The organism is Colwellia ponticola (assembly GCF_005885605.1).
Classification (GTDB): Bacteria; Pseudomonadota; Gammaproteobacteria; order Enterobacterales; family Alteromonadaceae; genus Colwellia; species Colwellia ponticola.
The window spans coordinates 57672-151276 of record NZ_SZVP01000008.1; the positions used below are offsets into that span (position 1 = coordinate 57672).

The following is a 93605-nucleotide window of genomic DNA, read 5'->3' on the forward strand; positions in this document are numbered from 1 at the left end:
TGTTGTACATCTTCCATTACCACGGCCGTTTCTCTTAACGTCGAGCCATTGGGTAACTGTACCATCACCATCATTGAGCCTTGATCTTCATTCGGTAAAAATGAGCTAGGTAATGCTGAAAACAAATAAACACATGAGCCCAATAGCGCAAGGTAAATAAACACAAAACGGATAGGTCGAATTAATACTTTTTTGACCGACACTGTATAGCGGAATAAGGTCGCATCAAAAAAGCGGTTAAAACCGTTAAAAAAAGCTGACTTTGGTGTTTCACTCGCTGGCTTTAACAGGGTTGCACATAATACTGGCGTGATCGTTAAAGCGACAAAAACCGACAATACCATGGCTGAAACGATGGTGAGTGAAAATTGCTGATAAATAACGCCGACAGAACCGCCCATAAAAGCCATAGGAATAAACACCACCGCTAACACCGTAGTGATACCGATTAACGCGCCAGTAATTTGCTGCATCGATCGCCTAGTGGCTTCTAAGGCAGATACCTTTTCTTCGTGCATAATACGCTCAACGTTCTCAACCACAACAATGGCATCATCGACTAATAAACCTATCGCGAGCACCATACCAAACATGGTTAAGGTGTTAATGGAAAACCCTAACACCGTCATAATGGCAAAGGTACCCAGTAAAACGATAGGCACGGCAATGGTAGGAATTAACGTGGCACGAAAATTTTGTAAAAATAACAACATCACGAGAAACACTAAACCGACCGCTTCAAACAGAGTCTTGACCACTTCAGCAATAGATATACGAATAAATGCATTACTATCAGTCGCTTTATGTAGCAGTAAGCCCTCAGGGAAACCTTGTGCTAATTGCGCTAGTTTTAGATCAACCTCTGCTTGGGTATCTAATGAGTTAGCACCTGATGCTAATGTAATAGCAATACCTGAGGTGCCATAACCATTAAAAACTGGGATAACGCTTGAATTCTCGCTAGCTAATTCAACTCTTGCCACATCTTTTAAACGAATTTGCGCACCATCACTATTGACGGTAATTAAAATATTTTGAAACTCATCAACGCTGGTTAATAAACTTTGTGCGGTAATAGTGGCATTAATTAATTGTGATTTTGTCGCCGGCGTACCGCCTAATTGGCCGACAGTCACTTGGCTATTTTGCTCGGCAACCGCTTTAGAAATATCTGCTGGGGTTAAGTTGTAACTATTTAACTTAGCTGGGTCTAACCAAATTCTCATCGCGTATGACGGACCAAAAATAGTGACTTCACCAACGCCATCAACACGGCTAATAACATCTTTAATACTGGAATTGGCGTAATCTTGAATATCAGCGGTACTCATCGCCCCATCAGGCGAATACAGGGTAGTCACCGACATAAAGCCAGAAGTACTTTTAGTAACGGATGTCCCTTGACTTTGCACCGTTGCTGGTAAGCGATTAGTGACTTGCTGTAAGTTGTTTTGCACTTGTACTTGCGCGGTATCAGGGTTAGTTTCAGCGCTAAACGTTAGGGTAACCGAGGCATTACCCGCGGAATCACTTATTGACGACATATAGAGCAGGTTATCTAAGCCTGTCATACTTTGTTCTATCACTTGAGTAACGCTGTCTTCAATGGTTTTTGCTGAAGCACCTGGATAGGAAGTACTCACTTTAATAGCCGGTGGCGCAATCGTCGGGTATTGAGCCACTGGCAAGCTAAATACTGAAGCAAAACCCGCCAGCATAATAATAATGGCAATCACCCATGCAAAAACAGGTCTGTTAAGAAAGAACGTTGACATGAATTAATCCTTACTCATTGCAGTGACAGCGGTGTCGGCATTGCTAGCAGCACCCATCTTGCTATCAACAATCACTTTTTGATTGTTTTTAACCTTGATCAAGTTATTAATAATGACTTGATCGCCAGCGACTAACCCTTGTTTAACTACCCAGGCGTTGTTAACTTCATGACCTAAGACAATCACTTTTTTAATGGCTAAATCGTTACCACTTACCAAAAATACTGACGGCTCACCCGATTGACTTCTAATCACTGCAGATTGTGGGATCACTAAATAGCTTTTCTCGGTGGGCAAAGCGATATGTGCACGTACAAAAGTACCCGGTAATAGAATATTTTCTGGGTTAGGCATTAAAGCACGTAAAGTGACACTGCCAGTAGCATTGTCTACTTGAAAATCAGCAAACTCTAAATACCCTAGTTCATTATATTGAGTACCATCTTCTAAGGTCACTGTAACCGGTACTGGTGGTCTATCTTTTATTTCTTTTTTGAATTCTTGTCTTAATTTATATAACGATACTGAAGACTGTTTCATATCAACATAAACTTGGTCTAATTGAATAATCGTCGTCAGGTATGAAGCTTGTCCTGTGGTTAATAACGTGCCTTCATTAACCTGTGAAATACCTATTCGGCCGCTAATAGGTGCTTTAATATCAGTATAAGAAAGTTGAATACTGGCATTTTCTAGATCAGCTTTTCGAATAGCGACTTCTGCTTTTGCTTGCAGGTATGTTGAGTAGGATTCATCATAAAGTTGCTGACTTGCCAGGTTTTTTCTCAGTAACTCCGCATAACGAATCGCTATTTTGTTGGTTGACTCTTGATTCGCTATGGCTTTATCTAACTGTGCTTTGGCGCTGTTCACCGTTGCTTGATACGTAGTGGCGTCAATTTTATATAGAATTTGTCCGCGTTTTACTAAGCTCCCTTCTGCAAACTCACGACTTTGCACAATACCCGATACTTGCGGGCGCACTTCTGCTTCTTTGTAGGCTGAAATTCTACCAGGTAATTCATTCGTAAGCCTTAACGTAGTCGCAGACAGCATTAACGTATCTACATGAATAGCAGGATCTTTTTGTATTACAGACTGCGCTGTTAATTGTTCTTGCTTATCACAGCCAAGTAACGCCATCGGTAGTAAGAGTAAAAAAACAATTTTTTTTACTGAGTGAGTTAACAACATAGATAAACCTTAATAAAAATAAACCAGTCTTGGTAAGTTAGTTAACTTATCACAACACTGGTTAAGGCAAGGTTAACGTTACTAGCCCATTGTAGATCTGCGATTGCAGAAGAGTCAGGTCATTAACTGACCACTTGGTAATTTCTTAAGTTACTCAAGCAAACTGTACACACATACTTTACATATCAAAAAGTGCATATATAATATTTCATATATATTTTTTGGTGTGCTCATGAACTCTATAAAAAAACAAAAAGTACTTTTTCTTTGTACAGGCAATTCTGCTAGATCACAAATAGCTGAGGCCTTATTACGCCATAAAGCTAGTGAGAAATTCGAGGTATTTAGTGCTGGTACTCATCCAGAAAATATCGACTTACGGGCAATAGCGGCGTTAAATCAATTGGCCATTGACACTAAAAACTTAACCTCTAAAAGTATTAGCGTCTTTGCCGGTCAAGCATTTGATTATGTCATTACGCTTTGTAGCAAAGCGAATGAGGAATGTAGAAGCTATCCTAATACAGCAAAACAACTAAACTGGGACTTAGTAGATCCCAAAACGCGTGCAGATAAACAGGCTTTTACTGCAACAGTCACAGAATTAAACAACCGCTTATCTATGTTCCTATTAGCGGAAGGCGCTCCTGTCACCATTGCTAATAAGGTTGCAATAACTCATAGTGAAGCTAACCAAACATTAACTAACTTTTCTCCTATTATTTTTTATAAAAGCCTAAGCGACGATATTCGTTTAAAAGTATTAATGTTAACGCACTATCATGGCGAACTTTGTGTGTGCGAGTTAATGACAGCACTCAATGAAGATAGCCAACCTAAAGTATCCCGCAACCTTGCGGTATTAAAAAAAGCTCGCGTCCTTATTGATAGAAAGCATGGACAGTGGGTATTTTATCGCATTAACCCAATGCTGCCTTTATGGGCTAAATCTGTGATAGCGCAAACCACAGAAAACAATATATTATTAATTAATCAACCACTTAAGCGTTTAGATAAAATGAAAAACAGGCCAGAGAAGACTGATTTTTGTAAATAATTTTTTTAGGAGAAGTTCATGTTCGAAATATTTACTGAGTTAGCCACCTGGTTAGTCGTTGATGTGTTTGGGCTGTCTAAAGCGACCAAATTAGGTGATGCGCTACATTTCTTTATTGAAGACACCACTAAGATCTTCTTTCTACTATTGGTGATGATTTACGCTATTGCCTTATTAAGAGCCTCAATGAATGTAGAGCGTGTACGCGATTATTTAGCGGGTAAAAATAAAGGCGTTGGTTACCTATTAGGCTCAAGTTTTGGCGCAATAACACCTTTTTGTTCATGTTCAAGTATTCCTGTCTTCTTAGGTTTTACCTCTGCAGGCATCCCCGTTGGCATAACCATGTCATTTCTTATCACCTCCCCTTTAATCAATGAAGTAGCAATATTACTATTATTGAGCTTATTAGGCTGGAAGTTTACCCTACTTTATATTGTTGTGGGTATGTCGGTAGGTATTTTAGGCGGTGCTTTTCTTGATGCGATTAAAGCGGAGCGGTGGTTGCAGTCTTTTGCCGCTAAAGCATTAGCGCGTGGTCAAAATTCCTCTGCAGGTTTACAAAGCCAAGGTATCAATACCTTATCTTTTAAAGAACGACATAATTATGCAAAAAATGAGATGCTTGAAATATTTGGTCGAGTATGGAAATGGGTCATTATTGGTGTTGGACTAGGAGCCGCTTTACATGGCTTTGTGCCAGATGGCTGGATTCAACAACATTTAGGAGATGGTCAATGGTGGTCTGTTCCGGCAGCCGTATTACTTGGAATACCTTTATATTCCAATGCCACTGGGGTTATTCCTATTATGGAAAGTTTAATTAAACAAGGGCTTCCTATTGGTACGACGCTCGCTTTTTGCATGAGTACGGTCGCGGCAAGTTTTCCTGAATTTATTTTATTAAAGCAAGTGATGCAATGGCGCTTATTAGCCGTACTTTTCTTACTGCTACTTAGCGCATTTACTTTAATTGGTTGGATTTTTAATTTGCTAAGCCCGTTTATTTAACACGCTACACTTAACTACCAACTAAGCAAAGCAATTAAACACAGTAACTAAACATAATAACCACAAGGGAGAAGTCACATGAAGAACATTAAAATCCTAGGCACAGGTTGCGCTAAGTGCACTAAAACAGCTGAACTTATTGAAAAAATAGCGAACGAATTAAGTATCGCTATCCAAATAACAAAAGAAACAAATCCAGAAGTGATTATGGAGTACGGCGTTATGAGCACGCCTGCGGTCATTATTAATGAAGTTAATGTTCACAGCGGCTCTATTCCTAACACTAAAGCTATTGAGTCTTGGCTAAAAGCGTAACTAGCTATTTACCTTACGGCTTATAAATAATTTTTTTCGCTATTTAGGATAAAACATGACAATTAAAATAGGTATTAACGGCTTTGGTCGTATGGGACGTTTATCAATGCGCGTGGCATTTGATTGGCACGATATCGACATTGTTCATATTAATGACCCTGCAGGCAATGCACAAACACTAGCCCACTTACTGAGTTTTGATTCAGTTCACGGTCGCTGGCACCATGACGCTACCCATGAGGGTGACTCCATCGTTATCAATGGTAACGCTATTCCTTGTACACAAAATATCGCAACCCAAGATACTGATTGGTCTAACTGTGATGTGGTGATAGAAGCTTCAGGAAAAATAAAAACTAAAGCCTTACTACAAGCTTATTTAGATCAAGGGGTAAAACGCGTTGTCGTTACCGCGCCAGTCAAAGAAGAAGGTGTATTGAATATAGTGCTGGGGGTTAATGAAGCGTTATACGATAAAGCCATCCATCCTATTATCACCGCTGCATCATGTACCACTAATTGTTTAGCGCCTGTGGTCAAAGTTATTCATGAGAAGATAGGTATTAAACATGGTTCAATAACCACCATACATAGCATAACCAATACCCAAACCATATTAGATGCTCCACATAAAGATTTACGTCGAGCTCGTGCTTGTGGGGCAAGTTTAATTCCAACGACAACAGGCTCAGCGACGGCTATTACTCATATTTTCCCTGAGCTAGCAGGCAAGTTAAACGGCCATGCAATACGAGTGCCTTTAGCTAATGCGTCGATTACCGATTGTGTCTTTGAGGTCGAACGCGAGACCTCGGTTGCAGAGGTAAATCAGTTATTAAAAGCAGCCGCTGATAATGAGTTACACGGTATTATGGGTTATGAAGAGCGCCCATTAGTCTCTATTGATTACAAAACGGATCCACGTTCAAGCGTTATTGATGCGCTTTCAACCATGGTGGTTAACGGCACACAGGTAAAATTGTATGTGTGGTACGACAACGAATGGGGTTATGCCAATCGCACCGCTGAGTTAGCCCGTCTGGTTGGTTTAGCTGACAAAGAATAGGGTTTACATAAATGCTCTCTAAGCAGGTAAAACAATACTTGGTGATCACCGGTAATTATTGGGCGTTTACCTTAACCGATGGCGCGCTTCGTATGCTGGTTGTCCTGTACTTTCATCAGTTAGGGTACAGCCCCTTAAACATCGCCATGCTGTTTTTATTTTATGAGATTTTTGGTGTTATCACCAACCTTGTTGGTGGCTGGCTAGGTGCGCGATTGGGTTTAAATAAAACCATGAATATCGGTTTAGGGCTGCAAATAATTGCCCTAAGCATGTTGGCTGTTCCCGCTGACATGCTCACCATTATGTATGTGATGGCAGCACAAGCCTTATCAGGTATCGCCAAAGATCTGAATAAAATGAGTGCTAAAAGCTCCATTAAACTTTTAGTCCCTGAAGGCGCTGAAGGTAAGTTATATCAATGGGTTGCTATTCTTACTGGTTCTAAAAATGCTTTAAAGGGTGTCGGCTTCTTTCTGGGAGGTTTATTACTGACCTTATTAGGCTTTAAAGGTGCCATCACCTTAATGGCAAGCTGTTTAACTGTGGTGTGGTTATTTAGTTTATTCGCCCTTAAAGAAGATTTAGGTAAGGCGAAAAGTAAGCCAAAATTCAAGAAGATATTATCTAAAAGCCAGTCAATTAATATACTATCTGCCGCCCGTATGTTTCTGTTCGGCGCACGTGATGTTTGGTTTGTGGTCGCCCTACCGGTATTTTTAGCAGTAACCTTTAATTGGGATCACTGGTGGGTTGGCGGCTTTATGGCCACTTGGATTATTGGTTATGGTATGGTGCAATCAATTGCTCCACTGCTTACTGGTAGTAAAAGCAAAGTCGATAAAATCACTAACCCAAAAACGACTAATATACAGCAAGATCAAGCGCCATCAGGTAGAATTGCCTTTTTATGGGCAAGTTACTTAACACTCATTCCCGTGGCAATTGCTTTAGCTCTGCATTTCAATTTTTATATTAAAGCTTCGCTTATTGTCGGACTGTTAATTTTTGGCGTTATTTTCGCCATTAATTCGTCTTTACATAGTTACTTAATTATTAGCTATGCCGATAAAGACGGAGTATCGCTTGATGTAGGTTTTTACTATATGGCGAATGCCATGGGCAGGTTAATCGGTACAGTGCTGTCTGGTTTAGTCTATCAAGCATATGGCTTAGCAGCCTGTTTATGGATATCTAGTGCTTTTATCGCGATAGCAGCTTGGCTATCATTAAAGCTGCCTAAAGCGACTAATAAAGCTACAACTCTTTTATAATTAACGGCTTACTTTATTTAACAGCGAGCAAAGTGATTAAAACACCTATCATCTCATAAACCTATTCTAACATCCGTGTTAGCACATTATAATAACACATCACGCTTAGCAAAATAGAACTACACTCTTGAACATACAATTAACTAAAGAAGATCTAAGAAAAAACAAACCGACACGCGATGACTACTTAACTAAAGAAAAAATCCCTTTGATTGTGGTATTAGACAAGGTTACCAATAGCTACAACATTGGCGCTTTTATTCGTTTAGCTGATGCTTTTGCTATTGAAAAAGTGATTGTTTGCGGCGCACTAACCATATCCGATAAAAAGATGAAAAAGGCTTCACGAAATGAAGCAAAGTGGGTTTGCGTTGAATACAGCGATAGCACAACAACGAGCTTACAAACCTTATTAGCTGATGGCTACACACTTTACAGTGTTGAGCTTTGCCATGAGTCTGTTGATTATAGTAATGTTGCTTATCCGCCTAAATCGGTATTAGTCTTAGGTAATGAACGTAAAGGGGTGAGTGAGGAAGCACTGAAGTTAAGCCATCAACACATACATATCCCTATGTTTGGTATGGGCAACTCACTTAATGTTTCTACCGCTGGGGCGATTGTGTTAGCTGAATGTGCTAATCAAATTAGAAAATCACTACCCAGCTAAAATATGATGGTTTATCGATGATGAGCTAATACCTTGTTGATATTAGCTTTCGTTGCTTTAGACAATTTTTGTATTAACGAAAAAGGCACTTGCTCAATACCTGCACGTTGTTGAATATCATCTAGCATGGCTAGCCAAAGTTTGGCTGTCATTTCAGCGTCGAATAAGGCCCTGTGGAAACTGCCCTTTGAGACAATGCCTTTATAGTTAATCAAGGTGCCTAATTGATGGTTTGGCGCTGCTTGATATAAGCGCCGAGATAACAATAACGAACAAGCGAACTGCCCAGTATAACCTGACGAGATACGCTTTAACTCACTGTCTAAAAAGCGTTTATCAAACGAGGCATTATGCGCAACAAGGTTTTGACCTTGTATAAAGTCTGCAAAACGATGCATGACTTCATCACAAGGCGCTGCTTTACCTAACATTTGATTGGTGATACCAGTATAGTCTTCGATAAAATAGCTTATCGGCCTACCAGGGTACATAAGCTCTTGAAAACGCTCTATTACCACGCCATTTTCAATTTTTACTGCGCCTATTTCAATCGCTCTATCCCCTTTATCAGGCGAAAGACCAGTAGTTTCAAAATCGAGGATTATTAGAGAGTCTGCGTGCATAGCATTAATGTTCATCTACGTTAGCTATCTTTGTATTATCGTTGAGTGGTAAATAACTTAATGATCTTTAGATAATCAATGATTTGAGAATTAAATATAATTAAGAGCCTAGCGTTGTAGCTTAATCTTACATCACTATAGAGATTTATGAGCAAAGGGGATAAGCCCCTTTTCAATAATCGTTATCGTTGGTATCAAAGGAATATCGATATCCAAATCGGCTTTTAACTGATAGCTTACCTCTTGTCCTTGACTATCCATTAAAGCTTTTATCACTTTTATACCTGTTAATAAACTCGTTGATAAGGGCACAATAAAACGCGACTCACCATAAGCGCTTGCGGTAGGAATATTGTTGGCAACACCATGAGCCAAGGTACTTCCTGCTACACTCAATTGATAGCTAATACCGTTGAGCGGTAGTTCAAAATTATTGGGATTAGTTAACTTCAAACCTATTTCAAAGTTTTGCTCAAACCCTTTAGCCGGCAGCATTTTAAAAGAAATTAACTCAACACTAGGGTCTTGGTAATTTAATTGCATAGTGGCGCAACCAGACAGTAAAAACAGTATGGCGGTGATGAAAGAAAATTGTTTGGCGAGTGATTTAGCTATTATCATTTTGTATCCTTAAGAAGTTATCCCCCTAAATTTATAGTAAATGGGTAGTGATTAGTATATTTTTCTGTTTCTGTTTCTACTGGTTAAATTAAAGCATTATATAAATCACTAAATAACATTTATAGAACCGGCTGAGGTTAGATATTTTTTTGAAAAAAAAGCCCAAACAATCACTAAATTGTTCGGGCACTATTTTTCTATAAAGGCCTACATGACAAGGCTCATAACAATGTTTTACATCGCAGCGCGGAAGATTTCACAAATTTCTTCATGGCTTGCTTGTTTAGGGTTAGTTAAACCACAAACATCTTTTAAGGCATTTTCAGCTAACAAGCTAATATCATCAGTTTTAACACCTAAAGCCTCTAATCCTGCTGGAATACCTACTTCTTTAGCTAAAATTTCAATTGCCGTAATGGCAGCATTAGCGCCCTCTTCTGCAGACATTGCGAGCACATCAACACCTAAGCAGCGCGCTATATCTTTTAAGCGCTCAGGACATACTTGCGCGTTATAACGTTGCACATGAGGTAGTAATACCGCATTACACACCCCATGAGGTAAGTCGTAAAAACCGCCTAATTGGTGAGCCATAGCATGTACATAACCTAGTGAAGCATTATTGAACGCCATACCTGCCATAAACTGGGCATAAGCCATTTGCTCTCTAGCGGCTACATTTTCACCATGTTCAACCGCGGTAGGTAAATTAGCCTGAATTAACTCAATTGCTTTTAATGCCACTGCATCAGTAATAGGTGTAGCACCGGTAGAAACATAAGCTTCAACAGCATGAGTTAGCGCATCCATCCCCGTTGCCGCCGTTAACGAGGCAGGCATACCAATCATCAATGATGGGTCATTAACGGAAAGTACTGGCGTCACGTGTTTATCAACAATGGCCATTTTCACATGACGTTCTTCATCCGTTATGATAGCAAAACGTGTCATCTCTGACGCCGTACCTGCGGTAGTATTAATGGCAATTAGCGGTAGTTGTGGTTTAGCCGATTGATCAATACCTTCATAATCGGCTAAATTGCCACCATTACTCGCCACTAAGGCAATACCTTTAGCGCAATCATGTGGTGAACCACCACCTAAAGAGACAACAAAATCACAGTTGTTTTTTTGTAAAATAGTTAAACCGGCATTAACATTACTAGTGGTAGGATTAGGCTGTACTTGATCATAAACAACACTAGCAATGTGATCTTGATCTAGTAAGTCAGTAAAAGACTTTACTACCCCTATTTTACTTAACACATTATCACTAACAATTAGTCCTTTTTTAAATCCCTGACCTTTAATATAGTTAATCGCTTCAGCTAAACTACCACTGCCCATCACGTTTAAAGATGGCATATAAAACGTTGAACTCATCATACTCTCCTTTGCTTTCATTGTGTTTTGATATTTATACGACTGTCTTAAAGATTAAACATACCGACCCGTACAACTGAGAAATTATATTCTATGATGAAAAAAAAATTTTGTGACCTTCTAGATCAAAGAACTGTTGATAAATCCACAAAAAACATACTGCACAACGAATTAACTAATTAACTAATTAACTAATTAACTAATTAACTATGCCAGCCATGAAAAGTCACACAATAATAGTAGGCGACTTATTGCTTTTTTAGTTTATTAAAACTCCTATTGATAACGTAAATTTGTTCTATTGAGTCATTTATCGCAACTATCCTTTAAAACATCAAATTTTAACCGAGTTAAAACGCTACTTCAAAATAGTATTAAGTTTACGTATTATAAATAAAAGATGTTATGCGCTATTGAAACATACTCAATTTATTATGGGTGGCACGATAAGTTTTCACGATAAGTTTTGTTATGGGTGGCACGATAAGTTTTGTGCGTTAATAATGTGCCAATTGGCTTTTTAGCCATATAAAAAATCCATAATCAAACTGGCTGATTATGGATTTATATACATATTAACAAGTCTTTACTAGCAATGACTTAACTAACCAGTATTATATTGATAATATTTTCCGCTTTAGAAGCTAAAAGACACTTTAGTGTAAAGGTAACGTCCTCGAGGGTTATGTACACCTGAGACATAACCATAAAGATCACCATCACCATCACCAATTGCAAATGGTGGCTCTTCATCAAATAAGTTATTTACACCAATAGATATTTTAGTAGAGTCTGTGATGCGATAAGCCGCTTGTAAATCAACTAAAACTTGTGAGTCAACCATTCTAGAAGTGTTGCTATCAAAGTCTAAATTACCATCAAAATCAATATCTGGTGTATCTTCGAACTCACCCACATAACTAATATTCATATTGATATTAAGCGCACCATTTTCCCAGTTAGTTGAAAACATCCAACGATGCTCTGGGTAGCCGTATTCACCAGTATAATCACGACCATCTTTTTCAAAGTTATTTTGGTATGCCCATTCTAAGTTGAATTTTAACAAACCTAATTCTTCAAGTGAATGGCTATAATTTGCAGATAAATCAATACCTGAAACTTCTTGTGATGATACGTTTTTAAATGTGCTATGTACTTTTTGTATCACACCTAAGCTTTGACCAGCTTGTGGTGCTAAACGAACACAAATAGTACTATTTTGATCATTACATTCGGCGCTATAAACTGGACCAAATGCTTCTGCGTCAATTTTGTTATCTTGAGTAATACTCCAAACGTCAACACTTAAGCCAAAATCAGCCACCGGCGCCCAAATAACACCAACATTCCAAGACTCTGACTCTTCTGCTTCTAAGTTAGGATTACCGCTAAATTCAATATTATAATCAAGTGCACCACAGTCTTGACCAGTGGCTGCGCAGCGATATGAATCAATAAAGAATTGACTTTTTTCTGATGGGCCTAAACCAATTTGTGCAAGTGATGGCGCTCTAAACCCTTGCGCCCATGAACCACGTACTGAAATCTCATCCGTTGGTGTCCAATGTAATGCAACTTTAGGGTTGGTAGTTGAACCAAAATCACTGTAATCATCAAAACGACCAGCTAATTGTAACTCTACGCTATCCACAACAGGGATTGAAAATTCTACATACGCAGCATATTGATCTCGCGATGCTGCAGCTGAAACTGATTCAGTACCAAAAATAAGACCTCGCTGAAATTGGTCATCAGGAATATCGCTTACATCTTCTTCGCGATATTCTATACCTGCCGCCATCATCACAACATCATCACCTAAACTAAAGGCTTCACCCGATATATTTGCATCAAATGAAGTCATGTGAGATTCACCACGACGCGTTAAACTGGTTGTTATGCGATCAATAACATCTGGATCGTTGATAACACCGCCAAATGGGTTGTAATTACCTGCATTAATTTCTTGTTGTAAGAAATCAGTTCTTACCCACCCTTGAGAACGGTCACCTGTTTGCATAGAGCTACTACGACCTTTTTGTACCGCAGTTTCCCAGCTCCAATCATTAATTTCACCTCTTAGACCCGCAACAAGACGTAACGTATCTGACTCGATACTCCATTGACGTGCACCCGCGTCAACCGTTCGATAGCGACCAATCTCAACGTCTTTTCCAAAGGGATTGTTTGGATGGCTTCCTGGCACGGTTAAGCCTGCATCTTCATCAAGTGGCGTTGGTGCCCCCGCAGAAATTGAATTATTATGCTGCACAGCAATTTCCATAAATGCTGTTATACCGGTATCAAAGTTATATTCAAACTGTGATATCGCACCCACCCTTTCTGAAGCTGGAGTAATATAACCATAAGGTCCATAGTCAAATAAGCAACTCCCACTAGATGTAGCGCTATCAGCAGGACAATCAGGATCGATTGTTTTAACACCATCAACATAAAAATAACCCGGGAAACCACGAGAAGAACGGAAATCTTCACCACCGTACGCTGTTTGATTAGCTGTACCTAAGCTACCCATTTCATTTGACGATAATGAGGTATTCTTAAAATAATCGATAATAACTGACGCACTACTTTTTTCGCTAACGGCTCCCCAGACAATACTTCCAGAGGTTTCTTCGTAGTTAGGGCCATCAGTGCCGCCATAACCTAAATTAACCTGTAATCCTTCAATATCTTTTTTCAAGATTATGTTCACTACACCTGCAACAGCATCTGAACCATAAATGGCTGATGCACCATCTTTCAAAATATCAATACGTTCAATTGCTGAAACAGGAATACTATTAATATCAACAAAAGAATTAGTGATACTCTCAGCAAAGGCACTAATAGCAACACGGCGTCCGTTAATTAACACTAATGTTGCATCTGCGCCTAAACCACGCAAAGAGACGGCTGCTGAGCCGTTAGCTGTGGAGTCTTGATTATTACCTCGAGTAGAAAATGTGCCATTACCTGCGACTGGCATTCTTTCTAAAAGTTGCTGTAAGTTGTCGTAACCCATGTTATCAATATCTGCGCGAGAAATTGACTGTACTGGTGATGGACCTTCAATATCAGTTCTCTTTATTCTAGAGCCGGTTACTTCAATTCTTTCAACCCCTTTTGCTTCATCGGCCGCAAGGCTATAAGGCGTTAAGCCAATAGTTGATGTGGCTAAAATTGCAAAGGTTAATAGTGATGGTGTAAATGGAATGTTATGTTTCATAATAAATCCTAAATCCTTTTTATTTTTTATTTTTTATTTTTTATTTTGATATTTAAAATATCAAAATAAAAAATAGCACGGATAAAATTGGTTAGCAAACAAACAGGAGATTGCAAAGTACAGCATTAAAAAAATTACACACTTATGCACTTAACTTATGTCGACTTTGTTCTTATCAAGCTGTTCTTATCAAGCCACCCATAATAACTTGCTCATGTTTTCAGGTTCTTATCAAGCCACCCATAATAACTTGCTCATGTTTTCAGTAACCAACTACACTTAATTCATCTACGTTTACTTTGTTCATTTGGTGATTATTATGCCTAAGCCTCGTTCTCAACAAATTAGTTTATCCGATACGCCGTATTACCATATTTGCAGTAGAACGGTACGTAAAGCTTACCTATGTGGTGTAAATGAAGAGACGGGCGTGAATTATGAGCACAGGCGCAATTGGATTGAACAGCGTATTTTTCAATTATCTCAGGTCTTCGCGATTGATATTTGCGCGCATGCGGTGATGCATAATCACTTACACTTGGTATTGCATGTAGATAGCGAACAAGTAAAAAAATGGACTACATTAGAGGTACTTACTCGCTGGCATAAATTATTTAAAGGCACACACCTAACGCGTCAGTATCAACATAAACATTCCCTGTGCACAGTTGAATTAGACATGGTTGAAGCAACAACACTTGTCTATAAACAGCGATTACTGGATATCAGTTGGTTTATGCGCACCTTAAACGAGCCTATTGCCAGGCAGGCCAACAAAGAAGATAACTGTACTGGTCATTTTTGGGAAGGACGCTTTAAATCTCAAGCCTTATTGGATGAAGGTGCATTACTGTCATGCATGGCCTATGTTGATTTAAACCCCGTCCGTGCAGGTATCGCCCCAACACCCGAACAGTCAAGCTTTACCAGTATTCAGCTGCGTATTAAAGCAGCGGTAAAGGGGGAACAACCCATAAGGTTATTAGCTTTTAAAGGTCATGAGCAGCAAGGCAACGCCAGTGGCATCCCTTTTAACTTAAAAGATTACTTGACCTTAGTTGATGAAACCGGACGTATGATAAGAGAAGATAAGTGTGGCGTAATTCATGCTAACACCATAAAAATGCTCTCAAGGCTACACATCAGTGAAGAAGGTTGGTTAAAGCTCACCAAAAATTTTGAAGGGATATTTACTGGCGCAGTAGGCACCGCAGAGCATTTGTGTGAATTTACTGAACATGTTGGCTTAAAACGTACTCACGGTATCACCAATGCGCAAGCCTGTTTAAATAGCGCTTAGCAAACAAAGCATTTTCAAACACAATACGGTTATTTCCATATAGCATCATCAACGCGCCTAAAATTTATGAATTGCCTGAAAATGGATGAACTAAATAATAAAATTACTATTTACTGACTAAATGAGTGTTATATATGAGCAGAAAATTGCCCTGCCAATGCTTTGTTATTGCTCAGAGTTATTATGGCTGGCACCGTTTTTTCTCAGAGTTATTATGGCTGGCACCGTTTTTTTTCCGTTTTTTGAGAATAGGACTTACTAGTAATGGTGTTGCAAGATTGGCTTTAACTCTCACTTATTTCGAAATCGGATGTTTAGTCAGATGTTGATTCAAAAAAATACTCGCTGTAAATTAAGTCCGATAAAGTACTTTAATAACATGCCAACCAAACTTCGTTTTAACCAGGTGAGGCGTTAATATTTCACCTTTGAAAGCAACTTTATCAAACTGAGGCACCATTTGACCGCGTTTAAATTCACCTAAATCACCGCCCTTCTTACCCGACGGACAAGTCGAATATTTTTTAGCTAAGGTTTGAAACTTCGCGCCTTTAGCTAATTGTTTAATAATATCTTCGGCTATTTCTTTATGTTTAACCAAAATGTGCAGTGCGTACGCGGTATCCGCCATGTAAAAACCTTTTTTAATACTGAGCAATAAAACTGAGGAATACTCAAGCCAATGTGGGCTGTTAGTATAATCTTTTGGGCATAAAAAAGCCCCGACTCTTTCGAATCAGGGCTTTATAATGTTGGTACCAGCGGTCGGACTCGAACCGACACGTCTTGCGACAGGGGATTTTGAATCCCCCATGTATACCAATTTCATCACGCTGGCATAGGCTTTACGCCCGTTTTGCAATTTGCAAAGAAGTCTTTTTTCACTGTAAAAACTGACTTCTTTGTAAACTAATTACTATTAATTAACTTAGCAAATACTGACTAATTACCATCATTATTCTTTGCTGACATTTAGTAAACTAGCATCGCAGCGTTAGCTGCAAACTAAGAGGTGGCATTATACGAAACTTATTTCAGTTAGCAACAGTTTTTTCACCAGTTGGCTGATAAAACCTTAACTGTTGCTTGATTACACTATTTATTGATTAAAAATCAAACTCGATGCGCCTTTAAAAAAATATCCACCGCCTGAGCCACTTGCTGGCTTATTTCTTCATCGCCAACTTTTTTATTAGGTAGTAATAAGCTGCGCGTATGTAATGGCCCTTTGGCTACTTCCAGTAACATTTGTGCACTAAAGTGACAATTTTCAATGGTTAATATTTTTTGTTCATTTAGCCATGACAAATAATCGACTAGCGGTACAACACCGGCCATTAAGCCGGTTTGATTGATCATCTCGCCCAGCTCTGGAAATTTAACCACCTGTTGTACCACTAAACGAAACAGCGATATTAATTCTGGCGAAAGCATACCTTGAACAAACTTAAAGCAAACTTGGTTAAGTGCTTCTTTTACATCAATATCCCTATTTATTAACGTTAACGTTTGTGATTGTCGTGTTACTTGTCTTTGCACAACAGCCATCAACAAGCCTTGTTTATTACCAAATTCATCATAAATAGAGCGCCTTGAACCGCCCGTTTGGCTAATAATCATGGCTAATGAAGTTTCATCAAAACCTTGATGATAAAAAAGATCTTGTGCCGCATCTAAAATCAACAGCCCTCTTGGACTAATTTTTTTTGCATCTACCGTTTTTGTGATATTTATAATGCTGTTACTAACCATGTAATATTACTGCTATTAAAATTATATTGTTGACTTTGGTACTGTATAGTACCAAAGTATAGGCCACTGTATAGCAATTGATTTATAGCTCAGCTAAAACCAAACTTTAGCGTAGGGATAACTCTGCCTTTTCTTCGGTGAAAAGTACTCTGTACCTGGCAACAAGCACTTAAAGGAAACCATATGCGTGCGTTTTTATATATATTTACCGCCTGCTTTATCACCCTAATTCTCTCTAGCTGTAATGAGCCTGCTAAAGAAGTATCTCAAGCTATTCGTCCTATAATGTGGAAAAAAGTAGATATATCTCCATTTGAGCAAATACGAACTTTATCGGGCATTGTCGACCCCGTTGAGGCAACAAAGTTAAGCTTTGAAGTACAGGGAAAAATTCAACAAATAAAAGTGAATTTAGGTGAAAAAGTCGTCAAAGGTCAAGAACTAGCACGTTTAGATCAACGTAACTTTAGTTTAGGACTACAATCAGCTCAAGCACAATATCAGCAAGCAGAAGCCACGTTAGTTGATGCTAGAAATACTCATCAACGGTATGAAAAATTATTAAACCAAGGCGTGGTATCACAATCAGGTTTTGATAATGCCAAAGCGACTTTTGACGCCAGTAAAAGTGCTGCTGATGTTGCTCAAGCACAGCTAGATATTGCCCGTAAAAATTTACAAGACAGTATTTTATTATCACCTTACGATGGCATTATTACTAAGCGTTTATTTGAGCCTTCTCAACAAATATCTGCTGGTGAGTCACTGTTTGAAATTGAAGGTAATCATGGTCTTGAAGTACATGTCATGGTGCCTGAAACCCTGATCAGGGAGTTACGAAAATTTTCTATTATTCCTATTACTTTCCCTGTATTACCTGAGCTAACCATGCAAGGGAAAATTACCGAAATAGGTACTCGTGCTGAATTTGCGAATGCTTTTCCTGTCACCGTGGTTTTACAGGGGGATAATCCTCAATTACGTGCAGGTATGACAGCAGAAGTCGCGTTTTCTTTTGCTGGTACCGGTAGAACCGGTCATAAAGGTGATGTTTTTCGCATACCTGCCACTGCATTAAGTGCAGGGTTAGCGCAAAAGGCCTATGTTTTCGTCTACCAACCCGATACTCAACAACTAATAAAAACCGAAGTACAAACAGAGAATATTTTCAACAATGAAATATTTATCTCCGCAGGTTTAAAACCAGGCGATATTATTGCTACCGCAGGCGTCGCCTTTTTACGTGATGGTCAACAAGTTAGTTTAATCGATAACAGCATTCAACGCTTTAATTAGCTTAGTACTTGGAACCTTCATGAATATTACTCAACTTGCTTTTAACTATCGAAAAAGTGTCTTTTTAATTATTGGCGTGTTACTCGTCAATGGTTTTTTTGCCTATTTCACCTTACCCGCGCAAGAAGATCCCACCATTACTATTCGTGAGGCTATTGTTAGCACGTCTTTTCCTGGTATGGCGCCAGACAGAGTAGAACAGCTCATTACGCAAAAACTAGAAGAAGAAATTCGTAAAATACCGCAAGTAAAAGAAATAAAGTCGAGCTCCGCCACCGGTATATCTATTATTCACGTAAAAATTTACGACCGCTACTTTAACCTTGACGATATTTGGCAAAATCTACGTAATAAAGTAGCCGCTGCGCACAGCAGAATGCCATCAGGTACTCATACACCTTACGTAAATGATGAGTTTGGTGATGTTTCTGTCGTTACACTAGCCTTAACCGCTAATGGTTTTAACCTAGGCGAAATGTATGATATTGCCCAGCACATTCGCGACACCTTATATGGCGTTGAAGGCACTAAAAAAATTGAAATATTAGGTCGTCAAGAAGAGCGCATTTTTTTAGAAGCATCTAATGCAAAGCTGGCTCAGTTAGGTATTTCACCACAATCACTTATTGAAGAACTACAGAAACAGAATATTGTTCGCTCTGGCGGTGAAGTCAACACTGGCGCTCTGAGTTTTATTGTTGAGCCATCAGGTAATTTCAACAGCCTAGCTGATATTGGTGATACTTATATTAATATTCCCAACAGTGAAGATTTTATCGCGCTAAAAGATGTGGTAACACTGCGTCGTGACTTTATCGACCCGCCCGATAAAACAGCCTATTTAAACGGTCAATCGGCGATATTTTTTGCCATTTCTATGCTGCCCGAAAATAACCTTTTAGAATATGCGCCACGGGTATTAGAAAAAATTAATACGATAGAATCAAGCTTACCTATTGGTTACAACTTAGAGATTGCCACTTACCAAGCTGATCAGGTCGCTAAAACCATTAATGGTGTTTCTGTTAATGTATTACAAACTTTAGCCATAGTGCTAGTCGTGGTTATTCTATTTTTAGGTTTACGCACTGGTTTAATTGTTGGCGCTATTGTGCCTTTTGTTATGTTAACCACCTTAAGTATCATGCAATTTAGTGATATGAAACTTGAACGAATGAGTTTAGCTACACTAATTATTTCTTTAGGCTTATTAGTCGATAATGGTATTGTTATTGCTGAAGATTTTAAGCGTCGCTTAGAAGATGGTATAGATCGCTATAATGCCATGCTACAAGGCAGTAAAGAGCTTGCTATTCCGTTATTAAGTTCATCTGTTACCACTATTTTATTCTTTTTACCCTTAATGTTGGCAGAGCATGTTGCTGGTGAATATACCCGCTCTATCTCATTGGTTATCCTAATTACTTTACTGACTAGTTGGATACTCGCTTTGTGTGTTACACCGCTGCTGTGTTATTTTTTTATTACTCTGCCTAAAGATCAAAGCGCTACAGATAAAAGCGCTGACAACCAAGGTTCAGTAAAACAACACAGTAAATTTTATCATTACTATGAAACGTTTCTGCATTGGTTACTTAAACATAAAGCGCTATTTTTAAGCGCTATGTTAGTACTGTTCATTGGTTCAATAATCTCGATGAAATATGTCGCCAAGCAGTTTTTTCCTGATTCTGATCGCACTCAAATTCTAGTCAATATTGACTTGCCTAATGGTACCTCGTCCAAAGAAACGAATCGGCAGATGAAAGATATTTTCAAGTGGTTAGAAGATGATACTCGTTTTGGTTTTATCGACAGTTATTCTGCTTATGTTGGTTTTAGTGGGCCACGCTTTGTGATGTCACTAAACCCAGAAGATCCTGCGAACAATAAAGGTTTTATGGTGTTAAATGTTAAAGACGATACCGATATTAGCGCTACGGTATTAAAGCTTGATCAACAAATTGAGCATGACTTCCCTAACGTGTCGGCGCGAGTTAAAAAAATGTTTCTAGGCCCTTCAGATTCAAGCACCATTAAAATTCAAGTAAAAGGTCCTGACAAAGACGTTATCTATAAGAAGGCTCAGCAGATCATGGCGGTATTGCACGATATCCCTAATACCCTTGATATACGGACCGACTGGGAGAACTTAATCACTAAAATAGATGTACAAATAGATCAGCATCGTGCGAAACGCTCTGGTCTGACTTCTGATGAAATTGCTCAAGCGCTAGAGGGTTACTTCTCTGGCTCTAAAATTACTGAGTTTCGAGAGGGCGATAATATAATTCCTGTGGTGTTACGTGCAGAGCAAGTAGAACGTCAAAGTCTAGACAGACTAAGAACGCTTAATGTGTATTCGCATAAAACAGGGCAAACCGTGCCCTTATTTCAAGTGGCAAACTTAGCGCCGTATAATCAATTTTCCATTATTCATCATGAAGATCTATTTCGTACCATTAGTATCCAGGCCAGAAATACCGATATGGCTGCAGAAGATCTTAAGTTAGTGATTGATGAAAAAATTCAAGCTTTAGCGACTGATTTACCGATTAATCATCACATTGAATACGATGGCGTAATTAAAGAGTCACGTGATGCTCAAAAAGCGCTAGGTGCTAGTATGCCGATAGTATTAGGATTGATATTAATATTATTAGTGGCTCAATTTAACTCGTTTAGACAGGCAGCCGTGATCACATTAACTATTCCGCTTTCTTTTATCGGCGCTGTACTTGGCTTATTTTTAATGCAAGCACCTTTTGGCTTCATGGTCACATTGGGCTTATATAGTTTAGCCGGCATTATTATTAATAACGCTATTGTATTGCTCGATAGAATCAAAATTGAAATTGCTTCTGGAAAGTCTGATTATCAAGCGGTAGTAGATGCGTGCTTAACACGGTTACGCCCTATTGCTATGACCACCATTACCACGGTTATGGGCTTATTACCGTTAATACTGGGTAATGACCCACTGTTTTACGGCATGGCTAACGTTATCGCCTTTGGTTTAGGCATAGGTACAATTTTAACCTTAGCGGTAGTGCCAGCGCTGTATTGTGGTTTATATAAAATCACTGATACGCGTAGTATTTCAGAACCGCTTAACCAAGCTCAACCAAACCGAGCATAATTAATAATGCGTTAATTACACTTAACAATTGACCTAAGCGACAAGTAAAAAGCCAGTTTCTATAAAGAGAAATTGGCTTTTTTGTTTATAGAGTCGTTAACAGTGATACTCAATGACGGTAAATGTTGTTAAACTGCTGAGCATATTTTACCTGTATAAATTTATTATAAAGAAAATTCAATGACTGATACTACTGCTCTAGGTTTCCCCCGCGCTGGTTTTAGACGACGCTTTGGCTCATGGATTTATGATCTGTTAATTATAATCGCTATTTTCATGCTCTCTGGTTACCTATGTGTAGCACTGTTTGTTGCCTTAGATTCAGTGGGATTAATTTCAATTGCCCGCAGTGGTTTTGGTATTGACTGGAATGCTTCACATGTGGCTTATAAAGTCGCTTTTAATGCTTGGTGTATTGCTTGGGTTTGTCTGTTCTTCATTTATTTTTGGTCTAAAAAAGGTCAAACTCTGGGCATGAGAGCATGGCGTTTACGCGTACAAAACCTTGATGGTTCTTTATTATCTAAAACAACGGCAATTAAACGCTTAGTGCCGACGTTATTAGGCTTAGGTACCCTGTTGGTTATAGTTGATCGCAAAAACAAACTGAGTTTACAAGATAGAGTGACCAATACCGAAGTAGTGGTATTATCACTAGAAGCAAATAGAGGACGCTTATAAAGCAGCTGATTGCATTAGGCAGTAGCGAATAACGCCCTGCCTAATGGCCCTTCTTTTCTCTTTCTGCCATTGAAGGAAAGTAAGAACAGGGATTACTAGGTTGTTTTTTTACTGATAAAGTACCAAGCAACACTAACAAAAATTAAGCTCGGCATTATAGCACCAAGTATGGGCGGTAATTGATATACCAAACTTAATGAACCCAGTACTTCGTTAGAGATAAAGAACAAAATCCCAGTAAAAACGCCCATCATAATACGCGCCCCCATAGACACTGAGCGCAGTGGTCCAAAAATAAATGACAGTGCTACTAACAACATAACCGCCACAGTTAATGGCTGCATTATTTTTCGCCAAAAGGCTAACTGATAACGACTAGAGTCTTGTTCATTAGCTTGTAAATAATCTAAGTAATCAATCAGGCCTCGTAAAGAGAGTGACTCTGGCGTCACCGTTACCACCCCCAATTTTTTAGGGGTAAGTGATGAACTCCAAAGTTTTTGCTGATGGTTTTTAGTAATAATTTCATCGTCAGTTAAGACAAACTCTTCAACATCTTTTAATAACCAGCTCTTGTTTTGATAAATAGCACTCTTTGCCGACAACCAACTATCAATTTTCAACTGTTCATTAAAACCATAAATTTGTACTTTCTTTAATTGGCCTTTATCCATTACCTCACCAATGTTGACAAAGTAATCGCCATCTTTAGCCCAAACACCGTTTTTAGCGGCAATTAAACTACCGCCAGAAATCGCTTGTGCGCGAATTTCACGTGCTTTTGCCTCACCACTTGGGGCCAACCATTCGCCAATAGCCATACTGATAATAATCAATAATATAGCCGTTTTCATCACTGACTTAATGATATCTAAGCGTGATAAACCGGCTGCTTGCATAACAATAAGTTCACTGTTACTGGCTAACATACCAATGCCAATTAAACCGCCAATCAGCGCAGACATAGGGAAAAAAACTTCTACATCACGTGGCACAGCATAAAGTACATATAATGCGGCATGTGCTAAGTCGTAATTACCTCGACCAATAGCACGCATTTGTTCAACAAACTTAATGATGCCACTGACACTGACAAACACAGCAAGGGTAATAAACGTAGTAGAGGCAAGTACGCGGCCAATATAAAAATCTAGAATACGCATTAGCTTTCCTTGCTCTGACTAAGTTCTTTAGCCATAGCTCTTTTAGTCGATTTTCGTTTAAACTTAGGAAGTTTTGCTTTGATTATTCGCCCACTACTGCGCTCTTTCATTAACAACATTGCGCCGATAAAAATAGCACTAATATGTACTGGCCATAAGCCAATAATGCTCGGAATGGCATTTTTTTCTATCGCTGAGCGCATTGAGGTTAATAACAATAAGTAGCCTAAAAATAACATTAAGGCGGGTAACATTTTGGCAAATTTACCCTGCCTTGGATTAACGACGCTTAATGGCACCGCAATGAAAATAAGAATAATACAGGTCAGTGGAAAAGCTATACGCCATTGAATAGTCGCACGATAGGCTGACTCTAACTCAGGGGGCACATTATTATATAATTCAATACTAGGTAAGGCACTTAATTTACGGTGTTGATGCTCAACTTGCTGATCTTTAATTTGTATATAGTATTTGTCGAAGGCAACTGATTGAAACTCTTTAGTTTTAATGTCTCTGTGATAGCGAATACCATTATCAAGTACTAATTGCTGTGAGCCTTGCTCGTTTTCAAAGACCTTACCTGTTTTAGCGTATACCAAGCTAGAGTTAATAATACTGGCATCAATGTTATCGCCTTTAGGTAATTGGGCAACAAACACTTTATTAAAACTGTTGGTTTCTCGGTCTTTATCGTGAATAAAAACCACCGCGTCTTGATTGCCGGTTTGTTGGAATCGACCTGACACTAAAGCGCTTAAGCCTGAATCGGCAGCAAGATCTTCTTTCACTTTATATTCATATTCTGAAGCAATAGGCGCAAGGTATAAGGTAAAAATACCGGTCAATATTGCGGTAACCACCGCTAGTACTAAGGTCACTCGCACTACGTACCATTCACTTACACCACAAGCATGTAATACCGTCATTTCACTGTCAGCATAAATACGCCCATAAGCGAGCAATACCCCTAAAAATAAACTTAAGGGTAAAATAAAACCAGCAAGATCAGGGATTTTTAAGGCAATAAAGGTCATTACCAATTGTCCTGGTATACTACCTTCTGAGGCATCACCCAATACACGGACAAATTTTTGACTGATAAAAATAGTCATTAACACAAAAAATACTGCTAATTGCGTTTTGGCGACTTCTTTTAATAAATAACGAAAAATGATCACAAAAAGATCCCGTAAAAACTTAGTTTTTTTCTGACATAAAGGCAAATATTGAGTAAACTTGTCGTTTTGATAAGTAAACTATATAGTCTATGACTAACGAATATTGATGAGTGCGAGTATAATTATAGCCCTTAGCGATATCAATTGGATAGACAAGAGTGCTATTTTTTACTTATTTTAGCAATAAATACCTTATTAAATTGTAAAAGGAAAAGTCATGGAGTTCAGTGTAAAAAGCGGCAGTCCAGAAAAACAACGTAGTGCTTGTATTGTTGTCGGTGTTTTTGAACCACGCAGACTTAGCGGTACAGCCGAACAGCTTGATGAAATTAGTGAAGGCTACATCAGCAACCTTTTACGTAAAGGCGATTTAGAAGGTAAATCAGGACAGATGTTATTATTACATCACGTGCCTAATATTTTAAGCGAACGCGTTTTACTGGTAGGTTGTGGTAAAGAAAGAGAGCTGGATGAACGCCAGTATCGTCAAATCATTACCAAAACAATTAACACCTTAAATGAAACAGGCTCAATGGAAGCAGTCTGCTTTTTATCAGAGTTACACGTTAAAGGGCGTGATATTTACTGGAAGGTACGCCAAGCCGTAGAAGCCGCACAAGATGGCTTATATAGTTTTGATAGTTTAAAAACTCGCAAAGCGGAGCCACGTCGCCCGTTGCGTAAAATTATTTTTAATGTACCAACGCGCCGCGAACTTCCTATTGGTGAACGCGCGGTAACTCACGCATTAGCGATAGCTGAAGGGATTAACACCTGTAAAAATGTGGCTAATATGCCGCCTAACATTTGTAATCCCGCCTATCTTGCCGAGCAAGCTAAGATTCTTGAAAATGATTATGACAACATAACCACAACCATTGTTGGCGAACAAGAAATGGAAGAGCTAGGTATGGGATCATATTTAGCGGTTGGTCGCGGTTCAGTCAATGAATCATTAATGAGCATTATTAAATATGACGGTGCTGATGATGATTCAAAACCACTGGTATTAGTGGGCAAAGGCTTAACTTTTGACAGTGGTGGTATCTCATTAAAACCAGGCGCAGGCATGGATGAAATGAAATACGATATGGGCGGTGCAGCCGGCGTATTAGGGGCTATGCATGCACTAGCTCAGTTACAATTACCCATTAATGTTATTGGTGTATTAGCTGGCTGTGAAAACATGCCAAGCAGCAATGCCTATCGCCCTGGCGATATTCTAACCACTATGTCTGGTCAAACCGTTGAAGTACTTAATACTGATGCTGAAGGTCGTTTAGTGTTATGTGATGCGCTGACTTATGTTGAACGCTTTAACCCTGATGCCGTTATTGATGTCGCTACCTTAACAGGTGCTTGTGTTGTTGCCTTAGGCGCACATGCAACAGGTTTATTAAGTAGCCATAATCCACTAGCTCATGAATTATTAAATGCTTCAGAGCAAAGTGGTGACAGAGCATGGCGCTTACCATTATGGGATGATTATCAAGAACAACTTGAAAGCCCATTTGCCGATATGGCCAATATAGGCGGTAAAGAAGCGGGTACAATTACCGCGGGATGTTTCCTCGCGCGTTTTACTAAAAAATATAATTGGGCGCATTTAGATATTGCTGGTACTGCATGGCGCAGCGGTAAAAACAAAGGCTCCACCGGTCGTCCGGTAAGTATGTTAACGCAGTTTTTACTTAATCGTTCAGGCCAAGAGCAAGGCGAGTAAAGCCTGATAAGTCATTATCAACAGAAAGCGTGTAAATATTAACCCCGAGTAGTTAACTATTCGGGGTTAAACGCTTAAAATAGACCTGAAAAATAATTAAGCAAATGCTGATAAATTAGTAAATCAATAGGTAAAAATATGCAAAGCCAAGTAATGTTTTATCTACTTAACGATGAAGATCAAGCTGACGAGGCTGGACAAGATAACCGCTCTGCTATTTATCATGCGTGTTTGCAAGCTAGTCATTTTTATCGACAAAATCAGCGTGTTTATATTTACACACAAGATCAACAACATGCTGAACAAGTCGATGAAATGCTTTGGGCCTTTGATAGTGATAGTTTTGTTCCTCATAATCTTGTTGGTGAAGGTCCAAAACAAGGCGCGATGGTAGAAATAGGTTTTCAAGCACCACAAGGGCGTCGCCCTGTGCTGATTAACTTAACCAGTACTGTGCCTACTTTTGCTAATCAGTTTCAATTTATCGTTGATTTTGTACCCAGTGATGAAACACTAAAACAACAAGCCAGAGAACGTTTTAAAACCTGCCGACAATGGGGGTTTCAAGTAGGCAACCAAGCAGTAGCCAACTGATTTTAAGCAGAAAAATAACAGACAGATTTTAAACAAAACAGTGAACAACTATTTAACCTATTACCGGATAACATGATGGAAAAAACCTTTAACCCTACCGACATTGAACAGTCTCTTTACACTAGCTGGGAAGAACAAGGTTACTTTAGCCCTACGGGTGAAGGTGACAGTTACAGCATTGCTATTCCGCCACCCAATGTTACCGGCAGTTTACATATGGGGCATGCTTTTCAGCAAACCATCATGGACACGCTTATTCGTTACCAACGTATGCAAGGTAAAAATACCTTATGGCAAACGGGTTGCGATCATGCTGGTATAGCGACACAAATGGTCGTTGAACGTAAAATTGCCGCTGAAGAAGATAAAACTCGCCATGATTACGGTCGTGAAGGCTTTATCGATAAAATTTGGGAATGGAAAGAAGAATCTGGCGGCACTATCGGTAAACAAATGCGCCGTTTAGGAAACTCTATTGATTGGACTCGCGAACGCTTTACCATGGACGACGGTATGTCTGAAGCTGTTCAAGAAGTCTTTGTACGCTTATTTGAAGACGATCTTATTTATCGCGGTAAACGCTTAGTTAACTGGGATCCTAAATTCCACACTGCTATTTCAGATTTAGAAGTAGAAAATAAAGATAAAAAAGGTCACATGTGGCATTTGCGCTACCCGTTAGCTAACGGCGCAAAAACAGCCGAAGGTCTTGACTATTTAGTGGTAGCCACCACTCGCCCTGAAACCATGTTAGGTGATACCGGTGTTGCGGTTAATCCTGAAGATCCACGTTATAAAGATTTAATTGGTAAACAGGTTTTGTTACCGCTAGTTAATCGCTTAATCCCGATTGTTGGCGATGATCACGCTGATATGGACAAAGGCACAGGCTGTGTAAAAATAACTCCTGCCCATGACTTTAACGATAATGAAGTAGGTAAACGCCATGCTTTACCACAAATCAATATTTTTGATAAAGACGCTGCAGTACTAGCAACCGCTGAAGTTTACGATACTAAAGGCGAAGTATGTGATGCATACGACGGCGCATTACCAAGCGAATTCGCGGGAATGGACAGATTTGTTGCCCGTAAAGCTATCGTTGCTAAATTTGATGAATTAGGCTTGTTGGTTGAAGTAAAAGACCATGATTTAGTTGCCCCTTACGGTGATAGATCAGGGGTGATTATTGAGCCACTACTAACGGATCAATGGTATGTGCGTGTTGAAAAGCTCGCCGGCCCTGCCGTTGACGCAGTAAAAGATGGGCAAATTGAATTTGTACCTAAGCAATATGAAAACATGTATTTTGCTTGGATGAACAATATTCAAGACTGGTGTATTTCCCGTCAACTTTGGTGGGGACACAGAATCCCAGCTTGGTATGACGAAAGCGGTAAAGTCTATGTGGGTCGTACTGAAGAAGAAGTACGTGCTAATAACGATATAGCTGCAAACATGACGCTACGTCAAGATGATGATGTACTTGATACTTGGTTCTCCTCTGCCCTGTGGACGTTCTCAACATTAGGCTGGCCAAAAGACACTGATGATTTAAAAACCTTCCACCCTACTGATGTATTGGTAACGGGTTTTGATATTATTTTCTTCTGGGTTGCGCGCATGATCATGATGACCATGCATTTTAACAAAGATGAAAATGGTAAAGCACAAATACCTTTCAAAAAAGTTTACATGACCGGCCTTATCCGCGATGAAAATGGCGATAAGATGAGTAAATCAAAAGGTAACGTGGTTGATCCTCTTGATATGATTGACGGTATTTCTCTTGAAGATTTATTGCAAAAACGCACCGGTAATATGATGCAGCCACAATTGGCTAAAAAAATTGAAAAGCTAACGCGTAAAGAATACCCCAATGGTATTGAAGCGCACGGCACTGACGCCTTACGCTTTACCTTAACCTCTGTTGCTACCACAGGTCGTGATATTAGCTGGGATATGAAACGCCTTGAGGGTTACCGTAACTTTACTAATAAGTTATGGAATGCCAGTCGTTACGTGATGATGAATACTGAAGACTTTGACTGTGGTCGCTCTTCAGCTCAACAGCAAGCTGGTGCAATGGAGTTTTCACTAGCCGATCGCTGGATCATAGGCCAATTTGAACAAACGGTAAAAACGGTTCATGAAGCCTTTGACACCTATCGCTTCGATCTTGCATCACAGGCCCTGTATGAGTTCACTTGGAACCAATTCTGTGACTGGTACTTAGAGCTAACAAAGCCGGTATTATTCCCTAAAAATGAAGAACAGGTCAATGAGGCACAACAACGTGGTACTCGTCATACCTTAGTTAATGTTTTAGAAGGATTACTACGCTTAATGCATCCTATTATGCCGTTTATTACTGAAACTATTTGGCAGCGTGTACAACCATTAAGTGACTTTGTTAAAAAAGGCGATTCGATCATGATTCAGGCATTCCCTGAATTTGACGAAAGCAAATGTGATCAACAATCTATAGATGATTTAGAGTGGGTTAAACAATTTATTATTGCCATTCGAAATATCCGTGGTGAAATGAATATACCGCCAAGTAAAGAATTACCGGTATTACTAAAAAATGTGAGCGACAACGATCAACGTCGTTTAACTGAAAATGAGCAATTCTTAAGTTCACTGGCCAAACTTGAAAGCATTACCGTATTAGCTCAGGATGAGCAAGGTCCAGCGTCTGCATCAGCATTAGTCGGCAATTTGTCGGTACTTATTCCGATGGCGGGTTTAATTGATAAAGCGGCTGAATTAGCACGTTTAGATAAGGCCATGGAAAAGCTTGAAAAAGACGCGGCGAAAACACGCGGTAAGCTGAGCAATGACAGCTTTGTTGGTAAAGCGCCCGCGGCAGTGATTGAAAAAGAAAAAGCAAAATTAGCCGAAGCAGAATCTGCATTAGTGAAAATGCAAGAACAAAAACAGCAATTAGCTGAACTGTAATTTCAATACAAGTAAAAAAGCAAAAAAAACAATAAAATATGACGGTGTCTCGACCAAACCGTCATATTTTATTATCTTCATCAAACAACAAAGCATACTATTCACTCAGCTTTTCCTCATTAGATTGATTTAAACAAAGAAAACTTGAACTAATACTATTTTTTATAAAGCAAATTAAAAACAACTATGCTAGACTGTTTTTGCGTTGAGTTTTTGCGTTGCAGATGAAGGGTTATACTGAATTTTGTTGTAGGTTTTCTATCTGATGCACCTAGTGTACTGATATACTGATTATTCTACACAAGCAGATTTAAACAATGCAAACTATTGTTTGAAACAATGATTGTGTCGAATATGGTTTGTTACCTTCCTCTTCCTGTACTTTTTGGTAGAGGGCACTTACTCGGGTGAAAACGGTTTCTACCCATTTGGGGATAGAACCACATTATTATTTTATGATTACAGGAAAATGTTAGTATGTCTGATACAGTTACTGGTAAAGTTAAATTTTTCAACGAAACTAAAGGTTTCGGTTTTATCGAGCAAGAAAATGGTCCTGACGTGTTTGTACACTTCAGCGCTATCTCTGGAGACGGTTTCCGTACTCTAGCTGACGGTCAAGCAGTTACTTTTACTGTTAAACAAGGTCAAAAAGGCCCTGAAGCAGAAAACGTATTAGCTGTATAAGTTTATCTTATAAAGCTACTCTTTAAAAACGAAGCATGACTTATCATCCTTCGTTTTTTTGTGCCTAAAATTTGTCAACTGACATTTTAAATACCCTCACAACTACCTCAAACTTCTAAACACTTAAAAAACTTCAAACGACTTCACCGTATAGTTATAGCTTTCATTGTGGTTACAAAAAATAACACTTTACACTAGTATTATTTTCTTTATTATAATACTAGCAAAACTAAAATATAATTAAAATATGGGTATAACAAAATGATTATTAAAGAAAAAAATACAAATAAAGCATTAAAAAGCAAGGGTAATGTTATACACTTTAGAAGAAATATAACGACTGCTTTAATAACGAGTAGTTTACTATTTGCTTGTGGTGGTAGCAGTGATGACAATGGTGATAACGGTGTCATTACACCTACGTCAATGAATATCAGTGGCGCTGCTTCTAAGGGACTAATTTTAGGGGCAAATGTTAACGCGTACTTAATCAATGATGATGGTACTAAAGCGGATACGCCAATAGGCACTACAACAACTGACAACGCAGATGGTAGTTATAAGTTAGAGCTGGGTAGTGATTATAACGACAAGGCATTCATTATTGAAATCACTGCTGCCGATGGTTCACAAATGAAGTGTGATTTATCAGTGTGTCTTGCTGGTGATGATGCTGAAGCTGAGATTACTTTTGGCGAGCTTTACACCTTACCAGACAACTTTAAACTATCTGCAGCTTGATCAGGCTCAGGTGATATTTCAATTAATATCACGCCACTCACTAATATTGCCGCAGCGTTAACATTAGATAAAGTAGCCAATGGAGCTAAACCGACCGATGCTACCACAGCGGCTAACGCTCAAGTTGGTAACCTGTTAGGTTTAAATAGCGATGTAACTAAATTATCTATCGTTGATTTAACTGATGCCACAGCAATTAAAGCCGCTTCTAGCGAAGCACTTAACGCTAATTTAAAAGCCGCAGCTATAGTTGAAGCAGCACTTAAAGATAGTCCTGCTGGTACTAGTTTAGAAGGCGCCTTAACAAGCTTTGTTAGCCAATATGTTAATCAAAGTGGCGTTGCTCAAACTGAAGGCGCAGGCGTTAATACTCCAAGCATTTCTTTAGAAGAAATAGCTGCAGCAGCACAAGCACTAACCGATAAAGTCACGACCCTTGAAGGTATCAGCGCTGAAGATAGCAATATAGCCTCTGTTAAAACAAGCTTACAAACGCAAAAAGACGAAGCCGCAGCGGGTTCAACGCAAGCGTCTCAAGGTGATGTCCCTGATGATATTGGCTCAAAAGGCTTAGTTGCGACTAAAGCATTTGTACAACAAGTCAGTACGTTTAACGTAGCAACTGATCTAGACGCTGCGAATACTTTCAATACAGAAATAGAGTTAGCAACTGACTTAGCCTCGAGCGATTTAGCGGCAAGCTCAGAAGCGCTATCTTTAGCCGCTAGTGCTATTGCTGAAGCGGTATCGGTGAATAACGCAAAACCGACGCCAACTTATACTTATAACGGCAAAGTGACTGTCGCTATTAGTGGCACAGGTAATAACGCCACTTACACGGTAGATCAAGATATTAATATTACCGAAGATGCGTACCTCGCAGAGCCTAAAACCACGAAAACAACCGTTAAGCTAGTTGCTGTTGTTAATGAGTTTAGCGATACTATTGTAGATACAGACACTGAGACAGGCAACGGTTACCAATGGAGATCACAAGGCGATGCCAGTATCAATATCGCATTATCTGGTAAGGTATCCACTGATAGCATTACGATGGCGGTTAACGACGGCTCTAAAGTTATCGCTGCACTGAGTGTCGATGAAGAAGGGAGAGAATCACAGACCACTAGTTGGAGTGAAGAAGATTCTGGCCTACTTAAAGTCACTGGTGTTGATGCTGCCTTAACCGTTACAATTGCACAAGTGGCTAGCACTGAAGTAACCGATCCTATTTCATTTGAAGGTAAACTAGCGCTTGCTGCTGAATTATTATCCATGCAATATAATGAAAACAATCAGTATGAAAGCAGTCAAAATGGAGATAATTATACTAGTAGTAATACTGACCAAGGTAGTGAAACAATTAGTGTTGATGGCTTAACGGCCTCGTTATCGGGTAAGTTTAGTAACAGCGCTAACAGCTTAGAAGCCTCAGTAGCATTAGCTGTTTCTGGCTTTAAAGAAACGTGTAGCTGGAATAACGAGTGGACATATACCCCAGCTACTGGCCATAGCGATGATTGTAGCTTACCTGATGAAACTGCAGAGCAATATGCCTCAGCTTCTATTAGTGCACGTTTATCATTCGATGTTGACGGTATTGAAGATGATGTAGCTCTGGTCGCGGATATTGAGCGTACTGGCTTAGAAAGCGGTATTGCCAGTATTGACTTAACCTATGGCGGTAAGCTACTAGATTTTGACTTTAATACTAATGATATTGTCGAAGTAGTAGGTGTGACAGACACGACAACGACTATCAAAGGAACGTTAACAAATCACAATGGCGTTATTCTTACGGTAACCAATGTTGAAGTAGATTATGAAACGGGTAGTGATAAGGCTGACACCTCAGTGACTACAGGCGTTATCTCGGTTGAAGGTGAGCAGTTTGCTACGGTGAGCGATAACGGTATAGTCACCTTTAGTGATGGCACTTTTGTTAGCTTATAGATAATAAACTTAGCTAAACTATCTAAATTAAAGGGAGGTTAATACCTCCCTTTTTTATGCACTATGGTTGATAACTGTTTATCTGATTCACCTTAAATTAACACTTATCGGCTTGCCGAGTGCATCGTAATAAATAGATTAATGGAATGTTTTTATGGTAACCAAATACTCGTTATCTTTAATACTGTTGTTTATTATTTTTATAATGAGCTTAACAATAACTACTGCTTACTCTCGTGAATCAATTAGAGTTTTACCTGATAAACAACATCAAACTTATAGTACAATTGACTCAATTAGTTATAGTGAAGCAATGCCGATAAAACAATTGTTTAATGATTTAGAAGGCCCTGAGATAAAAGATGGCGACTTTGCTTACACCCATAACCAAGTTGAACTAGGTCATCGCTGGGGTGCATTTGAGCTAGCCGTTTTTTGGCGTTATGATTATTTTCTTACCTTTACCCCTGATACCGCTTGGCTATTTTATTTAAATAAAAACAAAAAATCATATAACACAGCGACTGCTAATCAAGCTGGCCTTGAGTTAAAAGACTACAATATAGATTTAAACGCAAACCATATCCAGTCGCGAGGCGCTGCAATTGGTTACACTTTTGATTTACTCCCTGAGCTAGCAGTAAAAACGCGACTTAATTATTTTCATTCTGGCGACATGACCTATGGCTCGCTAAGCGGCAATGTAACCGCCTCAGCCGATGATTATCAAGGTACACTTTATTTAGATTACGCCTATAAGCACGATAGTTTATTAGATCGAGAGGAAGAGTCTATTCTTGGTCAGGGTGTTGGTATTGATATTGATATTTTTTGGCAGTTAACAAGCGAGCTATCTTTATATATGCAAGGTCGTGATGTATTTAGCTATATTGATTGGCATGACGTTACTTACACTAAAGCTAAAGCCATAACTGATCGCGTGAGTTATGATGAAAATGGTTTAATTCATGTTATCCCTAATATTTCTGGTACAAGGGGTTATCGTGATGAAATTCAAAGACTACCCAGTCGTTATTTATTTGATCTAAATTATCAGCTAAAAGACTGGCAGCTAGCGATGCAATGGTTTCGTTACGACAAGTTTAACTTTCCTCGTGTAATGCTGGGGACTAGGGAAAGAACTGTAGATTGGCATGTGGGTTACGACTTTAAAACAAATGCTATAGAAGTAGGACTTGAACATAGTAATGTAAGCTTTAAGGTAAAGTCTGACCAATTAGACATAAACAAAGCACATGATTTTTCACTAGGTTTGAGTATTAACTATGTAATCTAGTTTTGTTATCACTCTCATGAGCTAGTTTCTGCTGAATTAATAACACAAGCATGTACATAGAATTTACAAAACTTATCACTAATGCGTGAGATATGAATATGAGCCGTAGAAGTAATTGAGCCGAGCTTATACCCGTAAAGACGTACGGTAATTATCTGATAATAACTACACATAAAAAAATGACGGTATATGTTTACCACATATACCGTCATTTGTGCGGCTATAAACTGACCAATAAAGTACTAGTCCGCAATATACTCAACAACTTCCAGACCAAAACCTGACAATGAGTGGTATTTAGTTTGTGAGCTGAGTAGACGCATTTTACTAACACCTAAATTAGCTAAAATTTGTGAGCCAACACCAACATTACGTGAACCAATATGGCGGTTAATTTCTTTTACTGTTTCACCGTTATCTATTTTGGCATATTTTTGCACTAAGTTAATTAACTCTGCTGGTGATTCATGCTTACCAAGTAAAACCAGTACGCCACCTTCTTTAGCTATTTTTTCTAAGGCACTAGCCATTGGCCAAGTCGCAACGCTTTCTCGCTGACTAAACAATAAATCTCTAAAGGTGTTTTCTAAATGTACACGCACTAAGGTAGGCTTATCTGCACTAATTTCACCTTTTGTTAAGGCAAAGTGTGCTTGACCATCAATAGTGTCTTTAAACACCGTTAAGTCAAAGTCACCAAAAGCGGTAGGCAATTTACATTGCGACACACGCTTAATAGTAGTTTCAGTGGTATTTCTAAATTCAATTAAATCGGCAATAGTACCCATTTTTATATCGTGTTTTTTGGCGATAATCTCTAAATCTGGGCGACGCGCCATAGTGCCGTCTTCATTTAAAATTTCAACAATCACTGCTGCTGATTCAAGTCCCGCCATGCGCGCTAAATCAACACTTGCTTCGGTATGACCAGCGCGATTTAATACGCCACCATCTTTAGCAATTAACGGAAAAATATGCCCAGGTTGTACGATACTTAAATGAGTCGCTTCTTTATCTGCTGCGGCAAGTACGGTAGTTGCACGATCGGCAGCAGAAATACCAGTAGTTACCCCAGTAGCAGCCTCAATGGATACAGTAAAGTTAGTGCTAAACTGCGCATCGTTTTTATCGACCATTAATGGTAATTTTAATATTTCAGATTTTTCGCGACTCATTGGCATACAAATTAAACCACGTCCGTGCGTTGCCATAAAATTAATGGCCTCTGGAGTCACTTTTTCAGCGGCCATAATGAAGTCACCTTCATTTTCTCTGTCTTCATCATCCATTAAAATAACCATCTTACCTAAAGCGATGTCTGCGATGATTTCTTCTGGGGTATTTAAATTCATTTGGGCCTCTTTAAATGACTAACTATCGGTTAGCCTATTTTAGCTTTATTGGGTATGTATTTTTATGAGTACAAATTTCAATTTCATTAATTAACAACATTGATATTATCAATAAGTGCGCTCATCATTTAATTACGTTCGTGCTTACTCTTTTTTTGGTATTTTTATTCATGTTTATCAATAGACCATACGCTATTTAATAAACCCTGCCTTTACTAACATTGCTTCACTTACATTTGACTTAACAGCAGGATTTTCATCAGCAGTTTTAGTCAGTAAGCGCTCTAAGTAACGCGCAATTAAATCAACCTCAAGGTTGACCTTAGTACCGACTTGATATTCAGCAAAGATAGTTTCTTGTACGGTATGCGGCACAATCGTTAATCTAAATTTACCCGTTGAGCCATGCTCAGCAAGTGCATTAACCGTTAAGCTAGTACCATCAATAGTTACTGAACCTTTCTCGGCAATGTAATGTGCTAAATCCTTGGGCATGCTTAGCCAGTACTCCCAGCTATTACCGTTGTTATTAATAGCTAAAATTTCACTAACACCGTCAACATGTCCTGACACCATATGACCGCCAAAACGTGTGCTTGCCAACATCGCTTTTTCTAGGTTCACTTTACTACCCACTTGATAGCTTGCAAATCCAGTACGCTGCAATGTTTCGTTAGAAACATCTACACTGTAGCTGCCACTGCCCTTGGTATTATCAAAATCAACCACCGTAAGACAAATACCGTTAGTAGCAATTGAGTCTCCCAATTTAACATCACTCATATCTAAGTTATTGGTGGCAATAACTAAACGAGCACCTTGAGCATTAACATTGATGGCTTTGATAGCACCCACCGCTTCGATAATTCCTGTAAACATAGACGTCTCTATTTAATTTCTGTTGGTTTATTAATTGATTGACTTATTTTGCTGTTAACCATGTTTTTGCTATGAGTTATTTACTATAAACTGGCTAGTAATGCGAATATCTGCACCGATCATACTAATATCACTAATAGTTAATGCTTTAGCTTGATTGAGCTTTAATATTGAAGGCATTGCCACTAAGCTTTTTCCGTCGCTGCCCATTAACTTAGGCGCTTGGTATAAAATAAGTTCATTAACTAAATCTTGTTCAATAAAGGCACCACTTAACTGTGCGCCCGATTCTATTAAAATATCATTAATACCCAACGTAGTTAGGTATGCTAACAATGCCTTCAAATCTATTTTCAACTTACTTTGGTTACCACTTTGAGCATTGCTTTGACTATTACTATGTGGACTAACGCTCATCAAAGGTAATTGTACGTGTTTTACGAAATGCGGCCATTTAGATGGCTTTTCAAGCGTAGGAGCAACTTTATTTTCAACGCCTTCATCATCAATACCATTAATAATTAAAACCGGAGACTGATGAGAAAATAATGCAAGCTCTGGCGTTAAACGGTTTCGGCTGTCGATAACTACCCGTAATGGCTGACGCAGTGTTTCTTCAGGATAAGTACTTTTTAACTCGCCGAGTTCAGACCAACGTACTGTCATTTTAGCATTGTCGAAAATAACAGAGTCAGCGCCAGTAATAATGGCACAACTTTGCGCCCGTAAACGCTGTACATCTTGGCGTGCCTGGGTTGAGGTTATCCATTTACTTTCACCACTGGCCATCGCTGTTTTACCGTCTAAGCTTGCCGCTAACTTACAACGTACATATGGGCGTTTATGAACCATTTGATGAATAAAACCAACATTAAGTGCTTGTGCACTGTGCTCAAGCAACCCCGACTGGACTGTTATACCGGCTTTTTCTAATAACGATAAACCACTCCCTGAAACGTGTGGATTGGGGTCAACCATAGCAGCAATAACGTGACCGATATTGGCATCCACTAAGGCCTTAGCACAAGGAGGGGTTCGACCAAAATGACTACAAGGTTCAAGCGTAACATACGCGGTAGCGCCTGCTATTAATTTAGGGTAATTCGTATGAGCATCAGCAAGCGCATTCACTTCAGCATGCCCATGGCCTGCCTTGTGATGATAACCTTCACCAATAACTTTACCAACACCATTTTGGTAACTCACTAGTACACAACCTACGCGCGGGTTAGGTGAGGTAGTAAAGTGGCCTTTTTTAGCTAATTCAATCGCTTGTGCCATAAAGCGCTGATCATCCAGGGTAAAGCCTTGAGCTGTCAATGCTTGTTCTGTGCACTGGTTTTCTGTGCTGTTTTGTTTAGTTACGCGTTTAGTTACGCTTTGCTCAGATGACATTTGATTATTAGTAACACCATTTTTCATGTTATTTAGCTGCTTTCGAGGATTTTCTACTTTTGACCTTACCGTTTTTTTCTTTACCTAAACGCGTGATCTCATCGGCAAATTCGCTAATATCTTCAAAAGATAAATAAACCGAAGCAAAACGTAAATACGCCACTTTATCTAATTCTTTTAATTGCGCCATAATTAAATCGCCCAACATTTCGCTACTAATTTCTCGTTCACCCGTAGCGCGCATTTGAGATTTTAACTTATCAATAGCCAGCTCTATTTGTTCCATACTCACCGGACGTTTTTCCAACGCGCGCGTTAAGCCACTGAGCATTTTATCTTCATTGAAAGGCTCTCTGCTGCCATCACGCTTTATAATACGTGGCATCACCAATTCAGCACTTTCAAAGGTAGTATAACGCTCATGACAAGCTAAACATTCTCGACGGCGCCGTACTTGGTGACCATCAGAAACTAAACGTGAATCAATAACTTTGGTGTCATTCGCTGAACAAAATGGACAATACATGATATACCTATGGTAATGAAAAGTACGTTTACGGACAAAAAAATAGCCGCTCAAGGCGGCTATTTTAATATAAAACAAATGATTAAGCTAAAAAAACTAGCTCCCCGATAAAAGACATCGAGAATGCCGTTAATCAGCAATCAATTTATTTACCTTAAGTAAATTTCACCTTATAGCGACAAGGTGATGGTTACTTTTGGTAAACTGGGAATTGAGTACATAACGCTTTCACTTGACCTTTAACGCGGTTAATAACGTCTTCATTGTCAATATCATCAAGAATGTCACAGATCCAACCTGTTAATGCTTGTGTTTCTTCAATACCAAAGCCACGACGGGTAATCGCTGGCGTACCTAAACGTAAACCTGAAGTAACAAACGGAGAGCGAGGATCGTTTGGTACGGAGTTTTTGTTTACCGTAATGTGCGCTTTACCTAAAGCCGCATCAGCGTCTTTACCAGTAATATCTTTATCGATTAAATCAAGTAACAATAAGTGGTTTTCTGTGCCGTTAGACACAACTTTATAGCCACGTTCTTGTAATACAGCGACCATGGCTTTAGCGTTATCTAAAACACCTTGTTGGTACACTTTAAACTCAGGCTGTAATGCTTCTTTAAAAGCTACCGCTTTGGCAGCAATAATGTGCATTAATGGGCCACCTTGACCACCAGGGAAAACCGCGCTGTTAAGCTTTTTGTAAATAGCTTCGTCATCACAAGCAGAAACAATTAAACCGCCACGAGGGCCAGCTAATGTTTTATGTGTCGTTGTTGTTACCACATGTGCGTGCGGTAACGGGCTAGGATAAAGACCCGCGGCAATTAAACCGGCAACGTGAGCCATATCAACAAAGAAAATAGCATCAATTTTATCAGCGATAGCGCGCATACGAGCCCAATCAACCACACCAGAGAATGCTGAGAAACCACCAATAATCATTTCTGGTTTATGCTCTAATGCTAAGCGCTCTAGCTCTTCATAGTCAATATCACCTGTTTCAGGGTGAAGTCCATATTGAAATGCTTCGTAAGATTTGCCTGAAAAACTAACATGTGCGCCATGAGTTAAGTGACCGCCGTGAGCTAAGCTCATACCTAACACTTTACCGCCTGGGGTAACTAAGGCTTGAAAAACAGCCGCATTAGCTTGTGAACCAGCGTGTGGTTGAACGTTTGCATAGGTAGCGCCAAATAACTCTTTAGCACGGTCAATAGCTAATTGCTCAGCAACATCAACATATTCACAACCACCGTAGTAACGTTTACCAGGGTAACCTTCAGCGTACTTGTTCGTTAACTGTGAACCTTGAGCTTCAAGAACGCGCGGGCTACAGTAGTTTTCAGAAGCGATCAGTTCAATGTGCTCTTCTTGGCGAATAACTTCATTGCTCATTGCTTGATAAAGTTCAGGATCAAAGTCAGCAATATTCATATCACGAGTAAACATGTTCTATTCCTTAAGTATTTCAGCCCAAGGCTGCAAACGTTGCCCTAATTAACGCCTAGCTTAATACCTAATAATATTAGGCACTGAGTACGCAAACTTGGACAGACAAAAATTATTGGCAGTATATTGCCCTATTTCTCACTCATTGTACACGGTAAAACGGGCTCGTTTTAGTCCATTCCACCTTGTTTTAGCGCATCAATGGTTCACTAATTATTCATAAATGTATGCGTAACAAGTTGATAGCTCTGTCTACTAAAACAGGGATAGAAACTATAACTAAGCGTAAAGCCACTTACAACGAATATAAACCATAGTTAACATAACTAAACCGTATAATTTTCGGTAATAATTAATAACACCAAACCACCATTAATTTTATTGAAATTTTTTACCTTAATTATTGAAATCCAGAAAGCAAAAAACACCGCCACAATAATAAATGACAGTGTTTTTTATTCGTTCAAACTATTATTTACACGTTAACTTAACGCCATCACTACTTTTTCTGATTTTAATTTTTTAGCTAACGCTAAGATTAAGGCAACGGTGATTACAATGGTAACCGAGCTGGTAGTAAATACCGCTAACCAATCAAGTTCAACGCCTTTAAAAATCTTTTCAATAATCATCGATTGCCCAGCTATAGGTAGCCAGTTTAGCCACTGAGGACGATCATCCATCATAGAAATAACAAAAGGAATAAAGGCCGGGATCCCGATAAGCATACCCACGGTTGATTGTGCTTCTTTAAAACTTTTTGTTTGAAAAGCAACAAATAACTGACAGGCTGAGGCAAAGAAACAAATAGGTAAAAGTAGTAATAGTAATATGGCTGCCGTTGATAAATCTAAACTAAAAGTTGCACCAATTTTTGTTAAATCGACAAAACCAACAGACACCGAAGTGAGTAATAAAATAAGTAACACGCCAATAACCGAAATGGTTGACGCACTGATCAGTTTTGCTAACACTATTTTTAAGGTACTTACTGGCTGGCAAAGTAACATTTCTAATACATTACGCTCACGTTCGCCAGCGCTTGAGTCAATCGCTACCGATAAACCAGACATAAATGCCGCTAACATTAAATACAGCCCAAGCATCATTGAAATCAGCATAAAGGTTGCGTCTGGCTTAGCTGTGTCTTGCTCTACTAATTCAAGCGGGTTTAATAAACGAATATCGACGCCACGTAGCAGTAAACGTTTATAACCTATCGATAAAGAGAAGGCACGTAGCGCATTGTTAATTCGCCTTACGGGTGGTTGCACCGCTTTATCGGTAAAATCAGCTTGTAGATGTAACTGAATAGGCTTACCTGCTGCCATATCTGCAGCGTAGTTTGCGGGAATGTTAAGGGTTATACTTCGTTGCTGCCACGTTGATTTTTCATCTGCAGGCACATCAACAAATGCCAATAAATTATTATCGGCAAAGTGTTTTATTAGCTGTGGTGCATATTCAGCACCACTAAATTTCACGTAAACGGGTGGCTCGTCGACTAATTTTTCAATCATGATTTTTGATATCATCATAATGCCAATAGGAGCTAAAATAGCCATCATTAATGCGACCATCAACGCGCGTTTATCCCGAAAGGCTTCTCGATATTCTTTTAGCACTAGTGCTTTGAGCTGAATAAGATCTCGCGTCAAATTCGACATCATCACGCGGCTACCCCTTCATCTGAGCCAATTAATTTAACAAAAGCTTCTTCTAAATTGCTTTCACCTGCTAATTCACATAATTCTTGTGGTGTGCCTTGTGCGGCTAATTTTCCATTCGCAACAATAATCACTCGGTCACAGAGCGCAGCAACTTCTTGCATAACGTGCGATGAAAATAAAATACAATGCCCTTTGGCTTTAAATTTTGCTAAATGATTACGTAATATACGGGTACTCATCACATCTAAACCACGTGTAGGTTCATCTAATACAAAATTTTGTGGTTGATGTACTAACGCCTGCGCTAAGGTGATTTTCATGCGTTGACCTTGAGAAAAACCAACGGTTTTACGATGAGCAAGCTCGCCTAAGTCTAAATCTTGAATAACTTGCTCAATAGCTTGTTTTTTAACTTGCCCTGACATGCCATGCAAACTAGCAAAGTAGTCAATTTGTTCATAAGCGGTAAGGCGCTCATACAAACCAAACTTATCGGGAAAAATGCCTAACTTGGCGCGAGCCGCTAATGGTTTTTCAGTAACACTGATACCATCGATAGTGGCAAAGCCTTCATCAGCGCAGAGTAAGCCATATAAAGTGCGTAAGCAGGTGGTTTTTCCGGCACCATTTGGTCCTAAAATACCGGTGATTTCGCCATCGTTGGCGGTGAAAGATAACCCGTCTAAGGCTTTAACCGTATTTTTTTTATTTTTCTTATCAATAAAACTTTTATGTAAATTATTTACTTCAATCATTTATTTTTCCTAGGCGTGTCAGCACTTGTTAATAGCTAAGCTTGCTAAGCTCTTATTGTGCAGGTAAGTGCTCTATTGAATACCATTAACACTGGTCATAAAGCGTTCTTGAGGAATGTTTTGTAAACAGGATTCGTCAAGGTTTCCAGGCGCTTTACTGGTTAAAAATTGATTAATAATATCACTAGCACAGGTACTCATTGCGACGGTATGTGAAGCATTATCGATAATAATATGATGGCTATTAGGTAACGATTTTGCTGAATACTCACCATTGCTTGGCGGTGTTACTGGATCTAAGTTACCTGATAAAATCAACGTCGGAATATTAGCGGTGACGCGTTGATAAAAATCTTCACTGGGGCGGTATTGAGGAAAGAAAGGACAAACCATATCCCAGGCCAGTTGACTGTCTTTACCATCAAAATTATTATCAGCGTCGGCTGCCTTATCTGCTGCTGAGACTCTTGGCATATCTTCATTACAGACAATATTAAAAAGTAAACCGGTATACACCAATTGCTCTCCTTCAGTGCGCGCCATCAAACCAATTAGCGGTTGATAGTTACCTAAAAAAGCTTGATGGATAACCAATGGCACCATAGAGCGACCTTCCATACCATACAGTTGAAAGCGTAAATTGCCGGTAAATTTAGTATCGTCGATTAGAAGTTTAGTAGGTGTACCTAAGCGAGGGTGTAAAATATCCATATCAACGGGCTCTTTGGCTAAACGAGCTTTAACGATTTGAAACTCTTGCGCTACATTAGGAAATGCTTTATGACAAGGGGCGCTATTTTTACAGTTTTCTAGCAATAAATTAAAAGAGCGCGCGCCACTTTGACCAAATAGTCCAATGGGCACTTCAATGGGACCGACACTATCAAGTACGACACTAGCAAGTGACTCAGGAAACATACGCATAAAGACTAAACCTGCGCGAGTACCGTAAGAGCCACCATAAATATTTAATTTTTTATGACCTAGCGCAGCACGAATAGCGTCAAAGTCTCGAATAGCATTTTCAGAGTTATACTGTGTGACATCGCCGGTAAATTGTTTAACACAATCAGTGACCTCTGCGGGGGTTAAGGCATCAGGCAGAGCGCTGTAAACATTATCAACCGCTTCAAATTCACACGACAATGGACTACTTTCACCAGTACCTCGTTGGTCTACTAAAATAATATCGCGCGTTTTACGCACTTCACGAAAAACACGATTTAATCCTGTCGCTAATTCAACTGCGGCCTGGCCTGGCCCACCGGCCAAAAACATTAACGGTGTTTTGTATTCGCTATCATCAATAGCAGGCAATACTGCAAAATTAATCGCTATTTTAGTGCCCTCTGATTGCTGATAGTTTTCCGGTACTACCAACTTACCACATTTCACTTGTGAACGTATTTCTCCTAAATGACAATCTTCTAAGGTTAACTTTTCTAACGGTAACTCTTCTACCAGTAACGAAGCATCACTCGCCCACACGGTTGTGCTTAGCATTAACACCGCTAGCGTAATAATTTTGTTCCAGTTTACTTTCATGGTTTTTCCTTAATAGCGCACTACCCAGGTAGTCTGAACAATTATTATGCCATTTAAAGAAGATTAAATAAGTAATTAGCGACTTTATTCATCTCAACATTAAAAAATTATAAATAGTCATTCACAAACACCTGAATAAGGGATATGGTTTAGGTATATATTTTTACTAAATTGTGGCCTTTACTATGGAATTAAATCAGTGGGTAGACGAGTTATTTGAGATATTCGATGAAGATAAAGACGGCGTGATAAGTCGCTCTGAATTTGTTGAATTAATTGATGTTTTATTGCAAGACAAAGGTATTCGCATGTGCGAAAGCATTTTTAAACGTTTTGATAAAAATCACAGCAATTCAATTAATAAAGAAGAGCTAAAAGACATGGTGATCGAGTTAGCGCTTTAGTTAGCAATGTTCATGAACAATACGCTCTTAAAGTAATGGTTAAAACGATAAAAATTAATAATCGACATTGATAAAAAAGCCACCAGCTATAACATTATTATTAGTTTTAGTTGGTGGCTTTTTAATAAATTATTTAATTACTTACAGTAAATTGTTTATCGCAACTTCTGGGCTAACATCCGCATCGTAGTCAACACCTGCAACATCAAAACCAAACAGTTTTAAGAACTCTTGATGATAAGCAACGTAATCGGTTAACTCGTCAATAGTGTCGGTTTCAACACGGTTCCAAATATCGGTAACACGCTGCTGAACACTGTCTTCAAGTTCTTTATAATTTTGACGGAAACGACCTTGCTCATCTAAACGAGGTGAGTCACTGTAAATGTTTTCTTTAAATAGATTAGCTATTTGCTCAATACAGCCTTCATAAGTACCATCTGCTTTCATCACTTTAAACATCGCTGAAATATACAACGGCATAATAGGAATAGCAGAACTGGCTTGTGTTACCACGGCATTTAATGAGGTAACGCGTGCTTGGCCATTTACGTTAGCCGTTGCTGCATTAATAGCACTCGCAGCGCGGTCTAAATCTTCTTTCGCTTTACCAATAGTGGCTTTACCGTAAATAGGCCAAGTTAATTCTTTACCAATATAAGTGTAAGCCACGGTTTTAACACCTTCAGCCAATACACCGGCTTCGCCAAGCGCATTCATCCACAATTCCCAATCAGCGCCACCCATCACATCAATAGTCCCCTGAATCTCAGCGTCATTTGCTGCTTCAACAGAAACTTCATCGATGACACGCTTTGAAGTATTAAGGTTTTTAGTGGTAACGCTTTGACCAATAGGCTTTAGCGTAGAAGAGTAGACTTCACCGGTATCGGGATCGGTTCTACGTGGCGATGCCAATGAGTAAACGACTAAATCAACTTTACCCATATCCGCTTTAATCGCTTCAATGGCTTTAGCTTTTATTTCATGAGAAAAAGCATCACCGTTAATGTTTTTAGCGTAAATACCGGCTTCGTCTGCTGCTTTTACAAAAGCGGCAGTATTATACCAACCCGCAGAAGCTGTTTTCTTCTCTGTTGGTGGTTTTTCAAAAAAGATACCCAGTGTTTTAGCGTCATGACCAAACGTTGCTGTGATACGTGAAGCTAAACCATAGCCAGTAGAAGCACCAATCACTAAAACATTTTTAGGGCCTGTAGCGGCTGGCGTTTGTGCTTTTACATAAGCAATTTGCTCATTAACATGGGCTTCACAACCTACTGGGTGAGCATTAGTACAGATAAAACCACGAATTTTTGGTTTGATAACCATAAGTAAACCTTTTTATTTATAATAGTGACTCAGCTAGGGTCATACTAGGTGTAAAAACACAGCTAAGGTTTGAAAAAACTTCAAAAATATTAATGACATTGTACCCTGCCTTACACCTAAAGAGGTACGACCAGGGTAGCATGGTGATTAATAACAATAATATAACGCTATTTTCCGCCACCTAAACACTTAGGTGAACTCGGCGTATTACCGCCATGAAGTGCTTGCCACTCTGTTTGTGTATAGGTGTGTAACGCCAGCGCATGAATTTTCTCAGCAAGCTCTTGTGACAACACGCTATTAACCAAACGATGACGCTTGATTAAACGCTCATTTTCAAAAGCATTTGCAACAATAACCACTTTAAAGTGAGATTCACTGCCTGGGGGCACATTATGATTATTACTCTCATTAATCAGTTCTAAATGTAATGGTTGAAATGCATCAAGTAACTTTTTTTCAATAACAGCGGCAACAGTCATTATTTTCTCGCTTAGTAAAAAGATGAAGCACTAAAGGTAATATAGTTATACCTTTTGAGAGACTAGTTCCAAAGGATACTAACTCTCGATAGTTAAGGGCTAAATATTTTAGCTGATTTCAGTTGATAGACCAACACTATGTTGTGAATTATGGCACAATAGCGGGCAATTTTTACTGACCTTTAGCCTATATTTATGATCAGCCCTTTTATTGTTAATGATAAAAACTTATTTCTTAGCCGCTTTCCTGTTTCACAGGTAAATCGTAGTTTACAAGCGTGGGATTCAGCCGATGAATATCTAATTAACTATATTGATGAACAAGGGTTAATTAACGCCCAGACCAAGGTCGCTATCTTTAATGATGCTTTTGGGGCCCTAGCCAGCAACTTTTGCCACTCAGCAACGGAAAAACCTGAAGTTATTGCTATTAATGACTCTTATGTTAGTCAACAAGGCGCTTTGTATAACATTGAGCAAAATAATCTAGATGATAATAATGTTAAGCAATTAAGTTCGCTTGATAGTTTACCTAGCGATATTGATATTATTTTATACAAAATACCTAAAAGTAAATCGTTACTGATTGAACAGCTTATCCAGATAAAAAAATCGGTTAGTGACAGCTGTATTTTTATTGCCGCAGATCGCGCTAAAGAAATTCATAGTGCAACGTTAAAAGTATTTGAAAAATATCTAGGTAGCACTAAAACCTCTTTAGCGGTAAAAAAAGCACGCTTAGTTTTTTGTCAGCTTGATTCTTTGCTTATAAACAAGCAGGTACACCAATCACCTTTCCCGACGGTGTGGTCATTAGCTCATCAATCAACAAATGACTCACCATCGCGCGAATTTACCATCAGTAACCATGCCAATGTCTACGCACGAGAAAAACTTGATATTGGCGCGCGCTATTTTATTGAAAACTTACCTCACGTGGCAGCTAACGCTAAAGTTATTGATTTAGGCTGCGGTAATGGGGTTATCGGTCTATCGGTATTAGCAAACCAACCTCAAGCACACGTACAATTTATTGATGAGTCAGTTATGGCTATTGCCTCAGCGCAGCAAAATATACAAACTAATATGCCCGAGTTAATTAACCAATGTGAATTTACCCTTAACGATTCATTAACCGATATTGAAGGCGGCAGCGTTGATTTAATTTTATGTAACCCACCTTTTCATCAAAATACCGCTACAACCGATCATATTGCTTGGCAGATGTTTAAAGACAGTCACAGAGTGTTGAAAAAAGGTGGCGAGTTACGTATTATTGGCAACCAAAAACTAGCTTATCATATTAAATTACAAAGACTTTTTGGTAATGAAACCTTAATAGCCAGTAATAATAAATTTGTTACTCAATCAGCCATTAAACGATAAAGGAACAAAGCAAACATGAAATTCATCCCCTTTAAAACAATAACGCTACTATTTTTACTAGTCAGTATTGTAGGCTGTAGCACTATGCCGACACATTTAATTGTTTCGCCACAAATTAGCCTTTCACCCTCGAATCAATTAACAGGTAAAGAAGTGCAATTACATGTGGTTGATATGCGTACTAGCCCTCATATTATTCAAATACTTGAAAAAAATGAACCCGCTATTATTCTTTCATCTGAGCAACGTCTGGAAAATATTATTCAAGACACGTTAACAACACATTGGCAACAGCAGGGTTTAGCTATAAACGGATCTGCTGCTAATAAAATGACCGTAACGGTAAAAAAAGCCATTATTAGTGTTGATCAAGAAAGTGTCAGTTACAGCACTCAAAGTGAAATTATTATTGAAGTGTCTATTGATAACAGCAAGCAAACGCTAACTAGCAGTTTTAAAACACGTGCCCACAGTGAAGGTGCACTTAAAGCAGATGTCGCTGTATTAGAACGCGAGTTTAATCAGCACTTAAGTACACTATTAACACAACTATTAACCAGTAGTGATATTAAAACTTTTCTATAATAATGTATGCCTAACAAGCGTACTTTCGAGCGGTGGTAAATCATTTTGAGCAATATTTTACAGTTTCTTATAGCAAGTACTTTACTCATCACGAGCTGCTTTAGTCATGCCGTTGATCCAACTAATATCTACCCTAAAGTAAAGCTAGTCACTTCTATGGGTGTGATTGTTATTGAACTTGATAGAGTAAAGGCACCTATTACCGTGAATAACTTCTTAGAGTACGTGGTCAAAGGGGAATATAACAATACTATTTTTCATCGTATAATTGAGGGATTTATTGTACAAGGCGGTGGATATGACGCTGAGTTTAGCGCCAAAAAAGCCGCTAAAAACATTATTAATGAATCAGGCAATGGTCTACAAAATGAATGGGGCACTATTGCTATGGCGAAAGAGAATAGACCTCATACCGCCAACCGACAATTCTTTTTTAACCTCGCCGATAATACTACATTAAATCCGGGTAGATCATGGGGCTATGCAGTTTTTGGTACTATTGTTGAAGGTGAAGAAGTACTCGCTACTATTGCGAAAGTACCCACTGAATACAACGAAAAAATGGCGTGGAATGATGTGCCGATAAAACCCGTTATGCTAATCCAAGCAACATTATTACCCGCTAGTTATTAGGTTTGCCTTAGTAATACTATTACGGTAAACCGTACCAATACCCATAAATAAACTCTGCCATTTTTTGACAAAAAACTGATTATCACCGATACATTAGTTAGCTAGTAAACATTCTCGTCATATAATACAAAGTATACATTATCTATAACACACACTTTTCAAGCAAATCACTTCTATTATTTTTGCACTGAACATAAGTATTTTTAAGGATCACTAATGAGTATTGAGCAATTTATCGACGATAAAATACTGCAAATGCATGTTTATGTGCAGGCCGTTATTGAAAAAACACTGCACTATACAGAGCTTGACTGCTTTATTGTTGATACCATGTCTGAGTGGACATTATTAAATGTTGTAGACGAAACCCCAAATAGTGCTAAAGAACGTGTATTCTGGCATTTAATTCATGAAGTTAGTTTACATGGTGCACAAGCCTTGGACCACGACATTCTTTTTAAAAGTGAAATAGACACCTGCTTAAATTTTTTTAATGGTACTGGCAATTATCCAATTGACTGTATTGGCTGGCGTCCAATTCCTTAATTAAATACCTAATTTATATAGTAACGAATAGGTAGAAGTATAAGCGATAATGCATAGCACACTACTGCTCGAGTAAGATAAGTTAACGCTTTAAGTTATTCACTCATCAAGGCAACGGACAACTCCCCATCGAAAAAAATCAATATTCGTACGCTTATTGTTATTAATACCGTCTGATGCTTCTGCAAAGACTAAGCCTCTGATAGACTTCAACACAATAACTAACCTAATTAAAGTTACTCGCTAATGCCAACATCCCCAACTACTAGCTCAGTAAAAAACAGCTCGATTAAAGAGGCTATTTTAAATAAGCGCATGCTTATTTGTATTTTTACCGGTTTTAGCTCAGGTTTGCCATTATTCGTTTTATATCAGTTAGTCCCTGGGTGGTTACGTGATGAGGGTGTAAGTCTCACTGAAATTGGACTCTTTTCATTGATTGGCATTCCCTATGTGTGGAAGTTCTTGTGGTCACCACTGATGGATCGCTACTCACTTGGTGTGTTTGGCAGACGCCGTAGCTGGATGTTAGCAACACAACTATTACTACTCGGCTCTATCGCTGGGTTTGGTTTTGTTAATCCTATTATGGATATATGGGCCGTTGCTTATTTAGCAGCTGCGGTAGCTTTTTTCAGTGCCAGTCAAGATATAGTACTGGACGCTTACCGACGCGAGTTATTACCTGATAATGAACTGGGTTTAGGTAACTCAATTCATGTGCAAGCCTATCGGCTTTCAGGGTTAGTCCCCGGGTCGCTGGCCTTTATTCTAGCCGATCATATGAGCTGGCAATCTGTATTTATCATTGTTGCGGCTTTTATGCTCTTAGGCGTACTATTAACCTTATTTATTAAAGAAACTGATTCTGAACATACTGCTCCTAAAAGCCTACGCGAAGCGGTTGTTTTGCCTTTTAAAGACTTTATTCAAAGTAAAGGACTTAAATCTGCTGGCTATACACTATTATTTCTTGTGCTTTATAAGTTAGGGGATAATATGGCAACAGCGTTGCAAACGCCATTTTTCATTGATATGGGCTTTAGTAAAACTGAAATAGGTGTTGTCGCTAAAACCTCGTCATTAATTGCGATGACCATTGGTATTATTGTGGGCGGTTTAGTGATGGTTAAACTAAGTATTAACCGAGCACTATGGCTATTTGGTTTTGTGCAAATAATAAGTATATTAGGTTTTGCAGCTCTCGCAGAAATAGGTCATAACACCTATGCTTTAGCCATAACCATGGGGTTTGAGTATTTAGGCGTTGGGTTAGGCACGGCTGCCTTTACTGCGTTTATTGCCAAAACAACTAACCCTGCTTTTGCCGCTACTCAAATTGCTTTATTTACTGCCCTAGCGGTTGTACCGCGTACATTTGCCAATGCAACTACCGGCATTATTGTTGAGCAAATTGGTTGGACTAACTTTTATTTTTTGTGTACGGCTTTAGCTATTCCTGGCATGTTAATGCTGCTTAAAGTAGCACCTTGGAATGAAAAGCCCCTTAACTCGAGTGTCCCTTAACTATTATGATAAAATTTTTCTTTTTAATACCTATTATTATGTGTGCTATTTGGACCTGGTATCTTAGCGCGCATAACTACACGCTTAAAGAAGGTATTAAAGGCTTCGCTTACATCTTTGCGTTTAATGCTATTATTATTGGTTTTTTTACCCTGATGATTTATATCACCCATACTTGAGCAATAGCATGGTTAGAACTAAAGCAATGATGCGCTTTATACGATATAATTTGATTTTATTTCTATCGCGTTTACTTACCTTATGTTAATTGTTGATCAAAGTGTTTTAGATGATATTGGTCGTGGCTTTTCAGTCCCCGCACAACCTCTGTTATTACTAGAGTTACTCAAGCTTATGGCTGAGCCTAACCCAAACATTAATGCCATTAGTGATGTGATTAGTAAAGATATAGCTGTCAGCGCAGCTATTTTAAAAGCTATTAACTCACCTTTGTATGGTCTAAGTAGAACAATTACTGACATAAAAATGTCAGTAAATTATATCGGCATTTTCGGTGTAGTTATGTTGGTAACGGGCAGTTTACTGAAAAAGAGTTTTGACCCAAAAAGTTGTAGTATTAATTTAGAAAGTTTTTGGCAACTGACCTCTGATATTGCCAATGTTGCTATGATAATGGGTCAACGTTATAAACCCCAAATAGCGAATGATAAATTTTTTAGTTTAGGATTATTTCATGCCTGCGGCGTACCTGTTATGGCAATGAAATATAAAAATTATCAACAATTATTCGATAAAGCATTAACAACTTCGGAATTATCACTAGTTGAAGCAGAAGAGCTCAATTATGGTGTAAATCATGCGACTATAGGTTATTTCGTTGCCAGTTCATGGCGCTTACCTAAAGACGTCTGCCAGATTATTCTGCAACAGCATGATAAAACATTTATTAGCCTACTTAATGGTTCACAAGAGCAAGATTTATTCGCGGTGCTAAAATTGAGTGAGCAGCTAATATCAAGGAAAAATACTGGCTGCGACACTACAGATTGGCCTTATGTGAAAGACAATGTGTGTGAACTGTTAGCGATTGATGACCATGCTTTAGCTGCATTAATAGTAGAATTCACTGAAAATAGTGATGATTAACTATTTTTATCATCCACTTACCGTTTAACGTAAGCCGCTGATAAACTCTCGCCAAGAAAGTAACAGCGCGTTAAAGTCATCTAAGCCACAACCCGCTATTTCATTTTCATCTAAATGAATATGATCATCTGTCAACATATCAGACAAGCCCTCACCGTGCTCATCTAGTGAGCCATTCATACTTACATTGGTTTGAATAGACACCTCATCCTTACTTAAGGTAATAGAGTATTCACTACCTGTGATAAGTAACTCATGAGATTTACCGGTTGAAATACCATCTATCGCGCTGAGCAGATCGTTAATCTTAGTCACATTACGACCCACTTCCACTTCTATCCATGGGCCAATAACCTCATGCTCTAGTGAGAACAGCGCTCGCGCCTCACCTGTAATGGCGTCGTGTACAAATTCATATTCCATAGCGGTTCCTATCTAGATCAACAAGCCCTAAATTAAGTGTAGTAAATGTTGACTTAATTTTGATGTAGTTACTGCGCTCGCCACTGACAATCGAGCAATACTTTTTTCGTTTCTGCCTGGCTCAAATATAATTGACCAATAAACTGGTCATTATCGTTAATAACGCCGACACCTTTGGGTGTACCCGTCATGACAATATCGCCTTCTTCAAGCGTCAAAAATGTTTGTAATTCTGTTAAAATTTCAGCGGGTTTAGCCATCATTAAGGCTACGCCACCTTGCTGTTTAAGCTCATCATTAATCAACAGTGATAACGTTAATTGCTCAATATCCTCTTGGTCGATACCATTTTGCTCAAGACTAATAAAATCACTAAAAACAGCTGATTTATCGAATGCTTTTGCTCGTTCCCAGGGGAGGCCTTTTGCTTTTAATTTACCTTGCACCTCACGTTTAGTTAGGTCTAAACCTAAAGCGACTGCTGTAAACTTGCCCCCTTGATACAAAAAGCTCAACTCGGCTTCATAATGCAATACGTCACTATTGTGCTGTGCAAATAATGTAGAGCTAATAGCTGAGTTAGGCTTGATAAACACCACCATTTCATCAGGCACTTCATTGGCTAGCTCTTTTATATGGTCGACATAATTACGACCGATACAAACAACTTTTGAAGGTGTGATCGACTCTGCTGATTTTTTAGCTGATATTAAGGTAACAGTATTCATAAAACCTCTTAAGTAATGCAAAACATAACGACGTAAAGCCAATATGAGGGCATGATAATCAGTTACTGACTATTGGACAAGTTGATTTTCTGACTGATAACAAAATATAAACGCATACAAGACATGCAACTCAAACATGGTTATATTTTTAATAACATAGCTTGAATTAATGTGATTAAATAATAGGAGATAAAAATAGCTACTTATAAATAAACAATGACTGCTTAAACGCTAGTAGCGCGATATTTATCAGTAGACATCGTGCTAAAATGAAGTAGCTACTAGATTTAGTAAACTAACGTTAGTCTTTTACCGCTAATAAATGACGGATTGAAATGGTGATTTCTTCTATTCTATTAATATCAACAGGCGCAATAAAAATAGTATCATCGCCAGCAAGTGTCCCTAAAATACCGGCAGACTCGCCCATACTATCGAGCATACGAGAAATTAACGGCGCCGCACCAATGCCTGTTTTTAAAATAATTTGCATGTGATTATGTTTAACACTTAAGACCACTGACTCAATTGATTGCTTTGACTTAGGTACGGATAATTCATCCGGCAAAATATAAATCATTTCATTATTAGCATTACGTGTTTTCACCGCACCAAGCTTAGATAATAAACGAGATATTTTCGCTTGTGACATATCCTCAAATCCCTGTGCAGCAAGGGCGTCAGCTAACTGTCCTTGAGAGCCATAGCATTGATCTTTTAATAGTTTTTTAAATGCGTGAACTAATAGGGATTCTTTCTCTTTACGGCTGCTACTCATTTAGCTTCTTCAAATAATTAATTGTTATATGCTAATTATACACTATTGACACTTAAATAGTGAATATTTATTCATTAATCAGTGTTTTTCAAGCCAAAAAACGGCATGCCATTCCTGGGCTGTACCTAACATTATCTTGTAAAAGAGTGCTATTTAAACGGTTTTCAGCACTAACATCATAAGGATTGTCAATTTCAAACTAAGGTGTATTTAATGTCACTGTACTACCGTCGGCGTATTTAACGGTTAATATAGATAACGTAGATATACTTTCGCTTGTTCAATCGGGCTGTAGCCTGAGAACATCCCTCGTTGTTAATAGACCTTGATGACAATAACGACTAATATTTTGTAAATAATAATCACACTCAATTGTAATAGCCATTGCAAATTATTACCACTTACTTTAATGATTATTGTTTTACTATTTTTTTGACTAAAACCTATCGCTAGCGCACACTATCTTGTCGACATTTTTTGTCAAAAAAATCAATCACTGAATGCCATAAAAAGTTCATCATAAAAGTAAATATTCAGTTAACACCGCCTAATAAACGTAGGAAAACGATGAAAAAAATAATTAAATTACTGACCTTGCCATTACTAGCATTTAGTGCGAGTTCGGCAGTAGCCGATGAAGGTATGTGGCAACCAAACCAATTGCCAACAATCACTAAAGAGTTAACCAAAGCGGGGTTACAATTAAACCCAAACGATCTAACCGATTTAACGGGCTTTCCTATGGGGGCTATTGTTAGCCTGGGTGGTTGTACCGCGTCATTTGTTTCTGACCAAGGCTTAGTTGCCACTAACCATCATTGTGTCTATGGCTCTGTTCAGTACAACTCAACGGCAGAAAATAACTTGCTTAAAAATGGTTTTTTAGCAAAAAACTTCGCACAAGAGTTACCAGCAACACCAGGCAGTCGTATTTATGTCACCGAAGAAATTACCGAGGTAACGAAACTGGTAAAATCAAGTGTTTCGAGCGAAATGTCTGGTAGTGAGCGATACAAAGCCGTTGATAGTAATTCAAAAAAACTAGTCGCTGAATGTGAAAATGACGATAGATATCGCTGCAGTGTGGTTAACTTTCATGGTGGCTTAGAATATTACTTATTTAAGCAACTCACTATTCGTGACGTGCGCTTAGTGCACGCGCCAGCCAGTAGTATTGGTAAATATGGCGGTGATATTGATAACTGGATGTGGCCACGTCACACCGGCGATTATGGTTTTTATCGTGCTTATGTTGGCAAAGACGGTCAGCCGGCAGATTTTAGTAAAGACAATGTACCATACCAGCCTAAGCATCACTTAAAAGTGAATAAAAGTAGTGTAGATGACGGTGATTATATTATGGTGCTTGGCTATCCCGGTAGAACCAATCGTTACCGCACCGCTTATGAAGTTGAAAACACCTTTTCTTGGACTTACCCACACGCTAAAGCTTACCGCGAAGAAATTATTGATTTAATTTATAGCCATTCAGCTGAAGATAGTGAAGCACGTATAAAATATGAAAGTACCCTAGCGGGTTTAGCTAATTATGCTAAAAATTACGGCTCAATGATCCACAGTTACAATAAAGGCTCCTTCTTAGCACGTAAGCAAACACTAGAAAAAAACTTAACAACATGGTTAAACAGCAATACCGAGCGTGAAGCGCAATATGGCGAGGCGTTATCAGGGCTCAATAACTTAGTTAAGCAAGATGACAAGCATCAAGCGCGTGATTTAATTTTAAGTTATATGGGGTACAGTAAAATGTTGTCCACGGCTAAATCGTTACATCGTTTAGCCGTAGAAAATACCAAGCCGAATATTGAACGTGAACGTGGTTATCAAGCGCGAGATATTGCCCGCTTTGAACAGAGTATGAAATCTGTTGATCGTCGTTACGATGAAAAAGTGGACCAAGAAATCCTCGTCGCTATGTTAACTCACTATGTGGCTTTACCTAAAGCTGAACGTCTTAAATCATTTGATAAGTTTTTCGGCCTAGCTAATGTAAGCGCTGCTAACTTTAGTGCCAAAAAACTTCGTAAGCAGTTAGCTCGCATGTATAAAAAAACAGAGCTTAACTCACAGGCCCAGCGCTTAGCGTTAATGAATGAACCGCTAAGTTATTTTAACAACAGCAAAGATCCCTTTATTCAATTAGCGGTAACAAGCTTTAAAGAGCGTAAAGCGATTGAAGAGCAGTCAAAAGAGCTAGCGGGTAATATCCAAGCATTCCGCCCCAAATATATGGCGGCGCTTATTGCTTACTTCAACGATAACAACTTGCCGGTATATGCCGATGCTAATAGCACTCTACGCATCACTTACGGTAATGTTAAAGGTTACTCTCCTCAAGATGGTTTAACCGCTACTCCTTTCACTACACTTGAAGGTATTATCGCTAAAGACACTGGTGTTACACCGTTTGATGCGCCACAAAAACAGTTAGACTTAATTAATAAAAAACATTATGGCGAGTACGCCAAAAAAGCTATTGGTTCAGTCCCAGTTAACTACTTAGGCACGCTCGATATTACCGGTGGTAACTCTGGCTCGCCTACGTTGAACAACAAAGCTGAATTTGTTGGTTTAGTTTTTGATGGTGTCTATGAAAGCATTATTGGTGATTGGGATTACGATACTAAATTAAATCGCTCAATTCATGTAGATGTGCGTTATATGCTTTGGGTAATGGAGCATGTCGATGGTGCAACTAATTTAATTGCAGAAATGGACATTGTTGAGTAAGGTTTAAACAATACTTACTACTAGGAATTTCTAAGTGCAATGAGAGTAATAGTAAAACTTAAAATCCGGCCATGCGCCGGATTTTTTAATGCAAGTTGGTTGACCTAAGTACTTCAATGCGGTTACGACCATTTTTTTTAGCTTGATACATTGCTTGGTCTGTATCATTAATTAATTGCTCTAAGTGTTTATGGCGATCACTTAAAGTACAAGCACCAATACTCAAAGTGATCGCTATCTCTTGATTATTTATCGTGAGGCTATTTTTCGCTAACGAACTTTGTATACGACTAGCAGTTTCAATGCCTCCTGCTATATCACAATGAGGTAAAACGATAATAAATTCTTCGCCACCATACCTTGCTAAAAAATCCACGTCGCGTATCTCTTGGCTGCAAATATTACAAATATGTACCAATAACTGATCACCGAATAAGTGACCAAAATCATCATTTACCTTTTTAAAAAAATCACAATCTAACAACAGTAAGGTTAATTCAGTACCAGCTCTTCTTGCTCGAGAAAACTCCATATTTGCGCGTTCAAATAAAGCTCTACGATTAGCCACTTTTGTGAGCGCATCTGTATTGGATAACTGTTCTAGCACCTTGGTTCTATCCTCAACAACTTCTTTCATTACCGTCAACGAAACCGTGGTATCACTGAGTTTTTTATTCATCGTATTAAACGCTTGTGCGATGCTATCAAACTCTTGTGAGTGATGAGAAAATTGTATATTTTGGAAGTCACCACTCTGGTTTTTCTCAAAAGCTCGTTTTACTTCATTGAGTGACTTTCTGACGATGTAAGTCAGCGAAAAAGCACCAAATAACAGCCCAATAATGCTCGCAACAGATACTGAAATAATTAAAAATGCTTGCCGTTGAATGGTGTCGTAAATATCTTTTTGCGCAATAGCTGACAGCTGTAATGAATCAGATTGAATAGCTTCTAACTGAGTCATCAGTCTTGTTTTCAAATGCACTTTTATTACCTCACTGGCATTTTTTAGTTTATTTTTATTGATCAGTGTAAAAAGACTTTTTAAGTTTTCATTTTGACTTTGCAAACTCATTTGAATGGTTTGCTGCTGTGCGGTTAATTTAGGTGAAGACTGTAATAGGTTTGTTAACGTGACTTCTAGTGCATGCCAATGCTCCAGATTATAATTAGCATCATAAATATTATCATTGGCAACTAACTGCTTTAACCTATAAGTTTGATTAGTTAGCTGCTTGGCATAATTATCTCGCTTAAATGCCGTTTCTACAGCATACGATGACCAAGTAACACTAGCCAACAATAGAATAAATAATAAGCAGCAACTTAACACAAAAAAGAATATTCGTTGCGACAAACTTACATTCATAATGAACTATCCTTTATTGGGAAACATTTACCGCATTAGGTATAACTTGTAGCATGGCTCTACTATCAATGAAGCGTTCAACATCAGACACCTTTTCAAACTCACTCATTTGCGTAGCAACAGCCCAAATAGCTTGTGATTGCACACTGAAAATTAACGACTGATTAAGCGCTAACTTAAAGATATAATCAGGCCAAACCCATTCAATAAATGCCGCTGATAAGTTTAATTCTCTCATCACTATTTGCTTAGATTCCTCTTGGTTACCAGCAATGTAATCTGTTGCGATACTGAGCCCTTGAATAATACACTTTGCTTTTTCAACTAATAAGTTATCGGCAGTCAGTGATATTAAATTAAAACTGAGCGAGTTTAAGTTTTTAGTATTATGTACCTTAACCTTATCCCTTAATTGTTTTGTACTATTAAAAGCAAAGGGCTCCCAAGGCACAAAAGCATCCACTTCATTATTGATAAAACCATTAATCAATGCTTCAGGTTTATAATAACGCAGCGTGACATCTTCTGTTGTTAGCCCCTCAAGTGCTAATAAAATACTTACAAAGTATTCACTGGCGGTGCCTTGAATGACACCAATTTTCTTTCCTTTCAAGTCAAACACAGAGTCTACCTTTTCCGAGGATCTAGAAAGAAATTTCACATCATTATTTGATTGCACAAACATAGCATGGGTCACAAACCCTTTATTGGCTAAACTTTGAAAAGCAATAACTGAATCAGAGCTAGTACCAAAATCAACGTCACCAGTCATAACTTTAGTAAATGCTTTTTGACCACCGACGACGTTATCAAACTTTACATTGACACAGGTTTTGTCAAAAGCACCTATGGCTTTAGCCACGTAAAAAGGAGTAGATAACGGTGTTTTAGACACCGCAATAGTTACCGAATATTTAGGTTGCCACCAATTCGATTCAGCATATGAATAAAATAAGGCTACGCAAATGATTATCAATAAAGAGATAATTGAGACTGTGAGGATTTTAATAATCGAAATAACCAATACAAAATAGAGACATTCACCAAGTATAGAAAAGAATGAATTTTTTGGATCATTATCCGCTTATTTAAAAAAGGAAAATCTATTCACCTGCTATTGAATAGTATATTACCTAGTCTGTTGTATGGTGCGTGTAAGTGAGGGGGTTACTGAGATATATAATAATACGCGTTACGACTTAAGCATGACGCTGAGCAAAGTTCATCGCCTTATTTAACTTGAACCCTTAGGGTTTTCGTTAATTAGTTTTCATGAAAAGCAACTGATGAAGCCAGCGGAACAAAAGAACAACCGGCTTTTTTGAAGATTAGCAATGGGGCATTAGCTATAACTGACTTTAACAGGAATAGTTAACACTTGCTTTCCTTTATGCTTCAGCCAAAAGTAAATCATCACAAAAGTTAATAAAGCCAGTACTATAGTAATACTTGCTCTAATAGGCGTCTGTAAAAATGTGCCAATTTGATAGCATAAGGTTGCCATTAAGTAAGCAAAGGTAAAACTCCATATACCGGCAAATGCTGCCCAACGGCTACCTACTTCATTTTTAATGGCGCCCATTGCAGCAACACAAGGCGTATAGAGTAAGATAAATAATAAGTAGCTAAAAGCACCTAACTGGCTAACAAAGGCTACTTGCATACGTTGATAAGTGGTTAACTCAACCCCCTGCTCTTGAGCGGCAAGGTTTAAATCACTAATATCACCAACATTAATACTTAGCGGATCCTCGGCGTGAATACCTAATAAGTTCTCTTTAATACTGGCATTCGCCTCTTGCCAACTTTTCGACAATGATGGCGCAGTATCAACCTCACCGACATGAGGAGAGTATAAGTTATTAAACGTTGCTACCAACACTTCTTTAGCGAAAATACCAGTAATGATACCCACGCCAGCTTGCCAGTTATCTTCTTGAACTCCCATCGGTGCCAGTAATGGCATTACTACTTTTGAGCCTTGGCTTAATATAGACCCTTCACTGTCTTGGTTACCAAATTGACCATCTGTACCAATAGAATTTAAAAAATTAAGTAAACACACCACAATAACAATAGTTTTACCTGCACCAGTAACAAAGCTGCTCGTGCGCTGCCATACGCGTTGACTCAGTGCACCAACTTTTGGCATTTCATAATTAGGCAATTCCATAATATTTAATGACGTAGTACCTGACAATACCGTTTTCTTTAATAAGAAGCCGGTAAATATAGCGGCAGCAATACCTACTAAATATAATAAGAACACTAAGTTTTGGCCATTATCAGGAAAGAATGCCGCTGCAAATAAGGCATAAACCGGTAACCTTGCTCCACATGACATAAAAGGCGACATCATTACCGTGGTGATCCGTTCACGTTCGCTATCAAGAATTCTCGCTGACATTACGGCAGGAACAGTACAACCAAAACCAACAATTAACGGTACAAAGGCTTTACCAGGTAAACCTATACGCTGCATAATACTGTCAACAACAAAAGCCGCTCGCGCTAAATAACCAGAACTTTCTAACACTGATAAACCGATAAATAAACAAGCAATAACAGGGATAAAGGTAGCAACAGTTTGCATGCCACTGCCAAACCCTTCAATAATAGTAAGAAGCCACTTAGGTAAATCTAAAGGTGCGAGAAGGTGTAATGGGTACTCAACAAATAAAGTACCACTGAGAATATCGAAAAAGTCGATAAAAGCACTACCCACATTAATGGCAAACATAAAGAGTAGATACATAACACCAAGAAATACTGGCACCCCCATGATTGGATGTAACACGACACTGTCTATTTTTTCTGATAAAGGCTTATTGTGACATGCCGAATCATCAAAGGCAGCATTACTTGCCTCAACACTGCTAACACGTGCAAGCATATCGGCAATGTAATCATAACGACCTTGCATTGCCTTCACACTTTTATTGGGTTGTTGTGCTTTTTCAAGCGCGGCATTATCAACAATTTTTTGGTGATGGCCAGAAATGTTAGCCGTCATTTGACTTAAGGCTTGCTGGAGTTTTGCTAAACCACCTTGTGCCTGAGCACTAACAGCGATAACTGGGCAGCCTAATTCCTCAGCTAATTGTTCAATATCAATGTCTAAATATTGTTGTCGATCCGTTTTATTGAGTACCACTATCATCGGCACACCTAACTCAAGTAACTGACTAGTTAAGTAAAGTTGACGACTAAGTTGATTAATATCAACAACATTAACAAGGCAGTCAATGTTGTTATCTTGCAAAAATGATTGTGAAATAGTCAGATCTTTACCTTGCTCAGCATGACGCTCTAATGAACTTAAGCCAGGCAAGTCTGATAAATAAGCAGATTGTTCATTTAATATAAAGCTAGTCTTTTTAGCGGCAACTGTAACACCGGACCAATTACCGACAGTTTGCTTACGCTGCTTTTTATCACCTTGATTACCAGACAATAACAGATTAAATAAAGTGCTTTTGCCTGCGTTGGCAAAACCAACGAGTGCGAAGTGTTTTGATTGTTTCACGGAAAGATTCTTTTGTGATGACGGTTTAGGGATGTAGTTGCTGGCTAAGTCAATTATTAGCTAAGTGTTTAAAAGCTAACACCGATTTGCTCTGCAACAGCGCGTTGAATGCTAATCTTAGTATTATGTAAACGAAACGCCATAGGACCATTAAAAGGAGCTTTATGCGCTAATGATACGTGTGAACGTAAAGTGAAGCCTTGTTCAATCAACTGCGCTGCAATAATGTCATCTTTAGGCAGCGCATTAATTTTGGCTGGTTTATTCAGAGGGAGTTCTGCTAACGTCATAATATAATTCCAAAAAACATAAGTCCACGAATGAAATTATCATAGCTGAGACTTAAACCTAACAGATAATGATAATTACTACTGTTCAGGATAATAGCATTTAGTCATCAAATACAAAAGTAAAAGCTGCTGAAAACAGTTGATTTTGATCATGTAAATTGTAATCAAAAGTACAAGTAACTCAAACTCTATCCTGAGTATTCGCTGACCGTACTTTTGCGCTGGTAGTAGTAATAACCCTATTGAGTAAACACTTAACTCCCATCATACTCTCGAGTACAGAGAGTACAGAGAGTACAGAGAGTACTAACTTAGTCACTACTGACTCTTCGTGTTTAGTGCTTAGTGTTAGTGAGTAATAAAAGGTAAAAGTTTGTATGCTGCGTAATTGATTTTAATAAGGACGTAACTGGCTATTAGAAGGCAAAGCGCACGCCAATAGCACCGTCAACACTGAAGTCAAAGTCATTATCAAAATCTGCGACTGGCTGTACTTGTCCATATAAATCCCAACCTTTAGCAAAGTACCACGAAATGCCCAACGGTGCGCGCACGCCAAAACCATCATCCCAACCAGCCCAGCCGCCACCAGCAACATACCAAGACAACGGGGTGTTATTATCAAAACGACCCGTTTTAACTAAGTAGTCAACCGCAAAGCCACTATCACCAAGAACGAGGTTATAACGATCTACTTGTGCAACAACACTTAAATCCATATCAATCGCCACACCTACTTTAACCTGTGCTTGCGCAATATCAGACAAAAATAATGTCAGTACTAATATGCTTATGACTATAAATTTTTTCATAATAAACCCTATCTTCAATTCGTTGATAACAATCGAGCTATTGTAATCATTATCGAGTACAAGACAAGTAAAGCGGTTAACTAAAAAGCCGTATATCAATAATTGATATACGGCTTTTGATTAAAGCGCTAGTTACTTGTCTCTAGCTGGGTTTGTGGTAACTCAAAAACTATTATCCGCGAGTAAATTCTGGGTAAGCTTCCATACCACAGTCAGATATATCACCACCTTCATATTCTTCCTCTTCTGTGACACGAATTCCAATAAGCTTTTTCAGAACAAACCACACAATGAAACTAGTCACAAATACCCAAACAAAGATGGTTGCTGCTCCAATAAGCTGACCACTAAAAGTAGAACCTGAGTTAGTGATTGGCACAAGCATTAAACCAAAGAAGCCAACAACACCATGCACAGAGATAGCACCTACCGGATCATCAATCTGAATTTTATCTAATGCTAGGATTGACATCACCACAATAACGCCTGCAATAGCACCAAACATTGTCGCTTGTAACGGTGATGGTGTCGATGGTTCAGCCGTAATCGCGACTAAACCCGCTAACGCACCGTTTAAAGTCATGGTTAAATCTGCTTTTTTGAACAATAGCTTCGCAAAAATCAGCGCTGAAATTGCGCCTGCGGCCGCTGCTGCGTTAGTATTTAGAAACACCATAGCTACGGAGTTTGCACTATTAATATCAGCGAGTTTTAATACTGAACCACCATTAAAACCAAACCAGCCCATCCATAAAATAAAAGTACCTAGTGTTGCCATAGGTAAGTTAGCACCAGGAATGGCATTAACTTTACCGTCTTTTCCGTATTTTCCTCTACGAGCACCTAGTAATAAAACCCCTGCTAATGCTGCAGAAGCACCCGCCATATGAACAATACCTGAACCGGCAAAATCAGAAAAGCCTAGGTCACCTAATGTATACAAACCAAAAACGGCATCTCCGTTCCAAGTCCAGCTACCTTCCATTGGATAGATAAAGCCTGTTAACACTATAGTAAAGGTTAGAAAAGCCCATAACTTCATACGCTCCGCAACGGCACCTGATACAATTGACATAGCAGTAGCAACAAAGACAACTTGAAAGAAGAAGTCTGCTGCGTTTGAGTATACCGCATCGCCGCCAAATCCTGCTTCAGCAGACTCTGCTAACACGGCTCCAACTAGTGCTTGTGCATCACTAGCACCATCTAAAGCAATACCATTAAGAAAGACTCCACCACCATACATAATATCGTAGCCTACAATAAGGTACATGATGCAAGCGATAGAATATAATGCGACATTTTTAGTTAATATTTCCGTTGTGTTTTTAGCTCTGACTAAACCCGCTTCTAGCATTGAAAAACCAGCCGCCATCCACATGACCAAAGCACCACATATAAGAAAATAAAAAGTGTCTAAGGCGTATTGTAATTGAAGTATATTTTGTTCCATCATCTTTCCCCTTTAAAGTGCTTCAGCGTCTAGCTCACCAGTACGAATACGTATAGCTTGCTCTAGGTTATAAACAAAAATCTTGCCATCACCAATTTTTCCAGTATGAGCCGCCTGAGTAATGGTTTCAACTAAACGTTCTACAAGGTCGTCATTAACCGCAATTTCCACCTTCACTTTAGGAAGAAAATCGACTTGATATTCAGCTCCGCGATATAATTCGGTATGCCCTTTTTGACGTCCGAAACCCTTAACTTCACTCACGGTGATACCTTCGACGCCTATTTCAGAAATAGCCTCTCTAACATCGTCTAATTTAAATGGTTTTATAATTGCGCTGATTAGTTTCATGATTAACCTCAAGTTATTGTTTTTCTATTACTGACAACTTGATAATACAATTCATATGCCAATAATATTTTTACAATACTAATCAACACCTTAACTAAAAATTTATTTTATAATGTTATTATTCGCACCAAGGGTGTGCAGAAAAACACCACTCTGAGATCATCTGGTGCAATATCGGTAGCAATAGTTAGAGATGATGATACTGGTAAATATTACTCTTACTTATTAGAAGTACTCTTTAATAGTTGTTAAAAAAGCTAGTACCTTGCTAGTTTCTTAGTTATATCTTTTCACTACATTGCCCAAGCACAATAAAAGCAGTAGAATAGCCGCCAATTTTATTGGCTGTTAGGCGAAATCTTTTTGTTATTAATGATCGACAATTACGACTCATTTACCTTTAATTTAGTGCATTATTTTCAAGCACTAGGTCAAGAGGTGGTTGTTTATAGGAATGATGAAATTAGTCTTGAGGGGATTGCCCAGCTTCAGCCACAATATATTGTTATATCTCCAGGCCCTTGCGATCCTGACGCTGCCGGCATTTCACTCGCTGTTGTTGAAAAGTTCGCCGGAAAAATCCCCTTATTAGGTGTTTGTTTAGGCCATCAATGTATTGCACAGCATTTTGGCGCGAGCGTCGAGAAAGCAAAACAAGTCATGCACGGTAAAACGTCTAAAATTCGCCATAATCAGCAAGGGTTGTTTGCCCACTTAAATCAACCGTTACAAGTCACTCGATACCATTCATTAATTGTCAACAAAGCAACATTACCTGAGGAGCTAACAATATCCGCATGGAGTGAAACCCAGCAAGGCGATGTAGATGAGGTCATGGCGCTAACACATAAAACCTTACCAATTTGTAGTGTACAATTTCATCCTGAATCTATTCTTACAGACCAAGGTCACGAGCTACTAGCTAATTTTATTAAACAATTTGAAAATTATCCAACCAGCTAACTTAGTTCATTAGAGGGTTGGTCACCTCAACTGCTTGCCAGCTTTTATACTTATCTGACAAGTTTTTTCTTTTTTGAAATTAAACTTTTCGAAACTAAATTTTATCCCGGCTACACTTATATCGCTTGCACTAACAGTACAGAAGTTTATTTAGCAAAATAGCCACTGTAAAGTCGAACACGATTCAACCCAGCAAGCCTAATAGCGTTAATATTATTTAATTTAATAAGGCTAGTACTAGCACTTTACTGCAATAAAGCGCTAAACTGAGCCCATTAAATCTGTCTATATAGTCTCTTCTTAGCTAAACAAGCAATTATCCATGCAAATATTTGAAAATAATCCAGCTGTCGCCTCTATTTATCAACGTGCTATTAGCCTTTCTATCTGTAAAGATTTTGCCGAAAAGCAAAGTGGCAAAATTTCTATGGTTGACCATCAAGGTAGCGAACAAAAAAATCGCCGCCGAGAGCTGCTATCTGTTGAAGTACAAACACAACAAGAAAAAATTATTGCTGAGCATGGTGCAGAGCACTTTCGTAAACAAACGGAGCAAAGCTTCTTTAGTAGAGTCCGCACCAAGGTTAATACTGATTTTGATAATAAAGAGCACCTTTACCACAACGTATTAAATATCGATGAAGGCTGCCCTGCCATTCTTGATATTCTATCTACCCGCGCAGCATCAGTTAATCAAATCAAAGGACTAGCTGGTACACTCCCCTGGTTAAGCCTTGATTTAATCAACTTAGTTAATAAACCACAATACCGTAAACGCGCTGATGTACAAGTAACCGATGCAAAACTCGCCCTAAGTTATATTGGTTTAGACAATTTAAAATTAGTTATGCCCACGTTTACCCTTAAACATTGGCTACCAACAAGTACCGCTCCTTATGGTTTAATGAAAAGAAAACTATGGAATGATAGTTTATCTATTGCGCTCGCTGCTCGCGTACTCGCTAAAGAACACGGTGTTGATGAATTTACAGTTTTTACCACCGCAATGTTGTCAAATATAGGCAGACTTGCTGTGACTCGCTGCTATTTAACTACGTTTAACGACATGTATAAAAAAGATGTACGCGAAGCGCTTGAGAGTAAAGATAAACGCTTACATACTGTGTTATCAAAAATTACCGTTAGCGAAACGCTACTCCTTGAGCAGCTAATGATGCGCAGTGCAAAATTATCAGCTGACTTAATTGAGAAGATGCAATTTAAACGACTTGCTATTACTGAACCAGTTTTTGATCTAGCCTATGCCGTGCGCCTTGAAAAAATGCATCCTGTTGCCCAAATTGTCGCTAAAGCGAAAGCTTATATTGCCTTTCGTTCACTGGCTAAAGAGTCGCTGATTACCAGTGATGAAAGCAGAGCATTACTGAGTGCCGTTCATTTAACTTCCGCTGATATCTCTCTGTTGAAAAAAAGTGATATTGATCACATAAAACTCATTTTTAATTAGCCGATAACACGTTTTATTGATTGCCTGGCATTTTCGCACGCGAAACCGTTAATCAATAGTCAATAAAACGCTGTCTATCTTGCTAATGGTTATCGACTAGTTCTCATAGCTAGCCGAGTAAATAGCAATAACTCCACTTTTTTATAAATTTTTTATGATTAGTTATTAAAAAACCATCTGTTAAGCTATAAGCAAGCAAACGTTATTCTACTAGTTATCACCTTTATTATCTGACAAAAAATTGATTCAATAAATATTCACCTTTTATGAATAAAGCAAGCTAAGCCTTTGTTTTATCTAGGCTACAGACCCGCACAACAAGACAACCCAACTATTTCCTGTCATACTACCTCTCTATTTTTAAGGCGCTGTCATTGACCGGTATCGTTATTTTTCTAGTCGGTATTGTTATTTTTCACAATAAATAAAGTATTGCTAAGCTTTATTTACATTTTGCAGTAAGCTATTAAAAAACGTTACATAAATGAGGATTTAAAAAAATGTCAGAACACTTTTCAGTTGAACGCGGCTTATTTGATGATGTTATGGTGCCAAACTATGCGCCTGCAGCAGTTATTCCAGTACGTGGACAAGGCTCTCGAGTGTGGGATCAACAAGATAAAGAATATATTGATTTCGCTGGTGGCATTGCCGTTAGTGCTTTAGGTCACTGCCACCCAGCCCTTGTTGGTGCTTTAAAAGAGCAAGGTGAGAAGCTATGGCACTTATCGAATGTATTAACCAATGAACCAGCACTGCGTTTAGCGAAAAAACTTGTTGATAATACCTTTGCAGAAAAAGTGTATTTTTGTAATTCAGGCGCTGAAGCCAATGAAGCTGCGCTTAAGTTAGCACGTCGCTGGGCATTAGAAGTACATGGCGAAGAAAAGTCTCAAATAATTGCCTTTAAACAAGGTTTTCACGGTCGTACTTTTTTTACCGTAACAGTTGGTGGACAAACCGCTTACTCTGACGGTTTTGGTCCAAAGCCAGGTAATATAGACCACGCAGAATACAACAATCTGGATAGCTTTAAAGCACTCATTTCAGATAAAACTTGTGCGGTAATGATTGAACCTTTACAAGGTGAAGGTGGCATTATTTCACCTACAACTGAGTTTATTCAAGGCGTAAGTGACCTATGTAAACAACACAATGCTTTATTAATTTTTGATGAAGTACAAACAGGCGTTGGCCGCTTAGGTGAGTTATACGGCTATATGGACTTAAACGTTACTCCTGATATTTTAACGACGGCTAAAGGTTTAGGTGGCGGTTTTCCTATTGGTGCCATGCTAACAACAACGGTCATTGCAGAGCATCTTAAAGTAGGTACGCACGGTAGTACCTATGGTGGTAATCCATTGGCCTGTGCCGTTGCTGAAGCGGTGTTAGATACGGTTAACACCCCTGACATTTTAGCGGGTGTTAAAGCCAAAGCTAACCTGTATGTTGCAAGCTTAAAGGCAATTAATACTAAATATGATGTTTTTTCTGAAATTCGTGGTAAAGGCTTATTAATTGGCGCTGTCTTAAACGACAAATACCAAGGACAAGCTAAAGCATTCTTAAATGCTGCAATGGAAGAAGGTGTTATGGTCTTAGTCGCTGGCGCCAGTGTTATTCGCTTTGCTCCTTCACTTATTATACCTGATGAAGATATTGCCTTAGGCTTAGCGCGTTTTGAAAAAGCAGTCGCTAGCCTAGCCTAAGTAAGCGTTAACTTAACCTTAACTTTGTTTTAACTTTTTTAGCTTAGTTACCACGCACGACAAAACCAACGGTATTTACTGCTCTTATTTTCCCTATTAAATTTGAGCAGTGATACCCGACGGGTTTAAATCTCCCCCCTTCATCGAGAGCATTTATGATTATTGTACGTCCTATACAACAAAGTGACCTGAAAGCCTTACACCGTATTGCCATAGAATCTGGTCATGGTTTTACTTCATTACCTGTTAATGAAAAGCTACTGAAGCAACGCATTAATCACGCTGAAGAGTCATTTAATAAGGCAGTAACCCAGGCCGGTAAAGAAGGCTACCTTTTTGTCATGGAAGATAGTAAAACAGGTGAGGTTGTTGGTACCAGTGGTATTGAAGCAGCGGTAGGCTTAGATGACGCCTTTTATCATTATCATTTAGGTAAAGTAGTACATAGTTCTCGCGAACTTAATATTTACAATACCGTTGAAACACTATCACTGTGCAATGACTACACTGGTGCTAGTGAGATTTGTACCTTATTCTTAAGTGACAGTCACCGTAAAGACAATAATGGTCGTTTTCTCTCTCGTTTTCGCTTTTTATTTATCGCGGAGCATAAAGCACGTTTTTCTGAGACAATTATTGCAGAAATGCGCGGCGTTTCAGATGAACAAGGTCGTTCACCGTTTTGGCAATGGCTTGAAGAACACTTCTTTTCAATGGACTTCCCTACCGCAGATTACTTAACTGGTATAGGTAAAAAGGTATTTATTGCCGAACTAATGCCTAAGTATCCCATTTACGTTAACTTATTAAGTAAAGGTGCCCAAGCCGTTATTGATAAAGTTCATCCACAAACAGTACCAGCACTGCGTTTATTAGAGGCAGAAGGCTTTGCAAGGCGTGGCTATGTTGATATTTTTGATGCTGGCCCAACGGTTGAGTCACACGTTAATAGTATTAAAACTGTCAATGAAAGTAGACGCTGCCAAGTCATCATAGGTGCAGTGCAATCAACCGATAATTACATTATTTGTAATAGTAAAGTCACCAATTTTAGAGCGACACAAACAGCACTATCACTGCGTGAAACAGCAAAACAAGTTGTTATAACTCAAAAGGTTGCCGATGCTTTACTGGTAAAAGAAGGTGATTGGGTTCGTTTGGTCGCTAATTAATCTTATCTATACACCTTAGTAACACAACATAATCACGTAGCGTGTTGGCAATGCTTTACTGTCGTCACGCCCAATGAGAAGGAAATATCATGTCTTACACAAATCCCGTTCAATTTATTAATGGTCAATGGCAAGCAGGTTTAGGTGATGAGCTTAGTTCATTAAATCCTGCACGTAATGAAGTTATTTGGCAGGGTAAAACAGCCAGTGCCGAACAAGTCAATACGGCGGTGTTAAGTGCACGTAAAGCTTTTGAAAGCTGGGCAAACCTTAATTTAGAAGCGCGTGTTGCGGTGATAAACAAATTTGCTGAGTTATTAACCACGAACAAAGAAACATTAGCAACAACCATTGCTTTAGAAACAGGTAAACCTAAGTGGGAAACGGTTGGTGAAGTGGGAGCAATGATAGCTAAAGTCGCTATTTCGTTAAAAGCTTACCACGAACGTACCGGTACTGTTGAGAATCCAATGCCTGGTGCTAAAGCCTTTGTTCGTCATAAGCCACATGGCGTAGTCGCTATTTTTGGCCCTTATAACTTCCCTGGTCATTTACCTAATGGTCATATAGTGCCAGCATTAATTGCCGGTAACACTATTGTATTTAAGCCTAGTGAATTAACACCCCGCGTTGCCCAAGAAATAGTAGCGTTATGGGAACAGGCTGGTTTACCTAAGGGTGTTATTAACCTTGTACAAGGTGAAGTCGCAACAGGTAAAGCACTTGCTAGCCATAAGTTGATTGACGGATTGTTTTTCACGGGTAGTTCAACAACGGGTCACTTATTACATGAACAATTTGCTGGTCAACCGGGTAAAATTCTCGCGTTAGAAATGGGCGGTAATAATCCACTGGTAGTGAAAGATGTCGGCGACATTGATGCGGTTGTGCACGATATTATCCAATCTGCTTTTGTAACTTCCGGTCAACGTTGTACTTGTGCTCGTCGTTTGTTTATTGAAGATAACGAACAAGGTGATGCTATTTTAGCGCGTCTTATTGAAGTGACTAACAATTTAACCATTGGATATTTTGATGATAAAGAGCAACCCTTTATCGGCTCAATGATCTCAGAAAAAGCTGCGCTTGGCTTAGTTGATGCTCAAGCCAAATTACTGGCTCTTGGCGCAACATCAATCGTAGCGCTTAAACACCTAACACTAGGTACAGGTTTTGTGTCGCCGGGAATTATTGATGTTACTCATATTGCCGCAGAAGTACCCGATGAAGAATACTTTGGTCCATTAATAAAAGTATATCGTTACAGTGATTTTGATAAAGCCATTGATGAAGCCAATAATACCGGTTTTGGTTTATCAGCAGGTTTGTTATCTGACAGTGAAGCTTCTTACAATCACTTCTTTACGCGTATTCGTGCTGGTATCGTCAACTGGAACAAACCTATTACCGGCGCAAGCAGCGCAGCACCTTTTGGTGGTATTGGCGCAAGTGGTAACCACAGAGCCAGTGCATTTTATGCTGCTGATTATTGCGCTTACCCTATTGCTTCAGTGGAAGCTGACAAAGTAAGTTTACCTGAGACATTGACACCCGGTATAAAATTATAAATGCAACATAACAATACGCATACCTTGGCAAAACCAGAACTTACCGACATTACCGCGGATAACTTTATTAAAGCGTACCAGCACTTTATTGAGCAAGGTGACTTTATTAGCTTAACTCGTCAGTTTGACCAAGGCTTTATACAAACTGGTGTTGCTAATCAATTAAGCTTTAACGTTAAAAAAGCAAAAGTAAGCTTACTTGATACTGGGGTTCTGTTAATTCAACCAGAAAATGTTAAATCAGCAAGCGATGAAGCTGAGTTGATTGAAGATAGTTCTGCAACGCCAAGTAAGCGTATTGTTATTTCATCTGGTATTCATGGTAATGAAACCGCTCCTATTGAAATAGTACAGCAGATAATTAGTGATATTATTGCCGATAAAATTCAGGTTAAGCACCCTACTCTACTCATTATGGGTAATCCTGTAGCAATGAATATAGGCAAACGTTTTCAGACGGATAACTTAAATCGATTATTTTCTGGTAGACACAAAAGCATTGCCCCTTGTTTTGAAAAATACCGAGCAGAAAAATTAGAACGCTACGTTAGTGATTTTTTTACGACTAGCCAAGGTGCTGATTCAGCAACCATCACACATTACCATTACGATTTACACACCGCTATTCGAAGCTCTAGCTATGAAAAATTCGCTATTTATCCTTATCAAGCAGGTAAACCATGGGATAAAGAACAATTAAGCTTTATGGCAAGCTGTGATGTTAACACTATTTTATTTGGTCATAGCCCAACAGGCACCTTTTCTTACTTTAGTAGCGCTCACTTTGGCGCCCATGCTTTTACCGTGGAACTAGGGAAAGTTAAGCCTTTTGGTCAGAACAATATGGCTGACTTTAGAGCGATAACAGCAAATTTAACAGCGCTTATTAGTGATGAGGACATTATTTTAAAGCCATTTAATAATACTGATTTTAATTTATTTGAAGCGCTAGGTGATATTACTAAAGAGAGTGATGACTTTACGCTGTTGATCGGTGCTGAGGTAAGTAACTTTACTGACTACCCCATTAATACGCTATTAGCGACCGATCAAGGCAATGAGTACCGTACTACGCGTTTAGGCGAAAGTGTGGTATTTCCCAATGCAAATGTAGGCAAAGGTGAGCGCGCCGCCTTAATCATAGTGCCTACAGAATTGACATAATATTGTAGGGACATTCAATCTTTTTATCAGAGTTATGGTTATAACAAGACCACTAACTCATTTTTTACCTGCTGTTGGTAATTATTTTTTAGCTAGATAAACATTATTGATGCAAAGTAAATAAAAGCGCTATACTAAAATGATAGTCACTCAAAGAGGCATACAAGTTATTATGGTTACAGACACTGACGGCTATATTCAAATTATTGAGTACCTCACTGAGCATTTAATCTTATTTGAGAACTCTACTGCATCAACACAAAGCACTGAAACGGTAATGTCGACCATTGAAGATGAGCTTGGTAAGCAAATAATTAGTGTGTGCAGCCAAAATAAAACACTAACATTTAACGAGCGCAATGCTATTATTCGTGAAGTGGATGCTATTCTTTATGATCTTGAAGAAATTTTTTCAGGTATTATTAATAACCCTGTAAATGCTGAACAAAAGGCATTTATCGTTGAGTTTGCTAGCTTAATAAAAAACCTCTTTGATAGCGTTATTCATAAAAATTAACCAATTCAACAACGCCTAATAGATACAAATATCTATTTTATAGCAATCACACGCATTGATTCATCTGTTTAGCCTTCTTATAAACTCCCTTCATCCTGTTACACATTGCCACTGGTGATAATAAGATAACTTAGATAGAATCCTATCCTATTAATCTAGTCAATAGGATAGGCAATGAAAACAAAAGTAGAATGGATAGGTAAAGAGTTATTCATGGGCACCTCAGAAAATGGTCACACTATGGTTTTAGATGCCAATGGTGGTAAATCAGCCCCTAGCCCAATGGAAGGTGTATTAATCTCTTTAGGGGGTTGCTCTTCTGTTGATGTTGTTAGTATTTTACAAAAAGCACGTCAAGACATCAGTGGTTGCCGCGTTGACATTACTGGCACTCGCCTAAATAGTGTACCGGCACTGTTTGAAAAGATTCACCTTCATTTTGTTATTACCGGCACTGAAGTCTCTGCTAAGCACGTTGAACGTGCGGTAAACTTATCAGCAGACAAGTATTGCTCTGTCGCTATCATGTTAAATAGCAAAGTTGATATTTCACACGACTTTGAAATTATTGCTCAATAACGCTATTGACTATGCCTTCTCATAATAAAATCCCCCTCTATGGCTTTAATAGTTTAACTAAAAGTTTAAGTTTTTCACTCTATCGGGTGTATTACCTTCCATTAGATAAGTCGGATAAAAAACACGCTATCGGAACATCAACACAAAGGGTTACTGACTATAATGCTTATATTAATAAGACCTATAGTAGTGAGCGCCTGACACAATTACTAACCAAAGTGTGTCAGGCTATTGGCGGTAATGTCTTAAATATTGCTAGCCAAGATTACACCCCTCAAGGGGCAAGTGTTACCTTAATGATTTCTGAAGAGGCTGAGCCAACCTCTTTAGTCGCGCATTTAGATAAAAGCCATTTGTGTATTCATACTTATCCTGAAGAAGCACCTCAAAATGGCATTGCTATTTTTAGAGCTGATGTTGAGTTATCAACCTGCGGCGTCATCTCACCGCTAAAAGTCTTAGATTATGTGATTGAGACTTTCTCAGCGGATGTTATTGATATAGATTATCGTGTTCGAGGAATGACGCGCGATCAGCAAGGTAAAAAACGTTTCTGTGATGCTAATATCACCAACATTAGTGAGCATTTAGCTCACAGTACACTAGCGCAATATCGAGTTAACAATAGCGTGATGACCGCTCATAACCTTTTTCATTGTAAGTTAGCCCGACAATCAATTGAGTTATCACAACATGTCTTTAATGCTGATAACTGCCTTGGTGATGACACGATAACGGCACTAGATAAAGTGAAAGTAACAGCACAACTCAAAGCAGAAATAGCTGAATTATATCAGGGCAAATAGGTATGGCAACTAAACGCCCTATTACCTATTTTATAGCTATTTTTACCTGCATCATCAAAGACTAATGCTCAGTAATAGCAAATGCTATAAATCGCTCATCCAATCTATTTGCTGAGTTGCCTGCGCTTTACGCTCCATTAAGTCACGTATTAATGGCGTTAAAATTAACTCCATCGCTAAGCCCATCTTACCGCCAGGGACTACCATAGTATTAATTCTTGACATAAATGAGCCGTCAATCATGCGTAGGTAATATTGGAAATCAACATTTTTTACTTCGCGAAAACGGATCACAACAAAACTTTCATCTAAACTCGGAATGGCTTTAGCACTGAAAGGGTTAGAAGTATCTACCGTAGGTACGCGTTGAAAGTTAATATGGGTACGCGAGAATTGCGGCGTAATAAAAGAAATGTAGTCTTCCATACTGCGGACAATATTGGCAGAAACCGCCTCTCTAGAATGGCCCCGGTCATTAGTGTCACGAATAATTTTTTGTATCCACTCCAAGTTAACAATAGGCACCATACCAATGAGTAAATCGACATGCTGAGCAACATTAGTTTCATCCGTCACTACGCCACCGTGTAACCCTTCATAAAACAACAAATCAGTACCTTCACCAAACTCTTCCCACGGGGTAAATGTACCTGGCATTTGATTATAAGGAACGGCTTCATCGAAGGTATGTAAATAATGCCTAATTTTTCCCTTACCCGTTTCACTGTAATTACGAAATTGTTTCTCTAATTCAGGGAAGTCATTCGCCAGTTCCCCAAAATAGCTAATATTAGAGCCTACTTCCTTGGCTTTACGCTTTTCCATATCCATTTCTTGGCGTGAAAAGCGATGAAAACTATCACCTTCGATATTTACCGAGGAGATGCCAAGGGTTCTAAATATATGTTCAAATGAAGCGGTTGTGGTTGAAGTACCTGCTCCTGACGAGCCAGTGACGGCTATAATGGGATTTCGTGCTGACATAAGGTCTCAAAGGTAAACTAAAATACTATAGATATTTTATACGGTGGATTAACAGCTAGGTCAAGAATAATACCCGTATCATTAATTAACTAATTTATTTTCGAACAGTAATTTTAGGCAATAAAAAACCGAGCTAAGCTCGGTTTTTTAATAAAGTATAAAACCAGCGTTAGCTAGGTTTTATGCTTCTGCTGCTTCTTCAACTACTTCAGGAGCATCTTCTACTACTGGGCGGTCTACTAATTCAACATAAGCCATTGGCGCTTTATCACCAGTACGGAAACCACATTTTAAAATGCGAGTATAACCACCTGGACGTTCTTGGTAACGAGCACCAAGTTCGTTGAATAAAATACCTACTACTTCTTTATCTTGTGTACGAGCAAACGCTAAACGGCGATTTGCAACACTGTCGGTTTTGGCCAATGTAATCAGTGGCTCAACAACGCGACGTAGTTCTTTAGCTTTAGCAACAGTCGTTTTAATAACGCCGTGTTTAACTAAAGAGCTTGCCATATTGCGGAACATCGCTTGGCGATGACTGCTATTACGGTTTAACTGGCGACCGCTTTGACGATGGCGCATAAGTTAATCCCTTCTCTCAAACTATTAAAAAAATGATGATCGAACTAGTCGTTGTCAACAATGCTTTCAGGTGGCCAGTTTTCTAGGCGCATACCTAGAGACAAACCACGCGACGCTAACACGTCTTTGATTTCAGTTAGAGACTTCTTACCTAAATTAGGCGTTTTAAGAAGCTCAACTTCAGCACGTTGTACTAAATCACCAATGTATTGAATTGCTTCTGCTTTTAAACAGTTAGCTGAACGAACAGTTAATTCTAGATCATCAACAGGACGAAGCAAAATTGGGTCGAATAATGGTTTTTCTTCCACTTGCTCAACTTCTTTAATATCGCGAAGTTCAACAAACGCATCAAGCTGTTCAGCAAGAATAGTTGAAGCACGACGGATAGCTTCTTCCGGATCCAATGTACCATTGGTTTCCATATCTAAAACTAATTTGTCTAAATCTGTACGTTGTTCAACACGCGCAGAATCAACATCATAAGCAATTCTAACTACTGGGCTGAATGAAGCATCAACCAACAAACGACCAATAGCACGATCTTCTTCCTCGGCATCACGGCGCGCAGAAGCAGGAACATAACCACGTCCCATTTCAACTTTAATGCGCATGTTGATAGAACCTTCACCTGTTAAGGTGCAGATAACATGGTCTGGATTTGCAATAGTTACATCTCCGTCATGTTGTATATCAGCTGCCGTTACAGGGCCTTCACCAGACTTAGTTAGAGTAAGAACTGCTTCATTCTTACCTTCTAATATAACTGCAAGCCCTTTAAGGTTTAACAATATTTCGATGATGTCCTCTTGAACACCTTCTTTACTACTGTACTCATGTAAAACACCGTCAATTTCAACTTCAGTTACGGCACAACCCGGCATTGAAGATAAAAGAATGCGGCGTAACGCATTACCTAAAGTGTGACCAAAACCACGTTCTAGTGGCTCTAGAGTTACCTTAGCACGACGAGGGCTAACGGTTTCAATGCCAACTAAGCGTGGTCTAAGGAATTCGGTTACAGAACCCTGCATATATGTCCTCTCTTAAAGTGCAACTCTACTTAGAGTAAAGTTCAACAATCAACTGTTCATTAATTTCGGCAGATAAGTCAGAACGATCAGGAACACGTTTGAAAACGCCTTCAAGTTTCTTAGTATCTACTTCCACCCAAAGTGGCTTCTCACGTTGATCAGCTAATTCTAAAGCAGCGATGATACGCGCTTGAGTTTTAGACTTCTCACGAACAGAAACTGTATCTTCAGCTTTAACAGTGAAAGATGGGATATTAACTACTACGCCGTTTACCAAGATAGCTTTATGGCTAACTAATTGACGGGCTTCAGCACGAGTGCTGGCATAACCCATACGGTAAACTACGTTATCTAAACGTGTTTCTAAAAGCTGTAACAAGTTTTCACCTGTGTTGCCTTTTTGACGCGCTGCTTCTTTGTAGTAATTACTGAATTGTTTTTCTAATACGCCGAAAATACGACGAACTTTTTGTTTTTCACGAAGTTGAACACCGTAGTCAGACAAACGACCGCGACGGGCGCCATGTTGACCTGGTATTGTTTCGATTTTACATTTAGTGTCAATTGCTCTAACACCGCTTTTAAGGAACAAATCTGTACCTTCGCGGCGACTAAGCTTTAACTTAGGACCTAAATATCTAGCCATTTTCTTTCTCCAACTATCCTAAAAAAAACTCGATTAAACGCGACGTTTCTTAGGAGGACGACAACCATTATGAGGAATAGGTGTAACGTCAGTAATGTTGGTGATTTTAAAACCAGCAGCATTTAAGGCACGGATAGCAGATTCACGACCTGGACCTGGACCTTTAACGAACACTTCAATATTCTTCAAACCAAACTCTTTTGCAACAGCGCCAGCGCGGTCTGCAGCTACTTGCGCAGCGAACGGGGTAGATTTACGTGAACCACGGAAACCTGAACCACCTGCAGTCGCCCAAGATAAAGCATTACCTTGACGGTCTGTAAGAGTCACGATTGTGTTGTTGAAAGAAGCATGGATATGAGCCATGCCATCAGCAACTTGTTTTTTTACGCGTTTACGCGTACGAACTGGTGTTTTAGCCATTGTCTAGTTCCTCTTACTTCTTAATTGGCTTACGAGGACCTTTACGGGTGCGCGCATTAGTTTTAGTGCGTTGACCACGTAGAGGAAGACTGCGACGGTGGCGAATGCCACGGAAACAACCTAAATCCATAAGACGTTTAATGTTCATTGAAACTTCACGGCGTAAATCACCTTCTACGGTAAATTTATCCACTTCAGCACGTAGCAAATCAATCTTTGCTTCGTCTAATTCACTGATCTTCGTTGATTCAGCGATACCAGTAGCTGCACAAATTGCTTTCGCACGTGTTGCTCCGATACCGTAAATCGCAGTAATGGCGATTACTGCATGCTTACGATCAGGGATGTTAATGCCAGCGATACGGGCCACTAACACATCTCCTATTAATAATTAAAATTACTTTGGTTGGAAAGCCCGTTAGGATACCCAACCATTCTCTTTTTCTGCAAATCGAAGCGGCATTATACAGAAAAATCTACATAATGCCACTTCTAAAAGATTATAGGTTAAAAGTTAAACTTAACCTTGTCTTTGTTTATGCTTTGGTTCAACACAAAGAACGCGAATTACGCCTTTACGCTTAACCGTTTTACAGTTACGACAAATCTTTTTTACGGATGCACGTACTTTCATTTTATACTCCGTTAGCTCAATCAGCTCAGTCTAACGACCGTAGCCTTTTAAGTTCGCTTTTTTAAGTACATTGTCATATTGATGAGACATCATATGCGTTTGTACTTGTGCCATAAAGTCCATAATCACAACCACGATAATCAATAAAGATGTCCCGCCGAAATAGAACTGTACGTCCCATGCCATGATCATAAACTGAGGAACCAAACAGACAAAGGTAATATACGCTGCGCCCGCTAGGGTTAAACGTGTCATCACTTTATCAATATATTTGGACGTTTGTTCACCCGGACGAATCCCTGGAATGAACGCACCTGACTTTTTCAAGTTATCTGCTGTTTCACGCGGATTAAAAACAAGTGCCGTGTAAAAGAAACAGAAAAATATAATTGCTGCTGCTAACATCATTACATACAAAGGTTGCCCTGGCGACATCGCCTGAGATACACCTTGTAAGAAATCAGCAACGGGGCCGTCACCTTGACCAAACCAGCTCGCAAGCGTGCCTGGGAACAAGATTAAACTTGAGGCAAAGATTGGCGGTATTACACCAGCCATATTAACTTTTAAGGGTAAATGTGTGCTTTGCGCAGCAAAAACCTTACGGCCTTGTTGACGCTTAGCATAGTTAACAACAATACGTCGTTGACCACGTTCTACAAATACTACTAAGAAAGTTACTGCAAATACCACAACGCCGATTAGCAATAATACTAATAAGTGCAATTCACCTTGACGCGCCATTTCAGCTGTTTGACCAACTGCGGATGGCATGCCAGCAACAATACCAGCAAAAATGATAATCGAAATACCATTACCAATACCACGTTCAGTAATTTGCTCACCTAACCACATTAAAAACATGGTACCCGTGATTAAACTAATAACTGCAGTAAAATAGAAGCCAAAGCCTGCATTTATAACAAGCCCTTGCATCATATCCGGTAAACTTCTGGCAATCGCTATCGACTGAACTGTTGCTAGAACTAAAGTGCCGTAGCGTGTGTATTGGCTGATTTTACGACGTCCAGCTTCACCTTCTTTCTTAAGCTCTGCCATTGCGGGATGAACCACAGTAAGCAATTGCATAATAATCGAAGCTGAGATGTACGGCATAATACCCAGTGCCAATACCGAGGCTCGCTCAAGTGCACCACCGGAGAACATGTTAAACATCTCTACGATAGTGCCCTTTTGTTGTTCAAAGAACTGAGCTAATACAGCGGCGTCAATACCAGGGATTGGCACAAAAGACCCTAAACGAAGCACAACTAAGGCAACGAATACGAACCATAATCTTTGTTTCAGCTCAGACAAACCGCCTGCGCCCTTACTACCTTGTGAAGTAGCCATTCCTGGTGTAGCCATTGTGTACTATTCCTCTACTTTGCCACCAGCAGCTTCAATAGCTGCTTGTGCGCCTTTAGTTACGGCAATGCCACGTAATGTAATTGGACGAGTAATTTCGCCTGATAACATCACTTTAACAGCGATGACATTACGTGTAATTAGGCCAGCATCTTTAAGTGCGTGAATATCAATAACATCACCTGAAATTAGGTTTAATTCGTGTAAACGAACTTCAGCGCGAACTAAAGATTTACGTGAAGTAAAACCAAATTTTGGTAAACGTTGTTTCAATGGCATTTGACCACCTTCGAAACCTGGACGTACACTACCGCCAGAACGAGATTTCTGACCTTTGTGACCACGGCCACCAGTTTTACCGATGCCTGAACCAATACCACGACCACAGCGCTTTTTAGCTTTGTGAGATCCCGGTGCAGGGGATAAAGTATTTAAATGCATAATTAATCCTCCACCTTAACCATATAGTAAACCTTGTTAATCATACCGCGTACAGATGGAGTATCTTCTAACTCTACTGTATGGTTGATACGACGAAGACCAAGGCCTTTCAATGTAGCTCTATGCTTCGGTAAACGACCGATAGAACTTTTTAATTGAGTTACTTTAACTGTTTTAGACATGTTCAATTACCCCAAAATTTCTGCAACGGTTTTGCCACGTTTAGCTGCAACACCTTTTGGTGAATGCATATTCACTAAAGCTGATACAGTAGCGCGAACTACGTTGATTGGGTTAGTAGAACCGTATGTTTTTGACAATACGTTCTGAACGCCTGCAACTTCAAGTACAGCACGCATCGCGCCACCGGCGATGATACCTGTACCTTCTGAAGCTGGTTGCATGTAAACTTTAGAACCTGAATGCTTGCCAGTAATGACATGCTGAAGAGTAGTACCCTTCAAGTCTACGTTTACTATGTTACGGTGTGCTTTTTCCATTGCTTTTTGGATTGCAGCAGGCACTTCACGTGCTTTACCGTAGCCAAAACCAACACGACCGTTACCGTCACCAACTACAGTTAGTGCAGTGAAACTGAAAATACGACCACCTTTAACCACTTTTGAAACGCGGTTAACGGCGATTAGCTTTTCAGCCATATCACTTTGTTGTGAGTTTTCTTGATTATGATTAGCCATTATCAACCCCTAGAATTGAAGACCAGCTTCACGAGCTGCTTCTGCTAACGCTTTTACGCGACCGTGGTAAAGGAAACCAGAGCGATCAAAAGCTATCTTAGTGATACCTTTTGCTACAGCACGTTCAGCGATTGCTTTACCTACTGCAGTTGCTGCTGCAACATTACCTGTTTTTTCAATTTGAGCGCTAATTTCTTTGTCTAAAGTAGACGCAGAAGCGATTACTTCAGAACCCGTAGGAGCGATTAATTGAGCGTAAATGTGACGAGGAGTACGGAATACAACTAAACGATTCGCACCCAACTCGCTAATTTTTGCACGAGCGCGTTTAGCGCGGCGCAAACGAGATGTTCTCTTATCCATAGTATTACCCTACTTCTTCTTAGCTTCTTTACGACGAACATTTTCATCAGAATAACGAATACCTTTACCTTTATAAGGCTCAGGTTTACGGTATGCACGAATATTCGCAGCGGTTTGACCAACTAAATGCTTATCACAACCTTTCAGTGTGATTTCAGTTTGGCTAGGAGTTTCACAAGTAATTCCTTCAGGAATTGCATGGCTGATGGGGTGTGAAAAGCCTAAAGATAAATCTAAAGATTTACCTGCAACTTTTGCACGGTAACCAACACCTTGTAAAATTAATTTCTTTTCAAAACCTTTACTAACACCTTCAACCATATTATTGATTAAAGCGCGTGTAGTACCGGCTTGAGCCCAAGCGCCTCTAACATCAGCAGCGATATTAGTAATGATGTTGTTTTCTTCGTGAGAAACAACAACGTCACCGTGAATCGTGTGAGATAGTTCGCCTACTGGACCTTTAACTGTAATGTCTTGACCTGATAACGTAATGGTAACGTCAGCAGGAACAACGACAAGTGCTTTTGCAACACGAGACATATTATTCTCCTTACTCTACGAAACCAAGAACTTCACCGCCAATACCCGCAGAGCGAGCGGCACGATCAGTCATCAAACCTTTAGAAGTCGAAATGATCGCAATACCCATACCTGCAAGAACTTTAGGAAGTTCATCACAGCTTTTGTATATACGAAGACCTGGACGTGAAACACGTTTGATCTTTTCAATTACTTCTTTACCTTCAAAATATTTCAATGTTACTGCTAGTTCAGGTTTTACTTCACCTGTTACTGAGAAATCTGAAATATAGCCTTCTTCTTTAAGTAATTTTGCAATAGCAACTTTAACTTTTGAAGACGGCATTTGTACTGCAACCTTTGCTGCAGTTTGACCGTTGCGGATGCGTGTAAACATGTCCGCGATAGGATCAGTCATCATAACCATTTACTCCCGTGAATTACCAACTAGCTTTCTTAAGACCTGGAACTTCACCACGCATCATAGTTTCGCGTAATTTAATACGGCTCAAACCAAATTTACGTAAGAATCCATGTGGACGGCCTGTAATGTTACAACGGTTACGTTGACGACTACTGCTCGAATCACGAGGTAAACTTTGAAGTTTCAATACAGCTTCCCAGCGATCTTCTTCAGAAGAATCAACACCAGAGATGATTGCTTTTAACGCAGCACGCTTTTCAGCATATTGTGCTACTAGCTTAGTTCTTTTTGCTTCACGAGCTTTCATTGACGTTTTAGCCATAACTCTACACCTTCTTCTTGAACGGGAATTCGAAGGCAGACAATAATGCTAGTCCTTCTTCGTTATCTTTCGCGCTAGTAGTAATAGTGATATCTAATCCGCGAATCTTATCGATTTTATCGTATTGGATTTCAGGGAAGATGATTTGCTCACGAACGCCCATGCTGTAGTTACCACGGCCATCAAATGACTTAGGGTTTAAACCACGAAAATCACGGATACGTGGAATAGAAATAGAGATTAAACGCTCTAAAAATTCCCACATACGCTCGCCGCGTAGAGTTACTTTTGTACCTATAGGGTAGCCTTCACGAATTTTGAAGCCCGCAACTGATTTGCGTGCTACTGTCGTGACGGGCTTTTGCCCTGAGATTGCAGTAAGATCATTTGTGGCGTGCTCTAAAACTTTTTTATCAGCTATCGCTTCACCAACGCCCATGTTAAGGGTGATCTTTTCAATCCGAGGGACTTGCATGACACTTTTATAGCCAAATTGCTTTTGCAATTGAGCTACAACGGTATCTTTATATAAATCATGCAGTTTCGCCATCATTTACTCCAATTAAATTATTTCGTTATTAGATTTGAAAAAACGAACTTTTTTGCCGTCTTCAATTCTAAAACCAACACGATCTGCTTTGCCCGTTGCTGGGTTAACAATCGCTACGTTGGATACTTGTAAAGGTGCTTCTTTTTCAACAATCCCACCAGGCTGCTGTAACTGAGGTACAGGCTTAGTGTGTTTCTTAATTAAGTTAACGCCTTCTACGAATACTTTGCCGTCTTCAACAAGCACTTTGGTTACTTTACCAGTTTTGCCCTTGTCTTTACCTGCAAGTATAATTACTTCATCATCACGACGAATTTTAGATGCCATTATCGTGACTCCTTAAAGTACTTCTGGTGCTAATGATACGATCTTCATATATTTTTCATTACGAAGTTCACGTGTCACAGGCCCGAAAATACGAGTACCAATTGGTTGTAAGTTAGCGTTTAACATTACAGCCGCGTTTTCGTCAAAACGGATAGCAGAACCATCTGAACGACGAACACCTTTCTTAGTGCGCACCACTACCGCAGTATGAACATCACCTTTTTTTACTTTACCGCGAGGACTTGCTTCCTTTACGGCAACTTTGATGATATCACCAATGCGTGCATAGCGACGGTGCGAGCCACCAAGAACCTTTATACATTGAACACGCTTAGCGCCACTGTTATCAGCAACATTAAGCTGTGATTGCATTTGGATCATTGATTTTGCTCCATTGTTATCTTTTTTCTAAACCTTGCAAAGTGCAAGATAAACAATAAGATAATATAAAATTTAAGGCCGAAAATTGACCCGTCACTGCCTTTTGAAAGACCCCCACTTAGCTTAGACTGCAACGTAAAACCAAAGTTAACGCTCAATCTAAAGTAAAATTTAAGTTAGACTCAACATAAAATCTAAAGCTAAAAATAACAACTCAAACTCAATGGGCGCGAGATTATAACACCACTAAAGTAAAAGAGATAGTTTAATTAGCTAAAAAACAAACAATAGTTGATGGCTTAAAATTCAGTGAGCGAACGCTCAAATTCAGTACAGTGGAGGTTGAAGATTACATACGTATACCGCAGTAATTGGGGGAACTAAATACTCAACGTAAAAGTCACCGGTCCATCATTAACTAACGCGACTTGCATGTCAGCACCAAATTCTCCCGTGGGTGCCTCAAAACCGTTCTCACGTAGTTGCTGAGTAAAATACTGGTAAAGTTGATTACTCAATGCAGGCTCTGCCGCTGAGGTGAAACTGGGTCGCATGCCACTTGAGGTATCCGCTGCTAAAGTAAATTGTGAGATAACTAAAATATCACCGCCCGCTTGCTTAACGTTGAGGTTCATTTTGTCGTTTGCATCATTAAAAACACGATAACCGGCAACACGCTCTGCGAGACGTTTAGCTTTCGCTTGACAATCTACCGGCTCAATTGCAAGAAAAACTAATAAGCCCTTCCCTATTTCACCGATAATTTTATTTTCTACAGTGACACTTGCCTGACTAACACGTTGTATTAACGCTATCATGATATAACTTCTCGCTTGGTTTATTTAACGGTTGTTCTTGACTCTTTATCGATTACTCACTGATGACTTGTTAGTCACTTATTGGTTTCTATTTGTTCTACTGCTTTTTTCTGTCATAACGTCATCACCTGTGATGCCACTTGCTAAATTGTTTTGTTTTTCGGTTACTTTTTTTTCTTTTATTAAGGCGTATTCTTGCAAAGACACGGTAATTAACGCACCGGTAAGTACAATAAGCCAAGAAACATATACCCATAAAAAGATAATAGGAATAGCAGCTAACGCACCGTAAATCAATTGATAGGAAGGGAAAGCCGTTACATACAAGGCAAAGGCTTTTTTAGCTAGTTCAAATAATATTCCTGCAACAACAGCGCCCGATAATGCAAACCTTATAGGCACTGCTTTATTAGGAACAGCAGTGTATAAAATAATAAAAGCGATAATCGATGACAGTAGCGGTAAAAGCCTTAAAAAAATATCAAACAAACCTAATACGTTATATTCATTAACCACAACCAGCGAAACAATATAGGAAGATAACGCAATACTGCCACCGACAAAGATAGGGCCAAGTGTTAACACCATCCAATACATAGCGAATGAAGTTATAGTGCGGCGCTTATCTGTTACCCGCCAAATATGATTAAAGGTGTTATCAATGGATGAAATTAACAGTAATGCTGCAACAAACAAAAAAGAAATGGCAATTGTTGACATTTTAGAAGCGTTATCAACAAAACCGGTTAAGTATTTTTGTAGTACTGTCCCTGCAGAGGGAACAAAGTTTTGATAAACAAATTGCTCAATAGTCCCTTGCAACTGAGCAAAAAGCGGAAAGGCTGTCATCACTGATAACATCACGACAACAAGTGGTACTAGTGACATTAAGCAAACATAAGATAAATATCCCGCTACCACTTGTATTTGCTCGCGCTTAATACGGCGAATAAAATAAAAGAGTAAGCCCTTATGCTCTTGCCAAAATTTACTGATAATAGTTTCTTTGTATAAACTCATAATGGTTAACAATTTACTGATGTCACTAAGATAGTACATATATTAAGATAGAGCACATTAATAAGCTAGCTTATGCTGGTATAAGATAAAAATGGAGTGATTTATGGCTAATCAAGGTTCTGCAGGTAATGTTATTTCTGCAATATGTAATATTTTTTTCCCTGGTTTAGGGCAGTTAGTGCAAGGTAGGTTATTGGCAGCACTTATTTTTGCTATTGTCTGTGTTGGTGGTTATGCACTGTGGTGGATGGTGATCCCAGCAATTATTGCAGGTGTCTTTCATTTATGGGCGATTATAGACGCCGCTACGTTCAAGGGGAATGGCTAAGAGGCGCGGTGATTGTTAAGCCATAAAAAAACGCTTATTACCTAAGTAATAAGCGTTTTGAATCAGTGTTTATCCAAGTAAAGCTGTAATATTATTACTTAGAACCACGACCTTCTCGTTTACGATCATTCTCTTTTAATGATTTTTTACGTATACGAATACTTTCAGGTGTAACTTCCACTAATTCATCGTTATCGATAAATTCTAACGCTTGCTCTAAAGACATCACGATAGGCGGCGTTAACGTTTGTGCTTCATCAGTACCTGATGAACGAACGTTAGTTAATTGCTTACCTTTAAGAGCGTTAACCGTTAAATCGTTATCACGACTATGAATACCAATAATTTGACCTTCATAAATGTCAACACCGTGACCAATTAACATACGACCGCGAGATTGTAAGTTAAAGATAGCGTTAGTTAAGGCTTTACCTGTTGCATTAGCAACCATAACACCATTTTTACGTTGGCCAATTTCGCCACCTTTGTGCGGTCCGTATTCAAAGAATGTATGATAAATTAAACCAGAGCCTGACGTTAACGTCATGAATTCTGTTTGGAAACCGATCAAACCACGACTTGGCATGATGAAATCCATACGGATACGGCCGGTACCATCTGGTGCCATATCAGTTAATTCAGCTTTACGAACACCCATTTTTTCCATAATAGGACCTTGATGTTGCTCTTCAACATCAATGGTTACTGTTTCGTAAGGTTCTTCTAATTGACCATTCACTTCACGAATAATAACTTCTGGACGTGATACCGCTAACTCAAAGCCTTCACGACGCATGTTCTCAATTAGGATGCCTAAATGAAGCTCACCACGACCTGATACTTTAAACTTATCAGCATCGGTAAGTTGCTCAACACGTAAAGCAACGTTATGAATTAATTCTTTATCTAAACGGTCTTTGATGTTACGTGAGGTAACAAATTTACCTTCTTTACCACAAAATGGTGAAGTGTTTACTTGGAACGTCATGTTGATGGTTGGTTCATCAACCGATAACAACGGTAAACCTTCAACTTCAGTTGGACAACAAATCGTATCAGAGATTTTTAATTCGCCTAAACCGGTAATCGCAATAATATCACCAGCAAAGCCTTCTTCAACGTCATGTCTTTCCAAGCCTAAGTAACCAAAAACTTTACCGACTTTAGCGTTATGTACACCACCATTAGCCAATTGAATCGTTACTTGTTGGTTAGGTTTAACGCTACCACGTGTAATACGACCAACACCGATTACGCCTAAGTAAGAGCTGTAATCAAGTTGAGAAATTTGCATTTGGAATGGACCATCTGGATCCGCTTTTGGTGATGGTACTTCGTTAAGAATAGTATCAAACAACGGCGTCATATCTGTGCCGGTTGCGCCTTCTTCAAGCGTAGCCCAACCATTGATTGCTGAAGCGTAAACAACTTTAAAGTCAAGTTGTTCATCAGTAGCACCAAGGTTATCAAATAATTCAAAAACTTGATCCATAACCCAATCAGGACGAGAACCAGGCTTATCAACCTTGTTGATAACAACAATTGGCTTTAAGCCTTGAGCAAATGCTTTTTTCGTTACAAAGCGCGTTTGTGGCATAGGGCCTTCTTGCGCATCAACGATAAGTAAAACTGAATCAACCATTGACATTACACGTTCAACTTCACCACCAAAATCAGCATGGCCAGGAGTATCTACGATGTTTACACGGTAGCCGTTCCAGTTAATAGCCGTGTTTTTAGCTAAGATGGTGATACCACGTTCTTTTTCGATATCATTTGAGTCCATTGTACGTTCTTCTAGACCGCCTCGCGCATCTAGTGTACCTGACTGTTCAAGTAATTTATCAACTAAAGTGGTTTTTCCGTGGTCAACGTGAGCAATAATTGCCACATTTCTTAATTTATCTAACACAGGCGTTACTCGCTGTTACTATCGTTTTTTTACTCCATGATGCTACATCATGCGGGTTAACGAATAGGGCTACAATTGGGCGCGCATTATACAGTTTTTTACTTTAAAAAGAAAATAATAAAGCAAGAAGTATTGTTATTAATTTTTTTTTGAAGTAAAAAACTATAATGGTTATTAATATTAGTCGTTTGTTCTTTCTCTTTTTTGTACGCTATTTATTGAAAGTAGAACCTTGATTATAGGGCTATTCAACAAAGTTACGCCAAAAATCATTCACCCTTAGCATTAACATCATGATTGTTGTGTCAGTAAGCTTTAACCTAATTGTTTATATTAGCAATATAGCCCAATTTAGCGATTATGCCTTGCTATTACGCTACTCCTACCTTTATTCGTACTTAGCTGCTTTATCTTTAGCTGGAAGGCTTTGCTTAATAAAATCACGAATATCTTGATTCGCTTTTTTTAAGTCTTCACGGCGTAAATACATCATATGACCACTTTCATAACCTTTAAACGATAATCGCTCTTTCATTAAGCCGCTTGGGTCTAGTTGCCATAAAGTGTATTTGGCATCAAAGTAGTTAGTTGCACCATCAAAGTAGCCGGATTGAATCATCACTTGTAAATACGGATTTTGTGCCATAGCAGAGCGTAAACCTTCTCCGGTGTTATTACCACTACGATCCCAAGGGTGAACATTACCGAACATATTATATTTAATGTCAGTTTTATAATGCAGCTCTTCACGTAAGTAATAATTAATAGCGGGAGTGAAGCTATGTAACCAAGAGCTTAACTCAGCATTATAGTCTGGACGTGAACCGGCAACTTTTTTATCAATACCTAAATAACGTGAATCTAAGCGACCAATGGTTTGCTTCCTATCACGTAATAATTCTTTCCAGAAAAATGATGTATCAACATCTAAGTTATTATTAATCACGGCCGATACGGATAAACCTGAGTACTGGGCAACTTGCTCAGCAATAACTTGTTTTTCTTGTACGGAAATAAAACCACCTTTAGCTAAGGCAGGTAAATAGTCATTAAGCGTAAAGGCTTCTACTTGTGCCAATAATTCAGTTAACGGCTTTTGCTGCAACACAGGTGCTAATGCTTGGTGATACCAAGCAGCTGCGGTAAAGTAAGGCAACCTATTAGCCGCTTTAACTGGACCATCGCGTTTAATACCAATATCAGTAGGTGAAACTAATATCACCCCATTAACATACATCCATTGGCGTGATTGCAACGCTTGTGCTAAACCAGCAACACGCGTAGTACCATAGCTTTCACCTATTAAATATTTAGGCGAGCGCCAGCGATTGTTGCGACTTACAAAGGTATTGACCCATTCTGCTAAATAGCTAATATCGGCATTGACACCAAAGAAGTATTTTTTCTGTTCTGCTTTAGTAGGCATTTTGCCATCTTTATTAGGTAACACGCGTGAATAACCAGTATTTACTGGGTTAACAAAAACAATATCGGCAACATCTAAAATAGAGTATGGATTAGTTTTTACGCCATAAGGCTGTAACGGATAACCTTCAGCATCTACGTTTAATACTTTAGGTCCTGTATAAGCGACATGCATCCACACTGAAGCAGAGCCAGGACCGCCATTAAATGAAATAACTAATGGCCTTTTAGCTGTGTTTTTTACATCGCTACGTTGATAATAAGTATAAAACAAGCTGGCCGTTGGGTTGCCTTCTTCATCCCACACCGGCTGTGTGCCTGTGGTCGCAGTATAGTTAAACTTTTCACCGTTAACTTTAGTGGTGTGCTTAGTTACACTCTTTTCATCAATTTTCAGTTTACGTTCATGGTTATTTTGTTGTGGCTTAGTTAGCGCTTTTTCTTCGGCTAACGCTGGGACCGTTGACCAGCCTAACAGCAAAGTCACCAAGACTAAACGGCTTAGTAACTTAGAGTATGTTAGACATATATGAATAGTGGAAGTAGCGATAATTAAATCCTCACCAGATTAAAATTACTGACATTTAACTTATCAAAGTAGCAGTTATGGTATTAAAGGTAAAATAGCTTTCGCTAAAGCGATGTCAAAATAGGATGAATCGTGGTACAAAAATAAAGTACAGTGGTAAACCTCACTAGAATACTTATTGGCAACTTATTCGAGAATATCCTTATAAGCTATGATTACACTTTTTATACAGGGCTGTGCTTGTTATATAGCCGCAACAAGATAAGCTAATTCAATGCGAAAAAACGTCACTAAAAAATTCATAGCATTATTATTTACAATCATATTAAGTGCTTGTGCAGGCACTTCATTTAATGATTTATTTAGTAATTATAATCAACAAATGCAAGCCGTAAAAAGTGCCCAACAACAAGGTCGTTTTCAACAAGCACTATCATTAATACCCGAACGTAGTGAAAGTAATGGCAGTTATCACTTAAATTTATTAGAGAAAGCTCGCTTAGCGTTTCTGGCCAATAATAACCTAGTAAGTCAGCAAAACTTTACTAAAGTGTACCAAAAGATCCAGCAAGCTGAACAAGCAGCTAAAGTCGAAGTTAGTCGTGGTATCGACAATGTCACCGCTATCATAAGTAACGATAATGCAACACGATACGATATTCCCTATTATGAACAAAGTATGCTGCACTCTTATCAAGCGTTAAATTACTTAAGTCAAAGCGATCTCTCTGGCGCTTTAGTTGAAATTCGACGGGCGAATATAGTACAAAATAAAGCACTGCAAGCTAATCAAAAAGAGCTTTATGATAGCCAACAAAGTATGGCTAGCAAAGGTATTAACCCTAGTGACCTAGCCAATAACTATCCAGTGATGAATAACGTCATTGGCGAAGTAAAAAATGGTTTTCAAAATGCCTATACCTTTTACTTATCCGGCATACTGTATGAAGCTGCAGGGCAAAGCAATGATGCCTATATAGATTATAAAAAAGCCTTAGAAATTTACCCTAATAACATCACTCTACAAAAAGACGTTTGGCGCTTAGCGACCCAACTTGCTATGACAAGTGACATATCGTTATTTAAGTCTCGCTTTGCAAGGAGTATCAGCGAAAGCAATCAGAAAGATAAGCCTAATGAACAAAGTAAAATGGGGCAATTAGTTATACTTATCGAGCAAGGTATTATCGCCAGTAAGCAGGAAGCCTCAATAAATTTACCCATTTTTACTAGTCATAACGATATACGTTTTTATAGCCTTGCTTTACCCAGTTATCAAAATCGTTTAGCGCAATATTCAGGTCTTTCGTTAAACTATCAAGGACAGACCTATCAATCACATGAAATTGTTCGTCTACAATCTCTTGCCGCTAAGCAGTTGCAAGATAGTATGCCAACCATTGTTACCCGACAAATTATACGGCTAGTTGCTAAAGAAGAAATACGGCAGCAATTTAGCCGCAAAATTGGTGACATTGGTAATATATTAGCTAGTCTATACAATGTTGCTTCTGAAAAAGCAGATACTCGAAGCTGGAGTACACTACCCGATAGCATTCATATACTTAGACTAACATTATCACCAGGAAAACATGATATTGATGTCAATATTAATGGTACTCAACGCACAATCACTGTTGAGATAAACGAGGACAGACAAACCTTAATAAAAGTGACCTCGATTGGTAATTATAGCGATTATCAAAGTATAAGTCTTTAAGCAAGCCACAGCGCCTTATTAGAATATGGAGTATTAAATAATGAAAAATATGAATATGATAAGCATATCAGCGATAACATCAGGCTCAACGCTGTTAGTAGTAGCATTAACGACAACATTATTACTAAGTGGTTGTAAAAATGTTCCACCGATGACTTCAGGGATCGGCAGTGAACAAATAGCCCCTGGACAAAAATACAGCCAGTATTTACAAGTACATAATGCAGAGTTAAGCAAAAAGCTTCATATTAGTGATATTAGGACGAGAACTCATAACGACTTACTCGAACTTAACTTATCACTGACGAGTACTTATGAAAAAACACTCAAACTACAGTATCAATTTACTTGGTTTGATAAAGAAGGCTTTGTTATTGAGGCAGGTAAAAGCCCGTGGAAACCGCTGAATTTACACGGTATGCAAACAGCAATAGTCCCTGGGTTAGCCCCGACTCCACGTGTAGCATCATATAGCCTTTATGTGCGTGAGATACCAGAAAAGTTTTTTAGATATTAGCACGTATGACTAAAAATAGACGACTACCCGATTAAGCTCTAGGGTATCAAAACAATAGTGAAATAAATTAACATTAGCAAGCGAAGGAAAACACAATGAAAAATCTGATTCTTATTACCGGTATTGCATTAACACTTACCCTTGCAACTGGCTGTACCAATAAGTCGGTAGTACGTTATGGCGATGCAACCGCTGTTGAAACAACCGATATTAACTTCGGCTCTACCGACCTACAAAAAGTTGCCGCAGAGATGACGGACTCATTATTAGTTTCGCCAGTAGTAGGCACATTAACCGCCAACACTCGCCCTATTCTCTTTGTCGAAAGTATCAAAAACAAAACTAGCGAACATATTGATACTGAATCAATTACCGACTCTATTTCAACCAAGTTACTACGTTCAGGTAAATTTAGGTTTGTCGATATGGATCGAGTCACAGCGGTACGAAAACAACTTGATTATCAACAAAGTAGTGGCATGGTAGACCCAAGTAAAGCCATGCAATTTGGCAAACAAGTAGGTGCTCAATATATGCTTTATGGCAACTTAGCCAGTATTGTAAAATCTAATAAAGATCAATCAGATGTTTATTACAAATTTACCCTGCGTTTAATGGATTTACAAAGTGGTTTAGTCGAATGGGCTGATGAAACTGAAATTCGTAAAACTAAAGGTAAAGAATTCATTAGCTGGTAGCCTATGGTACTGCTAATTGAATGATAAATTGCGAGGAGTCTCGATGAAAACGTTATTATTAACAAGTTTAACCCTGCTTATCTTTATGGTCAGTTATTCAGTCAATGCTGACTATGATAGAAACAAAGCCGTCCCCGTTGCAAAGTAAGCGTATAGCTAACGACACCTAGCTTTTCTTAATGTTCCAAGGTAACAGCGGCTCAATGTTACCTGGCTGCTCAGCAAGGTGCTGTAAGCAAGTAG

At 38.9% G+C, this 93605-nt stretch carries 90 protein-coding genes and 1 tRNA gene (1 of these 91 only partly in view); 38 read left to right on the forward strand and 53 right to left on the reverse strand.

The features are described from left to right. Positions 1 to 1775 carry the 5' portion of an efflux RND transporter permease subunit gene (locus FCS21_RS09760; RefSeq protein ID WP_187695298.1) on the reverse strand. The gene continues 1342 nt to the left of window position 1, outside the view, so only the first 1775 of its 3117 coding nucleotides appear in the window; the start codon lies at positions 1773 to 1775; the stop codon falls past the left edge of the window. Positions 1776 to 1778: 3 nt separating this feature from the next. Further along, positions 1779 to 2969 (reverse strand): efflux RND transporter periplasmic adaptor subunit, encoded by a 1191-nt coding sequence (locus FCS21_RS16910; protein WP_187695299.1) that lies wholly within the window; start codon positions 2967 to 2969, stop codon positions 1779 to 1781. Between the two features lie 232 nt (positions 2970 to 3201). Here FCS21_RS16910 and FCS21_RS09765 point away from each other — a divergent pair, with 232 nt between their 5' ends. The 6 genes from FCS21_RS09765 (at position 3202) to FCS21_RS09790 (ending at position 8362) form a co-directional block, all read left to right on the forward strand. Further along, a complete protein-coding gene (locus FCS21_RS09765) occupies positions 3202 to 4026 on the forward strand; it encodes a metalloregulator ArsR/SmtB family transcription factor (protein ID WP_138622864.1) in 825 nt (274 codons plus the stop codon). 18 nt (positions 4027 to 4044) lie between these two features. Next, complete coding sequence (locus FCS21_RS09770; RefSeq protein ID WP_138622866.1) at positions 4045 to 5037, forward strand: permease; 993 nt, start codon at positions 4045 to 4047, stop codon at positions 5035 to 5037. Positions 5038 to 5115: 78 nt separating this feature from the next. Beyond that, positions 5116 to 5352: a thioredoxin family protein gene (locus FCS21_RS09775; RefSeq protein WP_138622868.1), complete on the forward strand. Its 237-nt coding sequence runs from the start codon at positions 5116 to 5118 to the stop codon at positions 5350 to 5352. Between the two features lie 55 nt (positions 5353 to 5407). Continuing rightward, positions 5408 to 6418, forward strand: a complete 1011-nt coding sequence (locus FCS21_RS09780) for an ArsJ-associated glyceraldehyde-3-phosphate dehydrogenase (protein WP_138622870.1) — start codon at positions 5408 to 5410, stop codon at positions 6416 to 6418. A gap of 11 nt (positions 6419 to 6429) precedes the next feature. Beyond that, positions 6430 to 7692 carry an organoarsenical effux MFS transporter ArsJ gene (arsJ, locus tag FCS21_RS09785; protein WP_138622872.1) on the forward strand — a complete coding sequence of 421 codons (1263 nt, stop codon included), beginning with the start codon at positions 6430 to 6432 and terminating at the stop codon, positions 7690 to 7692. Between the two features lie 127 nt (positions 7693 to 7819). Further along, the gene (locus FCS21_RS09790) at positions 7820 to 8362 is read left to right on the forward strand and encodes a TrmH family RNA methyltransferase (protein WP_138622874.1); all 543 of its coding nucleotides are present in this window, start codon (positions 7820 to 7822) and stop codon (positions 8360 to 8362) included. Positions 8363 to 8373: 11 nt separating this feature from the next. Here the strand turns inward: FCS21_RS09790 and FCS21_RS09795 are convergent, their stop codons facing one another. The 4 genes from FCS21_RS09795 to FCS21_RS09810 all read right to left on the reverse strand — a co-directional run bounded on the left by FCS21_RS09795 (position 8374) and on the right by FCS21_RS09810 (position 14221). Then, the gene (locus FCS21_RS09795; protein ID WP_138623010.1) at positions 8374 to 8985 is read right to left on the reverse strand and encodes a 3'-5' exonuclease; all 612 of its coding nucleotides are present in this window, start codon (positions 8983 to 8985) and stop codon (positions 8374 to 8376) included. A 135-nt stretch (positions 8986 to 9120) separates the two neighbouring features. Further along, a complete protein-coding gene (locus tag FCS21_RS09800; RefSeq protein WP_138622876.1) occupies positions 9121 to 9606 on the reverse strand; it encodes an LEA/WHy family protein in 486 nt (161 codons plus the stop codon). Between the two features lie 234 nt (positions 9607 to 9840). Further along, the gene (yiaY, locus tag FCS21_RS09805) at positions 9841 to 10989 is read right to left on the reverse strand and encodes an L-threonine dehydrogenase (protein WP_138623012.1); all 1149 of its coding nucleotides are present in this window, start codon (positions 10987 to 10989) and stop codon (positions 9841 to 9843) included. Between the two features lie 637 nt (positions 10990 to 11626). Continuing rightward, positions 11627 to 14221, reverse strand: a complete 2595-nt coding sequence (locus tag FCS21_RS09810) for a TonB-dependent receptor (protein WP_138622878.1) — start codon at positions 14219 to 14221, stop codon at positions 11627 to 11629. Between the two features lie 319 nt (positions 14222 to 14540). Here FCS21_RS09810 and FCS21_RS09815 point away from each other — a divergent pair, with 319 nt between their 5' ends. Then, a complete protein-coding gene (locus FCS21_RS09815; protein WP_138622880.1) occupies positions 14541 to 15521 on the forward strand; it encodes a transposase in 981 nt (326 codons plus the stop codon). A 352-nt stretch (positions 15522 to 15873) separates the two neighbouring features. Here the strand turns inward: FCS21_RS09815 and FCS21_RS09820 are convergent, their stop codons facing one another. The 3 genes from FCS21_RS09820 to FCS21_RS09830 all read right to left on the reverse strand — a co-directional run bounded on the left by FCS21_RS09820 (position 15874) and on the right by FCS21_RS09830 (position 17273). After that, positions 15874 to 16152, reverse strand: a complete 279-nt coding sequence (locus tag FCS21_RS09820) for a peptidylprolyl isomerase (RefSeq protein ID WP_138622882.1) — start codon at positions 16150 to 16152, stop codon at positions 15874 to 15876. 122 nt (positions 16153 to 16274) lie between these two features. After that, positions 16275 to 16359: transfer RNA gene (locus FCS21_RS09825), tRNA-Leu, on the reverse strand. Positions 16360 to 16634: 275 nt separating this feature from the next. Continuing rightward, the gene (locus FCS21_RS09830; RefSeq protein WP_138622884.1) at positions 16635 to 17273 is read right to left on the reverse strand and encodes a TetR/AcrR family transcriptional regulator; all 639 of its coding nucleotides are present in this window, start codon (positions 17271 to 17273) and stop codon (positions 16635 to 16637) included. 183 nt (positions 17274 to 17456) lie between these two features. Between FCS21_RS09830 and FCS21_RS09835 the strand changes: the two genes are divergently transcribed. The 3 genes from FCS21_RS09835 to FCS21_RS09845 all read left to right on the forward strand — a co-directional run bounded on the left by FCS21_RS09835 (position 17457) and on the right by FCS21_RS09845 (position 22389). Beyond that, a complete protein-coding gene (locus tag FCS21_RS09835; RefSeq protein WP_138622886.1) occupies positions 17457 to 18569 on the forward strand; it encodes an efflux RND transporter periplasmic adaptor subunit in 1113 nt (370 codons plus the stop codon). Positions 18570 to 18588: 19 nt separating this feature from the next. Next, positions 18589 to 21708, forward strand: a complete 3120-nt coding sequence (locus FCS21_RS09840) for an efflux RND transporter permease subunit (RefSeq protein WP_138622888.1) — start codon at positions 18589 to 18591, stop codon at positions 21706 to 21708. Positions 21709 to 21888: 180 nt separating this feature from the next. Next, positions 21889 to 22389: an RDD family protein gene (locus tag FCS21_RS09845; RefSeq protein ID WP_138622890.1), complete on the forward strand. Its 501-nt coding sequence runs from the start codon at positions 21889 to 21891 to the stop codon at positions 22387 to 22389. Positions 22390 to 22484: 95 nt separating this feature from the next. Here the strand turns inward: FCS21_RS09845 and lptG are convergent, their stop codons facing one another. Together lptG and lptF are read right to left on the reverse strand one after the other, a co-directional pair. After that, entirely contained in the window at positions 22485 to 23552 is a 1068-nt protein-coding gene (gene lptG, locus FCS21_RS09850) for an LPS export ABC transporter permease LptG (RefSeq protein WP_138622892.1), read from the reverse strand. After that, positions 23552 to 24733 (reverse strand): LPS export ABC transporter permease LptF, encoded by a 1182-nt coding sequence (gene lptF, locus FCS21_RS09855; protein ID WP_138622894.1) that lies wholly within the window; start codon positions 24731 to 24733, stop codon positions 23552 to 23554. Before lptF ends, lptG begins: the two co-directional genes overlap by 1 nt. 217 nt (positions 24734 to 24950) lie before the next feature. Between lptF and pepA the strand changes: the two genes are divergently transcribed. The 7 genes from pepA to FCS21_RS09890 all read left to right on the forward strand — a co-directional run bounded on the left by pepA (position 24951) and on the right by FCS21_RS09890 (position 34689). Further along, on the forward strand, positions 24951 to 26456 hold the full coding sequence (gene pepA, locus FCS21_RS09860) for a leucyl aminopeptidase (RefSeq protein WP_138622896.1): 1506 nt from the start codon (positions 24951 to 24953) through the stop codon (positions 26454 to 26456). A 138-nt stretch (positions 26457 to 26594) separates the two neighbouring features. Beyond that, positions 26595 to 27050, forward strand: a complete 456-nt coding sequence (locus tag FCS21_RS09865; RefSeq protein ID WP_138622898.1) for a DNA polymerase III subunit chi — start codon at positions 26595 to 26597, stop codon at positions 27048 to 27050. Between the two features lie 75 nt (positions 27051 to 27125). After that, the gene (locus tag FCS21_RS09870; protein ID WP_138623014.1) at positions 27126 to 30011 is read left to right on the forward strand and encodes a valine--tRNA ligase; all 2886 of its coding nucleotides are present in this window, start codon (positions 27126 to 27128) and stop codon (positions 30009 to 30011) included. A 477-nt stretch (positions 30012 to 30488) separates the two neighbouring features. Further along, positions 30489 to 30698, forward strand: coding sequence for a cold-shock protein (locus tag FCS21_RS09875; protein ID WP_011041587.1), 210 nt, complete (start codon positions 30489 to 30491; stop codon positions 30696 to 30698). A gap of 261 nt (positions 30699 to 30959) precedes the next feature. After that, positions 30960 to 31439 (forward strand): hypothetical protein, encoded by a 480-nt coding sequence (locus tag FCS21_RS09880; RefSeq protein ID WP_138622900.1) that lies wholly within the window; start codon positions 30960 to 30962, stop codon positions 31437 to 31439. 750 nt (positions 31440 to 32189) lie between these two features. Beyond that, positions 32190 to 33392 carry a hypothetical protein gene (locus FCS21_RS09885; RefSeq protein WP_138622902.1) on the forward strand — a complete coding sequence of 401 codons (1203 nt, stop codon included), beginning with the start codon at positions 32190 to 32192 and terminating at the stop codon, positions 33390 to 33392. A 154-nt stretch (positions 33393 to 33546) separates the two neighbouring features. Beyond that, positions 33547 to 34689, forward strand: a complete 1143-nt coding sequence (locus tag FCS21_RS09890; RefSeq protein WP_138622904.1) for a hypothetical protein — start codon at positions 33547 to 33549, stop codon at positions 34687 to 34689. A gap of 242 nt (positions 34690 to 34931) precedes the next feature. Here FCS21_RS09890 and ribB read toward each other — a convergent pair whose 3' ends face one another. The 8 genes from ribB to FCS21_RS09930 all read right to left on the reverse strand — a co-directional run bounded on the left by ribB (position 34932) and on the right by FCS21_RS09930 (position 44261). Further along, positions 34932 to 36041, reverse strand: coding sequence for a 3,4-dihydroxy-2-butanone-4-phosphate synthase (ribB, locus tag FCS21_RS09895; RefSeq protein ID WP_138622905.1), 1110 nt, complete (start codon positions 36039 to 36041; stop codon positions 34932 to 34934). A gap of 192 nt (positions 36042 to 36233) precedes the next feature. After that, positions 36234 to 36920 carry a riboflavin synthase gene (locus tag FCS21_RS09900; RefSeq protein WP_138622907.1) on the reverse strand — a complete coding sequence of 229 codons (687 nt, stop codon included), beginning with the start codon at positions 36918 to 36920 and terminating at the stop codon, positions 36234 to 36236. Between the two features lie 69 nt (positions 36921 to 36989). After that, entirely contained in the window at positions 36990 to 38240 is a 1251-nt protein-coding gene (gene ribD / locus FCS21_RS09905; protein WP_138623016.1) for a bifunctional diaminohydroxyphosphoribosylaminopyrimidine deaminase/5-amino-6-(5-phosphoribosylamino)uracil reductase RibD, read from the reverse strand. 103 nt (positions 38241 to 38343) lie between these two features. Then, complete coding sequence (gene nrdR, locus FCS21_RS09910) at positions 38344 to 38841, reverse strand: transcriptional regulator NrdR (RefSeq protein WP_138622909.1); 498 nt, start codon at positions 38839 to 38841, stop codon at positions 38344 to 38346. Between the two features lie 190 nt (positions 38842 to 39031). Further along, positions 39032 to 40291: a serine hydroxymethyltransferase gene (gene glyA, locus FCS21_RS09915; protein ID WP_138622911.1), complete on the reverse strand. Its 1260-nt coding sequence runs from the start codon at positions 40289 to 40291 to the stop codon at positions 39032 to 39034. 482 nt (positions 40292 to 40773) lie between these two features. Further along, positions 40774 to 41961, reverse strand: coding sequence for an ABC transporter permease (locus FCS21_RS09920; protein WP_246047158.1), 1188 nt, complete (start codon positions 41959 to 41961; stop codon positions 40774 to 40776). Next, positions 41961 to 42716: an ABC transporter ATP-binding protein gene (locus FCS21_RS09925; RefSeq protein ID WP_138622915.1), complete on the reverse strand. Its 756-nt coding sequence runs from the start codon at positions 42714 to 42716 to the stop codon at positions 41961 to 41963. Before FCS21_RS09925 ends, FCS21_RS09920 begins: the two co-directional genes overlap by 1 nt. A 72-nt stretch (positions 42717 to 42788) precedes the next feature. Next, complete coding sequence (locus FCS21_RS09930) at positions 42789 to 44261, reverse strand: alpha/beta fold hydrolase (protein WP_138622917.1); 1473 nt, start codon at positions 44259 to 44261, stop codon at positions 42789 to 42791. A gap of 185 nt (positions 44262 to 44446) precedes the next feature. Between FCS21_RS09930 and FCS21_RS09935 the strand changes: the two genes are divergently transcribed. Then, entirely contained in the window at positions 44447 to 44665 is a 219-nt protein-coding gene (locus FCS21_RS09935; RefSeq protein ID WP_138622919.1) for an EF-hand domain-containing protein, read from the forward strand. A gap of 141 nt (positions 44666 to 44806) precedes the next feature. Here the strand turns inward: FCS21_RS09935 and fabV are convergent, their stop codons facing one another. Next, complete coding sequence (fabV, locus tag FCS21_RS09940) at positions 44807 to 45997, reverse strand: enoyl-ACP reductase FabV (protein ID WP_138622921.1); 1191 nt, start codon at positions 45995 to 45997, stop codon at positions 44807 to 44809. Positions 45998 to 46164: 167 nt separating this feature from the next. Beyond that, a complete protein-coding gene (locus FCS21_RS09945; RefSeq protein ID WP_118056093.1) occupies positions 46165 to 46479 on the reverse strand; it encodes a BolA family protein in 315 nt (104 codons plus the stop codon). 195 nt (positions 46480 to 46674) lie between these two features. Between FCS21_RS09945 and FCS21_RS09950 the strand changes: the two genes are divergently transcribed. The 6 genes from FCS21_RS09950 to FCS21_RS09975 all read left to right on the forward strand — a co-directional run bounded on the left by FCS21_RS09950 (position 46675) and on the right by FCS21_RS09975 (position 52263). Continuing rightward, positions 46675 to 47865: a methyltransferase gene (locus tag FCS21_RS09950; protein ID WP_138622923.1), complete on the forward strand. Its 1191-nt coding sequence runs from the start codon at positions 46675 to 46677 to the stop codon at positions 47863 to 47865. Positions 47866 to 47880: 15 nt separating this feature from the next. Continuing rightward, entirely contained in the window at positions 47881 to 48450 is a 570-nt protein-coding gene (locus FCS21_RS09955) for a YajG family lipoprotein (RefSeq protein ID WP_138622925.1), read from the forward strand. A 54-nt stretch (positions 48451 to 48504) separates the two neighbouring features. Continuing rightward, positions 48505 to 49083 carry a peptidylprolyl isomerase gene (locus tag FCS21_RS09960; RefSeq protein ID WP_138623018.1) on the forward strand — a complete coding sequence of 193 codons (579 nt, stop codon included), beginning with the start codon at positions 48505 to 48507 and terminating at the stop codon, positions 49081 to 49083. A gap of 216 nt (positions 49084 to 49299) precedes the next feature. Then, a complete protein-coding gene (locus FCS21_RS09965; protein ID WP_138622927.1) occupies positions 49300 to 49629 on the forward strand; it encodes a hypothetical protein in 330 nt (109 codons plus the stop codon). Between the two features lie 246 nt (positions 49630 to 49875). After that, the gene (locus FCS21_RS09970; protein WP_138622929.1) at positions 49876 to 51156 is read left to right on the forward strand and encodes an AmpG family muropeptide MFS transporter; all 1281 of its coding nucleotides are present in this window, start codon (positions 49876 to 49878) and stop codon (positions 51154 to 51156) included. 261 nt (positions 51157 to 51417) lie between these two features. Continuing rightward, positions 51418 to 52263, forward strand: coding sequence for an HDOD domain-containing protein (locus FCS21_RS09975; protein ID WP_138622931.1), 846 nt, complete (start codon positions 51418 to 51420; stop codon positions 52261 to 52263). A 24-nt stretch (positions 52264 to 52287) separates the two neighbouring features. On the opposite strand, the gene FCS21_RS09980 is transcribed toward FCS21_RS09975, so the two are convergent. The 3 genes from FCS21_RS09980 to argR all read right to left on the reverse strand — a co-directional run bounded on the left by FCS21_RS09980 (position 52288) and on the right by argR (position 54192). Then, positions 52288 to 52686, reverse strand: coding sequence for a YacL family protein (locus FCS21_RS09980; protein ID WP_138622933.1), 399 nt, complete (start codon positions 52684 to 52686; stop codon positions 52288 to 52290). Positions 52687 to 52754: 68 nt separating this feature from the next. Continuing rightward, positions 52755 to 53414, reverse strand: a complete 660-nt coding sequence (locus FCS21_RS09985) for a fumarylacetoacetate hydrolase family protein (RefSeq protein ID WP_138622935.1) — start codon at positions 53412 to 53414, stop codon at positions 52755 to 52757. A 301-nt stretch (positions 53415 to 53715) separates the two neighbouring features. Continuing rightward, the gene (gene argR, locus FCS21_RS09990; RefSeq protein WP_118056055.1) at positions 53716 to 54192 is read right to left on the reverse strand and encodes a transcriptional regulator ArgR; all 477 of its coding nucleotides are present in this window, start codon (positions 54190 to 54192) and stop codon (positions 53716 to 53718) included. A gap of 567 nt (positions 54193 to 54759) precedes the next feature. Between argR and FCS21_RS09995 the strand changes: the two genes are divergently transcribed. After that, on the forward strand, positions 54760 to 56943 hold the full coding sequence (locus FCS21_RS09995) for a S46 family peptidase (RefSeq protein ID WP_138622937.1): 2184 nt from the start codon (positions 54760 to 54762) through the stop codon (positions 56941 to 56943). 85 nt (positions 56944 to 57028) lie between these two features. Here the strand turns inward: FCS21_RS09995 and FCS21_RS10000 are convergent, their stop codons facing one another. The 7 genes from FCS21_RS10000 to glnK all read right to left on the reverse strand — a co-directional run bounded on the left by FCS21_RS10000 (position 57029) and on the right by glnK (position 64744). After that, entirely contained in the window at positions 57029 to 58312 is a 1284-nt protein-coding gene (locus tag FCS21_RS10000) for a diguanylate cyclase (protein WP_138622939.1), read from the reverse strand. Positions 58313 to 58325: 13 nt separating this feature from the next. Continuing rightward, positions 58326 to 59207, reverse strand: coding sequence for an ABC transporter substrate-binding protein (locus FCS21_RS10005; protein ID WP_246047160.1), 882 nt, complete (start codon positions 59205 to 59207; stop codon positions 58326 to 58328). 447 nt (positions 59208 to 59654) lie between these two features. Next, positions 59655 to 61838: a ferrous iron transport protein B gene (feoB, locus tag FCS21_RS10010; protein ID WP_138622943.1), complete on the reverse strand. Its 2184-nt coding sequence runs from the start codon at positions 61836 to 61838 to the stop codon at positions 59655 to 59657. Between the two features lie 68 nt (positions 61839 to 61906). Next, positions 61907 to 62128, reverse strand: coding sequence for a FeoA family protein (locus FCS21_RS10015; RefSeq protein WP_138622945.1), 222 nt, complete (start codon positions 62126 to 62128; stop codon positions 61907 to 61909). A 416-nt stretch (positions 62129 to 62544) separates the two neighbouring features. Next, positions 62545 to 62940, reverse strand: coding sequence for an OmpH/Skp family outer membrane protein (locus FCS21_RS10020; protein ID WP_138622947.1), 396 nt, complete (start codon positions 62938 to 62940; stop codon positions 62545 to 62547). Positions 62941 to 63112: 172 nt separating this feature from the next. Next, on the reverse strand, positions 63113 to 64393 hold the full coding sequence (locus FCS21_RS10025; RefSeq protein ID WP_138623020.1) for an ammonium transporter AmtB: 1281 nt from the start codon (positions 64391 to 64393) through the stop codon (positions 63113 to 63115). Positions 64394 to 64405: 12 nt separating this feature from the next. After that, positions 64406 to 64744, reverse strand: coding sequence for a P-II family nitrogen regulator (gene glnK, locus FCS21_RS10030; RefSeq protein ID WP_138622949.1), 339 nt, complete (start codon positions 64742 to 64744; stop codon positions 64406 to 64408). Positions 64745 to 65107: 363 nt separating this feature from the next. On the opposite strand from glnK, the gene FCS21_RS10035 reads away from it, so the two are divergent. From FCS21_RS10035 to FCS21_RS10075, 9 genes are all read left to right on the forward strand, one after another. Further along, complete coding sequence (locus FCS21_RS10035) at positions 65108 to 65707, forward strand: anthranilate synthase component II (RefSeq protein WP_138622951.1); 600 nt, start codon at positions 65108 to 65110, stop codon at positions 65705 to 65707. A 322-nt stretch (positions 65708 to 66029) separates the two neighbouring features. Next, the gene (locus FCS21_RS10040; protein ID WP_138622953.1) at positions 66030 to 67175 is read left to right on the forward strand and encodes an HDOD domain-containing protein; all 1146 of its coding nucleotides are present in this window, start codon (positions 66030 to 66032) and stop codon (positions 67173 to 67175) included. 500 nt (positions 67176 to 67675) lie between these two features. Beyond that, complete coding sequence (locus FCS21_RS10045) at positions 67676 to 68887, forward strand: aspartate aminotransferase family protein (RefSeq protein ID WP_138622955.1); 1212 nt, start codon at positions 67676 to 67678, stop codon at positions 68885 to 68887. A gap of 155 nt (positions 68888 to 69042) precedes the next feature. Then, positions 69043 to 70059 (forward strand): arginine N-succinyltransferase, encoded by a 1017-nt coding sequence (astA, locus tag FCS21_RS10050; RefSeq protein WP_138622957.1) that lies wholly within the window; start codon positions 69043 to 69045, stop codon positions 70057 to 70059. An 89-nt stretch (positions 70060 to 70148) separates the two neighbouring features. Continuing rightward, the gene (gene astD, locus FCS21_RS10055) at positions 70149 to 71627 is read left to right on the forward strand and encodes a succinylglutamate-semialdehyde dehydrogenase (RefSeq protein WP_138622959.1); all 1479 of its coding nucleotides are present in this window, start codon (positions 70149 to 70151) and stop codon (positions 71625 to 71627) included. Then, positions 71628 to 72791, forward strand: a complete 1164-nt coding sequence (astE, locus tag FCS21_RS10060; protein WP_138622961.1) for a succinylglutamate desuccinylase — start codon at positions 71628 to 71630, stop codon at positions 72789 to 72791. A 172-nt stretch (positions 72792 to 72963) separates the two neighbouring features. Further along, positions 72964 to 73308 (forward strand): DUF3802 family protein, encoded by a 345-nt coding sequence (locus FCS21_RS10065; protein WP_138623022.1) that lies wholly within the window; start codon positions 72964 to 72966, stop codon positions 73306 to 73308. A 174-nt stretch (positions 73309 to 73482) separates the two neighbouring features. Continuing rightward, on the forward strand, positions 73483 to 73887 hold the full coding sequence (locus FCS21_RS10070) for an OsmC family protein (protein ID WP_138622963.1): 405 nt from the start codon (positions 73483 to 73485) through the stop codon (positions 73885 to 73887). 11 nt (positions 73888 to 73898) lie between these two features. Continuing rightward, the gene (locus FCS21_RS10075; RefSeq protein ID WP_138622966.1) at positions 73899 to 74693 is read left to right on the forward strand and encodes an S-adenosylmethionine decarboxylase; all 795 of its coding nucleotides are present in this window, start codon (positions 73899 to 73901) and stop codon (positions 74691 to 74693) included. An 84-nt stretch (positions 74694 to 74777) separates the two neighbouring features. Here FCS21_RS10075 and FCS21_RS10080 read toward each other — a convergent pair whose 3' ends face one another. The 20 genes from FCS21_RS10080 to FCS21_RS10175 all read right to left on the reverse strand — a co-directional run bounded on the left by FCS21_RS10080 (position 74778) and on the right by FCS21_RS10175 (position 86233). Next, a complete protein-coding gene (locus FCS21_RS10080) occupies positions 74778 to 75677 on the reverse strand; it encodes a phosphoribulokinase (RefSeq protein WP_138622968.1) in 900 nt (299 codons plus the stop codon). A gap of 180 nt (positions 75678 to 75857) precedes the next feature. Further along, a complete protein-coding gene (rplQ, locus tag FCS21_RS10085; RefSeq protein WP_138622970.1) occupies positions 75858 to 76262 on the reverse strand; it encodes a 50S ribosomal protein L17 in 405 nt (134 codons plus the stop codon). A gap of 44 nt (positions 76263 to 76306) precedes the next feature. Beyond that, complete coding sequence (locus FCS21_RS10090) at positions 76307 to 77296, reverse strand: DNA-directed RNA polymerase subunit alpha (RefSeq protein ID WP_138622972.1); 990 nt, start codon at positions 77294 to 77296, stop codon at positions 76307 to 76309. A gap of 25 nt (positions 77297 to 77321) precedes the next feature. Beyond that, positions 77322 to 77942, reverse strand: coding sequence for a 30S ribosomal protein S4 (gene rpsD, locus FCS21_RS10095; protein WP_138622974.1), 621 nt, complete (start codon positions 77940 to 77942; stop codon positions 77322 to 77324). A 33-nt stretch (positions 77943 to 77975) separates the two neighbouring features. Next, a complete protein-coding gene (gene rpsK, locus FCS21_RS10100) occupies positions 77976 to 78365 on the reverse strand; it encodes a 30S ribosomal protein S11 (protein WP_011041474.1) in 390 nt (129 codons plus the stop codon). Positions 78366 to 78378: 13 nt separating this feature from the next. Beyond that, positions 78379 to 78735, reverse strand: a complete 357-nt coding sequence (gene rpsM, locus FCS21_RS10105) for a 30S ribosomal protein S13 (RefSeq protein ID WP_138622977.1) — start codon at positions 78733 to 78735, stop codon at positions 78379 to 78381. 150 nt (positions 78736 to 78885) lie between these two features. Continuing rightward, positions 78886 to 78999, reverse strand: coding sequence for a 50S ribosomal protein L36 (gene rpmJ, locus FCS21_RS10110; RefSeq protein WP_118056057.1), 114 nt, complete (start codon positions 78997 to 78999; stop codon positions 78886 to 78888). Positions 79000 to 79029: 30 nt separating this feature from the next. Then, positions 79030 to 80367: a preprotein translocase subunit SecY gene (gene secY, locus FCS21_RS10115; protein WP_138622979.1), complete on the reverse strand. Its 1338-nt coding sequence runs from the start codon at positions 80365 to 80367 to the stop codon at positions 79030 to 79032. Positions 80368 to 80373: 6 nt separating this feature from the next. After that, complete coding sequence (rplO, locus tag FCS21_RS10120; RefSeq protein WP_138622981.1) at positions 80374 to 80808, reverse strand: 50S ribosomal protein L15; 435 nt, start codon at positions 80806 to 80808, stop codon at positions 80374 to 80376. A gap of 2 nt (positions 80809 to 80810) precedes the next feature. Then, positions 80811 to 80990, reverse strand: a complete 180-nt coding sequence (gene rpmD, locus FCS21_RS10125) for a 50S ribosomal protein L30 (RefSeq protein WP_041736596.1) — start codon at positions 80988 to 80990, stop codon at positions 80811 to 80813. A 6-nt stretch (positions 80991 to 80996) separates the two neighbouring features. Further along, complete coding sequence (rpsE, locus tag FCS21_RS10130) at positions 80997 to 81506, reverse strand: 30S ribosomal protein S5 (protein ID WP_138622983.1); 510 nt, start codon at positions 81504 to 81506, stop codon at positions 80997 to 80999. Positions 81507 to 81515: 9 nt separating this feature from the next. Beyond that, the gene (gene rplR / locus FCS21_RS10135) at positions 81516 to 81869 is read right to left on the reverse strand and encodes a 50S ribosomal protein L18 (protein ID WP_138622985.1); all 354 of its coding nucleotides are present in this window, start codon (positions 81867 to 81869) and stop codon (positions 81516 to 81518) included. 9 nt (positions 81870 to 81878) lie between these two features. Beyond that, positions 81879 to 82412 (reverse strand): 50S ribosomal protein L6, encoded by a 534-nt coding sequence (gene rplF / locus FCS21_RS10140; protein WP_138622987.1) that lies wholly within the window; start codon positions 82410 to 82412, stop codon positions 81879 to 81881. A gap of 10 nt (positions 82413 to 82422) precedes the next feature. Further along, positions 82423 to 82812, reverse strand: a complete 390-nt coding sequence (rpsH, locus tag FCS21_RS10145) for a 30S ribosomal protein S8 (protein WP_371287235.1) — start codon at positions 82810 to 82812, stop codon at positions 82423 to 82425. 19 nt (positions 82813 to 82831) lie between these two features. Next, the gene (gene rpsN / locus FCS21_RS10150; RefSeq protein ID WP_138622991.1) at positions 82832 to 83137 is read right to left on the reverse strand and encodes a 30S ribosomal protein S14; all 306 of its coding nucleotides are present in this window, start codon (positions 83135 to 83137) and stop codon (positions 82832 to 82834) included. Positions 83138 to 83141: 4 nt separating this feature from the next. Beyond that, entirely contained in the window at positions 83142 to 83687 is a 546-nt protein-coding gene (gene rplE, locus FCS21_RS10155; protein WP_138622993.1) for a 50S ribosomal protein L5, read from the reverse strand. Positions 83688 to 83699: 12 nt separating this feature from the next. Beyond that, positions 83700 to 84014 (reverse strand): 50S ribosomal protein L24, encoded by a 315-nt coding sequence (rplX, locus tag FCS21_RS10160; RefSeq protein ID WP_138622995.1) that lies wholly within the window; start codon positions 84012 to 84014, stop codon positions 83700 to 83702. A gap of 12 nt (positions 84015 to 84026) precedes the next feature. After that, positions 84027 to 84395: a 50S ribosomal protein L14 gene (gene rplN, locus FCS21_RS10165; RefSeq protein WP_138622997.1), complete on the reverse strand. Its 369-nt coding sequence runs from the start codon at positions 84393 to 84395 to the stop codon at positions 84027 to 84029. Between the two features lie 380 nt (positions 84396 to 84775). After that, positions 84776 to 85213 carry a D-aminoacyl-tRNA deacylase gene (dtd, locus tag FCS21_RS10170; protein WP_138622998.1) on the reverse strand — a complete coding sequence of 146 codons (438 nt, stop codon included), beginning with the start codon at positions 85211 to 85213 and terminating at the stop codon, positions 84776 to 84778. Between the two features lie 78 nt (positions 85214 to 85291). Beyond that, positions 85292 to 86233 carry a virulence factor BrkB family protein gene (locus tag FCS21_RS10175; RefSeq protein WP_246047162.1) on the reverse strand — a complete coding sequence of 314 codons (942 nt, stop codon included), beginning with the start codon at positions 86231 to 86233 and terminating at the stop codon, positions 85292 to 85294. Between the two features lie 103 nt (positions 86234 to 86336). Between FCS21_RS10175 and FCS21_RS10180 the strand changes: the two genes are divergently transcribed. Beyond that, entirely contained in the window at positions 86337 to 86561 is a 225-nt protein-coding gene (locus FCS21_RS10180) for a hypothetical protein (protein WP_118056113.1), read from the forward strand. A 94-nt stretch (positions 86562 to 86655) separates the two neighbouring features. Here the strand turns inward: FCS21_RS10180 and typA are convergent, their stop codons facing one another. Next, on the reverse strand, positions 86656 to 88473 hold the full coding sequence (gene typA, locus FCS21_RS10185; protein ID WP_138623000.1) for a translational GTPase TypA: 1818 nt from the start codon (positions 88471 to 88473) through the stop codon (positions 86656 to 86658). Between the two features lie 388 nt (positions 88474 to 88861). Then, positions 88862 to 90376, reverse strand: a complete 1515-nt coding sequence (locus FCS21_RS10190; RefSeq protein ID WP_371287236.1) for a S10 family peptidase — start codon at positions 90374 to 90376, stop codon at positions 88862 to 88864. A gap of 325 nt (positions 90377 to 90701) precedes the next feature. Here FCS21_RS10190 and FCS21_RS10195 point away from each other — a divergent pair, with 325 nt between their 5' ends. The 3 genes from FCS21_RS10195 to lpoB all read left to right on the forward strand — a co-directional run bounded on the left by FCS21_RS10195 (position 90702) and on the right by lpoB (position 93362). Beyond that, the gene (locus tag FCS21_RS10195) at positions 90702 to 92147 is read left to right on the forward strand and encodes a COG3014 family protein (RefSeq protein WP_171035680.1); all 1446 of its coding nucleotides are present in this window, start codon (positions 90702 to 90704) and stop codon (positions 92145 to 92147) included. Positions 92148 to 92187: 40 nt separating this feature from the next. After that, a complete protein-coding gene (locus FCS21_RS10200) occupies positions 92188 to 92664 on the forward strand; it encodes a YcfL family putative periplasmic lipoprotein (protein WP_138623004.1) in 477 nt (158 codons plus the stop codon). A gap of 95 nt (positions 92665 to 92759) precedes the next feature. Next, on the forward strand, positions 92760 to 93362 hold the full coding sequence (gene lpoB / locus FCS21_RS10205) for a penicillin-binding protein activator LpoB (RefSeq protein ID WP_138623006.1): 603 nt from the start codon (positions 92760 to 92762) through the stop codon (positions 93360 to 93362). Positions 93363 to 93605 lie beyond the last annotated feature (243 nt).

What these genes read in the sequence shown, in the direction of transcription:
- FCS21_RS09800 (WP_138622876.1), bottom strand. Translation starts at nt 9,606, where the DNA reads ATGATAATAGCTAAATCACTCGCCAAACAATTTTCTTTCATCACCGCC.
- FCS21_RS09870 (WP_138623014.1), top strand. Translation starts at nt 27,126, where the DNA reads ATGGAAAAAACCTTTAACCCTACCGACATTGAACAGTCTCTTTACACT.
- FCS21_RS09995 (WP_138622937.1), top strand. Translation starts at nt 54,760, where the DNA reads ATGAAAAAAATAATTAAATTACTGACCTTGCCATTACTAGCATTTAGT.
- FCS21_RS09880 (WP_138622900.1), top strand. Translation starts at nt 30,960, where the DNA reads ATGATTATTAAAGAAAAAAATACAAATAAAGCATTAAAAAGCAAGGGT.
- FCS21_RS09820 (WP_138622882.1), bottom strand. Translation starts at nt 16,152, where the DNA reads ATGGCGGATACCGCGTACGCACTGCACATTTTGGTTAAACATAAAGAA.
- lptG (WP_138622892.1), bottom strand. Translation starts at nt 23,552, where the DNA reads ATGCGTATTCTAGATTTTTATATTGGCCGCGTACTTGCCTCTACTACG.
- fabV (WP_138622921.1), bottom strand. Translation starts at nt 45,997, where the DNA reads ATGGTTATCAAACCAAAAATTCGTGGTTTTATCTGTACTAATGCTCAC.
- FCS21_RS09975 (WP_138622931.1), top strand. Translation starts at nt 51,418, where the DNA reads ATGTTAATTGTTGATCAAAGTGTTTTAGATGATATTGGTCGTGGCTTT.
- FCS21_RS09865 (WP_138622898.1), top strand. Translation starts at nt 26,595, where the DNA reads ATGCAAAGCCAAGTAATGTTTTATCTACTTAACGATGAAGATCAAGCT.
- glnK (WP_138622949.1), bottom strand. Translation starts at nt 64,744, where the DNA reads ATGAAACTAATCAGCGCAATTATAAAACCATTTAAATTAGACGATGTT.
- FCS21_RS10070 (WP_138622963.1), top strand. Translation starts at nt 73,483, where the DNA reads ATGAAAACAAAAGTAGAATGGATAGGTAAAGAGTTATTCATGGGCACC.
- rpsK (WP_011041474.1), bottom strand. Translation starts at nt 78,365, where the DNA reads ATGGCTAAAACACCAGTTCGTACGCGTAAACGCGTAAAAAAACAAGTT.
- rplQ (WP_138622970.1), bottom strand. Translation starts at nt 76,262, where the DNA reads ATGCGCCATCGTCAAAGCGGTCGCCAGTTAAACCGTAATAGCAGTCAT.
- rplN (WP_138622997.1), bottom strand. Translation starts at nt 84,395, where the DNA reads ATGATCCAAATGCAATCACAGCTTAATGTTGCTGATAACAGTGGCGCT.
- FCS21_RS09765 (WP_138622864.1), top strand. Translation starts at nt 3,202, where the DNA reads ATGAACTCTATAAAAAAACAAAAAGTACTTTTTCTTTGTACAGGCAAT.
- FCS21_RS10175 (WP_246047162.1), bottom strand. Translation starts at nt 86,233, where the DNA reads ATGAGTTTATACAAAGAAACTATTATCAGTAAATTTTGGCAAGAGCAT.
- rpsD (WP_138622974.1), bottom strand. Translation starts at nt 77,942, where the DNA reads ATGGCTAGATATTTAGGTCCTAAGTTAAAGCTTAGTCGCCGCGAAGGT.
- rpsE (WP_138622983.1), bottom strand. Translation starts at nt 81,506, where the DNA reads ATGGCTAATCATAATCAAGAAAACTCACAACAAAGTGATATGGCTGAA.
- FCS21_RS10000 (WP_138622939.1), bottom strand. Translation starts at nt 58,312, where the DNA reads ATGAATGTAAGTTTGTCGCAACGAATATTCTTTTTTGTGTTAAGTTGC.
- astA (WP_138622957.1), top strand. Translation starts at nt 69,043, where the DNA reads ATGATTATTGTACGTCCTATACAACAAAGTGACCTGAAAGCCTTACAC.
- FCS21_RS09780 (WP_138622870.1), top strand. Translation starts at nt 5,408, where the DNA reads ATGACAATTAAAATAGGTATTAACGGCTTTGGTCGTATGGGACGTTTA.
- dtd (WP_138622998.1), bottom strand. Translation starts at nt 85,213, where the DNA reads ATGATAGCGTTAATACAACGTGTTAGTCAGGCAAGTGTCACTGTAGAA.
- FCS21_RS09815 (WP_138622880.1), top strand. Translation starts at nt 14,541, where the DNA reads ATGCCTAAGCCTCGTTCTCAACAAATTAGTTTATCCGATACGCCGTAT.
- FCS21_RS09770 (WP_138622866.1), top strand. Translation starts at nt 4,045, where the DNA reads ATGTTCGAAATATTTACTGAGTTAGCCACCTGGTTAGTCGTTGATGTG.
- FCS21_RS09795 (WP_138623010.1), bottom strand. Translation starts at nt 8,985, where the DNA reads ATGCACGCAGACTCTCTAATAATCCTCGATTTTGAAACTACTGGTCTT.
- FCS21_RS09980 (WP_138622933.1), bottom strand. Translation starts at nt 52,686, where the DNA reads ATGGAATATGAATTTGTACACGACGCCATTACAGGTGAGGCGCGAGCG.
- FCS21_RS10065 (WP_138623022.1), top strand. Translation starts at nt 72,964, where the DNA reads ATGGTTACAGACACTGACGGCTATATTCAAATTATTGAGTACCTCACT.
- astD (WP_138622959.1), top strand. Translation starts at nt 70,149, where the DNA reads ATGTCTTACACAAATCCCGTTCAATTTATTAATGGTCAATGGCAAGCA.
- FCS21_RS09965 (WP_138622927.1), top strand. Translation starts at nt 49,300, where the DNA reads ATGAGTATTGAGCAATTTATCGACGATAAAATACTGCAAATGCATGTT.
- FCS21_RS09845 (WP_138622890.1), top strand. Translation starts at nt 21,889, where the DNA reads ATGACTGATACTACTGCTCTAGGTTTCCCCCGCGCTGGTTTTAGACGA.
- FCS21_RS09920 (WP_246047158.1), bottom strand. Translation starts at nt 41,961, where the DNA reads ATGATGTCGAATTTGACGCGAGATCTTATTCAGCTCAAAGCACTAGTG.
- secY (WP_138622979.1), bottom strand. Translation starts at nt 80,367, where the DNA reads ATGGCTACACCAGGAATGGCTACTTCACAAGGTAGTAAGGGCGCAGGC.
- FCS21_RS09775 (WP_138622868.1), top strand. Translation starts at nt 5,116, where the DNA reads ATGAAGAACATTAAAATCCTAGGCACAGGTTGCGCTAAGTGCACTAAA.
- rplR (WP_138622985.1), bottom strand. Translation starts at nt 81,869, where the DNA reads ATGGATAAGAGAACATCTCGTTTGCGCCGCGCTAAACGCGCTCGTGCA.
- FCS21_RS09900 (WP_138622907.1), bottom strand. Translation starts at nt 36,920, where the DNA reads ATGTTTACAGGAATTATCGAAGCGGTGGGTGCTATCAAAGCCATCAAT.
- FCS21_RS09985 (WP_138622935.1), bottom strand. Translation starts at nt 53,414, where the DNA reads ATGAATACTGTTACCTTAATATCAGCTAAAAAATCAGCAGAGTCGATC.
- FCS21_RS10090 (WP_138622972.1), bottom strand. Translation starts at nt 77,296, where the DNA reads ATGCAGGGTTCTGTAACCGAATTCCTTAGACCACGCTTAGTTGGCATT.
- FCS21_RS10080 (WP_138622968.1), bottom strand. Translation starts at nt 75,677, where the DNA reads ATGTCAGCACGAAATCCCATTATAGCCGTCACTGGCTCGTCAGGAGCA.
- FCS21_RS16910 (WP_187695299.1), bottom strand. Translation starts at nt 2,969, where the DNA reads ATGTTGTTAACTCACTCAGTAAAAAAAATTGTTTTTTTACTCTTACTA.
- nrdR (WP_138622909.1), bottom strand. Translation starts at nt 38,841, where the DNA reads ATGTATTGTCCATTTTGTTCAGCGAATGACACCAAAGTTATTGATTCA.
- FCS21_RS10020 (WP_138622947.1), bottom strand. Translation starts at nt 62,940, where the DNA reads ATGAAAAAATTTATAGTCATAAGCATATTAGTACTGACATTATTTTTG.
- FCS21_RS10180 (WP_118056113.1), top strand. Translation starts at nt 86,337, where the DNA reads ATGGCTAATCAAGGTTCTGCAGGTAATGTTATTTCTGCAATATGTAAT.
- FCS21_RS09925 (WP_138622915.1), bottom strand. Translation starts at nt 42,716, where the DNA reads ATGATTGAAGTAAATAATTTACATAAAAGTTTTATTGATAAGAAAAAT.
- glyA (WP_138622911.1), bottom strand. Translation starts at nt 40,291, where the DNA reads ATGTTTACTCGTGATATGAATATTGCTGACTTTGATCCTGAACTTTAT.
- rpsN (WP_138622991.1), bottom strand. Translation starts at nt 83,137, where the DNA reads ATGGCTAAAACGTCAATGAAAGCTCGTGAAGCAAAAAGAACTAAGCTA.
- FCS21_RS10195 (WP_171035680.1), top strand. Translation starts at nt 90,702, where the DNA reads ATGCGAAAAAACGTCACTAAAAAATTCATAGCATTATTATTTACAATC.
- FCS21_RS09945 (WP_118056093.1), bottom strand. Translation starts at nt 46,479, where the DNA reads ATGACTGTTGCCGCTGTTATTGAAAAAAAGTTACTTGATGCATTTCAA.
- ribB (WP_138622905.1), bottom strand. Translation starts at nt 36,041, where the DNA reads ATGAATTTAAATACCCCAGAAGAAATCATCGCAGACATCGCTTTAGGT.
- FCS21_RS09810 (WP_138622878.1), bottom strand. Translation starts at nt 14,221, where the DNA reads ATGAAACATAACATTCCATTTACACCATCACTATTAACCTTTGCAATT.
- FCS21_RS10075 (WP_138622966.1), top strand. Translation starts at nt 73,899, where the DNA reads ATGCCTTCTCATAATAAAATCCCCCTCTATGGCTTTAATAGTTTAACT.
- pepA (WP_138622896.1), top strand. Translation starts at nt 24,951, where the DNA reads ATGGAGTTCAGTGTAAAAAGCGGCAGTCCAGAAAAACAACGTAGTGCT.
- rplX (WP_138622995.1), bottom strand. Translation starts at nt 84,014, where the DNA reads ATGGCATCTAAAATTCGTCGTGATGATGAAGTAATTATACTTGCAGGT.
- rpsH (WP_371287235.1), bottom strand. Translation starts at nt 82,812, where the DNA reads ATGATGACTGATCCTATCGCGGACATGTTTACACGCATCCGCAACGGT.
- rplO (WP_138622981.1), bottom strand. Translation starts at nt 80,808, where the DNA reads ATGCATTTAAATACTTTATCCCCTGCACCGGGATCTCACAAAGCTAAA.
- FCS21_RS09890 (WP_138622904.1), top strand. Translation starts at nt 33,547, where the DNA reads ATGGTAACCAAATACTCGTTATCTTTAATACTGTTGTTTATTATTTTT.
- arsJ (WP_138622872.1), top strand. Translation starts at nt 6,430, where the DNA reads ATGCTCTCTAAGCAGGTAAAACAATACTTGGTGATCACCGGTAATTAT.
- FCS21_RS09835 (WP_138622886.1), top strand. Translation starts at nt 17,457, where the DNA reads ATGCGTGCGTTTTTATATATATTTACCGCCTGCTTTATCACCCTAATT.
- FCS21_RS09840 (WP_138622888.1), top strand. Translation starts at nt 18,589, where the DNA reads ATGAATATTACTCAACTTGCTTTTAACTATCGAAAAAGTGTCTTTTTA.
- FCS21_RS09930 (WP_138622917.1), bottom strand. Translation starts at nt 44,261, where the DNA reads ATGAAAGTAAACTGGAACAAAATTATTACGCTAGCGGTGTTAATGCTA.
- FCS21_RS09950 (WP_138622923.1), top strand. Translation starts at nt 46,675, where the DNA reads ATGATCAGCCCTTTTATTGTTAATGATAAAAACTTATTTCTTAGCCGC.
- rplF (WP_138622987.1), bottom strand. Translation starts at nt 82,412, where the DNA reads ATGTCTCGTGTTGCAAAAGCACTTGTCGTTGTTCCTGCTGACGTTACC.
- FCS21_RS09970 (WP_138622929.1), top strand. Translation starts at nt 49,876, where the DNA reads ATGCCAACATCCCCAACTACTAGCTCAGTAAAAAACAGCTCGATTAAA.
- rpmJ (WP_118056057.1), bottom strand. Translation starts at nt 78,999, where the DNA reads ATGAAAGTACGTGCATCCGTAAAAAAGATTTGTCGTAACTGTAAAACG.
- FCS21_RS09935 (WP_138622919.1), top strand. Translation starts at nt 44,447, where the DNA reads ATGGAATTAAATCAGTGGGTAGACGAGTTATTTGAGATATTCGATGAA.
- yiaY (WP_138623012.1), bottom strand. Translation starts at nt 10,989, where the DNA reads ATGAGTTCAACGTTTTATATGCCATCTTTAAACGTGATGGGCAGTGGT.
- FCS21_RS09955 (WP_138622925.1), top strand. Translation starts at nt 47,881, where the DNA reads ATGAAATTCATCCCCTTTAAAACAATAACGCTACTATTTTTACTAGTC.
- FCS21_RS10040 (WP_138622953.1), top strand. Translation starts at nt 66,030, where the DNA reads ATGCAAATATTTGAAAATAATCCAGCTGTCGCCTCTATTTATCAACGT.
- astE (WP_138622961.1), top strand. Translation starts at nt 71,628, where the DNA reads ATGCAACATAACAATACGCATACCTTGGCAAAACCAGAACTTACCGAC.
- FCS21_RS10025 (WP_138623020.1), bottom strand. Translation starts at nt 64,393, where the DNA reads ATGGAACAAAATATACTTCAATTACAATACGCCTTAGACACTTTTTAT.
- FCS21_RS09875 (WP_011041587.1), top strand. Translation starts at nt 30,489, where the DNA reads ATGTCTGATACAGTTACTGGTAAAGTTAAATTTTTCAACGAAACTAAA.
- FCS21_RS09830 (WP_138622884.1), bottom strand. Translation starts at nt 17,273, where the DNA reads ATGGTTAGTAACAGCATTATAAATATCACAAAAACGGTAGATGCAAAA.
- rpmD (WP_041736596.1), bottom strand. Translation starts at nt 80,990, where the DNA reads ATGTCTAAAACAGTTAAAGTAACTCAATTAAAAAGTTCTATCGGTCGT.
- argR (WP_118056055.1), bottom strand. Translation starts at nt 54,192, where the DNA reads ATGAGTAGCAGCCGTAAAGAGAAAGAATCCCTATTAGTTCACGCATTT.
- rplE (WP_138622993.1), bottom strand. Translation starts at nt 83,687, where the DNA reads ATGGCGAAACTGCATGATTTATATAAAGATACCGTTGTAGCTCAATTG.
- FCS21_RS10045 (WP_138622955.1), top strand. Translation starts at nt 67,676, where the DNA reads ATGTCAGAACACTTTTCAGTTGAACGCGGCTTATTTGATGATGTTATG.
- lpoB (WP_138623006.1), top strand. Translation starts at nt 92,760, where the DNA reads ATGAAAAATCTGATTCTTATTACCGGTATTGCATTAACACTTACCCTT.
- FCS21_RS10200 (WP_138623004.1), top strand. Translation starts at nt 92,188, where the DNA reads ATGAAAAATATGAATATGATAAGCATATCAGCGATAACATCAGGCTCA.
- FCS21_RS10015 (WP_138622945.1), bottom strand. Translation starts at nt 62,128, where the DNA reads ATGACGTTAGCAGAACTCCCTCTGAATAAACCAGCCAAAATTAATGCG.